This is a genomic window from Roseibium album, assembly GCF_965233825.1.
GTDB lineage: Bacteria > Pseudomonadota > Alphaproteobacteria > Rhizobiales > Stappiaceae > Roseibium > Roseibium album.
The window spans coordinates 3365130-3480472 of record NZ_OZ247583.1 but is presented as its reverse complement, the minus strand read 5'-3'; the positions used below and the strand labels follow the sequence as shown (position 1 = coordinate 3480472).

Genomic DNA, 115343 nt, shown 5'->3' with positions numbered 1-115343 from the left:
AGGTTTCACCTGAGCGCCGCTGCCGTCAAGACCTTGAGGGGGAACAGTCGTGATCTGAATGGCAGGGTTCTGTCTGCTACCTGTCACGGTAACAACCACTTCCGTACCCGGCGGGAGCGGTGTCCGGACCCGCAAGTCGATCTTGGCATCGGCAGTCGCCAGGCGCACGACACCACCCGGCAGATTGGTCTCCACCTTTGCTTTCAATTCAAGACCAGGCTCAAGCCTCTGTGATCCCACGGCAATTCCGGGACCCAGCGTCAGCGGTTGAGCGCTTACTGTTTCGACCATCGCACTGCCTCACGCAATCGCGGAACTGCAGAATCATAGACTTACAGTATGGCCGGTTTCTTAAGCTGTGCCCAGACTTGACCCTGATCAATGCCAACTTGAATTCAACAGCCCATCCTTGAGGTGAATCTGACAGGAGATGGCAGCCCGGCAAAGCAATGCCCTGACGACCGACCGGAGCCGATTTCAACATCAGTCCTGAAGAAGGAGAAACAGCTTGAACTGGATGGATCGCCTCAATGAGCGTGCGGAACTGATGGGTCGAATGCTCGATGCGATCGGTGCCATGAAGAACATGCCTACCGGAATTCACTCGAATGCAGCCATACGATCGGCAGCCGTGCGCTGTATCAATTGCCGGAATACCGAGGCCTGCAAACAGTGGCTTTCCGATCACCCGGATGGTGCAACTCACCCGATGAAGAACTGTCCCAACGCAGAACTCTTCAACAGTTGGCTGGAAGACTGATCTTCCTCATGGATTGGCAGTCAGGTTTTGTTGCGTTGCCTGTTCAGCCAGAATGCCAGGCTGCCGGCCAGAACACCACCAACGAAGCGAAACGGAAACATCGCCAGGGCACCCGCGTCCTGTGAAATCAGCTGCGGCAATTGCAACATGCCGACTGCAGCTTCCAGGATCAGCGAAAGTGCCGCTGCGGCAAACCCGGCAATCCAGAGTTTTTGAGCTCCATCGGCCCGCCATCCCAGATAACCGCCGATGACAAGCGCGAACGGGTTTAGGAGTCCGGACATCCCGAAGAGATCAAACCAGGTATCAGATAGCATTTCCATACCCCCTCTTATCGCTGGCTCCACTGAAATGCGAGACAAAATCTGCCTTGCATCACGCCGATTGCGCCAGAGAGATTATTCTAGTTGGTCAAAATAAACTTTTCTAAACGGTCAAATATCATTGCCATGATGCTGATTGCCGTGAATAAATCGTCGAACAATCGACCGACACTGCAGTGAGATAAATCTCGGTTCACCTACATATTCTCTGTTTTACTCTTCCGGTCCTTGTGTTATCTTTCCTACTGAACCTTATTTTATGTCCGATGAACTTCGGACACTATTGTTTGTAAGTTTTTATCATGACCGTTGCCTCACCCGCACCATCCGACGATCCCACTATCGAAGCCTTGGGTAAAACCGACCGCAGGCTTGCGATCTTATGTGGTCACTGTGGCCGTTTCCGTTACATGAACGGTGCCCGGTTCTCGCAAAACCAGAAAGTTTCCGCCCTGAGCGAAACTCTTTCCTGCGGATTGTGCGGATCAGAAGATGTCACTGCAATAGCAGTTTCAAGACATCCCGAAAATGGCTACTGGCCAGCTGAACGCAGCTGAATGACCTCATCACCACGGGTGAAACCAATCCGCAACACCTTGGCCTGAACCGCCTCGATTCGGCTAGGCCACGTTTCTGCAGGTATTGTCAGTTCTTCAACTCCATGATACCCGGCCCCACAGAATTTGAGAGGATTTATGTCCGGATCACAAGAGTCCCGGTAATCCCCGACTGAAGACAGTCGGGTCATGCAACACGGCGCGGCATGCGATCTGCTGCAGCGACCGGATTCTTGCATTCAGATTCAGGTTCTCAAAGACATCGATGGACATATCAAAAGCCGAGCAGCGGGTCTTGCACCTGCTCGCACAAGGTGGCTGTATTCTCGTGGAAAAGAACGAGGCAGGCCGCATCACCAAACAGGAAACGATCACACGGGATGGCTGGTACTGGGGAGGCTGCTCTCTACGGCTGTTTCGTAAACTCAAATACAAACGCCTGATTGCGTCACGAAACAGTGGTCCCTACAGGATTACACCGCTGGGACTGCGAAGGGTCCGGTCCCAGCTGGACAATCGTTGACACTTTTCAAACCAGACCAAGAAAAGAAGGCGCGCCGAAAACCGGCGCGTTTTCTGTTCATGTGGTGTGACGGAATCCGCCTGTTGCAGCCGTCTAGGCTTCAACAATATCCGGTTTGTCGCCAAGCAGATAGCGCGGTCCTCGCCCATGGCGGGATGCGGCGTCGCCAGCGTTATAGAGCCTGCAGGATTTCATCGAAAGACAGCCGCAGCCTATACAGGCATCCAGCTTGTCCCTGAGCGCGGTCATCCGTTCGATGCGTTCATCGAGATGTTTCCGAAACTCTCTGCTGATCCGGGTCCAGTCCGCCTTGTTCGGAGCCCTTCCTTCCGGAAGTCCGGCCAGCTGTCGTGATATTTCCGAAATCGTGAAGCCGAATTCCTGAGCCACAAGCACAAAGGACAAACGCCGGATGTCGGCCCTGAGGAAGCGCCTTTGCCCACCGCTGTTTCGGACGGGATGAACCAGACCCTTTTCCTCGTAGAAGCGGATCGCTGATACGGACAGCCCTGTCCTTTCCGACAACTCTCCGATCGAGAGGAGGTCACTACCTTTCATAACCCTGTTCAAAATATTCTCATTTTTGCTCTTGACCTCAAGTTTACTTGAGGAATTATGTCAGGTGTCCAGAAGGATTGAAACCTTGAAAGGACACTGCGATGAGCACCCCGTTTCTGGAACATGTAAATGTGACCGTTCGCGATCCGGAAGCAATGGCAAAACGCCTGGAAGACTGGTTCGGCTGGAAAGTGCGCTGGAAAGGCGCGGCGCTCAACGGTGGGACGACCTATCACATCGGCAACGAGACAAGTTACATAGCCGCGTACAGCCCGTCTCACAACACGACACCGGTCAACGGCACGAGCTATAGCCATCATGGCGGCCTCAACCATATTGCGGTCGTCGTCGATGACCTTGATGCCACCGAAGAGCGCGTCAAGGCCGGCGGTTACAAGACCCACAATCATCAGGACTACGAACCCGGTCGCCGCTTTTACTTCGATGATGACGACGGCATCGAATTCGAAATCGTCAGTTACGCCGACTAACAAGCACCAAAACGCAGGACCGTGACCGGCAGTCACGATCCTGCGTTGAAAATTATCGAGCGCTGACAGAGGCGACGGCCAGATTTTGGCGTTTTCTTCTGAAACACTCCGGACTATTGCAACGCCACCTTGTGTGGCAGCGCTACCGGAACGAGCATTTTACGTTCCGGTCAGCAGTCGGGAGGGACGGATGAGGCTCGTGAGAAACGAAGAGGTCGCCTGGACCAATGGTTCAGGCTACAGGAAGAAAATACTCCTTCGGGACAAGGAGGTTAACCTGGAAGGCGGGCTTGTGCAGCTGGTTGAAATACCACCCCACACACAGGTGAATGATCATTTCCACAAGTCCTGCACCGAAGTGTTTCATGTCATATCCGGGAAAGGCGTTTTCTGGATCGATGACAACCGGATAGACCTGGAACCGGGGCAAACACTGACCTGTGAACCATTGGAAGTTCACAGGACGGAGAACCCTTTCGATTATCCCTTTACCTATATTGTCTTTAAAACGAACGCTGTCGAAAATGACCTGTTCTGGTGCGATCAGTAAAAACTGCTTCACACTTACTCGTTTCGGCACCAACCCTGAAGAAACGCCAAAAATCACGCGAATGACAGAAGCCATCCGCGCTGCTTCGATTGTGCTCAGTGACCGGTGAGCACCAACGCGGTAATCGGGTATCTCAGTGCCTGGCCACGGATCATGATCGCATGGACAATGCCGACGGTGTCGACAACATGCAGGAAGACAAACTCACCCGTGCCCAGGTTCTCGTCCGACGACAACTTCTCATGATTGCTTGTATAGGCGTTTACCGAACAACTCGCACCGGGAGGCAACTTGTCCAGCCCGCCCTCGTAGAGCGGTTCGAGGATCGCCGTGACAGTGCCCTGCTTGCCTGAAGTCTGTGACGCATCGAAAAGCTGACTACCTGCGGTCACCTGCCCGGAGGCGATTGCGTTCTGCACATCCGTTACGACCAGGGGTATGATCGTAAAAGGGACTGAAGGGCAAAAGGCTTCCGCGACCATGCCGGTCTTCATGACCTGGGCTTCGATCTGGCTGAAACCGGCGACGATGCGCTCCTGCTGGGAGTCTGCCGGAATCAGGACGCCAGCCGGCCGCATCAGCGGGTTCACGATATCCCCGGGGCGCAGGACGAACTGACTGACGGTTCCGTCAACACCGGCATAAACGGTCATCTTGGACAGCTCGACTTCCGCTTCCTGTTCTCGTGCTCGCGCACTCTCCAGAGTTGCGGGCAAGGCCACATTGATCTTCGTTTCCACCAGATCCTTGTTGGCCTGTGCCGCAGCCAGGGCACCTTGACGTGCATCTACCGTGGTCTGAAGCTTTTCGATATCCCGCTCGCTGACCACATTCGCATTCCGCTGGAACAGTTCCTGTTTCGTATCAAGTTCGTCCTGGGCCTGCTTGAGCGAGGCTTCCGCTTGCTCGACTTCAGCATTTGCAACGGCAAGCTCGCTTTGAGCGAGCGCAATCTCGCCCTCGATTTCAACAATTTGCTGCTTTGCCGTGGTGACATCGGCTTCCTGGCGGCTGCTGTCCAGTTTGAAGAGTGGATCGCCTGCCTTGACCTCCGTATCAAGCGACAGCGGCATGAAGACCTCTGCAACCCGCCCCGAGCCCTCAGGCAGGATAGGAAGCACGCGGAACGTTGACACAGCGCTCGTCGAGGAAGGATGGAAATAGAATATCAGCGTAATCAGCGAAATCGTGAGCATCAGGCAGGAGACGATGCCGTAACGCAGTTCGTACCAGACCGAATAAAGCGTTATCTCATGGCCTATGCGCTTGCCCTGAACATAACGTCGGAACAGATAATCGGGAAGGAGCGTGACCATGGAACAGAAAAGGGTCTCAAACATCTATCCTGCCTCCCCTCACGCTTTTTCTGTGTTCTTCGAGGGCGACCCCGGCTCGGCGATCTGAATTTCTTCCGCTCCGCTTTCAGGAAACTGCCCGTTATCGTCCGGATCCGTCGGGAACTCGGGCTCATCATCAATCGGATCCACCGACTCTACATTTTTTCCGTCATATTTCCGCGCAATTCTGCTTGCCGAGTTCGCGATCGTCTCAAGTGGCGACATGAAATCGGGCAGCTGGACAAACGCCAGCACAAGAGCAGCAACCCAGAAGATCTGATTGTGGGTGAAGAGAGCCAGCAATCCCAGGACCGCAACAAGCTCGAACTGAATTCTGCCATGCTTGTGCGCCAGCCGCTCGGGCAGTGAATGAAGGTACAGATAGAACGTCCCCAAGAGCAAAACAATCACAATGAGGAAGATCAGAACCGTCAACATCATCTGGTCGCTGCCGTCTGCCTTTGGAAGAAAAAAAGGCAGGTGATGCGGCGCAAGCTCGTGCATTTTCTCAGTCATCTTCAAATCCGTAAAAAAATCCGCGTCGAAGACAACCTGTGCCAGGATCAAGTTGGCGTCAAACAAAAAGGAATTTGGTTGCACTGTTAGCTGAATTGCAGGCGCGGGAAAACACCCGGACCGGATTTCACCGGTTCGAAAATTCCTTGGCAATCGTGAACGACGAGCGTCCGGCCCGCTCGCGCTAGCGCGGCGCCATTCGGATAGCACCGTCCAGACGAATGGTTTCCCCGTTCAGCATGTCGTTCTCGCAAATCGATCGGACGAGTTGGGCAAACTCATTTGCTTTCCCGAGACGGGACGGAAACGGCACTTGCTGGCCCAACGAGTCCTGCACTTCCTGCGACAAGCCGAGCAGCATCGGCGTTTCAAAAATGCCGGGAGCGATCGTCATCACCCGGATGCCGGATTTCGAAAGATCCCGGGCTACGGGGAGCGTCATGCCGGCAACACCGGCCTTCGACGCAGCATAGGCAACCTGTCCAATCTGACCGTCGAAAGCTGCAACGGATGCCGTTGAGACAATCACACCGCGGCCGCCATCCGGCGTCACCGGATCAAGAGTGGCCATGCCGGTGGATGCAATGGAAAGGCAGCGGAACGAGCCGACCAGATTGACCGCCACGACCTTTTCAAACATATCCATCGGGTGCGGTTCACCCCGGGATGTCGTTTTGGCTACCGGGGCAATGCCGGCACAATTGACGAGGATCCGCTCCTGTCCGTGGGCGCTGCGCGCCCGTTCAAATCCAGCTTCAACGCTGGCCTGGCTGGTAACGTCCACATCCGCGAAGACGCCGCCGATATCAAAGGCAGTTTCCTGGCCCCGTTCAGGGTCTCGGTCGAATATTGTTACTCTGACGCCCGCCCCGGCCAGCATCCTTGCTGTAGCCGCGCCCAATCCCGACGCACCGCCGGTCACGATCGCCGATAAGGCTGAGTCCAGATTCAAGGGAACCTCCTTTGGAGTTCAATTCCATGATTCTATTATGTTAATTCAATCAAATTGACGATAACGTCAATTTTTCGACAAAGTGGCGAAGAATTGGCTGTCGGTCAAGCGTATTCATGTCGTCAGCGGCATCTTTTAACGCAGTGACGAATTTCCCTGTCCTTGCGATGCGGTTCTCACTGGTCGACCAAAACCACAAGATCAACCGGCCTAAGCATGCCGGCCACCTCCACATGCGGCCGGGTTTCAACGGGTTTGGCATCATAGCCTTGCGCAATGGCGAGATCCCAGGTGGCCTGATCTGTCAGCGAGGCGGACTTTTGCGCCTTGTTCGCGTCTTCCAGCTTGGCAGCGCGATTGACGGCATCGCCGATCACCGTAAACTCGAGCCTGTTTTTAGAACCGATAACACCTACCGTTACTGTTCCGGCCGAAACGGCTGTGCCGATCCGCAGCCGTCCTGGCCACCCGACATCACGAAAGCGCTGCTGCTCGTTGGCAACACAATCCACGAGTTTTTCGGCGGCTCTCAGCGCATCGGCTGCATAGGAATCCGACGGGTGAACGGCGCCGAAGGTGGCAAGTATGCCGTCGCCCAGAAACTTGTCCACGCGACCGCCTTCCTGATTGATGACCTCAACAGCAAGATTCTGGTACTCGGCCAGAACGGACAGAACACTTTCGGGTGGCAAGGTAGCAGAGGTTGATGTGAACGAACGTATGTCGGCATAAAGGATCGCCGCCTCCCGCAGGCTCCCCTCGCCGGCCTCAAGCGAGGTACCCGCATCCGTGATTGACGCAGCAACCTCGGGAGCAAAAAAACGGCGCAGGTCCTTTGCTGCAGCCTGATCGCGGGTTGCCTCGAACAACATTGACCGCCCCCTGTAAAGCGCAACGGACAATATGATGGTCACGGCAAAGATGACCATGGTCTTGTCGAGTTCCGCACCTATCAGGATCGAGTTTCCGGTCAGATACTCGACATAGTTTCGCGTCACCCGCATGGAATCCATGTCCGCAAAGGCGGCGTAGAACACCAGCCCAAGCCAGCCGGCAACGGCAACTATTCCTGTTGTCAGAACAAAACGCGGATCAAACCTGAGCGCTCTCAGCCCAATGAAGATGAACACATACATCAGCGTTGGTGTTTTCAGGTAAAAGGCCGGGTGCTGATCATACTGGATATGGAAAGAGAAGATCAGGCCAACGAGGAGCGCCATATCGACACCGATCGATATGAGCAAATACCACTGGGGCAACTCGAACCGATACGAAAGCGCAAGACGCAAGACGGTGAACAGAAAGTAGGCGCCCAGTGCAATCGGCACAAAATTGAAGCCCGCCGTGCCTTCCGCCCTGGGGGCGATCGCGTAAAGCGAGGAAAAGAACAGAACAAGCCCCAGCTGCACCCAACTGATCAGGCGCTCGGAGGAATCTTCGCGTGCACGGATTTCCGCGCGGACCCGGTCAGGCAAACCTGTTTCCGGTGGTCCGCCCTGAAGGATGTAGCGAAGGGATTGGGTAATTGAGCTCATAACGGTCCAATATCAAATTGTGACCGGAGTTTCTCCCTTCGGCAGCTAATACGCAACAAGGTGCGCGTGAAAGTGACCGTTCGTGAAGGTGGAGGGTCTACCGGCCTGACAGGAGCCCGAGCTGTTCGATCCTGTGAACGAGTTCACGCTGCCTGTGACATCCGGTTTTTGACAGGGCCGCTTTGATCTGGTTACGCACGGTATGGATGCTGACATCCCGTTCCGCCGCGATTTCGCCTGGCGTCAGTCCTTCTGAAAGCAGGAGCGCGGACTCTGCCTCAGCCTTGCTCAAGGACAGGGAATTCTGCAATCTTTTCAGAGTTGTCGACCGGTTACAAACCGGCTTGAAAGCCAGAACCGTCGCCAAGCCGGAACCTGTTACAAAGGTTCCGAAAGGTGACTTGTCCAGATCTCCCAGACGCATCCCCATTGTTCGGCAGATCCATTCCTGCCCGTCCCTGTCGTAAAGTCTGACATTCTTGAACATGTTCGGATTGTCGCTTGCCTGGACACCAATATGAGAAAGAAATTGCGCCTGAACCTTTCCGGAGCGGAATTTCAGGCGGCGCATCAGGTCACTGCCTATCAATTTTCCGCATGCAATCAGATTTTCAGCTCCCTGACACGCGTAGTGGATCATCATCGCCGAATTCACGACAACGATGGCCGTCCCCGCTCCGAGCAGATGTCGTTCTGCCGCCCATTTCTCGAACTTCAACCCCGTGATCATGCGATTGATTTCAAGTGACTGGCGAATGATCGGCGCCAGACTTGCACAAAGCCGCAGCCAGTCGCCTTCATACTTTTCCTTGTCCTTTGCGCGCATGTTGCCGCCTAGCAGGAACATGCGATCGGAATCGAAGGCAAGCATGGAGCCACCACCTGCATACAGATCCTCAAGCGGGAGCAGGATATCCGCATAAAACTGGGTTCGTTTCAAAGTATCCGGTGCACAAAGTTCAGCACTCGAGATCACATCACCGATCCCGCACTTGGGAAAATTCACCGCAAACGGATTCCTGTCGGCGAAATACGTCTCGTAGAGTTTCAGGATTTCCGGATCATATCCGGAAGAATAGGCCAACGGAGCCGCATTGGTGGCCTTGTCGTATCCGATGAGCTGAGTACACACGTGCGAGGGCATCGCACCGGCAACGGCCTCAATAAACACCTGCCACTCGTCTGGATCCATTGCGGCTGCCACAGCCAGATTGGACAATTGAATGTACTTTTCCGCGGTTAGAACCACACCACCCCCCAAGTGTCAGCGGCTGTTTCTTTGGTGCAGCGACGCGGCACAACCGGCCTGCAACTCATAATTTATAGCCTGATATAGTCCATTTGGATCATGCATGCGGCGCATAGTTCCAGTAAACAAGTGTTGATCGTGCAGTGCAGTTCGCTGCAGCGGCTATTTAGGTTGCTCGAACTGTTTTCCGGATGCAGCATGGGAATTCCCGCATTCCCGCATTCGGCAAGCGATAAATTTTTTATGCTATGTTATTTTTTGGGCGGCCATTTGGGCCGCCGTTTTTTCATCTAAATACACGATTGACCGGGAGCGTCCTGCGCATCAACCGGTTCGCTCTGGCGCATTCGGCCCAGTTCGATCAAATCGTTTCATTCTGCCGAAACAATTCTTCAGAGATACAAGGGTGAATGAAGATGCTCGCTGCCGGGTATCAGGCAGTCCGGCCTGCTTGACCCTAAGGCTTCAGGATCATGCCTTCGCTGGCGACGAGCGTCCCTGGATAGGCATCTTGCGCAGCCAGTCCGATCTCGTCCAGTTCGTCGTCGGAACGGCGGGGGTCGTGATGGAAGAGGACCGGCGTCTTGACGTTCGCGGCACGGGCGAGCTGCACGGCCTTTTGCCAGGTCGAGTGACCCCATCCCTTGAAGGTCTCATATTCATCGTCGGTGAACATGGCGTCATATATCATCACGTCCGCATCCTTCACGAATGCCGGCAGGGCCGCATCGACCTCCGGGTCTCCATGTTCGTGGTCGGTGATGATGCAAATGGACTTGCCCTGATAATCAAATCGGTATCCACAGGCTCCGCCTGGATGATGCAGCCGTATGCTGCGTATCTCAAGGTCGTCTGAGCGGGGAATTTCATCCCCTGCGGTAAATGATTTGAATTCGACGGCCTTTAGCGTTTTGGCGGCGACCGGGAAAATCGGCGGCGACATGATCCTGCTGACGATATCAACCAGGTTCGTCTCATCCTGAAAATGGCCCGCCCAGGCAGTGACCTCAAAATTCGGATCATAGGCCGGTTTGAAGAACGGCAGCCCGCAAATATGGTCGAGATGCGTATGCGTGAACAACAGATCGAACTTGCGCACCTTGCCCTGGCAAAGTTCCATCCCGAAATTTCGTGCTCCGGATCCGCAATCGACAAGCACCAGGGCGTCTCCCGCCCGGATTTCAAAACAGGAGGTCTCTCCCCCGTAACGCAGCGTGCTCGACCCCGGTGTCGGAGTAGATCCTCTTACACCCCAGCAGCGAAGGAAGAATTCATCTGCCACGTTTTACTCCCTAACCACCGGAGGTTCCCCGGCGGGCGTCGGCCAGATCGCGGGTTGTCCGCTCGAGGCGCAATGCCAAAGTCCGCATGACTTCCAGCGAAATATCCGGAAACTCTTTCAGTAGTTTCAGGAAATCATCTTTGGATACCGTTAATACATCCATGTCGCTTGCAGCAACCAATGTCGCCGTTCGCGGGACATCGCACAGAATTGCGATTTCACCGACGATCGAGTTTTCGGCGACCTGTGCGACTTTTTTCTCTCCTTCCGGAGTATCCACGAGCACATCCGCGGCACCGGACAGAATAATGAAGGCACAATCGCCATCTTCTCCTTGCGAACAAAGACGCTCACGTGCGGGATACTCCGTCCGCTCACTGATAAATGCCAGCAGACGCAGCTTGGTCTCGTCGATGCCATGGAACAGCGGCACCTTCCGAAGGGCTTCGACTTCCGTTTCTAGCGTCATAGTTTGCTCCCGACTTCATTGTTCTTCTTGCATATTTACATCTGTGTATGCAATTGGATGCCGAAGGTTCTCCGCCTACGTACCTGCACCAATATGTCTTTATGCTTTATCTGATATCCGTCCCTGATCCAAAACAAAGCGTTGATCGAATTCGGACGCGATTTCGGCATTCGAGGTGCCATACAGGAACGTCTTGCCGGACAGGAACTGTCTCAAGCCCTCGCGCAGGGCCTTGTCATCTTCGGTCAGGCCGGTAGCAATATCATCCAATATGGTGATTTTTGCGTTTTTCAAAAGACCGCGAACCAGCGCGATGCGCCGGCGCTGACCCGCAGACAGGCGCGACCCGGATACGCCAACATGATAGCCGAAGCCTGCGTAGATAATCGGATATCGCAGCCCGGTTTCCTCAACGATTGTACGAATTACATCGTCAATACGCCGACGGGCATCCCGCCGGTCAACGCGCGCGCGGCCGAACAGAAGATTGTCCTCGATCGTCAGCGGCGGCAAATAGACCTCCGGATCAAAGGCAACGAAACTGTCGCTGGTTTTGACGACACTTTCCAGGAAACGTTTCCGGGCCTCGATCACCTCATCCCTTAGCTCGTCGGTCATTACACCGAGACGATGGCGCGCCGGGACAAGTTTGAATGCCAACCCGGTCAATCGGGATCGGTCCGAATCTGTCAAACCGGGCCGCTGCTGCCCGGATTTCGCAATCCGAACGATCCTTTCAAATTCCGGCAAATCGTCCTGGTTGATGAAGGAGTAAGACCCCAGAAGGCCGCTGTCGCCGGAGACATTGGCGAAGAGTTCAAGCATGGTCTCTGCAATCTTGAGCCCGATCTCCTGCAGTTTCTGGTCGAACCCGGTGTCGGCGAGGAAGGTTTTGACCTCCTCCAGATCCGGCACCTGGTCCATTGTTATCTCGGGATCGGACGGAACCGCAAAGAACAGGTTTTCAGCAAGGCTTGCGCTCGCATTGAAGCTGTCGGGATTCCAGAGTTCGACAAGGCCGCTGAGCTTGGGTTCATTGGCTATCCGACCCGCTAGGCTCTTGCGGACATTCAGGATCTTTTCCGCAAATGCATCATTCATCGACGGATCGAACCTGGATTGCAGTCCGAGCCTGTAGATATCGTTGTCCAGACTGACCGTTTCGAGCAGTTCCAGCGCCTTTGCGTCCAGCTCCTCGTCTGATTTGACACCCGCCGCAGTCAGATCATTCCAGTCCGCGGCCAGATCGTAAACCGGGTTCCTGGTCTGATTTGCCTCGTTCACCCGGCGTTTATACTGCTTCAGCTCATCGCCTTCCCGCTCAGGCAGCACCAGCGGCCGGTGGCGAAGACCGTAATAGAGATTGTCGCGGATGGTGCCGGTCCAGACATGCACCGCACCGCCGACATAGGCGATTTCCCGGCCAAGGGTCGAATCCGTCAGCTTGTCCAGATCATAGTCACCGATCAGGACCTTGCCGGAAGACGCGGAGACGAGCCCCGCGGCCAATTGCAGAACTTCCGAACGCCCGGAACCGTCTGGTCCGACGATCGCGCATTCTGTTCGTGCCGGTACGGTCAGAGAAATATCCATGACCTCCTGCCCCGCGGCACCTCCGGAGAAGCTGACGCTGTCGAATTTGACATCGCCGTCAAGTTTGACGTCCTCGTCGGCGGTCAGCCGTTCAGTGTCGTAAATGTCTGACGGATCGAAATTCTCAACAACCGTCTGGTATTTCACGCTGACATCCGCGGTCATCTGATAGAAGGACAGCAGGAGTTTCCATGGGCCTGCCAGATCCTTGTATGCGGCGATCACCGCAAGCAGCGCACCGATACTGAGGTTGCCCTGAATCACCAGATACCCACCGATCAGGTAGAAGAAGAACGGTGTCAGCTGGTTCATGAAGTTGTTCAGGAACTTGATCAGGAATTTCCGGTTGAAAATCTCATACCGGATCTTGAAGTTCTCATAGAGGCGGTCGGAAATATCCGCCGAATGCCAGGCTGCGGCGTCGTTTGCGTGAATTTCGGCAACCCCGGTAATGCTCTCGCCGACCTTGTCGGCAATGATGCGAACATTCTTGACCCGTTTGCGTGACAGCAGGATGACCCTCTTCTGCAACAACGGGATGACGTAGCCCTGGATCGGATAGGAGCTTATGGCGGCGAGACCCAGCAACGGATCCTGCATGAAAATGAAGCCGATCTGAACAACCAGCATTCCACCCTGATAGGCCGGCAACGCAAATGCTTCACCGATATATCCGCCGACATCCTCGACTTCGGACGTGATCATCGGAATGATTTCGCCCGAGCTTACTTTACGGAAGTGCGGAAGTCGAAATCGCAGGACGCGCTGAAAGAGCTCGAAGCGCAGCCGGCGCAGCATGCGCTCACCGAGCCGGCCCTTGTAGATATTCAGATAGAACTTCAAGCCGTTCGAAACGACGACCAACCCGAGAAAGGTGAAACAAAGCAACACCAAATAGGGAATCTGATCAAAATCGAAACCCAGAATGTCGCGCGGAAAATTGTCTCCCTGAACCGCGTCGTTGACGATCAGCTTCGGCAGTTCAAGCAGGAAATAGACCACCGGGTATGTGAACACGGTGACCAAGATAATAAAGATCTGCTGTCGGGCACTATACTTCCAGATAAAGCGAAAAAGGCTTTTTTCCATTAGCTCATCCAAACACTTATGGATCTATTCTGTTCAAGCAGACCATTTTGGTATATTAGCGATCCATCTTCGATGTGCTAGCCGGGATTAGCATTTGCCACAACCAGTTTAATACCGCTTGTTGCCAAAAAACACGCATCCGTGCACTTCCGGACGTGACAACGACCAATCACTTGAGACATAAGCTTCCAAGGGCAGCATTACAAATCAGGGGCAGTATGAGTTCCAAAACGCCGAAAATTCTGATCTACAGCCATGATTCATTCGGTCTGGGTCATCTGCGGCGGTGTCGCGCAATCGCTCAAGCCCTTGTTGGTGATTTCGATACACTGTCCGTACTTATTCTTTCCGGCTCCCCCATCATTGGCAGTTTCGAATTCCGTTCGCGTGTCGACTTCGTGCGCATCCCCGGCGTGATAAAACTGCGCAACGGTGAATACACGCCTTTGTCGCTTCATATCAATATTGACCAAACGCTCGCGATTCGCTCGTCCATAATCGAACACACCGCAAAAGTTTTCGAGCCGGATATCTTCATTGTGGACAAGGAGCCGCTTGGTCTGCGCGGCGAAGTTCTCGGAACTCTGGAAGCCCTGAAGAACACAGACACACGACTTGTGCTCGGTCTTCGCGACGTCATGGACGATCCGCAGGTCCTCAAGGAAGAGTGGGACCGCAAAAACGTCTACCCTGCGCTGAACGACCTTTACGATGAAATCTGGGTCTATGGACCACAGGACATCTGCAACCCGCTTGACGGGATCGACATACCGGACGGCGTTATGGAGAAGTTGCGCTACACTGGCTATCTGCGACGCGAACTCCCGGAATCATCGCTGGAGCATCCGGATGCAACACCATTTGGTGAAGAACCATACATTCTGGTGACGCCGGGCGGCGGAGGTGACGGTGTCGAAATGGTCGACTGGGTCATGCGTGCGTATGAAACTCGCCAGCGACCGCTCTTTCCGGCCCTGATCGTCCTTGGTCCGTTCATGCCTGCAGCAGCTGCGGCGCAATTCAGCGAACGCGCAGAACATCTGCGGGACGTGGAGATCATTCGCTTCACACCGCAAATTGAGCCCTATCTGGCCAATGCGACGGCGATTGTCGGCATGGGTGGCTATAACACGTTTTGTGAGATCCTCTCCTTCGACAAACCGACCCTGCTTGTCCCGCGTGTCATTCCCCGCCGGGAACAAGCCATTCGCGCGGAACGTGCGGAAAAGAGCGGATTGTTGAAAGTTCTGCCGATCGACAATTATCCGGATTCCGATCTGATGGCCACTGCGCTGTCCGACCTCCCTGCCCTGAAGCCGCCCTCGTCGGCCGGCGTCGACAAGCTCCTTGACGGACTGAACGTCATTTCAACGCGCGTCGGCGAAATCTTCAACGCTCATCAGTCGGAAGACGGTGAGCGCAAACTGGTCAATTTCAAATAGACCACACTTCTAATCAATTCCTGGAACAGTGACACCAATGTCTCGAATTGCCGTCGTGGTCAAAGGCTATCCGCGCCTGTCCGAAACCTTCATTGCCCAGGAAATGCTCGGCCTTGAACGGCGTGGTGTCGAGATCCTGATTGTCGCCCTGCGCAAACCCTATGATCCCTATATTCACGACCTGCACCGGCAGATATCCGCCGAGATCATGTATCTTCCTGAATATGTCAGGGACGATCCGGCAAGGGTTGCCAGAGCGAAGCAATGGGCCAGAAGGCAACCGTCATTCGAGGCGGCAAAGGCGCTGTTCGATGCAGATTTCAGCCGCCAACCCAATGCCGATCGTCGTAGAAGATGGGCACAGGGCTGCGTGTTCGCCCATGAACTGCCGCAGGACGTTTCGTGGATATATACCCACTACCTGCATACGCCCTGTTCTGCTGCACGTTACGCGGCGCACCTGAGCGGACGAAAGTGGTCGTTTTCTGCACATGCCAAAGACATCTGGACCAGCCCGGAATGGGATTTGAGAACCAAGATCAACGACGCGGACTGGGGCGTGACCTGCACACGTGTCAATGCCGACTATCTCAAGAGTTTGTCCGTCGATCCGGAAAAAGTGGAACTGCTCTATCACGGACTTGATTTTTCCGGTTTCCCTGAACCTGAAAACGCTGTTCCGACACGAGACGGCAGCGGCGAACCGGTGCGTCTCGTTTCCGTCGGCCGCGCTGTTGAAAAAAAGGGTTATGACGATCTTCTCACCGCGCTTGCCATGCTTCCCGACGCACTCAACTGGCAGTTCACGCATATCGGCGGCGGCGAACTTTCGAACGAGCTGAAGGCAAAAGCGGACGAACTGGGCCTGTCTGCCAGGATCAACTGGCGCGGTGCCCAACCCAGGGAAGAAGTGATCGCGGCCTGCCGGCAGGCGGACCTGTTCGTGCTGCCGTCCAAACTTGCCCGGTCGGGAGACCGCGACGGACTTCCCAATGTCCTGATGGAAGCCCAGTCCATGGGGTTATGCTGTCTATCCACCAGGGTTTCGGCAATTCCGGAGCTGATTGTGCAGGACGAAACAGGGGTTCTCGTCGATCCCGGCAGCCCGGACCAGCTCAGCATCGCGCTCGAGACCCTTGTCAAGGATCCCGCGCAGCGCAAGAAACTCGGACTCGCTGCGGCCAAGAGGGTGAGGACGCACTTCTCGACAGATCCGGGACTTGACCGCCTCGCCGAAAAATTTCGTAAGGTGCTCTGAGATCAGAACAGAGACCGGCACATGAAAATCGCCTTCACCGCTCCGATGAAACCATTGGACCATCCGGTCCCCTCCGGTGACAGAACCATGGGGCGATTGATCGTCAAGGCGCTCCAGTCGGCTGGACATGACGTGCGAACCGCGAGCACTTTCCGATCCTGGCGGCGGGAAGGCAGCAATACGATTCAGGGGATGGTTCGCGCTGAAGCACTAGCTGAAGCAGATCAGATCGCGCAGGAATGGCGGCAAGACGGATACCGTCCCGATTTGTTTCTGACCTACCACCTCTATCACAAGGCGCCGGACTGGATCGGACCATTCTTGTCAGGCCAGTTCGACCTGCCCTATGCGATCGTCGAGGCAAGTCGCGCTCCCAAGCGCGAGAAGGGGGATTGGGCGTTCGGCTTCGCGGCAGCCGATGCTGCCCTGAAACAAGCTGATGCGGTGGCGGCACTGCATCATGCGGACGCCGAATGCCTGCGAGCGGTGGTGCCAGGCGACAGGCTGACAGTGCTTTTGCCCTTTCTGGATGCAGCGGCCTTTCAAGAGATACCGGAGGCTGCCCGGATTGAGGCAATGCCGCCGCTGAAACTCCTTGCGGTGGGAATGATGCGCGACGGCGACAAGACACGGTCCTATGAGGTTCTGGCAAAGGCGCTGGAGCGGATCGATGACCTGCCATGGCACCTAACCATCATCGGCGATGGCCCCAACAAGGACCACATCCTTTCGCTTTTTCGCGAGGCCAGAACAACCTGGCTCGGCGCCTTGCCTCCCGATCGGCTCCCCGAGCAATATGCGTGTCACGATCTTCTTGTCTGGCCGGCGATCCGCGAAGCTTTTGGTCTGGTTTTCCTGGAAGCACAGGCGAGCGGCACCGGTGTGATCGCAGGCGACACGTTTGGCGTTCCCGATATCGTTGTGAACGGAGAAACGGGTCTCCTGTCTCCTGAAGGTGATGCAGCCGCCTTCGCGGCCAACCTGCAGCGCGTATTCGATGATCCTGCTTTGGCTGACCGGATGGGCCGGGCAGCTCGGAAACACATTGCTGAAAATCACACACTGGCTGCCGGTGCAAAACGGCTTGATGATCTGGCACGATGCGCCATTAGCAACCATTCACACAGGCAAGAGGCGGAACTGACGTGAGGTTCACGGCCTTCATCCACGTCCAGCACCTTCTTGGGACCGGTCATGTCGTCCGTGCCGTGAACATCGGCAAGGCGCTGGCAAAAAAAGGTGGCGACGTGACGCTGGCAAGCGGCAACACGATCCCGCCGACCCTCGACACGAGACCTCTCGAAATTGTCGAACTTCCGGCGTGCCGCAGCCCGGATGCTGCCTTCAAGCGGCTTGTCACGCTGGACGGTGAAGATATTGACGATGAATGGAAATCCGCACGCGTTAAAGCATCGATTCAAGCGTTTGGTTCGAAGAACTGCGATCTCCTTCTGACTGAAACCTATCCCTTCGGGCGGCGGCAACTGGATTTCGAGCTGACCCCGCTCCTGAACCATGCGAAGTCGATGACGAATCCACCCGTCATCGCAACATCGATCCGGGATATCCTCGTGCGCAAGAAGGAACTCTGGAAAGAGGAATGGATGGCGGACCAGGCCTTGAATTACTATGACCGCGTCCTGATCCATGCCGATCCGGATTTCATCCAGCTTGAAGACAGCTTTCCCTTTGCCGAGCGGGTAAATCACCTTGTCCGGTATACCGGATACGCAAGTGGAGACGAACGTCCTCAGGCAGAAGGCAGCGACGGGGAGGACGAAATCGTTGTTTCCTGCGGCGGCGGTGCAGTGGCTGAAGGACTGCTCCTGGCGGCGCTTGAAGCAAAACCTCTCTCCCGCCGGGCCGAAGATGCAACCTGGCGCGTGCTGATCGGCCATGACATATCGGAAGACGCCTTTTCGATCTATAAGTTGAGCGCTCCAAAAGGTGTCATTGTTGAGCGTGCCCGCCGAGATTTCCCTGATCTCCTGAAGCGTGCACGCCTGTCGGTCAGCCAGGCCGGCTACAACACCGTTCTCGACATTCTGATCGCGGGTGTTCCGGCGGTGTTTGTCCCCTTCGCGCAGGAAAACGAGACCGAACAAGGCCAGCGTGCGGAGGCTCTTGCGCACCATGGACGCGCTGTTGTCACACCGGAGGCCGGACTGACCCCCGAACGTCTTGCGGCCGCCGTCGATGATGCCCTTGCCCTGCCGCGCAGTCATCACCAGGTGCAGCTCGGCGGTGCCGAGACAAGTGCCGACATCCTGGTGCGCGATCTGCAAGCTCGGTCCGCGGAACACTCACCCTGAACAGAAACAGAGCGGGAAAGGCTGCAGTCAATGGAATTGCGTCATTTCAAGTCGATGAACCAGGTTCACGAGACGTCCGAATACATCAAGGCACTGGAAGCGTTCGACGGTATTCCGCAGTTGCAGGAGCTGAAGTCTCTGGCCATTGAGCGCACCAATATGGCACCGGGAAAGTCCGTGTTGGATGTCGGGTGCGGTTTCGGACTGGAAACACTGCGCCTGGCGAAAAAAGTGGCCCCTACAGGCCGCGTGACGGGCGTCGACGTCAGTCCCGAATTTGTCGATGAGGCAATCAGAAGGGCAAGAACAGCTGAGCTTGAAGTCGACTACAAAGTTGGAGATGCGCGTCGCCTCCCCTTTGCCGACGATACATTTGACTGTGTCCGCGCCGAACGCATTCTTATCTACCTGAAGGACTTTTCCAATGCGCTCGCCGAAATGGAGCGCGTTCTGAAACCAGGTGGCCGCATGGCGCTGATCGAGCCTGATTTTTCAACCAACACAATCAACACGGACGATCGCCTGCTCATGCGCCGGATTGTGGATCACGAGACTTCCCAGGCGGTCGAGCAGAGCTACCTTCCCGGTCCGCTGGCTGCGGCCCTGGAGGACCTCGGATTTGCAGATATAGAGATTGCAACGAGGGTCCTGATCTTTCCTCAGGACCTGGGAGCTTCCTATTTCAATAGCATCGGGTCGCATGCAAACGAAGCTGGCGTCGTCTCCGCGGGTGAATTGGAGGAATGGCGCGGTGCCATTGACTTGCTTCGCAAAAACAACCACGTCTTCGCCTCGATTGGATATTTCCTGTTCACCGCCTCCCGCAATTGAACCACCCGGACCGTTTCCTTGACTTCAATCTCATTGCCGACCGATCAGCAGCGCTTCAAAGACGAACTTGTTCAGCACCTTGACTGGTTCGCGGAGAGAGGCCGAAAGGTGCGATTCTGGTGGCGGGACGACGATGCCATCGAGCCGACCCCAGCCCTTGAGCGCATGCTGAAGCTCGCCAATGAACACGGCGTTGACCTGGCTCTTGCAGTCATCCCCAAAGATGCAACGGAAGCGCTTGGTGAACGGCTTTCAAACGAACCGCACACTTTCGTGTTGCAGCACGGCTGGCAGCACAGGAATTTCCAGCTCAAGGCAAAACGGGAAAAGGCAGCCGAACTCGGGTCCCGGCGTGATCCGGACGAGTTGATGGCGCAACTTGATGATGGCAAGGCAAGGCTTGAAGCTCTGTTCGGCGCCAGGTTCATCCATGCGATCGTACCGCCCTGGAACAGGATTGATCCCGAGATCGCACGACGTCTGCCCGGCATTGGCCTGCCCGGACTTTCCACTTTCACCTTTCACAATTTCCCGCATCCCCATCAGGTTCAATCGCATATCGACATTCTGAAGTGGAAAAAGCAGGTCCGTTTCATCGGCTGGGAAAGCGCCCGTCTGCGATTCGACCTGCAACTCACCCGTCGGCGGAACACAAACAGTGAACCTGTCGGCCTGCTGACGCATCATCTCGCGCATGACGAGGCGAGTTTCGAGTTTCTGGAAACGTTCCTTGCGATTGCCGCACATCATGAAGGAGCAATGTGGCCGGAGGTGCGGGAGTTGTTTGCAGTCTGAAGAGGGATGCGTCCTCTGGTTCTGTGCCGATGTTTTGGCAGGCAGCAGCAACGAGACGTGTCTGATTGTTAGCGAAGACTGTCACGAGCTTTCAAATCGCCTCGCGTTGAGACCCGTTCCAGAAATTCCTTTTGGATTCAGTATCAACCGCGGCTTGACCGGGGATCCACTCATTGCCAGCGCGTTCTCGGAGTGCCGTGGCGTTTGCCGGTTTCTCGTAAAAACATAACACCGTCACTTTTGCGCGGCCGATGGATCCCGATCTAGTCGGGGATGACGCACGTGGGCGCAGGACGGCTGATATTCCTGACAGTCCTGACGTGAACAAGCGGCGGCTCATGATCCGGCACGCCACTGTTCCATTTTTCCAAACAAATCAGGCGGTCACTGGATTCCTGCATTCGCAGCGATGACAAGGGAGTGTTTGGTAGCGCCCCGGAGCCCCCCAAAATCAAAGCTTTCGGAGGGAAATTCCTACTCGGCCGCAGCTGGGGTCTCCCTGAGCACGCCGCCATATCGTTTCCGCAGCAGTGCCAGTTTCGGGTCGATATAGGTTTTACAGAATGGCCGATCCGGATCCGTCGCATAGTAATTGCGAAAGCGTTCGTCCGATAACTTGAAGCCGGCGAGCGACAACACGTGCGTCACCAGGGGCTCTTCAAACTCGCGCTGAAGGCCGCGCAGGATGCGGCCCACCTTCACACCTGTTCCGGCATCGTAGACATAAACGGCGGAACGGTACTTGCCGCGCATCTTGTGATGCGAGGTGCTGGAATGGGTACGCAGGTGAATTTCGATCAGACTTTCCAGCGGCAGCGCGACCGGGTCGAATGTCACGACAACAGCTTCCGACCAGCTGTCCTCCGGCGGTTCGGAGCGGATGAAGCCCTGTTCCACGTCTGATATGCCGGCAAGTGCCTGGAAGACGGCCTCCGTGCACCAATGGCAGCCACCGCCAAGTCCGATCTTCACCTGCACCTCCAAAGTCATTTTGATTTCCAATCCCGATCTTGACAAATCTGCCGACAATCACAAATGCCTCGGCCGAGATCTCCCCAGACCAGTTCGAACCGCGAGTTGCGGACTCCGATGCAAGCTCAATGATACGCAAAACTTGCCTATGATGCCGCACTGGCACTGCTGTTGTTCAACATGATCCATTCCGCAACCCTTCGAACAGGAGAATCCTCGGCCTCCGATTGTGAGAATGTCACGAAATAGCCGCGCCCCGATCCCGCGGACACGTCAGTCAGGCGGACAAGTGCACCGCTTTCCAGAAAAACATCAAGCAGCCCCGCCCAGCACAGGCAAATGCCCTGCCCCGCCAGCGCGGCATTGACCATCAACGCATAGCTGTCGAAATCAAGTGACCGCAGCTTCCTCGTCGCAGGCGTCCCGATCGCGTCGAACCAGGTTTCCCAATTGTACCACGCACCGGCATCACGTTGCTGTCCCAGCAAACGATGCGACTTCAGCGCTTCAACCGTGAACGTTTTCCCGGTCCGTTCGATATAGGCCGGACTGGCCACTGGAAAGACCTCCTCCCCAAGGACTGCGCGAACTTCAAGTCCATGCCAGTCACCGTGCCCGAACCGGATTTGCACGTCGGCATTCGTAACGTCTTCTGCATACGCCTGACTTATGATCTGAATGGACGTTTCCGGCAACACCTGTTCAAGTTCAGGCAACCGGGGGATCAGCCAGTAGGCGGCAAAACCGGAACCGCAACTGACACTGACCACATCATGCAAAGACTTTTCACGCAGACGGCTGACAACGGCTTCCAGTCTGGCGAGTCCGGACCGCAAAACATCGTAAAGCTCCTGACCGTCAACAGTTAATTGTAACGGCCGCGTTCCTCGATCCAGCAAAACGCAGCCGAGATCGTCTTCAAGAGCGGCAAGCCTGCGGCTGATTGCCGGTTGGGAAACATTCAATTCCACTGCGGCGCGGGTCAATGTCCCATGACGGGCAATGGCATCGAAGGCAAGCAGTGACGAGAAGGAAGGAAGCCTGCTCATAGTATAATCTCAGCGTATGATGTCATGAGATTTTAGTGTATTGCGCAAAATCGTCTTTGCAACGAAATTCCCCTTGTCCAGACGCACTATTTCTCCTTCGAGCGGAGTGTATTTCATGCTTGCCAATCACGTTCCTGAAACCCCCGGTGATTTCGTTCACACCATCGTTCCGTCGGCCCGCGGATTTGCCGAGCATGTTGATCACCAGACAGTTGAAGGTGGAGAAGATCCTGTCTTTGGCAATGTAGAGTGGCGCACACTGATCTGTGCCAACAAGACGCCCTCAAACGGCCTTGTCTTCGGCGTGGCCAGTTTCCCCTGTCATGGCCGTCTCAACCCTCATCGCCACGAGCCGGCTGAATTCTACTATGGCTTGACAGGTTCAGGCACCGTGACCATCGACAGCGAAGACCTCCCGATTGGACCGGGTATCGCGGTTTTCATTCCCGCCAACGCCGTGCATGGCGTTGTTGCCGGCGAAGAAGGTCTGTGCATGGCCTATGGGTTCCCCACCGACAAATTTGAAAATGTCGCCTATGAGTTCGGTTGACATCTGAATACCGTCAAGTTCCTCAAGTTTTTCAACATGAAAACGAGACTTGGCTTGGCATTGCGGACATGGTGCCTATTATCCTGACTCCCAGAACCGGATTCAGGAATCGTCATGTCGCACGACCACAATCACGATCATGATCACTCGGAGCTCCCGGAAATCGAACTTCGCGTTCGGGCGCTCGAAACACTTCTGACGGACAAGGGATACATCGACCCGCCCGCGCTCGATGAACTGATCGAGACATATGAGACCAGGATCGGGCCCAAGAACGGCGCAATGGTCGTGGCCAAGACCTGGACCGACGCGGACTTTCATGCACGTTTGATGGCCGACGCCACCGCGGCAATTGCGGAACTCGGCTTCACCGGACGCCAGGGCGAGCACATGGTGGCCGTGGAAAACACCGCTTCGACCCACAACATGGTCGTCTGCACGTTGTGCTCCTGTTATCCGTGGACCGTCCTTGGCCTGCCACCTGTCTGGTACAAATCCGCACCTTATCGCTCCCGCGCCGTTCGTGACCCGCGCGGCGTCCTTGCAGAGTTCAATGTGAACCTGCCGGAAGACACGGAGATAAAGGTCTGGGATTCCACAGCTGAAGTCCGCTACCTGGTGATCCCGCAAAGACCGGAGGGAACCGAAGGCTGGAGCGAGGAAAAGCTCGCCGAACTCGTTACCCGTGACAGCATGATCGGAACCGGTCTTGCGCTTGCCCCTTCCGAACTGGAGGACCTGGCATGAACGGCGCTCAGGACCTTGGAGGCCAGATGGGATTCGGCCCGATCGAGCTGGAAGACAACGAGCCGAACTTCCACGCCAAGTGGGAGGAACGCGCGTTTGCCGTAACCCTTGCCATGGGTGCGACCGGCACCTGGAACATCGACACGTCCCGTTTTGCCCGCGAAACACTGCCTCCTGCCGTTTACCTGTCCTCCAGCTACTACAAGATCTGGACGCTTGGGCTCGAAAAGCTGCTGGTTGAAAGCGGTCTTGTGAGTGAGCAGGAACTTCAGGCAGGCAGGTCTCTCAATCCTGCCAAACCATTGAAGCGCGTCGTAAAGGCCGAAGATGTTGCTGCCGTTCTGGCAAAGGGCGGTCCTGCCAATCGTCCGGAGCAACAGCCTAGCCGCTTCAAGGCAGGTGACCGGATCCGCACGAAACGCATGAATCCGGAACACCACACCCGCCTTCCCCGCTACGTCCGCGACGTTGAGGGCACAATCGAAACTGTCCACGGGGTCCATGTTTTTCCGGACGCGAATTCCCAAGGGCTCGGGGAGCAACCGACCTGGCTCTACGGGGTGGTTTTCAGGGGACCCGACGTCTGGGGACCGGACAGCGATCCAAAATTGACCATTCGACTCGATCTCTGGGAGCCATACCTTGACGCTGTCTGATGCCGTTCAGTCGACCCCTCGCCTGCCGCTCGATCAGGAAGGTGGGCCTGTCTTCACCGCCCCCTGGGAAGCACGCGTATTTGCCATGACGCTGCAGGCCCACGAAGCCGGCCTCTTTGCATGGCACGAATGGGCGGAGCACCTCGGAGCGGAACTTGCCAAGGACGGTGACGGCAGCGGCGAGACCATTGGCTATTACGATCACTGGCTGACCGCGTTTGAAAAAATCCTGTGCGGGAAAGGTATCGCGGCGACAGACACGCTCGGCGACCTCAAAACCGCCTGGGACGCAGCTGCCAGGGCAACGCCACACGGACAACCGATCGAGTTGAATCGGTGATCGGTGCGCAATGAAGCTCAAGGTTCCTCCACCCCTGGTCCTGATCGTCGCCGTGATGTCGACCTACGCTGCCGGTTCTTGGTTTCCCGGACTGACATTCAGCTTTCCGGGTCAGGTCGTTCTGGCGGCGATCATGTTTTTTCTGGGCCTGATCCCTGACCTGCTGGCGCTTTTGACCTTCATTCGCCGCAAAACCACCGTCAATCCCATGAAGCCCGGCGAAACGACGTCACTTGTCACGGATGGCATCTACAGGCTCAGCCGCAATCCGATGTATCTCGGTCTGCTGTTTCTTCTGGTGGCGGCATCCCTTTATTTCAGCAGCTACCTGTCTTTCATCATCATCCCGGGCTTTGTCTGGTATCTGACCGAGTTCCAGATCAAACCGGAAGAAAAAATCCTGCGAGAAACCTTCGGCGAGACTTATGAGAAGTATCTCACGAAGGTTCGCCGCTGGGTTTAGAGTGCTTCAAGTCCCGAGATAAAGCCCGCTCCTGGCCTTGAAGGCATCGGCCGCGAAGCGAAGGAAAGTCCGGATGCGGGCAACATTCTTCAGATCCGGATGGGTCAGTACCCAGATATCGAGATAACGGGATGGTTCCATGCCCGGAATTCGCACGAGATCAGGATCCGGATCACCGAGAAAACACGGCAACCTGCCAACACCGATGCCGGCCTTGACCGCAGCAAGGAGCGCAATCATGTCATCGGCGACAAGGCTGATGAAGGCCGACGTGTAGCGCGTCCGGATTTCCTTCGGCACACCTTGCCCCCACCACTTGAAGGTGACGCAAGGCAACGGAATGCTGGCGTGTCCGGTCTCCATCGTCTCGCGATATTTGCGGGTGAAATTCCGGGACATGTAATAACAACGGTTCTGGCCCGTCGCGAGACGGCCGAAAAGCGTTTCGCCGGGATTGTCCGTCACCCGGACGGCAATATCGGCCTCCCGGCGATGCAGGCTCAGCTTCTCGTTGGCCGCAATCATCTGCAGTTCGATGCGCGGATGGCGTTCGGAGAACTGCTGCATGATCTCGGCAAGCTGCACCTGAAACAGCAGCTGTGCCGCCGTTATCCGCAACGGACCTTCGAGTTCGGTGTCCTGCGCCGTGATCCGGGTATCGAGCGTCAGGACCTCGGCCTCGACACGCCTGGCGGCCGCAACTGCCTGCTCTCCGGCTGCCGTCGGAACAAAGCCTTCCGGCAGACGTTCAAACAACCGGGTTGCCATGCTCTCCTCGAGCGCTGACAGCCGGCGCGACACGGTCGAATGTGTCACTCCCAGCCTCTTGGCCGCCCTTGTGACGTTGCCTGCGGTGGCAATCGCGAGCACGAATTTCAAGTCATCCCAGTTGTCCATAAGGCACCAAAGGCTGTTAACCCGTCACAATCAAACAAAAATTAATTGCTCGTGCATTTTTGCACATGCAGGTTCCAATTTTGAAGAATTTTTCGCATTCACATTTCCGGCTACCGTGCAGACATCTTGAACAATGGAGACATCCGATGACCGTACAAGCCCTCGCCATGATCACCGTGACCGACAAGGAAACTCTCGGCGCTTACAGGGAAAAGGCGGCAGAAGCCCTTGCCAAACATGGCGGCAGCGTCGTGGCCGCGGACCCCGAACCGCTGGTTCTGGAAGCGGCAAACGGCGCCCCGAACATCACCGCACTCCTGTCCTTTCCGACCACGGACGCAGCAAAGGCCTGGCGTGAAGATCCGGACCTTGCCGATATCCATGCGCTCCGCAACAAAGGCGGCAAATCGACGATTGTGGTGTTGCCGGAGTGATTGTTCAAACGCCGAGAAAAGCGGCACAACCCTGAACAGCGTCTCTCAATGGGACGTACTCTTATCTTCACTTGTCATCCCTGCCAAGGCAGGGATCCAGTCGCCACTGCCCTTGCTTTTACCAGAATCAAAATCAAGCCGAATACTGGATCCCGGCTCGCGCTCCGCTTGGCCGGGATGACAATTCGAACGAGGGAATCGACATCGGGAGACTTGCCGTGCAGGCTCTGCGTAACTCCACCGATCCTCTTGCCCTGAGTGTTCATACGCTCGACAGTGACGTGGTACGGATTAGAGGCCATAAGGTTCCAGCCAAGCGGATTGCAGATCGACCTGTCGCACACTCTTTTCCGTTTTGCGGGCTCTCACAAAACCGACAAACAGGAAGCAAGTTTGGGCGAAGTGTTTCAATATCCCTTCAAACGAAAAGTGTTTAGATAAAACTTGTGCAACTAGAGTTTTACGACCTCTGGATTATTTTTACTGCCCCTGACATAATGAGCATCAGGTGATTGCTTACCTAACGAAAGGCATTGCCACCCCCTTCATTGAATTCAAATCAAATACAAAGAAAGAAACTTGACTATTTTTGAAAAAAATCGGGTCATGCACCCCGAAAAAGAAATAAGGGCCGCATACAGCGAGAATACCATACGCGTCTATCAGGCCTATTCGGACGAAATTGCGAATTCCGCGATTAAAAATCAAACCTTCGTATCTCCTCCCTTCAAATTGAGCCGGATGACCTGGATAAAGCCATCCTTTCTGTGGATGATGTATAGAGCCGGGTGGAGTCACAAAGATAAAAACCAGGCTAGAATACTTGCTATTGATATCTCCCAAGACGGATTCCATTGGACCTTGCAGAACAGCTGCTTGAGCAGCCACCACTTTGACAGTGCACAATCAGCTCAGGATTGGCAGGCCCGCCTGGAACGTTCTCCGGTAAGAATTCAATGGGATCCTGAACGTGACATGTTTTTGAACAAGTTGGACTATCGATCCATACAGATCGGGCTCAGCGGCGAGGCTGTCGAACGCTATGCCCGCGACTGGATTGTCAACATCACAGACATCACGCTCCATGCCCAGCAGATCAAAGCAATAATCGACGCGGGGAATATCGATGAGGCGCGAGCACTGCTACCCCGAGAAGACCGTTTTGAAGTTTCCAGTGCTCTAGCCTCGAGAATTGGGCTTACCAAAGCCTAGATTTTCTTGAATACAAACAACCGATGCTCGATCAAGCATGTGCCGCTGAACAAACAGTGCCTCGGTTTTACCAATCCTGCGACAATGGGAACCCAGTAGCGGACGATCTCGTCTGCCGCAGAACCAATACCTCGTCGAATACTGGATCCCGGCTCGCGCTGTGCTTGGCCGGGATGACAACTTTGTGGTTGTGAATTTCTCGGGATTTATCGCGCTATCCCACCGGCTTCACTAGTCGCATGCGCCAGGTGACGCCCTTTTTGTCCGACACGAGCCGGTAGTCGTCGAGCACGTCCCATTTCGCTTCTTCATCGGTTGCCGCCCACAGGCTGTTGATCAGCTTGTTGGCGCCTGATTCCGGCTTTTTCGGGGAATACATGGAGAGCGCGATAACGCCGTCCTTTTTCAAGAACGGCACGTAGCGGTTGACAACAGCAGCCGGGTCGTCGGCAAAATGCAGCACTTCGTTGAAGACGATGGCGGAGAATGTTTCGCCTTCCTTCGGCTCGAAGGAATGCATGTCGCCAGCGCGCAGCGAGGCGATCCCAGGATCGACGTTAGCTATTTCAAGTGATGCCGGAGACAGGTCCATGCCAACATAACGCCTGATACCCATCGGCTGAAGACGCTCATAAAGCAGCCCCTCGCCGCAGCCGATGTCCAGGACCTCGTCCATGGATCCCGTCAGTGACAGCCACATGCCGATGATGCCGTATCGTCCGCTTTCGGGCAGCGAGCGCAGAAAGGCCCAGCGCCCGGCTTCATATTCTTCGTCCCAGCCCTCGGCGGTGGTTGCGTTTTTCGACATGGCGGCTTCCTAACAGCAAAGGCGGGCCAGGTCGGCCCGCCGGATCAGATCGGTATTCAAAGGCATCACTTATAGGGATCTGCCGCGTCGCGCAAACCGTCGCCAAGGAAATTGAACGCCAGAACCACAATGATGATCGGAGCGACCGGTGCCATCAGCCAGGGATAGACTGTGACGACTGAAATGTTCTGGGCCTCATTCAACAAAACGCCCCAGGAAATCGCCGGGCGGCGCAAGCCGAGGTTAAGAAAGGAAAGCGCCGTTTCGCCCAGGATCATTGCCGGTATCGACAGTGTTGCGGACGCGATGATGTGGCTGGTGAACCCGGGGAGCAAATGCCGCGTGATGACACGCTTCGGCTTGGCCCCCATCAGCACGGCTGCCTTGGCATATTCCTCTTCTCGCAGGGAGAGCAGTTTGGACCGGACAGCGCGCGCAAGTCCCGGCCAGTCGAGTAGTCCGAGAATTATCGTGAGGCCGAAATAGATCCAGACAGGGCTCCAGGTTACCGGCAAGGCTGCAGAGAGCGCCATCCAGAGCGGAAGTTCCGGCATCGAGCGAATGATTTCGATCATCCGCTGGATGATGCTGTCCAGGAAACCGCCGAAATAGCCTGCAATGCCGCCGAAAAACAGACCAAGGACAATGGAAATGGTGACCCCGACAAGACCGACTGTGAGCGACAGGCGCGCACCGTAGACAAGCCCCGAAAACTGGTCACGTCCCAGACGGTCCGTACCGATCAGGAACAGTGTTCCCCCTTCAGCCGGGCAGAACAGATGGAAATCGGCGTCGAACAGGCCCCAGAATTCGTAAGATGCCCCCCGGCAGAAGAATCGGATCGGCTGGACGTTCTCCGTATCCTCCGTGAAGACCCACTGCAGGGTTTCCATGTCGATCTGGGATGTCATGCCGTAAACGAACGGACCGACGAATTCCCCTTCGTTGAACAAGTGCACCGACTGTGGCGGAGCGAAAAGATGAAGGCTGTCCCGCGTGTTTGGTCCATAAGGTGCAATCACCTCGGCGAATGGCACGCAGAGATAAAAGAGGATCAGGACAACTCCGGACCAGACCGCAATCTTGTGGCGCTTGAACTTCCACCACATGATCTGCCACTGGGAGGCCTGGTAAAACTGCTCCTGCTCCTCCGTCATCTCCTCCGTGACAGCAGGATTGAACGGCGTTGGGTCGACGTAGTGTTCCACTTCACGCGCCGGACCTCCGTCCCTGGTGTCCATGCTCATGACGAGGCCCTCCCGCCAAGCCGGATGCGTGGATCAAGAACCGCGAGCAGCAGGTCTGAAATCAGCATTCCGATCAGGGTCAGGACGGCTACGAACAGCAGGATGAAACCGGACAGGAACTGATCCTGCGACTGAAGTGCGGACAGGAGAATCGGTCCGACCGTCGGCAAGCTCATGACAACGGAGACAATGACCGAGCCCGATACCATCGACGGGATCAGGTTGCCGATATCGGCGATGAAAGGGTTGATCGCCATGCGCAACGGATACTTGATCAGGAGCTGGTTTTCCTTCAGCCCCTTTGCCCGCCCGGTCGTGACGTACTGCTTGTGAAGCTCGTCGAGCAGATTGGCACGCAATCGCCGGATCATGGCTGCGGTGCCCGACGTCCCGATTACGATCGTAGGCACGATCAGATGCGCCAGAACCGACATGGCCTTGTCGAAACTCCAGGGCTGATCGATGTATTCGGGCGCCATCAGACCGCCGACCGACAGGCCAAACCACTGATTGAACAGGTAGAGAAGGATCAGTGCGAGCAGGAAGTTCGGCGTTGCAAGGCCAATGTAGCCTATGAATGTGAACCCGTAGTCGCCCCAGGAATACTGGCGCGTTGCCGAATAGATTCCGATCGGAAACGAAACAACGTAGACAAACAGGATGGTCGCGAAATTGAGCACGATTGTCAGCGGCAGCGTCGGCCCGACGACCTGGTCAACAGGCTTGTCGAACTCGAAGGACCAGCCCCAATTCCCCTGGATGAGGCCATCAAAGCCATGCGGCCCTTGCCACAATCCGATCCAGATCAGGTAACGCTCGAAAAACGGCCGGTCGAGCGAAAACTCCTTGCGCAGAAATTCCAGCTTGGCAACCGATGACTGTTCACCCGTGGATTTGAGGGCTGCGATCTGGTTGGAAATGTAGTCGCCTGCGGGAAGTTCGATGATGAAAAATGTAAGAAAACTGATCACCAACAGTGTCGGGACCATCATGAAAATCCGGCGAATTATGTAATAGAGCACCTATACTCCCCTCACCCCGACACGACCGCGGACACAACTGAAACCGCACCGCGCAAAACAACGGTATCCAATTCAATGTTGCGACACCGCCAAAGCGTGTGTCTACCCAACGGCCCCATTCACATTCCCGTCCGGTGCACGCAAATCCGATGCACCAAAATGAACCTGTTCATCCTGCCATCCATGGCTGGACCCGTGCCCATTCCGGACAGGTCACCACGCCTCGGACCGCTTTGGCAAGTCAACAAATCCTAGCCCCAGTCATCATGAAACGGCAATCCGGTTTTCGTGCAATGCACCACCAGAGTTGCCGTTCCTGACCGAACTTTGACGTCAAACTCAATCTTCGTCCAAATAGAATTCGTCCATCCGATGGATACCGAAATGAGCGCCCGGATCCCAGCCGTAGATCCCTTCCAGTGGCACGTTCTCGACATCCTTTACAACCACCGGCTGGCGAACACCGGAAACCAGACCGATATGAATGGTTTCATCGGCATGTATCTGCAGCATTTCGTCCCAGATCTTCGTTCGTTCCTCGGGCGTTTTTGATGTCAGCCAGGCATTGTATAGTTCCATCAGCCGCTTGGCGGGTGCCCAGTCCGGTTTTTCACCGCCTTCTCCCTGGGTTTCGTAATAATCGCCCCATGCGTGCCAGGAAAGAGCGTCACCGCGGACCGGCGCGTAGTCGGTTGGTGGCATTTCAGATGTCGGAATGCCGTTTTCAAACCCCCACCAGACGGACATGAGCAGATCGCCTGCAATAGCGCGCTCGCGCATGTTGTCGCGCTGACTGGGTTTGGCGAACAGCTTTATGCCGATCTCGCCCCACATCTCGCCAACCAGTTCGAGAGCATCTTCCTGCACCTGGGCTTCACCGGCTGTCTCGACGATTATCTCGAGCGGGCGGCCGTCCGGCAGCAATCTGATGTCATCGTCATTCCGCTTCGTGAGACCGATCTCGTCCAAAAGAGCGTTGGCCTTTTTGGGATCATATTCAGCCCATTTGCTCGTGTAGTCAGCCTTGTAAAGCGGGCTTGCAGCGAGCACGGTATCGTTGCCGGGTGTTCCAAGACCAAAGAACAGCACCCTGTTCAGAAGATTGCGATCAATGCCCAGGGACAATGCGTGACGGAACCGCTTGTCGCGCAGAAGCTTCCGCCAGACAGGATCCTTCACGGTCATGTTCGGCAGAATGGAAATCTCCGACCCTTTGGTGTTCGACCAGAGCGCGGTAACATAGTCGTTCTTCTTCTCGCCTTTTTTCAGGACAGTGATATCGGAGAAACTCAGGTTCCGAGCCTGGAGTTCACTCTCGCCTGCCTGGGCTTTTGCCGGAATCAGCTTGCCATCGGCAACCGTCATGATGACCTTGTCGATATAGGGCAGTTGCTGACCGGAGCTGTCGACACGGTGATAGTAGGGGTTCCTCTCCAGAACAAAACGGAGGTCGCTGTCATCGCGCTTGCGAACCCAGGGCTGCAAAGTCGGTAACTCGACATTGCGCGCGTTGTACATGTCGTCTTTCTTGTTGTGCAACGGTGCCCAGCTGCGGGCCTTCACCTTTTCCGCTTCCTTGGCGATGAAGTCCGGATCGCCGTATTTGCCGTGAAAACGCCTCAGATAATGCGATGGACGGTAGATGAAAGGTGGCCTGGATTTTGCCAGTTCAGGAAGAAAGAGCGGGTTCGGCTCGTCCCAGGTAAAACGAACCGTCGTGTCGTCGACGACCTCGAATTTCGGGCCCTTTCCGTTGACGAGTAGAAACGGCGGCAGACCGGACGGGGTCAGATTTTCATCGCTGACGATGTCTTCGAAATAATACCGGATATCTTCCGAGTCGAACGGATCTCCGTCGGACCACTTGTGACCTTCGCGGGTGTGAAGCGTAAAGATCCGCCCGTCCTCGACTTCCACGTCCGCCAGTATATCGGGAAGCAGCTCGAGCTTGTCATTGTAGCCGACAAGGCGGGCATAACCCCACACATTGATAAGGCGCACGTCCTTGGCACGGCCGATAAGCGTATCGAGGGAGCCGCCGGGCTTGCCGATCTTTCGTCCCTTCGCCTCGAGATCAACGATCAGGGGTTCTGTCGGCACGCGTTCGGCAATAGGCGGAAGCGATGGATCCAGACCTGGTGTTTCCTTCAATTCCAGCGCCACCAGCGGCGTGGTTATCAAGGCTGCGGTCAAAAACAGCCCCATCCTCGTCAAGTATTCAAAATTCATGCTGCAGTCCCCTCAAGTGCCCCGGAATTCTTAAGTCCGGGTGCGCAAACAAAATGATCCGGCTCCATTTCAACCAAAGACGGTTCCGTGCCTTCGGTAATCGTGAACGGTTCCGGCCAGAGCTGCGGTTCAGATGCCCTGTTGGCATCCAGCGCGGCAAAATCCAAAGGCGCCGACAGGTCCGGCTCCGGTACGGCGGACAAGAGCGCCTTGGTGTACGGGTGAAGCGGATTTCCAACGACCGTCCGCGTCTCGCCCATTTCGACCAGGCGTCCGCGGCACATGACTGCGATCCGATCGGCGACATAGTCTACCACGGCAAGGTTGTGGCTGACGAACAGATAGGTCAGGTTCAGATCCCGCTTCAGGTCCTGCAGAAGGTTCAGGATTTGTGCCTGGACGGAAACGTCGAGCGCCGAAGTCGGCTCGTCACACAATATGAACTCGGGATTGAGTGCCAACGCCCTTGCAATTCCGATGCGTTGGCGCTGACCTCCGGAGAACGAATGCGGGTATCGCCGCAGGAAGCGTGGATCAAGACCGACGAGACTCATGAGGTTCCTCACGCGTTCCGCCCGCTCCTGCTGTGTTCCAATGCCGTGCACCTCGAACGGTTCCAGCAAAGTATCATTGATCGTCATGCGCGGATTGAGGGAAGAGAACGGGTCCTGGAATATCAGTTGGACCCGACGCCGGTAGTCCATCAGGTCGGCACCTGTCAGGTTCGCAATGTCCTCAAGGCCATTGCCACGATTGTAAAGAACCTGCCCACCTTCCAGAGATAGCGCGCGAAGAATCGCCTTTGCCGCGGTCGTCTTGCCTGAACCCGATTCTCCCACAAGACCCAGGCATTCCCCCCGCCTGATCGTCAGGCTGATATTGTCCAGGGCAGTCATCGTCTTGGACTTGGAGCCCAGCAGCGAGCCCTTGCGCAGCGAAAACTGCTTGGTGACATCCTTCATTTCAACAAGGGGTTCGCCCGGTGCGACGTCGCAATGTGGCCTGTTCTTCGTCAGGTCTTCCGATTTCAATTCAATTGGTCGGATCGGAACTAGCCGCTCGTCCCTGTCCATGTGGAAACTGGGAACCGCATTCAAAAGTGCTTTCAGATAATCATGTTGAGGATCGGAAAAAAGCTGCTTGGCCGTCCCCTTCTCCATGATCCGGCCATGATAAATGACCGCGATTTCGTCAGCCATATTCGCCACGACGCCGAAATCGTGCGTGATCATCAGGACGGACATCCGCAATTCAGACTGAACCTCGCGGATAAGTTTCAGGATCTCGGCCTGAATTGTCACGTCGAGCGCCGTTGTCGGCTCGTCTGCAATCAACAGTGCCGGATGACAGATCATTGCCATTGCAATCATGGCACGTTGACGCAACCCGCCGGAAAGCTCGAATGGATAGGTATCCAGCGCCCGGCCCGGATCGGGAAACTGGACTAGACGCAGCATCTCCTGTGTTAGTTCGCGGGCTTCCGCTCCCGAAACATCACGATGAAGAAGGGCCGCCTCACCGATCTGGTCGCCGATCGTGTGCAGCGGTGACAGCGATGTCATCGGTTCCTGAAAGATGATCGCAACCCGATTTCCGCGCAGGTGGCGCATCTGGGGGCCCTTGCGTTCCAGACCGGCAATATCGACAGGCGGTTCGGCCCCCGTCGGATCGGCCAGAATTACCTTGCCCGAAGTAATTGCCGCTGCCTGAGGCAACAAACCCATGATCGTTTGGGAAATAACCGTCTTGCCGGAACCGGATTCACCGACCAGTGCGACCGTGCGGTTCTCCGGGACGACGAAGGAAACGTCGTCGACAGCCCGCACCCGGCCTTCTGCCGTATTAAAATCAACTGTCAGTCCCTCGATCGAGAGAACATTCACTGCGCTTTTCCTCCCCGGCAAGGATTGTCTGCGTGAGGCTTACTAAGCCTTTTTTGCAATACAAAGACAACCAAATTCGCCGTTGGATAGCAATGCAGAATTCCAAAGAAGTACGCTGTGATTTGAATTGCAACAGGCAAATTCCTGTCTTTTTTTCAGAATCTTGCACCAAACAGGCATCTGCAATGCAGGAATTGCGAGATTACTCGGCTGCGGAAACCGGAACTGCCTGCGGTGACGTCTCCCTGGAAGGCGCCTGCGGATGGGGGTCGATCCAGTAAACCTCCATCAAGCCACTGCGACCTCTGAGGTGATGAGCACCGACAGGCCTCTTGTTGTGTTCACCCGGGAGCCTTGCAACGGTATCGGCACTGGCAAGTATGGTCACCTCCGGTTCACCGTCGACTTCCTTGCCGAGGGTTTGAAGTCGTTCAGCAGCATTCACCGTGTCGCCGACAACCGTATAGTTCCATCTATCCAGCGCGCCGACGTTTCCGACGACCGCCGGACCTGAATGTATGCCGATGCGTGTCAAGATCTGCGGTCCGCCCTGGGCCTCGGCCTGCACATTCGATTCATGAAGGGCGGATGCAATCCGCCGCGCCGTTCTCACCGCGGCCTCGGCATGGTCGGGGCGTTCATCCGGAGCACCCCAGAAGGCAAGCATACCGTCGCCCAGGAACTTGTCGACCGTCCCCCCTTCTCCTTCAACGGCTTCGACCAGGATTGCAAAATGATCGTTCAGTATCCGCGCTGTTTCTTCGGCGCTCAGATGTTCGGAAAGCGCCGTGAATCCGACTATATCGGTGAACAGGATGGTGAGTTCGGCTTCTCTTGCTTCCGCTGCCTGGCTTCCTCCCAATCGCATCAACTTGATGAACAGCGACCGCGGCACGTAAGTGTTCATCGCCTTCAAGCCTTCGACCATCGAATTGAAGGCCAGGGCTACCTGATCAATTTCTGCAACGCGGCTGCGTGGCATCGGTTCGACTTCGTTCAGCGAAAGGGTCCCGACGCGCTCCGACTGGACCGCCAGATTGCGCAATGGACGAGCCACTCTGCGCCCGATCCAGAAAGCGATCAGAACCGAAATGACAAGTGCGCCGAACCCAACAAACATGGAGCCGGCGAGCCTGCGGACCTCCCGGGAAACCGTTGCACTCTGATAATACTGTCCGATAATCCAGGGTTTGTCGCTGAAGCCGTCGAATTCAGCTTTCATGATGATGTATTCGTCATCGTTCGCTTCGACGAAAGACACTTCGATACCGAGATCGGCGGCCTTTTGAAACTCCTCGATCGGTTGCTCGTCTGCCATTCCTGCCAGTACCGGATCCCCGATCCTTTCCCAGGCTTCCGGCAAATTCGCCTTGATGCTCCCGCCTGTCTGCAATCCGGTTTCATCGGAATGCATTATGACGCGCCCGGCCCCGTCAACTATGAAGATGGTGTTGTTGAGACCTTCGTCCCGGGCCTTGACGATATGGGAGAGATCTTTCATCGAGCTTGCAGCTGTCAGAGTGCCGATCAGCTCCCCATCTCTCACCAGGGGCACCGAGACATTGGCAAAAAGTCCGACCTCGTGTTCCACCAAGGGGCCCCAGGTGGGCAAACTTGCCTGATCAAGAGCCGGAAGATCGGCCATGTTCATGCCGGGCGGCGGCACATCGGTCTCTATCCGCCACAGTTTGCCTGAGGGTGCCCGGTAAATGCCAAGGCGCCGTCCATCCGTTGCAGTGACAGCCAGGGTCGTAACGTCGCTATTGGACTTCAGGGCGATCGAAAGGTCTTCGAGCGTGCGCTCGGGGTCCTCAAAACCGATCGTCCCGTCGTCAAAAAACGGTTTCAGACCCACGACGGCCTTTTCCACGGACGTGAAGTGAGTACGCAGCTGTGTTTCAAGCGCATCCGTGCTCAAAATCGTCTTGTCGTTGAGCAGGGAAAACGTGTTGCTGAAGTTCGCGCTCACCGAGAGACCCAAAACCAACCCGATGGCGAGCGCAACAAACGCACCGAACCCCAGACCGACAATTGATGTCAGCGGGAGTTTGATCCGTCGATCACCGCGCTTTTTCCTTGGCATAAGGCGCAAGTCCTCTCATTGCCTTTGTAGCTTACCTGCCTGATCTTTTGCGTCAAATTAAGGCGGTCGACCACCTGAAACGCGACGACAGGAACCCGTGGACGCTATCCGTCATGCGACGCGTAATCGCGCAACGCAAGATTTTGCAGAAGCAGGATCGTTTTTGCATCACAGATTTCTCCGGTCCGGATCATCCCGAGCGCCTTCTGGAGCGGAATATGCATGACTTCAATGTCCTCACCTTCGTGTTCCACACCACCGCCGTCGCCCACCTTGTTGTTCAGATGGTAGGTACCTGAATAAAATGAAAGGCACTCGGTCACCGACCCCGGACTCATGTGCAAGTCAAAAAGATGCTCGAGTTCCGAGACTTCATATCCGGTTTCCTCGATGAGTTCGGCACGCATCCTGTCCTCAGGGTGGGCCCCTTCCAGCAATCCGGCAGGCGACTCGATCAGGAAAGGATCCTTGCCGTTCAAATGGACAGGTAGCCGGAACTGGCGCGTCAGCAGCACACACTTTGTCTCCGGATCAAACAGAAGGCATGTTACGGCATTGCCGTGATCATAGGATTCCCGGCTCAGTTCCTGCCACGACCCGTCCCGGCGCCGATACTCCAGCCGATACCTGGTGAGCCTGCCCCAGTTTTCAGAGAGAACTTCTTTGTCGATAAAGCGCAAATATTCGGTGTTTTTCATAGGACGGAGCATCTCATGGTGAAAAAGTCATGTTTCGGATCCGGCAGCATCCAAACCGAGTTCGGTCAATACTTCAGCGGTGTGTTCCCCCAGTGATGGTGCGGCCCGTTCGAGAACCAGATTGCCGTTCCTGAAGGCAATCGGCGTGCGCACTGAAGAAACCGCGCCACCTTCGACACCATGTGCCGGCAGATCAACTTTCAGGCCTCTGGACCGGACCTGACTGTCGGCAAAAACATCCTCGACCGAATTGATGGGACCGGCCGGCACACCTTCCATTTCCAGTGCAGTCAGGAGATCGTCCCTCGCGCGGCTCGAAGTTTCCGCACTGAGCAGCGGGACGAGTTCGGATCTTGAAGCGACGCGCGCGGCATTGGTCGCGAATTTTGGTTGATCTGAAAGTTCAGGCAGTCCGAGCACGCCGCACAGTCTTTGAAACTGACTATCGTTGCCGACAGCAATGATGAGGTGGCCATCCTTTGCGGAAAAAACCTGATAGGGAACTATGTTCGGATGGGCGTTCCCAAGTCGCTTTGGCGCTTTTCCGGATACAAAGTAATTCAGAGCCTGATTGGCCAGAACAGCAACCTGCGAATCGAGCAGCGCCATGTCGACCCATTCACCCTCCCCGGTGGCGTCCCTGCGACGAAGGGCACTCAGGACACCAATCACACCATAAAGGCCGGTGAAAATATCGGCGAAGGCCACGCCGATCTTCTGCGGAGAGCCTTCCGGCTCACCGGTCAGGTCCATGATGCCACCCATACCCTGAATCATGAAGTCATATCCTGCGCGATGGGCGTAGGGACCATCCTGGCCGAAGCCGGTAATGGAACAATAGATCAGCTTCGGATTGACCTCTTTCAGGCTCTCGTAATCCAGGCCGTATTTGGCAAGCCCGCCGACCTTGAAATTTTCAACCAGTACATCCGCCCGGGCAACAAGCCTGCGAACGATTTCCTGGCCTTCCTTTGTGCGAAAATCGGCAACCACCGACCGCTTTCCGCGGTTGCAGGAATGAAAATAGGCCGCATCGAAATCGTTGCCTTCTTCATCCTTGATGAATGGCGGGCCCCATCCCCTCGTGTCGTCGCCCTGCGGGCTCTCCACCTTGATCACGTCCGCACCCAGATCGGCCAGTGTCTGGCCGGTCCAGGGGCCGGCCAGAATGCGTGCGAGTTCGACAACCTTTATGCCTTCGAGGGGCGCGGACATGTACTTTTCCCGGTTTGAACGATTAAGGGTCAGGCTTCGGCGAACTTGCGGTAAATGTGATACCTGCCCGGATGGATGCCTTCCGGTTTTTCGAGAAGTTCGAAATTCGGCAGATCGAGTTCGAGTGCCGTCAAAACGAAGCCTCCAACCGCCATGCGTTCATCGATCAGCGGTGCGAGCCAGTTGACGATTGCAAGATCGTTTGTCGGGTCCGCCGATCCGATGTCGATATGGGCGAAAGAGGCCTGTGCCCGAACACGCGGAGCACAGAAGGCAAGCGTATCGCGTATGTCACCGAGTATCATGTGATCCGCGTCCGGCGCGCAGCTCGGATGGCAGTTCATCGCGAAATCGAAAACAAAGATTTCCTTGTCGGGATAGATCTCCCTCAGGTGATCATAGGTTCTGCCATTGCCAAGGCCGAGTTCCAGGACCGGCCCCTCCACAAGGTTGACCTTGTCGACCAGGTATTCCAGCAAGATTTTCTGCGAGGTCATTCGGCGGATAAAACTGTCCAGACGACTCATAAATTGTTTCCCTGTGACTCAAGACGTCTCTCACATAGTCAAAGGCTGTCCATAGGTCAAAATCTGTCCACTCTGCAGATCATTGCGCCGGACGCATGTTTGATGATGCCGGGACCAGAAACAGGACTTTGCCACAATGCACGATCATGCTAACGCGTTAGCCCCGGTTCAGGGTGCCGTCCCTGACCTGCACTTTCGTATGAACCAATTACCAGGAGACCTCGATGCGTTCCGAAACGGCGCCCGCCATTCGGCTGGAAGATTATCAACCACCCGTCTACCGTATCGAAAAGGTTCACCTGACAGTAAAGCTTGATCCTGCCGAAACCGAGGTCGTTGCAACGCTATCGGTCGCAAGACAGGCAGATGTGCAGGCCGGAACACCTTTGGTGCTCGACGGCGACGAACTTTCGCTTCGCGAATTGAAACTGAACGGTGAGGTATTGCCGGAGGACGGTTACACGATTTCGCCTGACAAGCTGGAAATTCATGCACCGCCAAGTAAACCATTCGATCTTAAAATCACAACGCAAATCAATCCGGAAGCCAACACCAAACTGATGGGGCTGTACAGGTCCTCAGGGACCTATTGCACCCAGTGCGAGGCCGAAGGTTTCCGGCGCATCACGTATTTCCTCGACCGCCCGGACGTTCTCGCGATCTACACAACACGGGTCGAAGCACCGAAAACCGACTGCCCTGTCCTGCTTGCAAACGGCAACCTGATGGAAAAGGGTGATATCGACGGGACAGACCGCCACTACGCGCTCTGGCATGATCCCCATCCCAAACCGGCCTATCTCTTCGCACTTGTTGCAGGCAATCTTGCTCAGGTTCCTGACCGGTTCACCACCGCATCGGACAAGAAGGTCGACCTCAATATTTACGTTGAGCACGGCAACGAAGGGCTGTGCGGCTGGGCAATGGATTCGCTCAAGCGCTCCATGAAGTGGGATGAAGACGTGTTCGGCCGGGAGTATGACCTGGATGTCTTCAACATCGTTGCCGTTTCGGATTTCAATATGGGCGCGATGGAAAACAAGGGCCTGAACATCTTCAACGACAAATATGTTCTGGCCGATCCGGAAACCGCGACCGATCAGGACTATGCCAATATCGAGGCGGTCATAGCGCACGAATATTTTCACAACTGGACGGGAAACCGCATTACCTGCCGCGATTGGTTTCAGCTGTGCCTCAAGGAAGGCCTGACTGTTTTCCGTGATCAGGAATTCACATCCGACATGCGATCCAGGCCGGTCAAACGCATCACCGATGTCAGGCTACTGAAAACACATCAGTTTCCGGAAGATGCGGGCCCACTGGCACACCCTGTTCGACCGCGGGTCTATCACGAGATCAACAATTTCTACACGGCGACCGTTTATGAAAAAGGCGCCGAAGTCGTGCGCATGCTGAAGACGGTGCTTGGTGGCGAGGGCTTCCACAAGGGACTGGATCTCTATTTCGATCGACACGATGGAGAGGCGACGACGATCGAAGCCTTTCTGACCTGTTTCGAAGACACGACCGGGACGGACCTCAGCCAATTCGCGCTCTGGTATGAGCAGGCAGGAACACCCGTTGTTTCTGTCGCATCGGCTTACGATGCGGATCGTCAGACCTATTCGCTCTCGCTTTCCCAGGAAATTCCACCCGTTCCGGGACAGAGGTCCAGCAAACCAGCTGTGATCCCGCTCCGCTTTGGTCTGCTTGGCCCGGATGGGAAAGACATGCAAGCAACCTCCGCCAGCGGCATCAAGATATCGGGTGATGTCTTGCTGATGGAGAAATCCAGGCACGAAATCACCTTTTCAGGCATCTCGTCTCAACCGGTCTTGTCGCTTCTGCGCGCGTTTTCCGCCCCGGTGCGAATTGACCAGAAGTTTGCAACTGCAGATCTCCAGTTTCTTGCCGCCCGGGACAATGATCCCTTCAATCGCTGGCAGGCTGTGCAATCTCTTGCCATGCAGGAGCTCGTGAGGCTGACGGGAACAATACGACATGGCGAGCTAGGCGCGCCCGCTGATGGCGTGGTTTCGGTTTTTGGCGCAGTCCTGAATGATCAGAACCTTGATCCCGCCCTCAAGGCGCTGGCGCTGACGCTGCCGAGTGAAGCCGACATTGCCCAGGAAATCGGCAAGAACGTCGACCCGGATGCCATTCTGGCGGCTCGCAAGCAGTTGCGGCAGGCAATTGCTCGGCAATTCCATGGCGCATTGCGCACTGCAGCGCTGGAATTCGCACCTAGGGGAGACTATTCCCCTGACGCGGAAACGGCCGGCAAACGAGCATTGTCCAACCGGGCCGCCTACTACTATGCGGTTTCGAATACTGAAGATTCGGCGCAATTCACCTGGGACCGGTTTTCCTCAGCCGACAACATGACGGACCGACTCGCCGGCCTGATGCTTCTGGTGCATGACCATATGCCCGGGGAAACCGCAGCGCTGGACCTTTATCTGTCACGGCATGAGAAGAGCTCCCTGGCTATGGACAAATGGTTCATGGTGCAGGCGACCGCACCAGGCGACGGAACCCTGGCGACTATCAAATCGCTCTTTTCTCATCCGCTTTACGACGCGACCAACCCGAACAGGGTTCGTGCCCTGCTGCAGTCCTTCGCGACCGGCAATGCAACGCAATTTGCCCGCCCTGACGGGGCCGGATTCGAATTGGTCGCCGAATCAGTACTTGAGATCGACAAACGCAATCCCCAGGTCGCATCGCGACTTTTGACCAGCTTCCGCTCTTGGCGGGCCCTTGATGCCAATCGTTGTGCCTTGGCTGAATCCGCTCTCATGAAGATTTCATCATGCGAAGATCTGTCAAGAGATAGCCGCGATATCATCGACAGAACATTGCAATAGTGTGATTTACTGGAAAAGGTTAACAAACATGCCGAGAGTCATGATGCGCGTTAACCATTTTCTTCTTGATCAGGACTAGACAAGAACCGAAGATTTGATTCAAATGGAAGTGATTCGGGGCAAGCTCCGATGCGGCGGATTTTGAGGCACACTTCCAATGGCGCGAGCAATGGCTGGCGACGCTACCACGCGGCGCAGCGACAAGGATTCGGATTCCGAAAAGAGCGCAGGCAAAGCCAGCCTGCTGTTCTGGCCGGTTCTCGTTTCCCTGCGTGACACCATCATAAGCTCAGACAGCGTCATGCGGCGCATCATTCCCGGACTGGCAATTGTCTTTATCGTCATTCTCGCCCTGTTTCGTGCTGGAGAACTGGCGACAGAGTACACCGAAACAGAGCAATCTGCGCAGACGACCCTGAGCCTGATGGCCACGGTGGTTGCCAACCGGCTCGGCGCCATTGAAGGTACTCTTCCGGAAGTCGGGTTTCGCACAACCTTGAAACGCTCTCTTGCGGACAGTCTGCCGGCAGGCGCCACAAGCAGATCCCGCATCTTTCTGGTCGCGGATACGAACGGCAAGATCGCGGCGACCGCCCCGGCACATCCGGGTCTGGAAGGCCGGCCGATCGCCGACCTGCTCAGTCCAAGCCAGCCGCTCACAGTGTTCGGCGCGCGCGCTGGTGTTCTTCCCGTTCCGGTCGACCTTGGACGCGGTGAAGGCAGCGAACAGTTTCTTGCAACCGTGCATCATCTGAACGGCAATCTTGGCATGATTGCCGTGTTGCAGCCGGAAAGTGCCATCTTTGCGGACTGGCGTGACGACCTTTCGGCAAATGTCACCCTGTTTGCCGGGACAGCCCTGGTTCTGCTCGCCGTTATCTACGGCTTTTTCAGTCAGGCAAGCCGTGCCGAGCATGCCGATGACATGTATGCGGCCACCCGGGCACGCATCGACACAGCCCTCACCCACGGCCGATGCGGATTGTTCGATTGGGATCTTTCGCGTGGACGCATGTTCTGGTCGTCCTCGCTTTATGAGCTACTCGGGCGTGAACCGAAGGATGACATCCTGAGCTTCGCCGATGTTGCCGACATTACCCACCCTGACGACATTGATCTTCTCGGACTTGCGGAACATCTTCTGGAGACCGGTGAAACACTTGTCGACGAAACCTTCAGGATGCGTCATGCGGACGGCAGCTGGATCTGGTTGCGTGCACGTGGCGAGATCCAGTCCGAGGCCGGCCGCGCCGAACCCCACCTCATCGGGATCTGCATCGACATTACCGAGCAGCACAAGCTGGCGGAAAAAAGCCGGATGGCGGATTTGCGGCTGCGCGACGCAATCGAAACAATATCCGAAGCTTTCGTTCTGTGGAACGCCAACAACGAACTGGTGATCTGCAACTCAAATTATCAGTCCTTGCACAACTTGCCGAATGCAGCCGTCAACCCGGGCACCCCTTACCAGGACGTCATGGCCGCAGCATCGAATGCGGAAATCGCTCCGCAACCCGTGACTGTCACGCAGCGGGGCGGTGCGCCGGAAGGCTCTTACGAAGCACAACTGGAAGACCGCCGTTGGCTGCAGATCTCCGAACGCCGGACCAAGGACGGTGGATTTGTGTCGGTCGGCACCGACATCACGGCGCTGAAAAAACACGAAGAAAAACTGATGTTGTCCGAGAAGCGGCTGAAAGCGACTGTATCGGATCTTCAAAAGTCGCGACAGACACTGGAATACCAGGCACGCCAACTGGTGGAAATGGCCGACAAATATCAGGAAGAAAAAACCCGAGCGGAAGCCGCCAACAAGGCCAAATCCGAGTTTCTCGCCAATATTTCCCATGAACTCAGGACACCCCTGAACGCCATTATCGGCTTCTCCGACATCATGACGCAGGAAATGTTCGGCCCTATCGGCACGGAACGATACAACGATTATTGCAAGGACATCTATTCCTCCGGCACTTATCTCCTCAACGTGATCAACGACATCCTCGACATGTCCAAGATCGAGGCTGGCCGGATGTCTATCGATACGGAAGTCGTGAATGCCGCTTCTGTCACGGATGATGCAAGCCGGATCGTGACGGGCGCCGCGACAGAAAAGAATATTTCCGTCACAACGGACGTCGCCGAAAATCTTATGGTTCACGCAGACAAGCGGGCATTGAAGCAGATCCTGCTCAACCTGCTTGCCAATGCGGTCAAGTTTACCTCGGACAGCGGCGTGGTTGCACTCAAGGCGGAACCGCGCGGCGACAAGTTGCGCTTCGAAGTTACAGACACGGGAATCGGCATTTCCGAACGTGATATCGAACGGCTTGCGGAGCCCTTCGTCCAGGTGGAAAACCAGTTCACCAAGACCCATCAGGGTTCCGGGCTCGGGCTTGCCATCGCGCGGTCCCTCGTGGAGCTCCATGGCGGTAAGCTGTCGATCCGATCGGAAGTGAAAAAAGGCACGACCGTCAGCTTCACGTTGCCGCTTGCAGACAGCCCAGCCTAACGACCCGTCCCGGCCTGAGTCCTATGATCCTCACGTCCAATTTCAGGTAAGTCAGCGCCCGTTTGCAATGCACTAAAAACAGATAGGACCTGTTCCCATTGCGTATCGGGAGCAACACGGTCCTGCGGCCGACATGCAAACCCGGTCGCGAAAACCCCTTCTCCGAACACAGTTGCGCGGTTACGGCCTCCTGCCGAAACAGATTTGGCTCTTCAGCGCGCGAAGACCTTGTCTTCGTAACGAAAAAAATTTGCTCCGCTTGCCTGAAATCAATGCATGGCGGCAATTCTTTGGTTTCCATTCCAGTTGATGTGCACTTCGCAAAGGTCGAATTGCCCGGAAAGGCTCGAGCACAACTTGCCGCGCGTTTTCATACCAGCAACGAAAGGGAGGCCATGAAAGCGAGATCCAAAGAAGAACGTACGCCGGACGTATCAACCGCTGAGCGCGACACCAAAACATCCACCAAAAAAACCTCCAACCGGCGGGAAGCAGGGCCTCGGGCTGCATCACCTCCAGAGGCCGGCAACACAGTGACCATCAAGTCCGTTCACCATGCGGCGGTACACAAAAGTCCAGCGCTCCTGTTGCATGAGCGATCTATTTCGAAAGGCAACAGTGCGCGACTGCCGGAAAACTATCCCTACAAGAGACGCATGCGCCGAGAACAGTATGAGGCGCGTAAGCAGGAGCTTCAGATTGAACTTCTGAAAGTCCAAAACTGGGTAAAAGACAGCGGCCAACGCATAGTTGTTATTTTCGAAGGTCGGGATGCAGCAGGCAAAGGCGGCACGATCAAACGTTTCATGGAGCACCTGAACCCTCGCGGCGCCCGGGTTGTCGCACTCGAGAAGCCAACGGAAGAGGAAAAGGGGCAGTGGTATTTTCAGCGCTACGTTCAGCACCTGCCGACCAGGGGTGAAATCGTTCTGTTCGACCGTTCCTGGTACAATCGTGCCGGTGTCGAAAAGGTCATGGGGTTCTGTTCACCTGCGGAGTACATGGAATTCATGCGCCAGGTGCCCGAATTCGAGCGCATGCTTGTGCGAAGCGGTATACGTCTCTTCAAATTCTGGTTTTCCGTCAGCCGGGAAGAACAATTGCGCCGCTTTCAGGCGCGCAACAGCGATCCGTTGAAACACTGGAAGCTGAGTCCGGTCGACGTTCAATCGCTTGATATGTGGGACGACTATTCAGAAGCCAAGGAAAACATGTTTTTCTATACCCACACCGCCGACGCCCCCTGGACCGTCGTGCGTTCCGATGACAAGAAGCGAGCACGTCTGAATTGCATGCGCTATTTCGCCAGATCGCTGCCTTATCCCGGGGCAGATGCCCAGATCCAATTGGACCCCGACCCAAAGATTGCCGGACCGGCTGACATATTCTACCAGACGCTGGAAGATTTTGATGCGCGTCGCCAGCTCAAGGTTGAATGAGTCCAACCTGGAAACGACTTGCTTCCGCCAACTGGGCGGGAGCCATTTCCGTGATCCGCCAGGTTCTTACAAAGAGGGCGCAATCTTCCCGGGGAATGGTGTCTGGGCAATCAGGGAGAGACCTTTGTCTCGACGGCTTCAACCGGGCCAACCAACTTTACGAATGTCTGGCGGACCCTGTTCTGGAGCTCCGCCAGTTCTATCTCGAGCCGGGTGAATGTCGGGCAGTTCGAGGCCTGTACAAGCAAATCCAGAACACCCCCGGGGGCTTGTGTCGCCACGAACTTTCCCGAGAGCGACAGGCGCAACACCTGTGTCAGCCGCTGATACATTCGCAATGCCTCCAGGAGCAGCTCGGCATCACTGGGATCCAGGCAATCTGCCTCCCGGAGACCTTCCAGCGCTTCTTCTGTACCCTGTGCCAGCACACCGGGCGTTTCATGCGCATGCACAAGTTGAAGGTACTGTGCGATAAATTCGATATCCACGAGACCGCCGGCAACCTGCTTCATGTCCCAGACGTCTTTCGTGCCCTTTTCCTTTTCGATCCTCGCCCGCATGGAGCGAACATCATCCGCAAGCTTGGTCCTGTCCCGGGATTTCGTGAGTGTCTCCCGGATGTTATCCATGATCTTCTGCCTGAATTCCGGGCTCGAAGACGCGATCACCCTGGCTCTCGTCAAGGCCATGTGTTCCCAGGTCCAGGCATTTTTTTCCTGATAGGTGATAAAGCCATCCAGATTGGTTGCCAGCGGCCCTGCGTTTCCAGATGGACGCAAACGGAAATCAACTTCGTAAAGCTGTCCTTCCGCGGTGGGTGCCGAAAGGGCCGTCACAAGCCGTTGCGTCAAACGCATGTAATACTGGGTAATGGCCAGCGGCCTTTTGCCATCGGACTCCTTGACACCGTCCGGGGCCTCGTAAAGCAGGATCAGATCAAGGTCTGACGATGCCGTCACTTCCCTGCCGCCCAGTTTGCCCATGGCCAACACCGCGACATTGCCACCCGGCACAACGCCATGCGTTTCGCCGACATGAAGCACGACCTGCCGGAGCAGCCTGTCCACGACGACTTCCGCCAGGCGCGCCAACGCAAAGCCGACACGATCAGCAGAAAGTGTATCGGAGATCAAACGCAGACCGATCAGGAATTGTTGCTCCTGGGCAAAGATGCGCGCCCTGTCGAGTGCCTCCTCGTAAAACCGGGCCTGGGACAGAGTGCGGTCGAGACCAACACGAAACTCTTCGACACTCGGCATGGCTCCGAAAAAGGCCGGATCAAGTACCGCGTCCAGCACATGAACGCGTTTGGAGACCGTTTCTGCAAGCCGCGGTGCCGCGCCCATGGTCGTGGCAAGCAGGCTCAATAATTGCGGATTGGATCGCAGAAGAGAAAAGAGCTGAACTCCCGCCGGCAGTTTCGACATAAAGCTGTCGAACGCGACCAGCGCCGCATCGGCATTGTCGGTAGCCGCAAGCGCTCCGATCAGGGTCGGATGCATCTCCGTCAGCCGCTCACGGGATTTGGTCGAACGGGTGCACGGATAGCGGCCGAAATGCCAGGACTTCACGATGCTCGCGGCCTCAGCCGGTTGTTTGAACCCCAGACGCGACAGGGTTTCCAACGTCTCCGGATCGTGGTCGTCTCCCGTGAAAACCAGGCTGCCCAACTCAGAAGACAGTCCAGGCTCATCTTCAAAAAGCTCAGCGTAATGATGCTGAACCTTTTTCATGTGAGCCAGAAACTCGTCCTCGAACGACTGAAGAGTGACAAAACCCATCAAGGACGCGATGCGCGTCAGGCCTTCTGCGTCCTTTGGCAGTAGTTGCGTCTGCTCATCGTTCAACATCTGGATGCGATGTTCGACATTGCGCAGGAACACATAGGCCTCGCGCATCTCGTCGCGTGTCCTGAGGCGGATCCAGTCGGCTTCGCAGAGGGCATCCAGCATATCAACCGTACGCCGGCCCCGGAGCGCCGGATTGCGGCCACCTGCAATGAGTTGCTGAGTTTGAACAAAAAACTCGACCTCACGGATACCGCCACGCCCCAGCTTGACGTTGTGCCCTGCAACGGCAATTGCACTGTGCCCCTTGTGCATATGGATCTGTCGCTTGATCGACTGCACGTCGGCAATTGCCGCAAAATCCAGATATTTGCGCCAGATGAACGGGACGATTTCGTGCAGAAAAGCTTCACCGGCCGGCAAGTCGCCGGCACATGCGCGCGCCTTTATCAGGGCCGCGCGTTCCCAATTCTGGCCAAGGGATTCGTAATAAACCAGTGCAGCGGGAACTGACATTGCCAGCGGCGTGGCGCCCGGATCCGGCCGCAAACGCAGATCTGTGCGGAAGACGTAGCCATCTGCTGTTCTGTCCTGCATGATCTTGACCAGGCGCCGTGTCAGGCGGACGAACTCAACCGGTGCTTCCACTCCTGCCGCCATCGGCGCTTTGTCGGGGTCGTAGAGAACAATCAGGTCGATGTCGGATGAGTAATTCAGCTCGTTCGCGCCGTGCTTGCCCATGGCAAGAACGATCAAACCGCTGCCGACTTCGGGTTTTTCCTGATCTATCGGCTCGAACTTGTTCCGGCGTGACAGATCTCCCAGGCAAAAACGAATGGCCGCCGTAAGTGCCGCATCGGCAAACCCGGCAAGTGCACCTGTCACCTGTTCCAGGTCGATTGCACCACAGATGTCGGCAAGCCCCAAGGTCAGCGCAAGATCGTGCTTGAGCAACCTCAACGCCCGCATGATACCGGCTTCATCCTCCGCCGTTGAGTCATGTGCCAGTGACAGAAGCCGCCGGATCCGGAGTTCCGGTGCTTCCTTCAGGATGCTCAGGAGCCTCGGTGGGTCTGCCAACATGAGATCGCGCAGATAAGGCGAGTTGCCCACGATCCCCATCAGGAACGGTTCCAGGTTCTCATGTGAACCGAATTGCGATCTCAGCGTGTCACCGGCTTCCGGATGATCAAGAAGATCCTTTAAGAACAGGGTGGCACGATCGACATCAGGTGTTACAGGAACGATTGCAAGACGATCGACAAGGAGTTGGGGCTGCTTGTCAATTTCCTGCCGGCTGCCCTGCCTGTCCGGATTGTCCTTCGCCATGCCCGCTCCTGCTGTTTTCCGGCGCGACCGGCGCCAGATCTATTCGGGCTGAAAGGCCCACGTCCTCATTTTTGAAGCGCAAGTCTCCCCCATGCAAGCGGGCAACGGCTTTGACAAGGCTCAATCCCAAGCCCGTTCCAGGTTCCGACCTGCTTTCTTCCAGCCGGACAAAGCGATCCATGACCCGATCGAGGTCCTTGTCGGGAATTCCGGGGCCGTTGTCGGCGACTGTCAGGTCGACGCGGCCATCCTTTTCCTTTGCAGACAGCCGGATCACAATTTCCCCGTTGTCCGGACGGCCGTATTTCAAGGCATTTTCAATAAGATTGACGAGAACCTGGCTAATGAGATCCCGGTTGCAGACGGCAGTCAGTCCTTCAGGAATGTGGGTTTCCAGCCTGCCTCCTTCATCCTCGACCAAAGGCTCGTACAATTCGGCAATCTCGGCAACGAGGCGCTTCAGATCTGTCGGTTCCATAACCGAACCGGGCGCCATGGACTCCACACGAGCGATCCTCAGCAACGCGTTGAAGATCCGAAGGAGATGATCGGTCTCGTTCAACGTGCTTTCCAGCGCGCCGCGATAGCCTTCTTCACTACTGGCTTCCCGCAGCGCCGTTTCTATCCGGGTCTGAAGCCGTGTCAGCGGTGTCTTGAGGTCATGGGCAATATTGTCTGTCACATCCTTCATCGACTGCATCAGAACTTCGATGCGGTCGAGCATGTCGTTCAGGTTTACGGCGAGGCGGTCAAACTCGTCATTTGTGCCGGCAAGCGACAAGCGCTCTGTCAGGTCGCCATTCATGATCATCCGACTGGAAGCAGATATGTCGTCAATACGCTTCATGACCCTTCGGCTGACAAACAGCCAGGTGATGACTGCCATGACGACGACGACGACAAGCCATAGCCGCAGCGCGTTTGCCAGAAGATTGGAAAATCTCAGCTGGTCACCAAGGTCTCTGCCTACAAGAAGGCGGAAGCCGCCACGCAGCTCGAACGTCCGGACCATCGCCTGTCGCTCGATTTCCTGGGTTCCCTCTCCCAGGCGCGTATAGCGTACACGTCGCAGACCGCCGTCGGCTTCCTCAAGAACGATTGTCGGAAGGCGGGAAATATTGCCGACCAGGGCATTTCCGGAGAAGTCCATCAGAAGATAAAGACTGGCATCGGGATGCCTTGTCCTGTCGTCGATGGTTTCGACGAGATCCCGAATTCCACCGCGAACATATACGTCCGACAGGCCCTTGAGTTCTGCATCGACAGACTGAACGACCTGTTCAGACATGAGATCTTCGGTGCTTTCGGAAACATAAACCAGAAGCACGCCAGACATGACCGTGAAGACGGCGACATACAGCAACGACAGCTTGAACGCTGTCGTTCGGACAAATCTAGTGAGCCGCGTCACGGATCGTGTACCCGGCACCCCGGATGGTATGAAGCAAAGGTGTCTCGAAGCCCTTGTCTATCTTGCCGCGCAGCCGCGAAATATGGACGTCAATCACGTTGGTCTGTGGATCGAAATGATATTCCCAAACGTTTTCCAGCAGCATTGTGCGTGTCACCACCTGTCCCGCGTGCTGCATGAGGTATTCCAGGAGCCGGAATTCCCTTGGCTGCAGCGGAATCTCGGTTTCTCCGCGACGGCAGGAGTGAGCCATGCGATCAAGGGTCAGATCGCCGACGGAATAGGTGGTTTCGACCTGATTGGCCGATTTCGGCCTGCGCGCGAGCGCTTCGATGCGGGCCTGCAGTTCGGTAAAGGCATAAGGTTTGGGCAAATAATCGTCACCGCCTGCCTTCAATCCCTTCACCCGATCGTCGACCTGGCCGAGAGCAGATAAAATGAGAACAGGAGTGTGATTGCCTTCGCGTCGCAATTCCTGAACTATCGAAAGGCCGTCGAGCTTCGGCAGCATACGGTCGACAATCAGTATGTCGTAACTGCTGAGCAGAGCCATTTGCAGGCCATTTTGGCCGTCCGCAGCGTGATCGGCCGTGTGGCCGAGTTCGCTCAATCCCTTGACGAGATAGCTCGCCGCTTCTGGATCGTCTTCGATAACTAGAATTCGCAACATGACATCCTTTTACCTCGAGTTGCTTTGAAATGAAATGGCTGGCGGCGGCGATGGATGTGAGGCGCCGCCGCCAGACTGGCTGGGTTTACGGGCGAAACCCATGGCGAAGACCGGCCCGTCGGGGTTGGGGGCAGAGGGCAAGCCGGTCTCGCCGGTCAGGCTCCGGTTCTTGTCGAACCGGTTCCTGATCAGGCCAGGTTCATGGGCAGAGCCACAAACCGGGTTGTGTCGTTGGTCTCGATCCGGAAGAGAACTGCCTTTCGGCCGTCACTTTCCGCCTTGTCGAGCGCCTTCAGTACGTCATCCGCATTGTTGACCTTCAAGCCGGCCACTTCGAGGATCACATCACCGGCCGACAGACGCTTGTCGGCAGCCGGTCCATCAGGATCGATTTCCGCGATAACCACGCCTTCACCGTCAAGACCTGCTTCAGCCTTGGTCGTCACGATCAGGCCAAGATCGTCAAGGCTGGTCCCGGTCTTCTCGACCTGTGGTTCCGCTGCCTCGGCAACCTTTTCCCTTTCCTGGAGACGGCCCAGGGTCACAGAGACATCCTGTTCCTTGCCGTCGCGCCAGATCGTGACGTCGACCTTGGTGTCCGGTTCATAGGCCGCCACGATCTTGGAGAGATCGCGCGGGCCGTCCACCTTGGTGCCGTCAACCGCGAGAATGGTGTCGCCCGAGCGCAGGCCAGCCTTCTGAGCCGGGCTGTTTTCCTGCGCTTCCGCGACGATGGCGCCGCGGGCCTCTTCAAGGCCAAGGCTTTCCGCGATGTCATCGGTGACGTTCTGTATCTGAACGCCAAGCCAGCCACGGATAACGGTGCCGTCATCCCTCAGCTCCATGATGACATCTTGCGCGGTCGAGGCCGGAATTGCGAAGGCAATACCGACATTGCCACCGGACGGCGAGAAGATCGCCGCATTCACACCGATCACTTCACCGTTCATGTTGAAGGCCGGGCCACCTGAGTTGCCGCGGTTCACCGGCGCATCGATCTGGATAAAGTCGTCGTAAGGTCCCGCACCGATGTCACGCCCACGGGCGGACACGATCCCTGCGGTTACCGAACCGCCCAGTCCGAACGGATTACCGATCGCGACAGTCCATTCACCGACCTGAGGAGCTTCATCTGCAAAATCCACATACGTGAAATCTTTGCCGCCCTCGATCTTGAGCAGTGCAAGGTCTGTTCTCTTGTCGGCTCCGATCAACTTGGCGTTGTATTCGTCACCTTTCTGATCAATCACGGTGAATTCCGTACCACCGTCGATCACATGGTGATTGGTAACGACATAACCGTCCTTGGAGATAAAGAAACCGGACCCCTGGGATGTACCATACTGCCGCGGCGACCGGCGCTGCTTCTGGCCTTCTTCACCGCCTCGGCCACCGAAATCACGGAAGAACCGTTCAAACGGGTGGCCATTCGGCAGGCCCTTGAAGAATTCATCAGTGCTGTTGCCACCGTTGAAATTCATCATGCGCGGCTCGGCTTCCTGCTTCACCTGAACACTTACAACAGCCGGGCTGACGGTGCGGACAACGTCTGAAAAGTCTGCTGGCGCAGTCGCGTCGACACGAACAGGCTCTGCTTGCGCGAGCTGGCTTGGGACGACGGTCTGAGCGGTCAAAAGCCCGGCAGTACCGAGTGCGACAACTCCTGCCAGCAATTTGGCGCGGCGGGACCGCAAAGGAGAGACTGACCCACGATTTTGCATATTTTTTTCCTCTGTCGACATAACAATTGGAGGCCACAAATGGAGCGCACGGGGACCTACGCTCCGGGCTCAGTGAGGAAAGTAGGTATTCCCGCCTTACCGTTGCCTGTCGGAGGAGTTACATTTTTGTTAGTTTGAGAATTCGACCTCTCCCGCATCAGACAAAAGCCTCGATACATGTCGTGGAAGCTTATGTATTTGCGGAGAAATTTTCTGTTGCCCCTGCATTTTCCATTCCCGTGGAAATGACAAACCCACGCATCTTTTCCACAAACATCAAGCTGGAAAACGGATCGGTCGGTCGTCAGCGGTCCATCTCTGCCACTTCGGCATGACGGATTGAAATCTCTCAGAGCACTCGAATGCCTCGAGCCACCTTTTCAGGGCAAGCCACTCTTCACCATCGAACCAGGCGCGGTCCGTATTGGCAAACTGACGGACGAAGGGAAGGATTGCATAATCGGAGAGAGACGCGCTGTTGCCGAACAACCAGATCCGATTTGCAAGTCGCTCATTCAGTTCAATGAGAAACTCTGCCGCTGCCGTGCGTTCGTGTTCTCGTTGCGCATCTTCATAGCGCGTATGGTACTTGTAACGATCAAGATGGATCTTGAATGGACCATCGCACCGGGTGATCAGTGCAAGCATCTGCTCCCTGTCGCCTTCAGCGGGTCGCAGCCAGCTTTCCGGATCGTGGATCCCAAGCGCCCACAGCATGATATCCAGACTTTCATCAAGTACAAACGCATCCGTTTTCAGGCATGGCACCGTTGCAGAGGGAGAGGTCTGAAGAAACTCCGGAGCCTTGTCGCGCAGCACGATCTCGCGCAACTCGACCGACTGTCCACTCGCCGCAATCGCCAGGCGTGCACGTATTGCGAAAGGGCATCGTCGAAAAGAGTACAGGATTGGAAGAGTGTGCATGTCCACTCCATGGCGCATCATCGGCAAAAGGTCAATTTCGCCCACAGATTGCGATTTCACAAATTCAACCGCAGACTTTCACCGGATGTAAAGAATATTCCACGATACTCAATGTCACGGGATATCAACATGACTGATTCACTGCTTCAACTTGCCAAGGAAAGTTCTTCAGAGAAGAAACATGAGCTTGCAGAGCATGTCACCGGCTTACTTACCGTACGTTCCAAAGACGATAGCTCTGAAGCAATAAATCTTCTGAATAATATGCTTGAAGGTGTCTACGGGTCACTGGAACTCGAGGCAAGAAAGAAGATGTCAGAACGGCTGGCGGATGTTGGATCAACATCCTCCAAGCTCGCAGAAGCAATGGCGAATGACGAACTGCCCGTTGCTCAGGCCGTCCTCGAGCGGTCGAAGTCCCTCTCAGAAGACGCCTTGCGTTCGATCGCACAGAAGAAAGATCAGGGCCACCTGCTGGCCATGGCCAAACGCGATCATATCAGTGAGGACGTGGCCAAGCTTCTGGTCAAGCGTGGCAGCAAGGATGTCAGGCACGCACTGGCGTCCAACCTGGGTGCCGAAATGCAGATGCCGGTCTTTGAAGAGCTGGTCAAGGACATGCCGAAACAAATGGGGGAGCGGATACGGCACCTTCGAAAGTCAAACGAGGAACTGATCGAGGATCTGTTCCGGGAAGACGGTGAAATCGCTTCGGGGCAGAAACTGGAAAAGCGGGCCTCCAAGATCAGCCCGAAAGCCTGGCTCATGGGTATCAAGCTCGGCAAGACGACGCTGAACAAGGCTGTCTACCAACTGGCTCATGAACACAATCTTCTGGACGTTGCCGGGCTCCTGTCGGTCTTTTCCGGCCTTGAGATGAAATATGTCCACAACCTGATGGTGCGGTTCGATGCGACAGGCATCGCCACGGTCTGCCGTGCAAGCGGCATCGGCGCGATGGAATTCCAGGCGGTATGCAAGGAACGCTGCAAGCACCTGAAGTTCCCGGAAAGCACCGGGAGCAAATGGCTAACCAACTATCATATGCTGGACGACAACGATGCGCGCCGCCTGCTCGCACTCATGAAGATGAAGTTGGGATCCGCAGAAACTCATCAGGCAGCCTAGACGACTTCGGCAGTATGTTATGAAGCGCTTCACAGTACATTGCTGCGGAACGCTTGTTCATTGCCCCAAAATCGCTAATTTTCACATTTTTCAACTTCGCCTTATCCACTTGTAAACTGTCTCCGAGGTATTGTTGGCACCACAAGAATGGATGGATCCGACATGATCAATGATCTTCTCAATCAAGCTCAGGACAGTTCACCTGAAAAACGCCGCAAGCTGGTTGAACATGTCACAGACCTGTTTGCGACTGGTGCCGACAGCTATCAGACAGAAGAGATTTCGCTCTTCAATGCTGTTCTGGAACGCATGCTCCCGTCGATGGAAACCGAGCAGAAGAAGGAAGTGTCAGAGCGTCTTGCACCGATAGACACGACCTCCCAGAAAATTGCCTACGAGCTTGCAAGCGACGAAATCGATGTTGCTCAGCCGATGCTGACGTCCTCGAACGCGTTGAAAGAAGAAGATATTCTGCGTCTTGCAAAGACCATGGGACAAGGGCACCTGCTTGCCATTTCAAAACGCGATCACCTGGAGGCCAAGGTAACCGACGTTCTGCTGGAACGCGGCGAAAGCCCGGTGAAACAATCTGTTGCAGCCAACTCAGGTGCCGAGCTTTCCGATTGGGGGGGGCGCCTTTTGGTCAAGCTGGCCGAGCGCGACGAAAAGATCCGTGACGCGATGGTTGAGCGCTCGGACGTGTCCGAGGCCGACTATGAAAAGCTGATTTCACAGATGCCCGAGGCGCAGCAAGCCAAAATCCGCAAGATGCGCGAAGAAAACGAGCAGCTGGTCCTGTCGCTTTTCCACGAAGCCAGCAAGGTGGTCGCAAGCTCGAAACTGGAGCGGAAAGCTACACGTATCAATGCAAAGGTTATCCTGAAAGACGTCCGCGAAGGCCGAGGCGATCTTGGCAAGGCAATCACCCAGATGGCGTTGTCAAACAATCTCTTCGACATCAGCTTCATGCTTGCCGAAATGGCTGGACTGGATCAGAAATACGTCACAAACGTCATGGTTCGCTACGATGCGACCGGTATTGCCGTTCTTTGCAAGGCGATGGGCGTAGACCACAACGGCTACATAGCGTTGAGCCGGGCTCGGGCCACAAACAACAAACAACCCCAGACGACCGTCCAGAACTGGATCGGTGACTACCAGAACCTGACGGAAAAAGACGCGCGCCGTCTGCTTTCCTTCATGAAAATCCGCCTCAGCACACTTGAAGAACAAGCTGCCTGACCGGACGCACGCGCCTCGGGACTATTGCCCGGGTTCAACTTCACGGGTGATAACCGCCGCGCCCGCCTCAAGTGTGCGGTGAACCGGGCACTTGTCCGCGATCTCGAGCATGCGTTCGCGGGTCGCCGCATCAAGCTCGCCTTCAAGCGTGATCAGCCTCTCAAAGCGGTCAATCTTGCCCCCGCGCCCCTTCTGGTCATCCGAACAGTCTTCGCAATCTGCGGCGTGCACCTTGTTGTGCAGAACACGCGTGCCGATCCTGTCGACCTTCAATCCCTTTCGATCCGCATACATGCGCAGCGTCATGACTGTGCAGGCGCCAAGCGCCGTGGACAGATACTCATAAGGTGACGGGCCGCTGTCATAGCCGCCATAATCGGCAGGTTCGTCGGCGATCATGCGGTGATTTCCGACGGCGACCATGGACTGGAACTTGCCCTGCCCCGTTTCCACGACGTCGACACCGTCTCTTGCAGCTGAAGCCGTCGGCGCGGTTTCCGCATCAAGATACCTGCTGACCCAACCTGCGATCACTCTTGCCGCATAGGCCGCGTCTTCGCTGCGCGTCAAAAGGTGATCGGCCTTGTCGAGCGACACGAAACTTTTCGGGTGCTTGGCAGCAACGAAGATGTTTGTGGCATTTTCAATGCCGACCGTGTCATCGAGCGGCGCGTGCATGACCAGCAGCGCCTTGCCGAGATTTGCTGCCTTTGCCTTGACCGTCTGGGCCTCCAGATCCTCCAGAAACTCCCGGCGGATGGTAAAGGTACGGCCGGCAAGATCAACGTCGCCCGCGCCCTTGGCGCGGATCTCGTCAACAGATCCCTTGAAGTTGTGAACGACATGATCGGCATCGGACGGGGCTCCGATCGTCACGACGGCACGCGCTTCAGGGATCTCGCCAGCCACGGAAAGAATGGCTGCGCCTCCCAGCGAATGTCCGATCAGAAGCCGGGGTGCCTCGTAGTTCTGCCTCAGAAAATCGGCTGCCAGCTTCAGGTCCTCGACATTGGAGGAAAAGCCGGTCGAGGAAAAGTCCCCACCGCTGCCACCAAGGCCGGTGAAATCAAAGCGCAGCACGGCGATGCCTTCCGCGCTGAGCGCACCTGCGATATGCCGTGCAGCCGGAATGTCCTTGGAACAGGTGAAACAATGCGCAAACAAGGCAAATGCGCGGATCTTACCGGCAGGAAGATCCAGCCGTGCCGCAAGCCTGGCACCATGCGCACCATCAAATTCGAGTTTCAGCGGTCGGTTTGCCATAATTCACCCTCCAGCATTTTGTCGTATCAGACGTAGGCACGAACACATGGCATGCAAGTCACGGCTTGGTGTGATCGCTGTGAAGGAACCTGCCTCCGCAACTGCCGTCAAGAGGCTCGTTTTCAGGCAAACTCCTGGAACGTTTCAAGGGCAGCCCTGTCGTAACCTTGCGAAGCGGTCCACAACTGCTTGGTATAGGCGTGTGTCACTTCACCGGTTCGCATCTGATCCTCGGTAATTTCCTCGACGATCTCACCCCGGTTCATGACAGCAATCCTGCTGCAAAGGTGACCGACAACCGCCAGGTCGTGGCTGACCATGATGTAAGTCAGACCATGAGCCTTTCGCAACGCCGACAGGAGATTGAGTATCTCGGCCTGGACGGACACATCCAGCGCGCTTGTCGGTTCATCGAGCAGGATGACACGCGGTTCCAGGATCAGTGCCCGGGCGATCGCCACACGCTGACGTTGGCCTCCCGATAGCTGGTGCGGGTATCGGAAGCGGAATTCAGGGCCAAGGCCGACTTCCTTGAGGATTTTCAATATCCGTTCTTCGCGGTTGTCTAGTCCGTGAATGACCAGTGGTTCGCTCAAGGTATCGTCGAGCGTGCGTCTTGGATGCAGCGAACCGTAGGGATCCTGAAAAACCATCTGCATGTGTTTTCGCGATTCAACGGACCTTTTGTGCGTCAGCGCCTCGCCAGCAACCCTGATCGTGCCGTCCCAATGTGAATTGATACCGACCATGGCGCGCAGAACAGTGGATTTGCCGGAACCTGACTCCCCCACCAGACCGTAGCTTTCACCTTCTGCAACACTCAGGTTGAAATTCCTGACCGCGTGAATCTGGTTCTTGCCGGACCCGAAGGTGATGCTGAAATCCTCGATCTCGATCATGCCGCGCCTCCCTCCGGGACATCATCGCCTTCCGTCAACCATGCCGGGTCACGTCTGAGAACGGGGAGATCGTCATGATTGCCATCCAGGCGCGGAAGACAATTCAGCAATCCCCTTGTGTAAGGATGCTGCGCCTGGTCGAGATTTTTTGCATCAAGACTTTCCATTATCCGGCCACCATACATGACCAGGACACGGTCACAGAAGCTCGAGACCAGATTCAGGTCATGACTGATCAGCACAAGTCCCATGCCCCGTTCTCGTACCATGTCGTCCAGCAGGGAGAGAACCTGCATCTGAACCGTGACATCAAGCGCAGATGTCGGCTCGTCGGCTATCATGACCTGCGGATTTGTAATCAGCATCATCGCGATCATGATCCGTTGCCCCATTCCACCGGACACCTGGTGGGGATAAAGCGAATAGACTTTTTCAGGCTCGCGGATACGCACTGTCTCCAGCATGGCCAAGGCACGTCTTTTCGCTTCGGCGCGGGAAACATTTTCATGCCGGCGGCAGGATTCAGCTATTTGTTTTCCGACGGTCAATACCGGGTTCAGTGAATATTTCGGATCCTGCATGATCATGGAAATACGGGATCCTCGGATACTGCGCATGGTTTTCGCACTGGCCTGCATCAGATCCTTGCCATCAAACATCATCCGGCTTGCTTCGATCGACCCATTGCCGGCCGTCAGGCGCAGGAGTGCCCTCCCCGTCTGAGACTTCCCCGATCCCGATTCTCCGACAATCCCGAGTCGCTCCTTTCCCAGGTCGAAGCCGACGCCGCGAACAGCATGAACCTGGCCCTTCGGTGTCGCAAACCGGACATGAAGATCTCGGACGGAAATCAGCGGAGCCTCCCCCGGAGAGGATGTCTCAAAACCTGTCATTTTCATCTTGTTCATCGTCATTTCGCCCCGGAACTGCGGGGATCGAGCACGTCACGAAGACCGTCACCCAGAAGATTGAAGCCGAGAGAAACCACGAGAATCGCAATCCCGGGAATGGTCGGCACCCACCATTGGTCGAGAAGAAAATCCCTGCCCGAGGCAATCATGGCCCCCCATTCGGCAAGTGGTGGCTGCGCGCCGAGGCCAAGAAAACCCAGTCCAGCAGCTGTGAGGATAATGCCGGCCATATCCAGCGTCAGCCGGACGACGGTCGAAGACAGACACATCGGCATTATATGCGCAATCAGTATCCTGATCCTGGAGGCACCCAAAATCTGGGCGGCCATGATGTACTCGCTGTTGCGCAACGTCAGTGTTTCTGCACGTGCAAGCCGTGCATAGGGGGACCATGTTGTGAGTGCAATGGCCAGTACCGCGTTCTCAAGGCCAGGCCCGAGAACCGCGACAAAGGCAAGCGCCAGAATTAGACGCGGAAAGGCCAGGAAAATGTCGGTGATACGCATCAACGTTGAATCCACCGCACCGCCGAGCAGTCCGGCTGTCGTCCCGATCAGGAGACCGATCGGCATCACGATTATGGAGACAAGAAAGATGATATAGAGCGTGACCCGCGAGCCCCAGACGATCCTGGCGAAGATGTCACGGCCGAGTTCGTCCGTTCCGAACCAATGCTCCGCGCTCGGAGGTGCAAGGCGATTGGCCAGATTCTGGGTCGTTCCGTCGCCACCGGCAACAATGGGTGCAAACAGTGCCACCAGGCAGAGGAAGAGAACGATTGCCAGACCGAGCATCGCGATCGGATTGGACTTGAACGAAAGCCAACCGATGTAAAGACGCTGACACCTTGCCTGAAAGGCGTTGTTTGGCGAATCCGCCAACAACCATGATGCAGATCCGGATTTTGTCCCAAGCGTGCCGTCCGACATTATTTTGCCCTCGGATCGACTATCCGGTAGAGCAAATCGGACAGCATATTGATGAATACGAATGAAATACCGACTACCAGCGTGCCGCCGATAACCGCATTCATGTCGGCGTTGAACAGCGAATTGGTGATGTACTGGCCGATACCCGGCCAGGCGAACACGGTTTCTGTCAGGACGGATCCTTCCAGAAGACTGGCATAGGTCAGGCCAATGATCGTAATCAGCTGAACCAGGACGTTTCGAAAAGCGTGATACCAGATCACGGTTCCTTCGCGCAGGCCCTTGACCCGGGCGGTGAGCACATATTCCTGATTGAGCTGGTCCAGCATGAAGGAGCGCGTCATGCGCGCGATATATGCCAGCGAGTAGATCGCCAGCATCGACGCGGGCAGGATCGCGTGCGAGAGCGCATTCTTGAAGACGTCCCACTCTCCGGCCATTGCAGCATCGATCATGATAACGCCGGTCACCGGTTCCACGATACCATCGTAGAAGAAATCAATCCGGCCAGGACCCGCAACCCAATCGAGTTTGGCATAGAAAACCAGCAGCGCGACCATACCAAGCCAGAAAATCGGAATGGAATGGCCAAGCAATCCCACAATCCGAACGACGTGATCTATCAGTGTTCCCTGCCGCACAGCAGCCAGAACACCGGCTGGAACACCGATAACAATTCCAGCGATCGTCGCGATGGTGGCCAGCTCGAGCGTTGCCGGGAAAAAGCGCTTGATATCTTCAAGAACCGGTTGTCCGGTCATGACCGAACTTCCGAAATCCCCACGCAGAATGTCGCCAATAAATATGAGGTACTGTTGCCAGATCGGCTTGTCGAGACCGAGCTGGAGGTACATAGCCTCGTAGACTTCTTTCGAGGCGCGGTCGCCAACAATGGCAACAACGGGATCATTGGGCATGATCCGGCCAATGATGAAGGTGATTGCGGTCAAGCCGATGAACGTGAGGATCAGCATGACTATGCCGCCACCGATCTTCCTTGCCACATCCAGATACGGCCTGAAATCCACCCCTGAGCGTTGTAGTGTGGAACTGTCGCTCATTCCCAACGCATCCCCCGATTTCGCTGCATATTAACAGAAAGCCGCGCTTCCCCACTCAATTTGAGGAAGCGCGGTCCAGCATGAGACCGGCCATTCGCGACACAAGGTTGATGTGTCGTGAACAGCCGAACGTGCTTACTTGGTGACAGTCTTGTAGTAGGCCTGATCGGAGGTCACGCCGTTGACGAAGCCTTCAACGTTTGCGCGCTGGCCGAAGGTACCAATCGCCTGGAACATGATGGTGAAGGGCGAGTCTTCCTGCACCATCTTCTGCAATTTGGCATAGATTTCCTCACGGACTTCCGGATCAGATTCTGCAGCTGCCTGGTCGGTCAGCTCAGTCAGTCCGTCAGCAGGCCAGGCATTGCGCCAAGTCAGCTTGCCCGTCAGTTTTGCTTCGAAGTCATTGTTCGGGTTGTGCGCAAACGCATCAGCGTTGGAATGCGGATCGGAATAGTCCGGGCCCCAGCGCGCAACGATCAGCTCATGCTTGCGTGCACGATACTTCGGCCAGAGCGTGGCGCCGTCGGACAGGATGATTTCAGAATCGATCCCCAATTCCTTCAAGCTGGCCTGAACGCTCTGGGCCACTTCCGTGAACGGAGACTTGTTCAGCGTGTCGATCGTGATCTTGGTGTCGGCGTCAAGTCCGGCATCTGCGATCAGCGCCTTGGCCTTTTCCATGTTGTGGCTATAGGGCGTATCGGTTGCCGCTGCCCACATGCCTGATGGCCAGAAATTCTGGTGGATCTTGTATTGGCCGTCGAGGAAGGACCCCACCATGCCGTCATAGTCGACCATGTATTTCAGCGCTTCACGAACCTCAGGCTTCGACAGAACCGGATGGTCCATGTTGCTCGCCAGATACATCAGGTATCCCTTGGGATAGCTCTCCGCGGAGACGTCCGAATTGCCGGAAAGACCCTTGAGCTGGTCGGCCGTCAATTCCATTGCGGCATCAACATCGCCTTTTTCCAGCAGCAGGCGCTGTGCGGATGGTTCAGCCACATGGCGGATGACGACGCGGTTCATGGCCGGCTTGCCCTGGCGGTAATCGTCAAATGCATCCAGCATGACAACTTCGTTGGCTTTCCAGGTTTTCAGCTTGTAGGGACCTGAACCAGCGGAATGATCTTTCAGCCAGGCGTAACCCATGTCGCCGTCGACTTCGTGTTTTTGAACTTCCTTCATGTCCACGATGGATGCCACGCCTGCCGACAGGAGGTTCAGCACGAGCGCCGGTGACATGTCCGCCAGAATGTTGATCTCGACCGTGGTGTCATCGACAGCAACCACTGCCTCGTCGACATTCTCGGGCGTCCAGCCGATCTGCTTGATGATGAAAGCCGGCGTCTTGTCGAGCTTCACAGCGCGGCCAAGCGAGTAGGCAACGTCTGCAGCGGTGATCGGGTTACCGGAATGGAAGGTCAGCCCGGGGCGCAGCTTGACGGTGATTTTCTTGCCGTCGTCGGAAAACTCGTAGGATTCGGCAATACCACCGACAAGTTTTGTCAGGTTGTCAGGCTCGAACAGGAACAGCCGCTCATAAAGATTTGCGACGATCCTGCCACCGGTGAACTCAAAGCACTCAGCAGGATCAAGCGTAATTGCATCCGCTGTGTTGCGGGCGATCACGAATGTGTCCGCGGGTGTTTCGGCTATCGCGGGAAAGGCAGCGGTTGTTGCCAGCATTGCTGCCAATGAAAGACTTTTCAGAGGTGTTGTAAATTTCACGATCATTCCCCCTCAGGAACTTGGCTTATGGGATGGTGCCGGAAAAACACCGGCGGAATTGCATGCGGACACGCTTCGTTGACTGAGCATGATTTCCGCACCTGGGGCAAAAGCTTATATCGATTGCTTGAATTCGACCAACAGCCTTGTTATGCAAATTTTGCATATAGTTTGTTTTGCTCGTTTTTTCAGCAAGACCAAAGGGAGAAACTGGTGGACACAAACTGGCTGGCCGACTTTCTTGTCCTGAGCAAAAGAGGAAACTTTTCGCAGGCAGCAGACGAGCGGAACATTACCCAGTCCGCATTCAGCCGTCGGATCAAGGCGCTCGAAACCTGGCTGGGAACGGAACTCTTCGACAGAAGCAGCTATCCGGTGTCCCTGACACCTGACGGTGAGGTTTTTCACGCAACAGCCCAGAACGTGCTTAGGGAACTGGAACTCAATCGGGTTGAGTTCCAACGTCGCAATTCAGATGCTACTCCGGATATCCGGCTGGCCGCCTCGACGTCTCTCGCATTGAGTTTCGTCCCTGAGTGGCTGCACCAGATCAAGCAAGCCTGCGGGACCTTTTCGGTGTCCATCGACACCTATGATTTTTATGAAATGATCGAGCTGCTCGGCGACGGAAAGATGGATCTTGTGTTGCTGTATTCGAAGCCAGAGGTGCCGTCATTTTTCGAGCATCAGGAATTCGAAGCGATCAAACTCGGCGAAGATACTATGCATCTTTGTACTGCCCTCGACGCAGAAGGCCGTCCGGCGTTTGATGTCGACGACCCGCCGGCGCGCGGACTTGAGTATATCGGATACGGTCAGACCGGATATTTTTCGAAAGTCGAGGACCTGCTTTTTTCCGCGATGACCCCCCAGGATCCGACATTCGTCTGCACGTCGCAAAGCGGTACCTGCGAATTCATGAAGCGGCTTGCGCACATGGATCAGAAAATGCTCTGGCTGCCGGCCTGCAGTGCCCATGACAGCATTCGTACCGGGCAATTTGCACTTGCCGGAAACGGACGCTTCGACACCGAACTCGAGATCTGGCTCTACAAGAAACGGGAGACCACTTCTCCACTGGTCGAGAAGGTCTGGACCCATCTGAAAAGCAATCCATGCACAAGTCACCTCGAAGCGTTTAGGCTCACGTGAGCCAGAGCGCCAGGAGACATCATTCGTTTCCAGGCACGTCCCTTTTTTCCAGGAGTGCCTTCAAACGTTCTTCTTCTTCCGCAGAAAGGTTTGCAGAGCCTGCCGTCGCGACTTGCGAACCGCGCCGCGAACGACTGCGCAGCGCCAGAACAATCGCAATCAGCCCGGCAAGCAGGGCGAAAGGCCCTGCCGCCCAAAGGACAAGCGTGTGCCAGGCAAAACGCGGCTTCAACAGCACGAATTCGCCGTAGCGGGAAACGAGATAGTCAATCACCTGTCCGTCGCTGTCTCCGGCGACGAGACGCTCACGCACAAGAACACGCAAGTCCTTGGCCAGGGGTGCGTCACTATCATCAATGGACTGGTTCTGGCACACCATGCACCGAAGCTCCGCTGAAAGCGCCCTTGCCCGGGCTTCCAGGGCCGGATCGTCAAGCACCTCTTCAGGGGCAACTGCCAGCGCAGGTGCGGTGAGGATGGCAAATGCCAGAATCAGGCTTGTCAGAACTGTCCGGATCATCAACGCGTTACTCCGCCGCGGCCGTCTGAACGGCCTTGCGGCGCGCTGCCGGTTTCGGCGCCCCGACCCGGAGCCGACGGTCAGCCATTGAAAACACCGCCCCGAGGGACATGATCACGCAACCGATCCAGATCAGCGTGATCAGCGGTTTGTAGTAGACGCGAACATCGACGGCACCATCACCACGGCTTTCCCCGAGCGACAGGTAAAGTTGCGAGAAACCCGTCGTATGGATGCCGGCTTCGGTGGTCGGCATCTGGCGCGCGGTGTAGACGCGCTTGGAAGGATCGAGCTCGGCCACGTAGGCGCCTGCCTTGCGAATGGTGAAATGGCCGACTTCCTCGGTATAGTTCGGGCCGCGGCGCGGCGCCGCACCGTCGAATGTCACTTCGTATCCGGACAGTTCGACACTATCACCCGGCCGCATTGTCTCGATGCGTTCCTCCTGAAAAGCGGACGCCGTCACAATACCAAGCACCGTGACACCAACTCCGAAATGCGCGACGACCGTGCCCCAGGCGGACCCGGGCAATCCGACAAGACGAGCGAAACCTCGTTTCGGGCCGATTTCAAAAAACTTCACACGGGTCACGATCTCCGAAACCGCACCAGCCATGACCCAGACAGCGAGGCCCACACCCATTGGTGCCAGTACCTTTTCCATACCCCACAGCCAGAACGTCACGAGCGCGAACAAGAGCGCAAGACCAAAAGCCGCATAAAGCCGTTGGCTGGCCGCGTGAAGGTCGCCCCGCTTCCAGGACAGGACCGGACCGAACGGGATCGCCATCAGCAGAGGCACCATCAGCGGACCGAAAGTCAGGTTAAAGAATGGGGCTCCAACCGAAATCTTCTCTCCCGTGATTGCATCAAGTGCAAGCGGATACAGCGTGCCGACAAACACCGCGGCGCAAGCCGCCGTCAGGAAAAGGTTGTTCAGTACCAGCCCGCCCTCGCGGCTGATGGGCGCGAAAAGCCCGCCCTGTTTCAGCATTGGAGCCCGCCACGCATAAAGCGACAGGGACCCGCCGATGAAAATGCACAGGAGGACCAGTATGAACACACCGCGCGCCGGGTCTGTCGCGAAGGCGTGGACTGATGTCAGAACACCAGAACGCACGAGAAAGGTGCCGAGCAGAGAGAGCGAGAACGTGAAAATGGCCAGAAGAACCGTCCAGATCTTCAGTGCCTCCCGCTTTTCCATGACAATCGCTGAATGAAGCAAAGCCGTCCCGGCAATCCAGGGCATGAAACTGGCGTTTTCGACCGGGTCCCAGAACCACCAGCCACCCCAGCCGAGTTCGTAATAGGCCCAGTAAGACCCCATGGCGATGCCAAGTGTCAGGAAACACCAGGCCAGGAGCGTCCAGGGACGGACCCAGCGCGCCCAGGCAGCATCCGTGCGACCAAGAAGAAGAGCTGCGACCGCGAATGAAAATGTGATGGAGAAGCCGACATAGCCGACATAGAGAAGCGGCGGATGAATTGCGAGACCGATATCCTGCAGGATCGGATTGAGATCCGCTCCTTCCAGAGGCGGATTGACCACACGCTCGAAAGGGTTGGACGTTGCAAGCAGGAACAGAATGAAACCGGCCGAAACCCAGGCCTGAACCGAAAGCGTTGCTGCCTTTAGATCTTTCGGCAGGTTACCGCCGAAAAATCCGACAAGCGCCCCGAAAAACACGAGAATGAGGACCCAAAGGAGCATGGACCCCTCGTGATTGCCCCAGACGCCGGTGAATTTATAGATCAGCGGCTTGGCGGAATGGGAATTCTGCAGCACGTTCAGAACCGAGAAATCCGAATTCAGGTAGGCAACAGTCAATGCGACAAACGATATGAGCACCAATACGAACAACATGACGGATACAGGCGGTGCAACAGCCATCAGCCTGTCATCTCCCGACAGCGCGCCCCAAAGCGGCAGAACGCACTGGACGAGTGTCAGCGCAAAGGCCAGCACGAGTGCGTAGTGTCCCAGTTCAACGATCATTTTCGCGTCCTGTCTCTCCCGTGGCAGCTTCTAGTTGGCTTCGCCTTCGCCGCCCTGCCAATGACCTTGATCCTTCAGCGCTTCTGCCACTTCCTTGGGCATGTAATTCTCGTCATGCTTGGCAAGAACGCTATCGGCAACGAAAACACCGTCCGGTCCAATGACCCCCTCTGTCACGACCCCCTGCCCCTCACGAAACAGGTCCGGTAGTATTCCTTTATAGGTAACGGCAACAGCGTTCGCCATGTCCGTCACACGAAAATTCACCTGAGCGTTGTCCGACTTCTCGACCGATCCTTCCTCAACCAGTCCGCCAAGTCGAATGCGCTGTCCGGCGGGCATTGTATTTTGGGTGATGTCGGTCGGACTTTGAAAAAAGACAATCTGATCGTTCAGGGCAAAAAGAATCAGCCCGAGTGCAATTGCCAGCACGGCTCCCGCCGATCCGATCAGGGTCAACCTTCTCTGCTTGCGCGTCATGTGTTCCGTCCAGTCTGTGCCAGCTGAGCCTTTGATCCAGCCGGCAAATCCGTTTTGTCAGGACCCGCTTAACCCAAGCGAACTGGCCGTGTCTTTGATCAGAGACAAGTCCGCAGGTTTATCTGAATGGGCGGCTTCAGCAGCAGCGAGCGCCTCCTCGGCCTTTTGCTTTTCACCAAGAACCATGTATGCCCGGATCAATCGACTCCATTCATCAGCGCTGCCACCGTCCGAGGCAAGACGTCCTGCGAGGCCGTTGACCATTCCCCTGATCATTTCCTGCCGGTCTTCAGCGGACAAATCCTGCGAAGCAGCGATATCCGCCTGCGAGGGACCGTTCGGTGCGCTTTCGCCATAAGGCACGCCCTTCAACTGTGCAAGTTGCTGTCGTGCAACGCCAACCCACGCAGCCGTCTCGTCAGCTCCGTCCAACAGGTCTTCCCAGGCCTTTACGGCGGCCTCGATATTGCCATCCTGGCCCAGGGCAATAGCAAGAAAGAACCTGGGTTTGGCGGCGGACGGCTGCAAGGCTACCGCCTGCTCAAAGGCTTTCCTCGCCTCTTCCGTAACGAGCCCCTGATTGGCCATCGTAAGAGCTTCGCCCATGTCGGTCAGCCATTCCGGATTCGGTCCCAAGATACGGATTGCATTGGCATAAGCACGCGCGGATGCCTGCGGTTGACCCATCGACAAATAGACCGGTGCAATCACCGACCATCCCTGCCCGTCTTCGGGGTTTTCCGACAAATGGCGCTCGACACGCGCCAAAAGCACATCGACCGACTGCCCTTCAGCAGGTGCGCTCAACCGCGTAATCAGCGGCTGGTCGGGTTCTTCGGGAGAGCCAAGAGCGAAGTAGGTGCCAAGCGCAAAGAGCGGCAGGGCCGCCAGGGCGAAAACCTGGGCAGCCTTCAAGCGCCCTCCGGAGGCGGTGGTCTGGTGTTGCTGCTCATTCTTGTCGTGCGCAGCAAGCAACCGTCGGGCAATTTCGGTTCGCGCGGCTTCAGCAGCTTCAGGCTCTATCAGCCCGCGGTCCAGCTCGCTATCGATGGCAGAGAGCTGTTCCCTGTAGACCGCTTCATCCGCACTCCCGTCCGCTCTTGCCTGCGCCTTGCCGGCCCGTGCGAGCGGAACAAGAACAGACAACGCGGCGACACCCGTCATGACAGCGAGAAGGATCCAGAATATCATGGGCGCACTATAGACAGCGCAAACTCGGCAAATGCAAGACGATTGGGCTGTGACCAGCCGTCGCGCCGCTCAAATCCCGTTGACCCATCGTCAGCAACGGCGTTCTTTGAGCCGGACCCTACCAGCGCTCGAGTGCGTTTGAAACAAGTTTGCGTTCCGGCGCAGGTTCGTTCTTCTTTTCCTTGCCGGTTGCCTTTGCCACCGCGGACTGACGGCTGCGGCGAAGCTGACCGGCATATTCCGCGCCAAAATAGATTTCAGAAAGCATGATCGCGACATCCACTGCCGCAAGCTGCGCCTCTGCCTCCTGGCCATGCAGTCTTCCAAGGTCGGTGATCAGTGAACGAGTGACAATTTCAAGAGTCTGTTCAACCGTTTGACGCGTTTGCTTGCCAATTTCGTTTACCGCAAACGTCTCGGACGCATTCCGTGCCATCGTGACGACGCGCAAGGTCCGAATGGCTTCGTCGATCGCCGGCTGTTCTATCCTGAGCTGACCGTCCCCGTCGAATTTGGGTACCTGCAGTGCCCTGCGAATGGCCCCATGAGCGTTTTTGAGTTCGCGCGTGACCTCACCGGAGATGTTTCGCTTGGTGTCCGCCAACCGCTGATGCCATCGTCCGGAAATGGAAAGGTCCATGTCCCGTTCAACACCGCGCACAAGCGTATGATATTCTGACAGTGCCTGCGAAAACGCGACCGGGTCCGGATTGTTGTTCCTGTGCTCAAGCGCGAGTATCTGCAGACGTTCCGCCTCGCTCATCACAACGTCGACCATGGAGGCGAACTGCGATCCGGCAATAACCTTGGGATCCTGGTCTCCAGCCAGTCGGCCCGCGAATGTGCAAAGCGCGGACGGCGCCTCGGAACGTTCAACCAGCGCCGCGGCGAGCAGGGGAACGTGATCCGGAAAGCGCGCTGAACATTTGTCCACGAGGCGCAACACATCATGGTCCTGCTTGAGACGATGCTCGTTGATCCGCTCTGGAATGCTTTGCAGAAACGGTACCAGCCAGCGTTCGGCGGCGAAGATCTTGTGAATGTCCCTGAGTTCGGAAATGCCACGCTCGCCGCCGAGTTCCACACCGATCTGGCGCCGCACCTTGTCCGATATCTCGCTGCGTTCCAAAGTCTCCTCGACCGCTTCCACGGACCGGGTTCTGAGCGCCTGTACAAGAGCAACGACCCGCTCGTCGCTGACGGTCGCATCGCCGGCCTGATCGAGCACGGTCTTGACGTCGTTCGGAATCACATCCCTGCCGAGCCAGTTCCAGACCCGGTCCAGCATGATCCGATTGATCCGGCCTTCCTGCCGGTTGGGCAGGGTTTCACCGATCAGGAAATCATTGAGAGGTGCGAAGAACATCCTTTGAACCTGCGCGCGCCGGAACTTGCCGTTCGGAATACCGCCGGCAAAAGTCTGCGGCTTGCGCATGAGTGCAACGGCGGCTGTCAGGATCAAGCTGAGATGCGGATCAGAATTGTTCTTGCCTTTGGCCTGCTCCAAATTGCTGACCAGTGCCTCGACCGCTTGCGGGCTCAAGCTGCTCAGGTAGTCCTTAATTTTACTCTCAAGCTCGTTCGAGTAGGTCATTCAAAGGGTCAACGCCGCAATCCGAATCCGGTCGATAATACCGGTGCAAGGATTAAGCAATTGTTGAGAATAAACCTGTCTTCTCCGGTGATTTTAACCTTTGCGGCCTATCCGATAACGGTCCAGTCGCCCCGTCCGGATTCGCAAGCGGTTCCGCGTGCCTGAAGTGTGCGGCCCTGAAGAACCATTTCGTGGGTAAATTCTCGGCACTTTGTGTCGTTGACGGTGTAGACCGGACCAGGCCTGACCTGCCCACTTCGACCCGTACGGTCGTTCTGCCAGGCTACGGCGGCGCCAAGGCCCCTTGATCTCAAGGCACGGGTCTGGGCGTCCTCGGCAGCACGGCGATCGGACGGATCCAATGCATTGCCAAACTCGTTGTTCACCAGCACGGAAATGGCGGTGTTCGCCTCGGTGCCTGATACATTGGCGCCGGGATCACCGAAAGACGATCCCCAACCGCCCGAACCATTGCTTCCAGACGTCGCAGAGCATCCTGCCAGAACGACAGCAAGGGCAACAAATGTGGCACTGCGCAAACGCATGCTTGAAAGCTCCCCCAAGAGCAACAGACAGGATCAAACCCGAAGACAAGTCAGTGGTATTTTGAATTTGTGGCCGAACTTGGCCAGACAATGGTCTTTTCGTCCCAGTGCCGGATCACATCCTAACACAGCACTCCGACGCCGGTCTCTTCGCCGTCATCGTAATCCCCTATTCCCTTGTCAGTGCCGGCAGCACAAGGCTGGCCTTCAAACCTCCCAGGGAAGACATATCGAGGTTGAGAGTACCACCGTAAAGCGCTGCAAGGTCTGCCACAATTGACAAGCCAAGGCCTGTCCCGGGCACGGTTTCATCGAGCCTCCTGCCACGTTTGACAGCCTCGGCCCGTTGTTCAGGAGACAGGCCCGGTCCGTCGTCCTCGACCGTGAGCACGAACATCTCGCGGTTCGTGGCCGGATCGTCCTGAGACACAATGTCGACCGAAACCCTTGAAGAAGCCCACTTGCAGGCATTGTCGATCAGGTTGCCTCCCATTTCCTCAAGATCCTGGCTCTCACCCCGAAAACGGATGTCCCCGGTCTGGTTGAACGCAACCTCGATACCCTTGTCCTGATAGATTTTCCCCATTGCCCGGATCAGCCTGCCAAGAACCGGTTCGGTTTCGCAGGATACACCGATCACCCGCCGCTGTGCTGCCATCCTTGCGCGTTCGAGGTGGTGTTGAATCTGGGTCGACATGATCGCCGCCTGCTCGCTCACCTTGTCGGCAAACGGACCTTGAGAAGCCCGCGCTTCGTTGGAGATCACTGAAAGCGGTGTCTTCAGGCCATGTGCGAGATTTCCGACATGGGTTCGAGCTCGTTCGACAATTTCCTTGTTGGAGACGATGAGCGCATTCAACTCGACTGCCAAAGGCGCGATTTCGCGTGGCAAGGCTTCATCAATGCGCTCCGTTTCTCCCAGCCGAACCGCCGAGAGCGAGGAGCGCAGCCTTGCCAGAGGCCTGAGGCCGACCCGGACTTGAAGGAAAATTGCGAGAATGAGGCCAATACCGACGATGCAGAGCGTCAAGGTGACAGTCCGCGAGAATTCTGCAATGTCCGCCCAGAACCCGGCCGTTGCAGCCCCCACCGCGATAACGTAGGAGGCCTCTCCGATCGTGATGCGCTGCTGCAGGACCCGCACTTCATCTCCCGTCGGACCGCTGACAAAGCCCGCACTGCTGTCCATGTCGCCAATCGGAGGTGTATTCAACGGATCACCGAGCAGCGATTCGGACGCAAACATTATCGACGGGTTGTCTGCACGCCGCACGGTCCAGTACCACCCGGACAAGGGCAGGGAAAATCTCGGATCGCCCCGGTAGACCGGCGCCGCCACCGACTGGATCAACGTTTCCGGTCCGCCGTTCTGACCTGTTTCCAGCATTCCGGCGATGAGGCCCTTGATATGAACTTCCAGCTGGGCATCAAAGGCCCGCTCACTTGCGCTCTGATAAAGACTGACGAGGAAAACGCCTGCCAATGCAAGTGTTATGGTGGACCAGACGGCCGCAACAAAGACCAGCCGGGACGCGAGAGACCACTGACGACTACCTGTCTGTTGCGCCTTGGCGACAGCATCACGGTCAGTCGTCACTGGGCTCTCCAAGACGGTACCCGAGGCCCCTGATCGTTTCGATCATGTCCGAACCGATTTTCTTGCGTAATCTGCCAACGAACACTTCGACCGTGTTAGAGTCCCTGTCGAAGTCCTGATCGTAGAGATGCTCGGTCAGTTCGGTCCTTGAAATCACCTTACCTCTGTGATGCAGCAGATAAGACAGCAATCGATATTCGTGGGATGTGAGCTTGATCGGATTGCCGTCGACGGTTACCCGCCCCGCTCTCAGATCCAGGCGCACGGGACCGCAGATCAGCTCGTTGGAGGCATGGCCGGCTGCCCTGCGAACGAGTGCACGCACCCGTGCCAGCACTTCTTCCATGTGAAACGGCTTGGCAACATAGTCATCTGCACCGGCATCGATGCCGGCCACCTTGTCCGACCAGCGGTCACGGGCAGTCAGAATCAGGACAGGCATGGTTCGGCCGTCCCTGCGCCAGTTTTCCAGCACAGACAAGCCATCGAGTGTCGGCAGGCCAAGATCCAGAACCACCGCATCATAGGGTTCCGTTTCACCCAGAAAGTGGCCCTCTTCCCCATCGGCGGCGCTGTCAACAACGTAACCTGCCTCCTCAAGAGCAGTGACAAGCTGACGGTTTAGGTCGGTATCATCTTCGACGACGAGAATTCGCATTGGAACCAACTTCTTGATTAATCGATCGGAACGGTGGGTGGCGGCTGCAAATCCGTGCAATCACCGCCGGTGTACCAGTCACCGGCTGGCGTTGACTGTGACATTCGTCACCTTGCCACCCTTGAGAACAGATAAAACGTAGACATAACCGCCGCCCTGCTGACAAAGTTGCGCCTTCACGATTTCCCCACCGGCGCGGCCCGCGACCGAACCAAGAGGTGCGGCCTTGCCGCTCGCCACGGCTTCCCGCGCCTGAGCCTGGGACAGGCAGGCTGCTTCAGCTGGCAGGACCGCAGCGAAGGTCACTAGCAAAAAGGCAAAGATCTTTTTCACGAATCCCGTTCCGGTTCTGTGTCTCCAAGTCATGGGCAAGGTGTAATCAATTTTACCTGAACGCAAGCTGAACCCGGCATTCAGGGCGTTTGCGAAGAAACGGAGACGCTCGACTCGAATTCAGGAATTGCCAATCGGGCGCGGTCTGTACAGCAGCCTGGTTGATCAAAAGCGGAGTATAATGACGTCCAGCTGGCCTCAAAATCAGGCCGAAGGGGTGCATTTCAAACCATCACCATCATTCCGGTGACCGCTCTGTTGCCGCAGCACACAGTGTTCAACGCCCTGGAAAGAGACTCAATCAAATATCTCGAGGGGAGCAGCAATCTTCAAAAGAGCTTCCAGTTCACGTTCACAGTAAAACTACTTACATCACATCTATGCCTGCTCACGACGAGCTGCTAAGCTTCGCCCATGTTCAGGCAATTCGTTCGATCACTCACGGATACCGCACATAATCCCGCCCGCAGCCTGCGCGTTTGCATTGGCGCTCTTGGCCTTGCCGTTTCCGCAATGGTTCCTGTTCCCGCAACTGCATGCTCGCTCGCGCTCGTTCTGGCAATGGACGGATCGTCCAGTGTTGATCATCTGGAACATGACCTACAGCTGAACGGCATGGCGCAAGCGCTCAGCGACCCGGATGTCGTTCAGGCGATTGAAGCTGTTGGCGGTATCTGGATCATGAGCTTTGAATGGAGCGGCCAGCGGCAACACTTCCTTCAGCTGGGATGGCAGCACCTGACCGATGCTGAAAGTGCCGAGAGGGCAGCAAGCACGCTCAGAGAATCGCGGCGCGGTTTTATCGGTTTCCCCACAGCGATCGGTTATGCATTGGGCTATGCCTCCGTCCAGATGAGCCGTGCGCCCGCCAAATGTGCGCGAAAGGTGATCGATGTGGCAGGCGACGGGATCAACAACGACGGATTTCCGCCGTCGAGCGCCTACAAGGCATTTGATTTCGAAGGCATTACCGTCAACGGTCTGGTTATTGAAGGAGCCGAAGACTCCCCGCTTCAATACTATCAAAGCCACGTCATCAGCGGTCCTGGAGCATTTATCGAGGTTGCCGACGACTATCAGGACTACGCGCGCGCCATGAAGCGCAAGCTCATCCGCGAAATCATCGGCAACGGTTATGCCCTCGTGAACTGACCCTACGCCTTGCGCCGGCTGGTCTGCTCGGCAAGCGCTTTCGAAAACGCTTCCAAGGGTAATCCTTCACCCAGCGCTCTCAGAAACAATTGCTTTTGCGTTTCGGGAGCAAGGCCGCCGACCGGCGGGTCGTTGTCCAGGTTGGTCGGGAAGGAATATCCTTCCGCACACGCGGAAACTGCCGCATCAACTTTCGCCTTGTCCCAACTGCCGGATCGGGTCTTTTCCAGAAGTATCGGATAGAGCGTCTTGCACATTCTTTCCCGGTCAAAAGTTTCCATGGCACGGCAGAAGGCCGACGATATCTGAAGAAGGTTGGCCAGCCTTTGAATGTCTGTGCTCCTGTTTTCCCCGGCCGCGTGGAAAAGCGCAGGATTGAAAAAGAGAGCGTCTCCTTTTTTCAACGGCAGCTGAACATACGCACTTTCAAAGAACTCCTTGAAGACATCCTGCCTGTAGGCCATGTAGCCCGGCCGGTACAACTGGGAAAACGGCAGCAGTTTGGTCGGACCGCTTTCAACGGGCATGTCGGTGTGCGCGATGGCACCCTGCAGCGTCATGACCGGCGACAAATCGTGCACATGTGCGGGATAGTCTGCACAGACCTCCTCAGTCTGGAAACCCAGATGATAGTCGCGGTGCGCCTGTTGCGCACCACCGCCGGGCCGCACGAGATTGACCTGAGAGGTCATTTGATAATTCGGACCGAGCCAGGCCTCGCAAACGGCATCGATCACCGGATTGGAAAAACAGCCGGCAAAAGCCTCCGGATCGCGGAGACACAGTTTCTGAAGCGAATTCCAGATCCTGTCATTCGCGCCCGCAGCTGCAAAATGGTCCGCACCACCACCCGAGGCTGCTTTCTCTTCCCGGATAATGTCCTGGAAGACGCTCGTTGCCGCGTCGAGTGGGGCTGTATCGGAAAAAGCGCCTTCCAGCACGAGAACGCCGGACCGGTGCATCAGGATATGCGCCCACTCGGCCATTAGGCCACGCCTGCCCTCAGTTCCTGAGAGCAACCTGTTGATCTCGGACACGTTGTAAACCGGAATGTTCGACACAACGCGCTCTGCGCGGGGCGCGTCGCTTTCGCTCAACTGCTGGTCTACCAGAACCTTGAAGTCATCAATGCTGCAACTTCCGGCATCGAAATAGCCATTGGGGATCACCTGACGATCCATTTTATCCTCCCATCGTCATGTTGTGCCTGCAATTCTAGCGGATCCGGACTTGAAGTGTTTCAGATATTCCATCAAGAATCCATCAATGACCCATCGTTTCCCTGTCAAGGAAATCGCGCTGCAGTCGGGATTGAGCACTGCGACCGTCGACCGCGTCCTGAACAACCGGGCGCATGTCAGCCCGCAAACCCGCAGGCGTGTGGAAGACGCAATCGAGGAACTGGCGCGACAGGAAACCCAGCTGTCCGCCAAGGGCCGTCGCTTCTTTATCGATATTGTCGTTGAAGCACCTTCACGGTTCAGCCGCGAAATTCAGCGCGCGAGCGAAGCCGTCCTGCCGCTGTTCAGGCCCGCGGCGCTCAGGCCGCGTTTCACTTTTGCTGAAACCATGACGGAAAATGACTGCGTCACCGTGCTGGATCGAATCCGGAAACGTGGCAGCCAGGGTGTTTGCCTGAAGGCCCGCGATACGGAACGGGTGCACGCGGCAATTGACCGGCTGACGGCAAAGAACATTCCTGTTGTCACAGTTTTTACCGACATCCCGGATGCCCGAAGGCTGGCCTATGCCGGCCTCGACAACATCAAGGCCGGTCAAACCGCGGCATATCTGATGCTAAAGCTTCTCAAGCCAACGGACACGTGCGTCCTGACAACACTCAGTCAGCATGCGTTCCAGGGCGAGGAAGATCGTTTCCACGCATTTCGCCTCGAGCTTCACAGGTTGCGCCCCGACATCGAGCTGATCGATGCGAGCGGTGGAGGCGGCCTCAACCCATCGACCGCCCAGGAAGTTTCCGCGAAGTTGAGCTGGCCTGCCAAGATTGCAGGTGTCTATTCCATGGGAGGCGGCAATTTCGCGATCCTCAATGCTCTGAAAGCCTCCGGCCACACGCCAGATTTCTTCATCGCCCACGATCTGGATGAGGACAATCTGGAGCTCCTGCGCAAGGACGTGCTTACGCTGGTGCTGCACCATGACCTGCGTGACGACATGCGAATGGCCTTCCGACACATCCTCGCGTTTCATGGCGTCGGCGAACCATTGAACCAAACGGAAAGCGATATCCAGATCGTCACGCCGATGAATATTCCAGCCGGATTCTAGGCAGCGTCCGGTTCAGTCAATCTCAAGCATCGGAGCGTCCGTAGCCCTGTTGTTCCATGGATCGATAGAAATCCTTGAGCGTCTTGCCCGGCTCAGGCCTGAAAGTCTCTCCGGTCTCTTCAACGTCCGACATGCGGTCCAGGCGGAACATGCGGAAATCCCGTCGCAATTCACACCAGGCGACAAGCGTCCAGACCTTTCCCCAGAACCAGAGACCGAGGGGACGTATGACCCGCCTGGACGCGTCACCCTTGCCGTCCATGTAGGCGACCGACAGGCTCTTGCGTGTATCTGCCGCGGCCTCGAGACGGTCAATCAGGTCACGTACCTGCGCTGTCATTTCAGGGGCAAAGGCGTGGATTTCGACTTCGTTCTGCCGGACCCGCATCTTTTCCGGAATAACGGCATCGATCTTGATCATGGCCTCTTCGGCCGCACGCGCCATGGCCGCCCCTCCCCAGGCGCGGATCAGACGCGCACCAGCCAGAAGAGCTACGATTTCGTCTCGGGTGAACATGAGAGGTGGCAGATCATATCCGTCGCGCATGATGTATCCGACGCCCGCCGCTCCCTCGATCGGAACACCGGATGCCTGAAGGTCGGCAACGTCGCGATAGATGGTTCGTTCAGAAACTTCCAGCCATTCAGACAATTGCCGTGCCCGGACGAGCCGGCCGCCACGCAGATATTGCACAATCTGAAACAGGCGGTCGGCACGTCTCATGCGAGTGGCTCCTTAAGCGGCGAACATTCCGATCGAATTGCCATCCGGGTCGATCCCATAGGCGAATCGCCCGGCGGGGATCGGAATCGGATCCGATACTACCTCTCCGCCGGCCTTTGCGAAGCGTTCCATCGTCTCTTCCAGGTTGTCCGGACATGCAATGTGAACCGTCGGTCCCGTTCCCTTCTCGGCGGGCTTGCCGGGATAGAGGTGGCCTGCGATGCCCATCTTGTCCTTGGTCGGAAACATTGCGATGTGATTTGGTCCCATGTCGGTGATGCGATTCAATTCGGTTTGGAACACCTCGTTGTAGAAGCTGATCGCCTTGTCGAGATCCGAGACAGGGATCTCCATCCAAACGGTGAAATTGTCAGGTGCGAATGTCATGGGAAGTCTCCTTGAATACTGTGATGGAGCGCAATCTAGCAGGGGTCTCCTGACACCCTTCTGTCAGGAGTATTTCCTCTCTTTCTCTGTTTTTTTCCAGCGTTTCCGCCGTTTTCTGACTTTGCATCAACTGCGGATCAGAGCAAACATGACAGTTTGCCGACTTTGTGACATCGCGTGTGCACCGATTGAAACAAAACTTTAACGTGATAGACAATCTAACGTCATTGAAGCCGGGGAGAGTTACCGGCGGCTGAACCAACAGCCCTACCCTCGGAGGTTCTCATGAGAAAATTGACCTTGGCCCTGCTCCTTGCAGGCACAGGCGCATTTGCATCCGGCGTTGTCGCCAAGGATGCAGGCTATGTCGGAAACGTCGACACCGTTCACGGCGAACAGGCCGCAAAAAGGGCGAGCGGCAAGGTGTTTGTCGACACCAACCGGAATTCAAGGCTGGATGCAGGCGAAAGCGGTCTGCCAGGCGTCCTTGTTTCGAATGGTCGGGAAGTCGTTGTCACCGGACCGGATGGCTCCTATGAGTTGCCGGCCTATGACGACATGAACCTGTTCGTCACGAAACCCGCCGAGTTTTCTCCGCCGGTCAATGCGGATCTGGTTCCGCAGTTCAACTACGTTCACAAGGTGGCCGGTTCCCCGGACCTGCGCTTTGGCGGAATAAAGCCCACGGGTCCGCTGCCGCAGGCTGTGAATTTTCCACTGATCGAGGACAAAGTCGGCGACGATTTCCAGTGCCTCGTATTCGGCGACACGCAGCCTTACACAAATGCGGAGATCAGCTATGTGCGCAAAACCGTAGGCAACATGCTGACCAACCGCGACAACTCCAAAACCCAATGCCTTCTTTTCGAAGGCGACGTGATGGGTGATGATCTGTCGCTTTATCCGCGCTTCAAGAAGATCATCGCAACCGGCGGCGTGCCGCAATATTACGTTGCCGGCAATCACGACCTGGATTTTGATGCCACGAGCGATGCTGACAGCTTCGATACCTTCCGCCGCGAATTCGGTCCGGAATACTACTCCTTCGACATCGGTCAGGTGCATTTCATCGTTCTCGATGACGTGCGCTACCCGTGTAACGGTGTCGATTCCCACGCGTTCTGCGATCTGTCCGCCAAACCGTCCTACAACGGCGTTATCTCCGAGCGCCAGCTGGAATGGCTAAAGAACGATCTGGCCCATGTACCGGACGACAAACTGATTGTTCTCAGTGCCCATATTCCATTCGTCACCTACACGGATGCCTCCGCGCAGAAACATCAGGTGGACAATCTGGACAAACTCTACGAGTTGATCGGCGACCGGCCGGCACTCGGCCTTTCCGGCCACACTCACACCACCGAACAGATCCTGCCGGGTGAGTATTTCAAGGGTTGGAAGGAAGCAACCAATACCGGACCGGCGAAATTCCACCAGATCGTTACGGGAGCCGTTTCCGGCTCCTGGTGGGCTGGCGATCTCAACAATTCGGGTGTGCCGCATGGGACGCAGCGCCTCGGCTCCCCGCGTGGCTACTATGTTCTGGATTTCTCCGGCCCGGACTATGTCGATACCTACATGACCTTCGAAGGCACCAGGGACGATCAGTTGCACGTCTCGTTCAATACGCCTCGGTTCCGCGACTGGGCGGAAAAACTGGTCAGCTACACTGATCTTTACGATGTCCCGAGCGACATCACGCCGCCGGTCACGGTCAACGATCTCGGCGACATGGACATGCTGACGAAGAAGGATCTCGCCGACACCACCTATGTTGCCGTCAATGTCTGGAATGGTTCAAAGGACTCCGAGGTTTCATTCAGGATCAACGGTGGTTCGGCATCTGTGGCGATGCGCACGCAAAAAGGTGACGGCGAAGAAGTCCTCGACGGTCCGACTTATGCTGACCCACTCGCGCTTGCCAGGCAATCAACAAACGGCAGAATTGCTGTGAGGAGCACCGAAGGCGGCGAGGTAAACTCCGGGTTCTATACCTGGCAAGGCACTCATTGGACCGGTGCTGCGGGGCCGTTCCAGAACTGGATGCTGTCCACGAAGTCCAGCCACCTATGGCGTGCGGAGCTCCCCAAGGACCTGCCGGTCGGTATCCATACGCTGGAGGTAACAACAACGGACCGCTACGGACGCTCCTTCCGGCAGACCAAAACCTTCGAAGTTGTTGAAGACCTGCCGCAAATGACATGGCAGGATAAATTCTGGCAGTAACCTGAATGCATTCGTGACAACACTCTGAAAGCACCGTCCCGGACACACAGCGTGCCCGGGACGCATAACGGAAGAGATGCAGATGATCCGCGCTTACATTGCCGATATCGTAAAATACCTGGTGCTGAGCCTGTTTGTCATTGTGCTCTCCGGAATTCCCGCCGCCGCACATTTTTCAGAAGGCACCAAGGTCCGTACGATCCTGGTTGCAGAAACAGACGGCGTCCTGATCGCGTATGTTCGCGTACCGGCGCCGCTTGTTTTTTCTGATCTGGTCGGCAAGGCACAGGTCGATCAGGCTCCCTTCCTCTCTCCATTCCTGCGGGTTGAAACAACAGGTAGCGGTGTCCGTTACCGGCTCGACACGGAAGCCATTTTCCAGGATCGCTCCAGCTTCGAAGACCGTCTTCAAAAAGCACTGATATTCTCTCAGGCCGGACTGGATCTGCCATCATCAATCACTGGTTTCACGATCCGGAACAACCGACCGATACAGGCTCTGGACAGTGTCGCCGCGGCAAGAGCTGCGCTCAATGCAGAAAGCTCCTCACTGGATCCGGTGTTCGGGCAGGCCTTCATCGACTATGCTGTCAGGTTCGACAGCCCGGACCCGGGCGGCGTGCTCCAAATCCAGTCGGGCTATGCACCCCTTTTGCCGGGCCCCGGGGTTTCGATCGAGAACCATCTTGTCGATGCCAGAGTTGATCCTCCGGTATCGACAACGGCTTCAGGACAGCTTGAAGCGCCTACGGTCATGGACGGATCACGACTCTCCACCTTTCTCCATTTCGTTTTTCAAGGCATGTTGCATATCCTGGAAGGACTGGACCATGTCCTGCTGGTAATCGCGCTTGCGCTTGGCGTTGGTGCGACGCGCAAGCTTATCTACCTGGTCACCGCGTTCACGCTCGGCCACTCGGTGACCCTGATAGCAACCTTTCTCGGCGCAACACCCTCGTGGCCGTGGTTCATTCCGGCGGTCGAGGCAGCCATCGCTGCATCCGTGCTTTATGCGGCCATCGCGGCCATGGTCAACAAGTCGGGATCAGTTCTCGTTTTCACCGGAATTGGGCTGCTTCACGGTCTCGGCTTTTCTTTTGTTCTCAGTGACATTCTAGGACGCAACGCGCCCGATCTGGTTCCAGCTCTGCTGGCGTTCAATGTTGGTATCGAGTTCGGTCAATTGATCATCCTGGCCTTAACCCTTTCCTTTGTCCTGGCGCTTGAACGCCTGGCGACCCCAGCCCTCAGGCCAGCCCGGCTTGGCACCTTGACCGCGATCGCAATCCTCTCTGCATGGTGGGTCACAGAAAGGCTCGGCGGCATGGTTTCGTCCGTCTGAAAACGGATTTTCGATTCTGAAACCGCAAAGCTCCGGAGAATACCCGGTCGAAGCGTATCCGGTCCCCCTGCAAATCATGTTCGATTGATCTGGCTCAAGGTGTCGCCGTCGAACTGGCGGCAATTTGTGTGTCTCAAAAGGAGGCACGAATGAGTCACGTTCCACACGAATTGCACGAAGAATTTCCCGAATCTGCGGACGAATTGCATACGCTCAAGACCAAAGACACTCATTTTGCGCGACTGGCAGACGAGTATCACACCGTGAACCGGGAAGTGCATCGCATTGAAACCAATGTGGAACCTGCCGCCGACGACGTGCTTGAAGACCTGAAGAAGAAGCGACTTCACCTGAAAGACCAGATTGCCGCCATGTTGGCGGCTGCGGCAAACACCGCGACCTGAGCCCCTCCTTTTCAGGCCGGTGTTAGTGCCCGCGTCGTCCCCGTCCGACGGCGCGGGCCGCCCCTCCCGGGCCCGAAAAATAAAAAACGGCGCCAGGACTTGTGTCAAGTCCGGCGCCAGTCTGGGGAGGAACGACCCTCATCGTTCGATTGAAATGTGGGTTTTTCAGCCTGGAGTTACAAGGCAATAAAGTGTGAGAATACTGTGAGTATATTTCACGCCAGATCAAATTTGCCCTGACAGCACAGAGACTTGTTTGAGACCTTGACGAAATGCCAGTTGTGAGATTTGCTGCCGCAAACGATAATGTTCGGGGCAAATCATGGTTAAACTTATTTCTACACTATGCTCCTTTATCTTCTTGATTCCAAACCTTGTTCACGCTGCTGATTTCTGTATCGACGTGAACTCCAAAAAGGGTTGGCAGGGCATGACGCTTCCGGACGGCAATATTCGCCGCGTCAGTTACGCCGGCAGCTGGAGTGTTATCTCCGGCATGTACAAACCGGTCGGACCGAGAGGCTATTCAGGCTCGGATGCCAAGAAACTCGGTCCGCTTTACGGTTACAAGTTCGATCAGTCGTACTCATTCGGCGAAATGCTGGTAAGGGATCAGACAGGCCGGATTGTACCTTTTGCCGAGTTTGCCGCGCTGGCGGTCAATACACCGGATCCGGCTGGAAATTACGCCTTTCGTATCAATGACGTGGACCTGGCGCTTTGGGATAATGCAGGGGCAATCAGGGTTTGCATTTCCATGCAGTGAAATATCATTTTCGCTGACACACATCTGATTTTTTCAGACACGGTGCTGGAAGCGTCGCGGCCTTAGCACACTTCATCCAAACGAGGGAAGAGATGCAGAAAACTGCACTTGTCACCGGCGCGGCGAGAGGCATTGGCCTTGCCACGACAAAGCTGATGCTCGATCGCGGCTGGCATGTGGCCATGCTCGACCGGGACAGCGACGAACTGGAAATTGCATCGGCAGGACTTCACGGTGCAACGCCGTTTTCGTGCGACGTTTCAATCCAGAGCCGGGTCGAGGAGACAATTCCAGCCATTCTGGATAAGTTCGGAAGGCTGGATGCGGTCGTCAACAACGCGGGTGTCGCCCATTTCGGTCCAATGGAAGATACGGATTTCCAAGCCTGGCGCACAGTGATGGAAACCAATCTGGATGGCGTCTTCCTGGTTTCCCAGGCAACAGTACCCGCGCTCAAGCAGACCCGGGGCTCCATTGTCAATATTGCCTCCATTTCGGGTCTGAGGGCGTCGACCCTCAGGGTCGCCTATGGCACGTCGAAGGCAGCGGTGATTCACCTGACCAAGCAACAGGCAGCGGAACTCGGAGAATTCGGAGTTCGTGCGAATTGCGTGTGTCCCGGACCGGTGCGTACAAAGCTGGCCATGGCCGTGCACAGCCAGGACATCATTGATGCCTATCACGATGCCATTCCTCTCAACCGCTACGGAAGCGAACAGGAAATCGCCGAAGTCATAGCCTTCCTGTGCTCGGAACAGGCCAGTTATGTCACGGGCCAGATCATTGCCTCCGACGGCGGGTTCGAAAGCACGGGAATCGGATTGCCGTCCTTGAGAAACTGAACCGTCTTACACGGGTGTTGCCAGAAAGTGTGCCGCCACCTGGCGCTGGTGCGGGTTGGCGCGATGTTCAAACAGATAGATCCCCTGCCAGGTGCCCAGGACCATACGACCTGCGGAGACCGGAACGGATAGCGAAACGGGTAGTATCGACGCCTTGATATGTGCCGGCATGTCGTCCGGACCTTCGTAGGTATGGACAAGATAGCTCATGCTCGGGTGATCGGACCCTGGCACCAGGCGCTCGAAAAAGGCTTTCAGGTCCACCTGAACATCGGGATCGGCGTTTTCCTGAATCAGCAACGAGCAGGATGTGTGGCGAACGAACAAGGTCAGCAATCCATCCGCTGCTCCTTCGTCCTGGAGCCAGGACGAGACGGAATGTGTGAACTCGTAAAGGCCCTGCCCGCCTGTGCGCACTGAAAAAACGGTCTGCATGATGATCGCCGGTTCCTGTGTCCTTCTTGTGATAAAGGCATAGGCGAACAAATCCCCGGTTGCAATTTCGCCGGCCGACCGCCATGTGAAGCGATGTGACTTTCTCGTCCGCCCTGTCAGGACACCTGCCCCGGATCAAGCATGCCAGATGTCAGACCGAAAATCATGATTGCCTCGCTCGGCACGCGTGGCGATGTGCAGCCCTATGTCTCTCTGGCGGGAGAACTCAACCGGATCGGTGCCGACGTGGTGGTCAGTACCGGTGAAGGTTTTGAAGACATGATCGAACAGGCCGGTGCCCGAGCCCGTCCGGTTCCGGTCAATTACCAGGCCCTGCTGCAAAAACCGGAAATCAGGGAGGCCCTTCATTCCCTGAAAGGCATGATCAAGGCAGCGCGCCAGAGCATCGCGCTTCAACGGGATGTCGCCAGGGTCCTTTGGGAAACCGGTCTGGACGAAAAGCCGTCTCTCATCCTGTTCAATCTGAAAGCAACGGTCATGACCCTTGTCGGGCGCAGATTGGCAGTCCCGACGCTCCCCACCGCGCTCCAGCCTGCGACAACGCCAACCGGTGACTTTCCGCTTCCTCTCTTCGGATTGCCTGCCATGGGCTCATTTCTCAATCGCAAGAGCTTCGGTGTGGGCCGGATGCTCATGAAGGCCGGCCTTCGTCCTTTGCTCAATCCATTGAAGCTGGAAGCAGGACACGAGCTTGCCATGTCGGGCTCGTCGATCGACGGCTTTATGCCGAACAATCAAAAAGCTCTGACGCTCCAGGCGTTTTCGCGTGCACTGGTCCCGACACCGGAAGACTGGAGCGCAGAGAACTGGCAATGCGGCTACTGGTTCACCGAACCGGACGCCGAATATCAGGCTCCCGAGGATCTGGCCCGGTTTCTCGAAGCGGGCGAACCACCTGTCTATCTCGGTTTCGGCTCCATGCCGAGCCGGGATCCCGGAGATCTGACAAGAACGGTGATTGGAGCACTGGAAAAAACCGGCCAGCGCGCAGTGCTCGCCACCGGTTGGGGAGGACTGCTGAAAGAGGAATTGCCGGCGGAGCTTTCCGAACGTGTCTTTCTGATCGACAAGGCACCGCACAGCTGGCTGTTCCCGAAATGTGCGGGCATTGTACACCACGGCGGTGCGGGAACGACCCATGAAGCAGTCCGTTGGGGGAAACCGTCGCTTGTCTGCCCCGTGTTCGGCGATCAGCCTTTCTGGGGCGAGCGAATATTCCGGATCGGCGCCGGCCCTGAACCAATCCGCCAGAAAAAGCTGACGCCGGATAGCCTTGCAAAGGCGCTTAAGGATCTCGAGAACCCGACCTACGGACAGGGTGCCGAGGCCGCGCGGCAAATCATAGAGCAGGAACCCGGGGCCAGAGGTACTGCATCAAGGGTGTTGTCCCTTGTCTCGAAAGACGTGACCTGAACTCCTGCAAATTCTGTCCGTGCCCCGGGAACAGGTAACACGGTTGTATACCCTTTCCTTTTCCTTCACAGCCTGACACAACTAGGGAAGCAAGCTTTCAAGAGGGGTGCCCAGTCTTGTTTCCTGCCCGCTATACTGTTTTCTTCCTTTGCCTCGCATTAGCCTTCGTCGCCTTCGTACTGATGTTCGCCGTCAACGTACATTTCATCTGGCCGTTTGCCGTATTCGGCGTCTTGTCACTCATTGGCGTCTTCGACCTGCAGCAGACCCGGCACGCCGTTCTGCGAAATTATCCGGTATCAGGGCACTTCCGCTATCTCTTCGAAGCGATCCGGCCGGAACTGAGGCAGTACTTTTTTGAAAGCAACCAGGATGGCCGCCCTTTTTCAAGGGAGCGGCGATCCATGGTCTATGACAGGGCCAAGAACATCGAGGACGTCCTGCCGTTCGGCACCGAACTCGACGTCTACAACGACCAGTACGGCTGGGTGAATCACTCCGTTACACCGAAACCTGAGAATCACGAAGAATTGCGGGTGACGATCGGTGGACCGGATTGCAAGCAGCCCTATTCCGCATCGCTCTACAACATCTCGGCCATGAGTTTCGGCTCGCTGTCCGGCAATGCCATCCTTGCGCTGAACAAAGGTGCGAAAGCAGGGCATTTCTACCATGACACCGGGGAAGGCAGCGTCTCCCGCTATCATCGGGAAGGCGGTGGGGATCTTGTCTGGGAACTCGGCAGCGGCTACTTCGGCTGTCGCGCGGCGGACGGAAAATTCGATCCGGAGAAATTCAAGGCGCAGGCGGCCAATCCCCAGATCAAGATGATCGAAATAAAAATGAGTCAGGGTGCAAAACCCGGTCATGGCGGCGTGTTGCCGGGTGCGAAAGTGACGGAAGAAATTGCCGAGGCTCGTGGCGTGCCACTGGGTCAGGATTGCATTTCGCCCGCTTCGCATTCAGCCTTTTCAACCCCTATCGAGCTGCTGGAATTCATCCAGACGCTTCGGAACCTTTCCGATGGCAAGCCGATCGGGTTCAAACTCTGCATCGGCCACCGCTGGGAATTCATGGCGATCGTAAAGGCCATGCTGAAGACAGGGATAAAACCGGATTTCATCGTCGTCGACGGAGCGGAAGGCGGCACAGGTGCAGCCCCGATCGAATTCGCCAACCGGCTTGGCACCCCGCTGCTGCAGGGCCTGCTCTTCGTTCACAACAGCCTGGTCGCCACCGGATTGCGCGATGACATCAAGCTGGGTGCCAGCGGCAAGCTGATCAGCGCCTTTGATATTTCCGGCACCATGTGTCTCGGAGCCGATTGGGTAAATTCGGCACGTGGCTTCATGTTCGCAGTCGGCTGCATCCAGTCGCAAAGCTGTCACACCAACCGGTGCCCGACCGGCGTTGCGACCCAGGATCCGAAGCGTCAGCAGGCGCTTGTGGTTCCCGACAAGGCCGAGAGGGTCACGAATTTTCATCGCAACACGCTGAAATCTCTAATGGCCTTTACAGCAGCTGCCGGGCTCAATCATCCCAGCGAATTCAGGCCGGAGCACTTTTATCTTCGTGGCGGCGCGCGCGAAATCATGTCTGCAAATGCGGCCTTCTCCTGGCTCAAGAAAGGCGCGCTCCTGGACGAAGCACATGACCTGCCGGGCTATTCAGCCTTTTGGGCCATGGCCGATGCGGAGAGCTTCAAACCGGCCAAGTCACTCGACGCGGCCAAAACACTGGGCCATCACAGGGCGCATCATTGAGGTCGAGCGGAGCCACTCTTTCCAACGGCTCCGTTTGCCACAGCTACTAAACTTCGATGTAAAAGACTGTTGCTGTGCTCCACGAGAGTTTTTCGTCGCAACCTTGAACAAGTCGGAAGGTCCTCTCACGGCAAGTGATAGAACCAAACCCGGTCTGGTTCCTGCTCAAAGAAGCAAAGGATCATGTTGTCGGAAGTTCTCCGGACACATGGTGAACTGTCGATAAAGGCATACTCGGCCGAAGTGTTGTTCCAACTCACGGGTCCCCCTTCATTGTACTGGACCTGAATGCGCTCCGTGGACCAGCTGTAGTTTATCGTGCAACGCGACGATTGGGGTTCACACGAACGCTCGAAACGGCACTCGACATGCTGAATGGTCTCAAGATCATCAGACAGTTGACACCATCCGTGCATTGCCTTGTCCGGACTTCCTGCCACAGGCGTCTGCACGCCAACCCGTACGGTCAAATCGGGGAATTGTTTACTTCCATATCCAAGCCGCTGTTCGATAGCCCTACCGCTAGCCCGATAAAGTCGCGAAATATGGTGTGCCCTTTTGTTAACTGTTTCCTTGAGCTCATTACAGTCTTCAAATATTTCAGTTCGCAAATAAAGCTGTTCTATTTCCTGGGCGGCCTTCAAGCCGTTCGACTTCGATTGACGCAAATACAGGTCAATCGCGGCTGTTGTTCGTCGCAATCTTGCCCTCAATTCAGGCGTTGCATCCGTTTTGTTCAACCAGCGAGGCAACCAGTTCTCAACGATGACGGATGCCTCGACACGTGATAGTCCACATCCGGTTTCCAGTTCCCGCCACCAGTATCTCCACTCAGTCGTCCATTCGCTTTTCGCCCAGAAAAATTCGCCCCAGTTTGTTTGCGTTTCAGTGTAACGCTTCAGGTTTTCCTTGATTTCCACTGCAGTCGTTCCAAACACGCTGAAGTAGTTTTTCTTGGTTTCGACTGCAGGAGTAGCGGAGACAGATTGGATACAAAAAAGTATGCAGGCCGCAGCCAAACTGAATACCAGGGCGTTCGAAAGAGTTGCTCGGTACACGGTTTTCAAACCCTCTTCTGCTGGCGCCCGTCAACTGCGTGCCAGAAATTTTCAAATCACAGCTCAATAGTTCCGGAGACTACCTATCGGTCCACCGTGACCTGCTCGAACGGAACGGAGGCACCGTCCACATTGAACTGCACAACAGCAAAGGAAGAGACCCTGGAATGTGGCAAGTAAAAACGGAAGCGTAGATTTACGGGCCGCGCCTTGCTGACAAAAACATTGGCCTTGTAGCGGACCTCTTTTTCAGAAGCCGTTCCAAGCGTAAAGGAAGAGATCCGGTAAGCATTACCGTTGTTGTCTGCGACGAGAGTACCGGCGTTGGAAACTTCAACCTTGCGTCCGGTGCGTCCCAGGTTATTCAGGCTGACATCACAATAAACATACATCATCTTCTCAGCACATCCGACAAGATCGACCTGAATATCGTTTATCACCTTGGTTCGAGCGTCTTTTTCAACTGCAAATGCCTGTTCCTGCGGCCTAGCCGATGCCACCGTTTGGACGCGTTGCTCAAGTTCTTCGATACGTTTTTGCGTTTCCTCCAGACGACGCTCAAAATCAGCTGCCATCGTCGCTTCGATCTGCTTGACAAGATCTGACACCTGATCGCGAAGATTATTCTGCTCAGCTAACAACCGGGATAAATCGCTTTCATTCCTGTCCTCGCCTAGTCGGCTCTCAAACGACTCGATACGTGCCAGAAGCTCCGCCTTGTCATCGTAGAGGCGACTTACTTCCGTATGGAAGTGGAAGACCACGCCAGCGAAAAGGATCAGGATCACGAATATCAGTATGGCCGATATCTCGAGAAACAGATTCCCACGAGGCTTGAAGTGGTTTTCCTTGTTTTCGTAATCCATCCCGTTCCACCAAACTCGTGCCCTTTCGGGTCGTCGCTTTTCTCGCGGACAAGACTGCAGGCCGCGTGATCCGCCGGCTGCTTTCCCGGTCGATATCCCGGTCGATATCCCGGAGCCAGCTGGCTCCGGAATATGTGTCGTGCAAGGCGATCAGGTAGTCGGATCAGCACTTTCTTGTTTGGGAACCAACGGAGCTGCCTCCCCGGAGGTGTCCGCGACTGTCTCCGCCGTCAAGCTTCCAGTCGACGGATGGGCCGCATTGTCTGCAGCGCCGTTTTCGCCCGCAGTCGTTCCATTGGCAGGCGCTTCACCAAGACCAGCAGTCAGCCCCGAAAGTCCCGACCCGTCCAGGCCGACTTCCTTCATCATCGCGTCCAGAAGCGGGGCCTGAGAGCGGTATTTAAGCGCGGAGGAGACCATCTGGTCGGCAAGGTTTCCACCTCCCGATCCATTGCCGGTCGAGCCATTTGCAACGCCACCGGCACCACCGGTCATGCCATCCACCTGGATGATCTTGATACCGTCGATCTGCTCCATCGGCTTGACGCTTTCGGCAATAATCTCAGGCAACTGCTCCAGAAGCTTGACACGGATCTGCATCGCGATCTGGTCCGGAGACAAGAGGTTGGCAGCCTCGTTGATCGCACGCTGACCGTCGGCCTCCACTTCATAAAGCGCTTTTTCAGCTTCCGCGCGAAGCTTGTCAGCCTCTGCGGAGCCCTGCGCTTCGATGCGAAGTTTTGCAGCCTCGGCTTCTGCGGCGATCCGGACCGCTTCCGCCTGGTCGGCGGCAGCCTGTTTTTGCGCCTCGGCACCGACGGTGATCGCGACAGCATCCATTTCGGCCGCCTTGCGGGCTTCAATCAGTTCGATCTGCTTGTCTCGCTCGGCAACTTCGGTCTCGCGAGCCGTCGAAACCTGTTCGGCAGCACGCGCCGCGATTGCCCTTGCCTCATCGGCCTCGGCTTCCGCCTCGGACTTTTCGCGGGATTTGGCGGCTACCGCGATATCGCGGTCCTGCTCGGCAAGTTCAATCAGTTTCTGTTTTTCGACATTGGCCGCCTCGACCGAGCGTTCCTTGGAGATTTCCCGTTCACGCACCTGCTGATCCATCGCGATCTGACGTTCGGTGACAGCCTGGTTGGACTCGATGTCCTTCTCCTTGACCTTCTGGCTCGCCAGGATCTTGGCTTCCTCGGCTTCACGCTCGCGCTCCGCCTGCTGCTTGGCAATCAGAGAGGATTGCTCTGCCTGGCGGATCTGGATCTCGCGCTGCTGTTCAAGCTTGGCGAATTCCTCTTCGCGATTGATCTGCAGACGCTCCTGTTCGGCCTCCAGGTTCTTGCGCTTGATCTGGATTTCGGTTTCCTGCTCGATGTCGTTCCGCTTCTTCCGGCGTTCCTCGATCTCCTGGGTAAGTTTCGTGAGACCTTCGGCATCGAAGGCATTTTCAGGATTGAAATATTCGCGGTTGGTCTGGTCCAAGCCGGTAAGTGATACCGATTCCAGCTCAAGACCGTTTTTCAGAATGTCTTCCGAAACCGCAGCCTGCACTTTCTGCACAAAGTTCACGCGCTGCTCGTGCAGCTCTTCCATTGCCATTTCCGCGGCAACCGCGCGCAAGGCATCAACGAACTTGCCCTCGACAAGTTCACGCAGAGCCTCCGGCTTCATGGTCCGCTGACCAAGCGTCTGCGCTGCATTGGCAATGGATTCGATGGTCGGCTGAACCCGGACATAGAATTCTGCCAGGACGTCGACACGCATGCGGTCCCTGGTGATCAGCGCCTGATCGTTGGAACGGCGGACTTCCAGACGCAACGTATTCATGTTGACCGGAATGACGTCATGCAGCACAGGCAACACAAGCGTGCCGCCGTTCATGATGACACGCTGGCCACCGAAACCGGTACGCACAAACGACACTTCTTTCGAAGACCGGCGATAGAGCCTGGAAATGATCAAGCCAACGGCCAGCAGCGCCACAAAGCCGATGCCGACCAGGATCAAAATACTTATGAGTTGGTCCATAACTTACAACTCCCTTTGTTTTTTTGATGAAAATTTTCAGCCCGGCACCAGCGTCAATCGCCAGCGCCGGTCAATGTCGCGTTGGTATTCCTTATCGCCGTGAAATGCGGTCCCTGCTGGCGTACGATGATGATGTTCGTACCCTGCTCGAGCACTTCGCCTTCAACGTCCGGCTCCACAAGCACATAATGGAACTGACCGGTCGGGTCGCTAAGACGCGCCTGCGCAGGAAGGCCTTCCTTGGCATGTCCCTGCACGATCACCGCGGGTTTTCCCACGAAAGTCTGCCGAGAGACGGCGTCGCTTTCGTCCTTTGGCATCACCTTGGACAATCCGAGTGCGGTCACCCTGGTAAAGGGCAACGCTCCCGCGAAAGCTCCGGCGGAGGCCAGGATACCCGGCAACAGATATCCGGAGACGGATTGCACCAGACTCTGGAGGACATACCCGACGAGGCCGAACCCCGTGAGGAAGATCACCAGGATGATCAGCGCCGGCACCCTGCCGAAGCACAACCATCCGAGTATCTGGCTGAAGATACCTTGTCCGGGCCCGGTCAACTCGGTCCCTGCCGCAACCGTATCAAGATCTCCCGGCAGGGCACCGGCCTGGATATCCGCGTCGAAATCCGGCGCATCAACATCAGGCAGATCCACGTCGGGCAGATCCACTTCCGGAAGCAGACTGTCGATCATGCTCGACAGGCCAAGTCCCATGAGCGTGCCGACACCTTCGGCGAGCGCGATCGCAATCATCAGGCCGAGAGCGACCGCAAAAGGTGTGTTCTGGTCGGCTAGGATGAACTCGACCATGTTCAACCGTCTTTCGCCGACGCCTTCAATGCGGCAAGGCGTTCAGAAACCCTGTTCTTGCGGGCAAGATCTTCCAGCTCGGCAAGTTTGGTTGCGTCGGCCTTGTCGGTCGAAAGTCCGCCGGGCAGACCGGTCGCATTCTGCATGACACGGTCAAATGCCTGTTCCGCCTTGCGGGTCTTGCCTTCGACACTGTCCTTTGGAGCCGCAACTCCCGACGCTGCACTGTCCGTCGCGCTTTGTTGCTGGGAACGGCGGAAATTGACCAGTTCCGCCTCCATCTCACGCTTGCGCGCCTGGAGAGCGCTCACATAGCCTTCCAGTTCCTTTTCCTCCCGGCTGGCATCTGCGACTGCAGACTCCAGAACCGGAATTTGAACTTCGAGGTCAAGCTGGCGCGCAATGGCTGCTTCCGCGAGATCGTCCCGCCCTTCTTTCACCGCCACGGCAATCTGACCCTGCAGCTCTTCGTGACGTGTTGTCGTTTCCCCAAGCCGGGTGTTTGCAAGGTGCTTGTTCGCCAAGACACCGGCCAATTCATCACGGACCTGATCGACGGCCCGGTCCACTTCCCGGATTGCCTCTTCCATGACGGTTGCGGGGGAAGTGTTTTCAATGGAGTCCACCAACTGGTTCACACCGCCGGAGACCAGACGCTTGACGCGTGTTACGAGACCTTCTGCCATCTTTCCTTCCTTTCCGTTCCACTTCTCAAAAAATTCAAAAAATCCGGTATCCAACCGATACCCGTAACGACGGGTTGGTGCGCATGTTACTGCTACACTTCTTCCGTATTTACCGTGGCCCGTTCAGCAGCCATTTGCCGATACAGGCCCCCTAGTCCCTGGTTTGACGCCTTTGATCCAGCAGCCGCGCAACTTCGAGAATGGGCTCGAGACGCCTGTCCATGAGTACCGGATCGTAGGTTCGGCTCGGGGTGGTCAGTCCGAGGTCAAATATCTCCTCGATCAGTGAAAACAGCTCTGCGGACAACGCTGCCTCGAACTTTACCAGATCCTGTTCTCCCTGTTCCGGTCCCGGCGCCGATGCGATGAGTTCCGCCAGCATTTCCGGCAATCGCTCATACAGTTTCATGACAAGATCGGATCTGTTTCCGATTTCCCTTTGTAATTGCCGTAGCCCCTTCTCGGCCGGCCGCGCCATAGTGCGGAGCAGATCCTCACAGGCCTCGACATCCTGAACGCCCTCTTCGCGTTCCCGCGCCGCCTTCAGAATTTCCCGCATCTTATCGCTTGGGGTTCTGGCGCCCTGAACCTCGTAACCCGCCAGGAACGAGACATCGTCATCGCTGAGCCTGACACTTATCGGAATACTCTTTGGCATACGCGTCACCAATTGTCTTCGTTTGCATCAATTCGTTTACATTTGTATTCAAAAGTTTTCATTTGTCAAGAAAAATCGACTGATGAGTGTGTCATGCGCCCCATGCACCTGACCACTCAACGCAGTGTATTCAAGGAAAAAGCAAACTATTTTTTAAAAACCAGTCCCCTACGGTTTCCAACGGCACAGGTGCAATCGTGCGCGCAATTGCTTTGCGCGACCACGTTGCAGCCCTGCAAAATGCCAAGGTTCGTGAGGAAAAGGGCGGGGAGATTCAGTTGTCGCTTGCAAGCCGCGACACGAAATCCCCGGCTTCATGCGAGCGGACCACCGCGTGGCGTACAAGATCGTCGAAATGGCCCGCGAAAAGTTGCACGTGGCGGGTATTTGAAAAAGCGAGGTATCTCTGTCCGAGATAAAGCGCTGCCCATTTCTGACCGAATACCGTGAAGGGTGAGGAATAGCGATCTGTTGCCCCAAACAGGTGAAGCCGCAATGAAGGGTAAAGATCCGACAGGCTATTGCCCATGACTTCAAGCTGTTCGCGCCGCTCATCGGGCGAAAGTCCGGACCAGAGCCCCTCTCCTCGTGCGAAGCCTTCCAGAGCTTCGCGGGAAAGGGCAATTTCCATGTCCGATTCTGCGCGGTGCAACAACGCTCGCTGATCCCGTGTTCCGGTGATCGCCTGATCCGCCGTGCGCAAAGTTTCCCCCGCGTATTCATAAGCCAGGACTGCCTCGGTCTTCAAAACGTCAGGCAGGTTGGCTGGAACATGACGGATCTTGGCGCCAACCGCATCGCGGTACCAGGCCAGAAGGTGCTCATCGACCGGGTGCCGGTCGGTTTCTGCTATCTGAACAGCCTGATCCAGAATTTCCGCCGCGGCTCCACGGTGCGTGGACAGTCCCAAAAGCCAGTCCGCGGACACGCCGAGCGCAGTTGCGATCGCCGCAAGCGCCTGACCGTTTGGCAAGCGCGGCGCGTCTTCCGACAAGAGTTGCGACACCGTCGACCGGTCCAGCCGCGCGCCCCGCGCCAGATCGCTGCGGTTCATGTCCCGGCTGCGGATCGCGTCGGAAAGGCGTTCACGAAAGAGTTCTGCGCGTTCTCGTTTGTCCATGCGGGAGTATTGTGACCCTTCTTTCGAAAAATCAACAAGTTGCAGATCAAAATCAACGAAACATCCAAATTGGCCGCGCGAGCAATGGTTCAAACCCTTGTTGGGCTATGGGAAGGGCACCAGGCGGGTGGGAAATGAACTCGGTCACCGTTTCGAGGCACTCCATCGCCACATGACGACGGAGTGTGCATTCGAACAATGGCACCTCAAGGTCGTCTTGCAGCACCGCCAGTGCCGCTCGGTTGCGCCGATCAACAGGGCCTCTCCGAGTTACTCAGCCGCATTGAGCGCCAGAAAACCGCCGGATTGCCGTTCCCAAAGCACTGCATAAAGTCCACCGAGAGCCAGGAGATCACGATGATTTCCTTCCTCGACAACCCTGCCTTTGTCCATGACCACAAGACGATCCATCGCAGCGATTGTCGACAGGCGGTGCGCGACGGCCAGGGTGGTCCTCCCCTCCATCATCCGGGCAAGATTTTGCTGAATGGCAAGCTCTGCCTCGCTGTCTAGTGCAGATGTTGCCTCGTCCAGAATCAGGATCGGTGCGTTTTTCAACAATACCCTGGCGATCGTGATGCGCTGACGCTGACCGCCGGAAAGCTTGACGCCCCTGTCGCCGACATGTGCATCGAGCCCCGTTCGACCCTTGCTGTCTTTTTGCTCATCAATGAACTCCAGCGCCTCCGAAGCCTTTGCGACCGCCCGGATTTCGTCATCACCCGCATCCGGCTTGCCATAACGGATGTTGTCCCGGATCGACCTGTTGAGCAGCGAGATGTCCTGTGTGACGACGCCGATCTGACTGCGCAGCGAGGCCTGGGTCACGCTCCGTATGTCCTGTTCGTCAATCGAGATACTGCCGCTCGTTACATCCCGCAAACGCATGAGCAGGGAAATGACCGTCGACTTGCCTGCCCCCGACAGGCCCACCAGTCCGACACGTTCCCCTGGTTCAATGGTCAGATTGAAAGCCTCAAGAATCGGCTTTCGATCCTTGTGATAGGCAAAGGAAACATCCTCGAAGCTGATCCGCCCCTTTGTCACGTCCAGCGCCGAGGCACCCGACCGATCGGTGATCTCCGGCCGGCTGGTCATGATGGGCATCGCATCCTTGATGGTTCCCAGCGTACTGGTGATGGACTGGCCGACGCCAATGAATCTCGAAGAAGCTGCCGACAGGGATCTGGTGACCGTCAGTCCTGCAACGAAATCGCCAATCGACACCCACCCGCCGGTCATGCCCCAGAAGCCGATGGCCACGACCGCCAGGATCATCAGCACGTTGAGGAAATAGACACAGCTGTCGGTCAGGATATAGGACCGGTTTTCGCTATGCCTGGTATCGATCGTTTCGCCAATGACCTTGCGGATCGCTCCCGCCTCGGAGTCTTCGGCCGCGAAAAGCTTTACCATCGCGATATTGGAATAGACGTCCGTCATGGCGCCGGTTGCGCGCGAGTTGGCAGCGGCCACCTTGGCAGATCGTTGCATATAGGTCGGGATTGCCAGCCAGGCGACAAGTGAATTGGCCGCTATCCAGACCAGAACGGGTATCGCCAATGGCCATGACAATGCCAACAGCAACAGGAACGAACCGCCGAACTGGATGACAAGATAAGGGATCGTCTCGATTGCAAGCATCATCTGCCGGTGGACCGACATTGTCACCTGGGCAATACGCGAGGCCACCTGCCCGGCAAACGTGTCTTCAAAAAAGGCAAGATCCTGGGCCTCGACGGCCTTGTGCGCCTGCCAGCGCATCGCTGCCGGCAACAGAATGCGCACGGTTTGAAATGCAAATGTCTGGCGCAAAAGAAACGCCAGGGGGTCCACGATCACAAAGAGAACGAAAAAGCCTGCGAGCACCCAGCCATGGCCACGCAGAAACACCGCTGCTCCTCCCGCCGTAACGCCATCGACCACGTAGGCTATCGCCCAGATGCCGGCGAGCCCAAGCGCGGCGGAAATCATCGCCAGCACCGACACGATCACGAGTTGCCAGCGGAACATCTTGGCAAAATGCCAAACGAGCCGAAGTGGCCCCTGGTCGGGCAGAGGATTCACCGGCAGGTCAAGAGGTTTCAGGTGTTTTTCGAAAGGCCGGAAATACCTGTCAATCAACCCGGCCAACAGCGGTCTGGCAATCGCCACGCCTTACACTCCCGAATTCAGCAAACGGAAAACTGCGCCCCGTGGTCAGGAACCACCCTGCGGTTTGATCCTGTACATGCAACGCCGGTCTCCGGACAAAAGATGTTCGACACGCTCAACGGCGACATCTGGTCCCAGAACATCCCTGAACAGTCTCAGTTCCGAGCGACAAAATCCCTGGCAGGCCGTTGCCGCGGCGCAAATCGAGCAGTGGTTTTCCACCAGAAGAAAACCGTCATCATCCCGGATTACTTCTGCCATATAGCCTTCGCGGCTGCGCAAATCCGCAAGCACCTCGACCCTGTCGGGCAGATCGGCCAGATCGCACAGGGCCTCTGTATAGGACTGTCGGGTTTTCTCTTCGCGATGCGTGATGAGCTTTTCCAGGCCGTCATCTCCGTAGAGATCGCTAAGGCCGCTCAAAAGACCCACAATCAACGTCGAGTGACTGTCCGGGAATTGCTGATGTCCTGCGGAAGTCAGATCCCAGACCCTTTTGGGGCGGCCGACTGACCCCTTCACGTCCTCAAAATCCACCAGGCCGTCCTGGTGCAATCCATCAAGATGCTGCCTCACGGCGACGGACGTGACGCTGAGGTCCTGGGCCAGGTCCGCAGCCGTCTGCGGACCGACGGACTTCAAGGCATTTAACAGTCGTGTTCGGGTGCGATCAGCCATGAATTCAATATAGGGTCAAACGAACATAAAAAAATAGATCTCTTATCTTATTGTGAACGCTGTCGAAGCGAGATGGTTTGGCAAGACTGACGAGCGAAAGTCCAGCCGTGCCCCCCAAGGTAAAAAGCCTTATATTGTTAACTGCTTGGCCGATCCATTCGACTGTCTGGATCGCAACGCTCAACCGCTTGAACTCGCATAGCAAGATTCGACCTTAACGAAGCGGATCTTCGAATTCTATCTCGGAGTTCTGTTCGTTTTATCAGCTGTTTTGAAACAACATCATATGCTTGATAATATTGTTGTGCCGATGCACCAATTTCCCGCCCTAACTGTTCTTTTAGTTTCTTCAATATAAAAACAAATAAAGTGGAGGGAATGATGGACAAGATCAGGGCTTTCCTGAGATGGATGATGATCGATCCCCGTCATCCCGAAATCGCTCAGGCTCAATACAACGAGCTGAAAACCCAGATTCCATCGCTCTATGCGCTCTTGATGGTCAATGCGATTGCCGTTGCCTATACGCATTACGATGTTGCGCCGGTTTATCTGACCGTCGGTGTCCTCGTGCCGATGCTTGTGCTGACATCGTTTCGGATGATCGCCTGGTTGCGTGCCAGCCGGATTACGCCGGGGCCGGATGAAGCCATCCGGAAAATGCGTCAGACCGTCGTGCTCGGCAGTCTCATGGCCGTGATCTACATATCGTGGTCACTCAGCCTTGACGGATATGGTGGACCTGAAGAAAGAGGACACGTAGCCCTTTTCATCGCCATTACGGTGATCGGATGCATATTCTGCCTGATGAACCTGCCTCAGGCTGCGCTGGCCGTCATGTTCATCGTAACGGTTCCTTACCTCATCTATTACATGCGGCAGGAACAGGATGTCTATTTTGCCATTGCGATGAATATTTTCCTGGTCTGCCTTGTCGTCCTCCAGGTGCTGATCAGCGGTTACAACGGGTTTTGCAAACTTGTCAGGTCGCAGGCGGATCTCGCCGTCAAACAAAGGGAAACAGAGCAGCTCAACGCGGAAAATGAACGGCTTGCCCAGACCGACGCCCTAACCGATCTGCCAAACCGGCGATATTTCTTCAACCGCGTCGAAGCCCTCATCAAATGCGCGACAGAGTCCAAGCGGGAATTTGCAGTTGGCGTGATCGATCTCGACCGGTTCAAACCTGTGAACGACACCTATGGCCACAAGGCGGGCGACCATCTGTTGATGGCCGTTGGTCATCGATTGAAATCGTTGGAGCTTGAAAATGTTGAAATCTGCCGCCTCGGCGGTGACGAGTTCGGCTTTCTCTTCCTGGGGAACCTTGAGGACGCAGCGAGGACAGGTCAGGAAATCTGCGATCGCGTCAGCGCTCCTTATCGCATCGGAGACATGAATCTGACGGTTGGCGCCTCCTGCGGCATCGCTTCCTACCCGGAAGCAGGCAAGACGGCTCATGCGCTCTTTGATCGCTCGGATTATGCTCTCTACAATTCCAAAACCACATCACGTGGCCACACAACGGTTTATTCGGAAGAGCACGAAGCTCGCATCCGATCCGAACGTGCCATCGAAGGAGCCTTGCAGAACGCGGATTTCGATGCCGAATTTCAGGTCTACTTCCAGCCGGTTGTTTCACTCCCCGCTCGGATCATTGTCGGCTTTGAAGCACTTGCCAGATGGCACAGTCCCGTGCTTGACAGGGTCACCCCCGACAGGTTCATCGCGGTGGCCGAAAGAACTGGCCAGATCAACAGGCTTACGCTTTCCCTTTTCGACAAGGCACTTCGACAAATCTGCGAACTTCCTGGGGATCTGTGCCTTTCATTCAATCTTTCGGCGCAAGATATCACGTCACCTGAGACTGCACGGACGCTTCTTGAAACGATTGAGCGTCACGGCATCAATCCGAAACTGATCACCTTTGAAATTACCGAAACGTCTGTAATAGGCAGCTACGAGACTGCCAAAACTTGCCTTCAGACGCTCCGCGGCGCCGGCGTAAAGCTTGCGCTCGATGACTTCGGAACCGGCTATTCAAGCCTTGGATATCTGCATCGCTTGCCGATCGACTGCGTCAAGGTGGATCGAAGTTTCGTCGCAGACATACACGACCCGGTCGCAAGCGGCGTCATCACGTCGATCATCAACTTGTGCCGCACAATGGATTTGCTTTGTATCGTGGAAGGCGTGGAGGACAGAAACCAACTCGATCTGTTGTCAGCTCTTCGCTGTAACCTCGTACAGGGATTTCATTTCGCGCAGCCCTTGCCGTTTGACGAGATTGTCGGCAGCGTGCGCGCGAATGGCACTGTCGCCGGCCTTCCACTGTCCAACACGGACGGGCTGGAAGAACTGAGGCTTACCGGCGCCTGAACTTCGTCAGGCACTAAGCCGGGCCTGAACTCAAGAGCAAAAATTATGACTGGCGGCACAAAACGACAAAAGGAAATGCGCAAGGCATTGCGGGCGTTGCTCCCTCGGGTACCGATGCGCGACGCCGAGGCGATCCTGTCCGTTGCGCTCGCCGGCCATTTGCGCCACCTGCCGCCGACAATTGCGCTCTGGCAGGCGACGACAAGTCATATCCGACATGAACTCACCGAGTATGATGCCCTTCTGGAGGAAGGGTATGACAGGGACTCGGCCCGGTTCTTTATTCTCGAACCGATGAACGAGACCCTGCGCGAATGGGGCTGCAACAGGGAAGTTGCCGAGACTTCGGACGAATTCAGTTCCTAGGGCCGCTTTGCTACCAGGTCGATCTCGACAAGCGCATCCAACGCCAGCCCGGTAACGCCGATACAGGTACGACCAGGGAGCTTGTCCGGAGGGAAGAACGACAGATAAGTCTGGTTCATTTCCTGATAGTCCCGCTTGAATTCGGTCAGGTAAACTCTTGCGAACACTATATGTTCAAATCCAAGACCAACTCCGGCAAGGACCAGTTTCAGGTTCTCCATCACCCTTGTTGTCTGCGCCGCAATACCTTCCGGCAAAGGCGCTTGCGGATCGTCCGGGAAGGTCGGCATCTGGCCGGTGACGCAGATCCAGCCATCGGCCTCGACGGCATGCGAAAACGGGGCAACGGGCTGGGGGGCGTTGCCGATCATGTGATGGATAGGTAGCACGATAGTCTCCACGAGATTCAGTCTGGTCACTCTCCAGACTACTCGCTCAATCGCGCGGGTAAATCCATTGCTCGGAAATATGTGCGGTAACAGCTTCTCCCGGCGCGATCACGCCGGGCTTTTCAATGTATCCGACCAGACCGCGCAGTCCTCTTGCCTTTTTCGGAAACAGCAGGTCCAACCCTTCCCTGTCCGGATAGTTGGATGCGATCGCTTCTCCCGCAAACCGGCAAGGCAGGTTGTCGCCATCGATGCGGATCACTGTACCACTTTCAAAAACCAGCCGGGTACGTGGCGGCAGTCTGGTCAGGTTGGCAATCCCGGACAGGATGATATTGCCGCCAATCCACTCCGGGCGGATTTCATCAAGCTCCATCAGAACGGCTATCCTGGAGAGTTCAACGCCTGACAGGATTGAAACCTGTCGTTCGTTGCACATCTCGGTGCCGCGCGGATACCAGGGCTCACGGCTTCCGGACTTTCTCGTCATGCCGGCATGCCTGTCACCGGGGATCCCTTCAAAGGTGAGTTCCAGGCTCTCAACGGCAACGGTTTGAAAATCTTCCGGAGCCTCTGTCCTGAAGAGGCCTTCTACCCGTCCGGCCACCCTGAATTTGGGAGTTATCCGGATCTCTTCCTGCAACAACGATGCTTGATCAGTCATTTCGTCGGTCGACCTTGTCAGAACTTGTACCAATAGCGATCAGGTATCGCCCGCTCCCGGTTCGTCTTCAAGTCATTTTCAATCCCGACGATCAGTCGGTCTCCGGGACCTGCCTCTTCAATCGCAGCACGAAATACCGGGGGCAACCGGAATGATTTGCACCATCACAGGAGATGAAAATTGAAACAAAGCCGTGCATGTTTTGCCTCGTCCAGGAATTCCCGCATAGACAACACCACCACTTTCAAATTGGTATCGGGAGCGAAGCGATAGTGAAATTACCCTGAAACTGAAATACGTGGCGTACGTTGTCGACGAGAATTCCCGGCACATCACCTGAAAAAAGAAGCCCCGCAGATTGCGGGGCTGTTTGTTGAGTGAAAATCACTGAAGCGGGACGGTGCAAACCATCTGCGTATGTTGTGAATTGATCCAGCAATTTGGCGGGAGTGCCCCGGTCGGGATCGGATAATAATAGTAGGTTGGCTGCTTCGACGCATTGGCGATCGCAGCTCCGGTTGCAACACCGGCCGCATAGGCTCCCGGGTGATAGTAGGGACCATAAGGCGGGTAATAGGGATGGTACGGGTGATGCCAGGCCCGGCAACGCGGATCCTGCGGTGCGTGGTAGCAATAGGGACCGTAGGGTTCAAACCCCACCGAACCCGGTGCCGTTGCAGTTGTGTGGCCATGACGATGATGCGGTTGACGGGCACTGCGGTCAATAAAGAGGGCAACTCCTTTTGCACTCTCAGGCAAGTCACCGCGCAACACCTTGACGCCATAAACAACCGATGATCCCTCTATCTTTGCGGAGGTCAGCTCCACCAAAGCCGGCGCTTTGTCCGTCTTGCTCAGGACGGAGACAACTGCATTGGGCGGGTCACCCTTGAAGCCAGTGTCAGCATCCCAGTATCCCGCAAAATCCGAGTTGGAGATCTGTCCGCCGACCCGGTACGGCCGATCGCTGAAAAACAGCACGCCGGTATTGGCATCCGAGAGCGTAAGAGAACTGCCGTCGTAGGACATTTCTCCGGCCTGCTGCACAAAGTCGTATGTTGGCGGCGGTGTCGGGTCGGCGGCGGCCGGTTGTGCGTCCTGCGCCTGAGCCACTCCAATCCCCATCCCGGCCAACAGACCGGCGCCGACAACCATTCGGCGAGTTTTCTTCAAACAGATCATTCTTAAAAATCCTCCTCCCGGGCAAGAGGGAGGCCCGGTCGCTGACAAGTCACTTTCACGCGAGCATCCCGTTCTGATTGTTACACTGAAGACAGTCTGCCTTCCAGATTGCAGCCGGACAATGGCGGTCAGATTAATTAAGTGAAAGGTATGGCTCCAATTTCAGCTGCAGAACATTCTGCAATTCGGATATCAGGCGACTTCCTGCCGGAACCCGTCAAGGCAGCGGATGACCTTTCTGGCGTGGTAGAGCATCGCAACCCAGTCCGTCATGAAACGATCATCGTCCTCGGCGGTTGCCGGCATCGCGGCCTTCCACTCTTCAGCCAGACCCGGCATGGCCTGCTTGCCTTTTCCGTCCAGAACGGCGCCGATTTCATCGTGAATACGCTTGTCCATTGTGGCGACGAGCGTTTTGACGCTAGCGTATTTGTCAGAGTCGGCCAGGACGTTGGCTCTCGCCTGGCGATACAGCGCGATATAATCCGCCAACAAGACAACAAGCGTATCCAGTTTGCTTGAGGACCTGGTGAAGGACGACCAGGGAGCGCGTTCCGTGCGATAGGTTCTGGCAGTTGCAAGCACTTGGTGGGCAGTGGCCTTCAACCTGGTGTAGTCGGGATCATTCGGCCCGCTATCCGTCTTGAGGTATTCCGAGCAGGCGTTCAGATAAGAGGCCTCCAACCGCTCGACACTATCACCGCTTCTGTTCGGGAAGAGCAGCCAGGCCGCGGCCAGCCCTACAGCCGCACCAATCAGTGTGTCGTAAAGACGGGACCAGAATTCCGCAGTGGGCAACCCGGTCAGCGTCTGGAGCCCGATCAGCACGAGGAAGCTGATGATCCCTGCAGCGATCCCATAGTTGCGTTCAAACAGAACTATTACCGGAGGCAACAGCAGCACGATCAGGGCAACCCGAAGTTCGGGATAGCCTGCCAGCACCGGCTCCAGAAGAATTGCACACACGAATCCGACCGCGGTGCCCAGCGTGCGCTGCACGGTCTTTTTCATTGTTGCGCCAAGGCTGCCGCAAAGAACAACGATAACCGTGATGGTGACCCAGTAGGCGTGACTCAGGTTGAAATAGATACCGATGCCGTATCCGACACTGGCAGCGACACCTGCCTGAACCGCAAGTCGCCAGGAAATCAGCTGCCACCAGTTTCCCGACTTGACCTCCAGCCCGGTGTCGTCGTCTGCTCTCAGTTGCGCTGTCCCTTCTGCCAGTTTCCAGATCCGCTCGAAAGCCTGCGCAATTCTCAACAGCTGAAACTTGTCACCCTTTTGAAAACCGACTGCAAGTTCCGCCCAGGCAACGTCAAAGGGTGTTTCGCCGGACGGACTGTCGGACCTCACTACCTTCTCCTGAACCTGACCAAGCACTTGCTGATAAGTGGCGTTCGTGATCAATTCCGCCCGGCATTCAGGCGAGAGCGCAGCCGTCGCATCGCGCACGACTTCCAGTGCAAGCTGCATCATCGCCGCCGATTCTAGCGACAGTCCTCGGATAGCCGATCCGGGTTCTGCCAGGTCGATGCTCGTTTCCAGCTCCGAACGCAGACTTGCGATGTCGGAGAGGTTCAGCCGGCGGCGCCTGTCGATCGAAAGCTGTCCGTTTGCTGCAAGCTTCAGGTAATCAGCCATTGCCTGCCGATTTGCCCTTTCGACCCTGCGATACGTCTTTTCGGGTGACGGCCTCCAGAAGCCGATGCGGATCACGAAGGCCAGTACGGCGCCAAAAACCGTCATGGCCGGCAACCAGAATCCCGGCGACCCCGAACCGCTCGACATGATCACGAACAGCCAGTAAATCGACACCATGCGCCCCGTCCGCAACCAGAACGGCCCAAAGCCTTCAAGACCGAATCCGATGGCAATGAAGCCAATCCACATGGCCTGAAGCACGACCTGCGTGTTCTCGCCCGCGATCAGTTCGGACACCATTCCCACGACTGCCAGGCCTGTCATGATCAGCCCAAGCCAAAAAAGGTTGCTGGCCTCCTGCCTGCGGGTCGAAATCGGCGTGAACAAAAGACAATGCGCGCCGGCGGCAGCCGCCAGAACAGAAAGCGTAAAACCCGGAACACCATTGGCGAAAGGCCGTAGCTGGTTGGCCAGCAAACCTGCCGTGACAACCGTGATCATCAGATGCGCCCCGCGCACCAGGCGCAATGCGCCGGGGTCATACCGGACAAAACGGTTCATCGTTCGAAAGATCGGCTGAAGCATCGGTAGAACTTGAATCCCGGAAGCCAATATCCTGACCCTATTGGAGAATTTGATTTGTACCAAGGTTGGCCCGGGCCGATTTCACCGGTCCAGCGCCAGGGCTGCGGCCCACTTGGGATCCCGCCTCAAGCCATCCAGGCAGGTAGTGAGCTTCCGCACGTAATAGAGCATCGCAACCCAGTCGGTCATGAGTTGTTCTCCTCTCCCGCCGGCTACTGGTATCATGGACTTCCATTCTTCAACCAGACCGGGAACGGTCTGTTTCTCCCTGCCGTCCAGAACTGCCTCGAATTCATCATGCATCCGCTTGTCCATTTTGGCGATGATCGGCGAGAGCGGTGGCTCGAAGTCGTATTTTGCGGTCTCGGCCACGACGGTCATCCGCGACTGGCGATAAAGAACAACATAATCGGCAAGAACCAGAACCATGATATCAAGCTCATCGGAGGAATTCGCGAAGGAAGCCCAGGGCGATTGTTCCACGCGATAGTCCTGCGCGGCAGATACCAGGTTGTTCGCCGCTGACTTCAGTTTGGCATATTCCTTCTTTTGCTCCGCTTCGATCCGATTCTCCACTTTCAGGTATTTGTAACAGGCGGTGATATAGTCGACTGCCAGTGCGTGAACGTTTTCAGCGCTTTTCCGCGGCAACAGCAGCCTGGCCGCGGCCAGGCCTGCGGCGGCTCCGATCAGCGTGTCGTAAAGGCGTGGCCAGAACTGAGCGACCGGCATTCCCGTGAGCGCCTGAAGTCCAATCAACACGACAAAGCTTATGATTCCGGATGCAATGCCGTAATTCCGTTCCAGAAAGACAACAATCGGTGGCAGCAACAGGATGATCAGCACCAGCCGGATTTCCGGAAACTGCGCGAGAACGGGCTCCACGGCCAAGGCAATTGACACACCAATTGCGGTCCCCACAGTCCGAGAAACCGTTTTCTTGACGGTCGCCCCAAGACTGGCACACATGACGACGACGACCGTGACCGTGATCCAATAGACGTGGCTCAGGTTGAAATAGACACCCAATCCATAACAGGTCGCGGCGGCGGCACTGGCTTGAAGCGCCAATTCCCACGAAATTTTTCGCCACCATCGCGACTGCACCGAACTGCCGGCAGCATTCGGTCCAGGCCGTATGTTTTCGGTCGACCGGGACAACTGCCACAGTCTTTGAAACGCTTGCACGATGCGAAGAAGATGGAACTGATCATCGGTTGAAACATCCGCTAGCGAACGGGACCAAACGTTGTCCAGGCCCGGTTTTGCCGTAACCTGTTCCCCTGTCTCAAGGGTGCCCATCAAGTCCCGAACGGTGTCCCGGTAGGATGTCCCTTCAGTCAACTGGGCACGGCATTGATCCGAAAGGGCCGAGACTGCTTCCCTGACAACTTCCAGTGCGAGCTGCATCATGGCAGCGGCTTCCGGCGACAACGCCCTCAAATCGTTTTTGGGACCGATCAACTGGATGCAGGTTTCCAGCTCGGTCCGAAGAACGGCAAGCCGCGCGAGGTTCTTCTTGCGCAAACCGGCACTATTCAGGCTGCCCAGAGCAGCAAGTTGAAGATACTCTGCAATGACTTTCCGATTGGTCTTTTCCACACGCATCAAGGTTTTCGTCGGCGACGGCCGCCACAGGCAGATGCGGAAGAAAAATGCGACTGCAGTTCCCAATGCGCCCATGGCTGGTAGCCAGATACCGGGTGCGACGGGTTGGCTGGCAACGACGACAAAGATCCAGAAAATTGCCAGCATCCGTCCTGCCCTGAGCCAGAACGGCCCAAGCCCATCCATGCCGAAGCCGACCGCGATCACGCCAATCCAAAGAACCTGAAGAACCGGGATGGCCGTTTCCTGAAACAACGTGATGATCACGGCACCGATTGCAAAACTTACCGTCAATATGACGCCGAGCCAGAAAATGTCGGATGTTTCCTGCCTTCTGGTCGATACAGGTGTGAACACGAGTATGCCGGCTCCCGCTCCGGCCGCGAGCACGGCAAGATCAAAACCGGAGACGGGAGACTGGAAAAGACGTGCCAATTGCATCGCCAACAGCGAAGCGGCAACGATCGTCAAGGTCATGTCTATGCCGCGCATCAGTCGCAACGCGCCGGGGTCGTAGCGACCGAGGCCGGTTAGCGAACGCGTTATCAGCTGAAGCATCGGCTTAACTTGAAGCAATCCCTAAACTCTTCGATCAATCGCCAATGGGCCCGGATGCAAAACAAGAACGCACTGCCCGGGGAAACCGGTACAGAATGCAACCGGAAGGCATCCTTCGTAAAGAGACGGCAGGCAAACAAAAAAAGGCGGCCCGCATGGCCGCCTTTCGTCACTTCGTCTATTTGCCGCTCAGCGTGTCAGCGGCTTGTACTTGATCCTGCGCGGGTCGGCAGCATGGGCGCCAAGGCGGCGGACCTTGTCTTTTTCATAATCTTCGAAATTGCCTTCGAACCACTCCACATGGCTGTCGCCTTCGAAGGCAAGCATGTGCGTGGCCAGACGGTCGAGGAACATACGATCGTGCGAAATCACCACGGCGCAGCCGGCGTAGTTCTCCAGTGCGTCTTCGAGCGCGGCCAGCGTTTCGGTGTCGAGGTCGTTGGTCGGCTCATCGAGCAGCAGCACGTTGGCGCCCTTCTTCAGGACTTTCGCCAGATGCACGCGGTTGCGCTGACCTCCGGAGAGGTCGCCTACTTTTGCCTGCTGAGCAGGGCCCTTGAAGTTGAAGGACGAGCAATAGGCGCGGGAGTTGATTTCCTTGTCATCAAGGTAGATCACCTCGGCGCCACCGGAAATTTCTTCCCAGACAGTGTTGGTCGGGTTGAGCGCATCGCGCGACTGATCAACATAACCCAGTTGCACGCTGTCGCCGATATTGACGGCGCCCTTGTCCGGATTGTCCTGACCGGTCAGCATCTTGAAGAGCGTCGATTTGCCTGCCCCGTTCGGGCCGATCACACCTACAATGCCGCCGCGCGGCAGTTTGAAGGAAAGGTCATCGATCAGCAGACGGTCTTCAAAGCCCTTCGAAACACCGTCAACCTCGATGACATTCGCGCCAAGGCGCTCACCAACGGGGATGAGGATCTGTTCAATCGACGGCTGCCGCTCTTCCTGGGCGGAAAGAAGGTCATCAAAGGCCCGGATACGGGCTTTCGACTTGGTCTGGCGGCCTTTCGGGCTCATGCCCATCCACTCGCGCTCACGGGCAATCGCCCTGGAGCGGGCCATGTTCTCGCGGCCTTCCTGCGCCATACGCTTGGTCTTCTTTTCCAGATAGACCGAGTAGTTGCCTTCGTAGGGTATGCCCTGCCCGCGGTCGAGTTCCAGGATCCAGCCGGTGACGTTGTCGAGGAAGTAGCGATCGTGGGTGATGATCAGAACGGAACCCTTGAATTCCCGCAGATGACGTTCCAGCCAATGGACGGTTTCGGCGTCCAGATGGTTGGTCGGTTCATCAAGCAGCAACAGGTCCGGTTCGGACAGCAGCAACTGGCAGAGCGCAACCCGGCGACGCTCACCGCCAGACAGGTTTTCAACGGAAGCGTCGGACGGCGGGCAGCGCAAGGCTTCCATCGCCATTTCCACCTGGCTTTCCAGGTTCCACAGGTCCTTGGCGTCGATCTCGTCCTGAAGATGGGAAGCTTCATCGGCGGTCTCGTCCGAGTAGTTCATCATCAGTTCGTTGTAGCGGTCGATCTTCGCCTGTTTGTGCGCGACACCATCCATGACGTTTTCCATCACGGTCTTGGTTTCGTCCAGCTTTGGCTCCTGCGGCAGATAGCCGACCTTGGCGCCTTCGGCAGCCCAGGCCTCACCGGAATACTCCTTGTCGAGACCGGCCATGATCTTCAGAAGCGTCGACTTGCCCGCCCCGTTCGGACCCAGGATACCGATCTTGGCATCCGGGTAGAAAGAGAGGTGGATATTGTCGAGGACTTTCTTGTCGTTATAGGCCTTTGAGAGGCCGTGCATATGATAGATGAACTGGCGCGCCATGGGGCTCCGCTTCTCCACTTTCGAAAACTGACGGGAATCTCTGGAATTCTGCCGCGTCTTTTAGGGGAAATGAGCGCCGGGGGCAATGGGGAGAATGCAGCTGGAAACCAGCCGGCCCCATGCGCACACTCCATGACGAACAACATTCGTCTCTCAGGTATTCAATGAGGAAGCCCAGCGAAGGCTTGCGACATCCGTATCAAGACACGGCGGTGCGGTGCGTCCAGGTCGACTTCTTCTGCAAATCTAAATCGCCCTCCGGACATCCAAAGCGCCGTCTGCACCGGACAACCTCGCTTCGACTAAAAACAACACTCAGTAAATATACGCACTGGTTGTGGTAACAATAATAAATGTGAACAATTTTATACTGTCAATACAACCTAGCTTCAACTTAATTAAGTCGTTTTAAAATATACAAAATTCAATTTCCGTACGCATCAAAAACTGCTCTGGTTATTTTCGGAAAAACCGTAATTTTTTATTTACGCATACATTCAACACTACCCAGAGTTTAAATCTCGTGGAGCGTTGAGATGGTTGTACGCAACGGCATTCGATTTTCAGTTGCCGCGAAGGTACTTACGATAGTTCTCGTTCTCAGTCTGGTAATCGTTGCGCAATCCGTATTCAGTGTCACGCAGCTCAACAAGATCGGCAGGGAACTTGAGACCATTGCGGAATCCGATATTCCGTTGACCGAAGTGCTGAGCCGGATCACCTCACACCAGCTTGAACAATCTGTCCTCTTTGAACGGATCCTGCGTCTCAACGGACTCGCTGCCGGTGACCTGGAACTGCAACGCAAAGCGGCGCAAAAAAAATTCAAGGAATACGCCGCACTTGTCGACGAAGAAATTCTGGAAGGCGAACGAATTGCCGAAGAAGCCCTGAAACACGCCTACGATCAAAAAACGCTTGACGAAATTCAACATGTCCTGGACGCATTGAAAAAGATCGAAGTCGAGCACAAAAGCTACGATCTTCATGCCGAACAGATTATCGCATATGCCGACAGCAACGAAACCGAAAAGGCGCTTGATCTCCTGCACGAGGTCGAGCAGGAAGAGGCAAATCTCAACAATGAACTGGTCGCCCTGCTGCATGAAATCGAGACCTTCACCCTCGAGGCAACGTTGGCGGCCGAACAACACGAGAAAGAAACCGTTCGCATCCTGATCGTTGTCGCGATTGTTTCCACGTTGCTTGGAATTCTCATATCCGCGGCACTCGCCCGGCTGACCGTCACGCGCCCGCTGCGCCGTGTCTCAGGTGCGCTCCATCAGCTTGCCGACAATGACCTTTCAGCCACGGTTGCAGTCAAAGGCAATGACGAGATCGCCGACCTCGCGGAGGCCTTCGAAACATTCAAGGCCAAGCTGATCCTGATGCGAAAGCTCGAGACCGACCGCAAGGAATCGGAACGCGAGAACATCCGCCAGCGGCGGGAAACGCTATCGCTCATGGCGACCGAAGTTCGTGACAAGACCGACCAGGGCATCTCGACAATCGCCAACAGCGCCGATGAGGTCGAGGTTCAGTCCAACGGAATGCGGTCGGCACTGGAACGGGCAAGCAGCAGGATTGACGGTCTGCTTTCGCAGGCGAAGGAAACCCATCAGCGCTCGATCGAGGCCGGCGAGCTTTCCGAAGGTTTGCTTTCGGCGATCAGCGAAGTTGCCGAAAAGACGGAAAAAACCAACGAACTGACAACAGAAGCTGTCACGCTGTCTTCGTCCTCACACGAAACGATCGGCGAGCTCGCGACGGCTGCAGAGAATATTGGGCAGTTCGTGTCCGTCATCAGCGACATTGCCGAAAAGACGAACCTTCTCGCGCTGAATGCCACGATCGAAGCAGCTCGTGCGGGCGATGCAGGCCGGGGATTTGCCGTTGTCGCCGCGGAAGTCAAGGAACTGGCCGAACAGACCAACCGGTCCACAGAACAGATTTCCGAACAAGTCGTCACCATTCAGAGCAAGACAGGCGCGGCCGTTTCCTCAATCGACCAGATTATCGAGAGCATCGGCCGCCTGAGCGAAATGGCGGCGTCCGTTGCCTCCGCCACCGAAGAGCAACGTGTGACCACCGAGAATTTCGGCCAGATCGTCAACGAATCCGGCCAGGCAGTCGGCGGTATCACAGATGGCATGTCCGAGGTCTCCCGGATCGCGCAGGAAACCCTGTCAATCGCCAACACCATGAGCGAGAAAACGAGTTCCATGGCCCTGGCTGCGCAGGACATGCGCGAGGAGATCCCTGCCATCATCCAGTCGTCGCTCGACGAAACGGAGCGCCGCTCGGCACCGCGCACTGATGTCAACGAAACCATCGAGGCAACAGACGAAACTGGTGACTTTGACGCAGTGCTTCTGGATCTTTCCGACAAGGGCTGCCGCATCAGCGATCCGGGAAGAGAGCTGAAAGGAATTGTCGAGATCAATGTCCCGGGTGAAGGCTGGGTCTCGCACATGGTCGTGTGGACCGAAATGGACAAGGTCGGACTGACAAGGATATGAGGCAATCTGTTATCAGGTGCAGCCGACCGGAATGCGTGAGACTGCTATCGCTACCGACAGCATTGTCCAGATGATTGAGCAAAGGTCTGGCGGCCGGTTGCCCTTTCCTGCCACCCCCAAACTCCAAACGGGCACACCGCGGCTGCAATCCATTTCATGTGAAATAGCTGAAACCTCTTGCTACCGATACGTGTTGACATGCGAAATCACCCGGAAACAATGGCAGCCTTGCCAGTTCTATATTCGATCAAAGGATGTGGTTACGAATGATCGGCACAATTCCGAGAAGACTTTTTCTGATCGTTTCCGTCTTCGCTTTTCTGGCGACCGGCGCAAGGGCGTTCGAGATTGAAAAGACGGAGTTCGTTGTCGGTCTCTCCGATGGCAACTATGCCCCGGTCTACCTGCCTTCGGACGTGGTTCCTCTCTTGCCTGACAGGGCCTGCTTCGGCTGGCGCATCAAGATCTCGGGCGACGAAAAACTCGTCTTTACCAGGGAAATACTCAAGCTACCGGAGCAGCCTGAATATTGGTCCGGCGAAGATGACAAGTACAGTACCTCGCAAATCTCCGAAGACCGTACCACGGCGATCACCGATGAATATCTGCCGGTCGTCGACGGATGGGTCGAGAACTACTGGTGCGTTTCCGAAGGCGACCCGATTGGTGATTGTCTCCTTGAGGTCTATTTCGGTGATGTGCCGGCCGGCAGATTTGAGTTCGAGATCGTTTCCGCGGATTGATCAACTGACCCGTCAGAAGACAAAACAAGACAACATCCAGTTATCCTTCCGGCAGTGAATGCAGCCAGCCAGGCTCCCTCACAAAGTTGCCACGGTTTTCTCGATTGACGGTCAATCCCGATCGCGCTTCAAGTGTCTCCGGCGTATTCACGTCCCACGCGAGCCCGTGTCTCTCCAGACCAGTAACCAGCCACCAACCTATGTCGGTTTGGCCCGGCAGGAAACCGAGTTTGGCTGACGCCGGAAAGGCATGATGATTTTCGTGAAAGGCTTCACCGAATGTCACGATGCCAAAGTGTGGCAGATTGTAGCCCTGAACACAGGCGCCTTTGACAAAAAGCAGATGATCCTTCGGCTGATGCGCATAGTAGCCGACGAGCCAGTGACCGATCAGCGACACGGAAACCCTGCAGCAAATGCCCCAGACAACAAACGGAAGACCGCCCAGGAGATAAAGCGGTACGGCGATAACAAGTTGCTGTGCCATCCAGGACTTTTCAACCTGCCGATAAAACGGATCTTCGGCAATTTCCGGCTCAATCTTAAAACGCGGCTCCTGCTTCAGATCAATACCGCAGCACAGCTGCCAGTAAGCGTCTTTCCAGAAGCCTGCACGGTGCGCGAAGAAGTCATGGCAGTCGACCTGACGCTGCCCCCAGTCACGGAAGTCATGCAGGCGGATCATTCCGAAGGGGCCGGCCATGCCGACCAGAACGCCTAGATAAACAAGAAACTTTTCAATCCACGGCAACGTTTTGAAGGACCGGTGGATCAACAGCCGGTGCATACCCACCGAATGCCCGCCGCAAATAGTGAGAGCGGTCAGCGCGACAAAGACACCAAATGCAGCCCAGGAGAATGTCAGTGGCCCGCCGATCAGAGCGACGGCTGTCATGCCGAAGATCCAGGCCAATTTCGCGGGTTTCAGAACGACTGTCCCGTGAACCGGATTGGCACCGCCATCGGATGACACGCGCTCCGTTGAAACAGGCTTCGGACTTTCCTCACAGTTTCCAGACATGGTTTTCCTCTCCTTCACCCGCCTGTGGGCAGGTGTGGTCGTGTTCCGGGGGTCTGCCCGGAAGCATCAAATCTTTGTAAATCGGCCTGCTGCAACCAGTAGGCACTTGCCTCGGGAAAGGACGTCCACTATTTAGGCAATAAGCTAATTACCACTTATTATATAATTAGGCAATTACCTAATTAAAATTTGATGAACGCGTTCGAACGGGAGTTCCAGACCGAAATGAGTGACCAATCCGACACGCTGAATGCTGCAGAAACCGGTGGCATTCAGAAGGTTTTCGAAGCTCTTTCGTCTGCTCCGCGACGCAAGATCCTCGCCTACCTGGCACATAGCTCTCTGACCGCCGGTGAAATCGCGGACCGTTTCGACATGTCGAAACCGTCTATTTCCCAACACCTCAATGTGCTTGAAGGTGCCGGGCTGGTGCAGAAGGAAAAACGCGGGCAATACGTTCACTACTCGATCGTGCAGGAAAGTCTGGCCAACACGCTCAACGGATACGTTCAGGAAGTCTGCCCGGTGTCACGCCCGCTCAAGAAGGAAAGTGCGTCGATCGCAAAAACGCAGGACGAGAACCGAGATTGAACCTTTGACTTTCATGGTTCGCGCTTCGTGTGGGGGATGACCATCGATCAGGTGCTTTTCCTCTTCCCCTTGACGCCAATTCTTGTAATCTGCCGGCATTGCCGTTCGCGCTATCGACATCTCCCCTTCCCGGATCGCCTTCATGCCAAAACCAGACATTCTCGTAACCAAACCGATGCTGCCTATCGTCGAGCAACAGCTGGATGCAGAGTTCACCGTTCATCGGCTGTACGACGCCGAGGACGAACAGGCGATGCTGGCGGAGGTTGGCGGCAGGATCCGGGGCGTTGCGCTGTCGTGGTGGCAGGTAAACGAGGCTTTCCTGAAACAGCTCCCAAATGCCGAGATCGTTGCCAGTTTCGGTGTCGGTTACGACCACGTGGATACCGACGCCTGCCTGGCAGCGAATGTGATGGTGACCCACACGCCGGATGTCCTGTCAGAAGAAGTCGCGGACACGGCAATCGGCCTGCTGCTCATGACCGTGCGCGAGCTTGGACAGGCGGAACGGTGGCTGAGAGACGGCAACTGGGCAGAAAACGGCGCCTACCCGCTCACCCAGGCAACCATGCAAGGCCGCACACTCGGCATTTTCGGTCTCGGGCGTATCGGCAAGTCGATCGCGCGGCGCGCGGAAAGTTTCGGCCTCAAGGTCGCGTATCATGGCCGCTCCCGCCAGGACGGTGTCGATTATCCCTTTCACGCCAGCCTCATGGCGCTTGCCGCGGCCTGTGACACCCTGATGGTGGTAGCGCCGGGAACTCCTGAAACGAGGCACGCCGTCAACGCAGAGGTCCTGAAGGCCCTCGGACCGACAGGTATCGTCATCAATATCGGCAGAGGTTCGGTAATCGACGAGACGGCCCTTACAGAAGCGCTCGAGAAGGGTACGATATATGGCGCAGGTCTCGATGTTTTCGAAGAAGAGCCCTGCTGGCCTGAACGCCTCATGAAACTGCCGCGTGTTACCCTGCTGCCCCATGTCGGATCAGCCTCGCAGGCCACCCGCAATGCCATGGGACAACTCGTCGTCGACAATCTGAAAAGCTGGTTTTCCACTGGACGTCCGCTCACTGCGGTGCCCGAGCTGAAACAAAAATAACGCCCCCTTGTCTCTCAAGATGATCGGCGCACGCAAGCGCGCCGATTTGCTTCGTTCTTCCACTGATATCCACCAGCGCATTTCTCTCCAGGCTATTGACTGGCCCGGGCAGGACAACCAAACGGCAAAAACGTACTTCCCATGTTTGCGCTGATCGTCATCATCGTGAGAAGATTGACGAATTCAAAGTCCGGTCCGGATACCGGACATGCCCTGAGATTGGACAGACATCCGGCCTTCACGAACTCAAGGTTTTTTTCCATCAGATCCGATGTCAGTCCCTTTGTTCCGACCCGGATTTCGGCCTCGGCAACCATCTCCTGATAGCGGGCGCAATTCTCCTTGCGCCTGTCTTCTCTCTCATTTGCCCGTGCATGTTCAACCGCAATGGCATTGAACAGGACAAGCGCAACAAAGATTGCCGGCAGGCACGCAAGGCAGTTCTGTTGACTTGTCATTGTCTTCCGCTTTTCGAAACGGCCGGCCCTGGTCTCGGTTGGATGCCCGATCATGGCTGAAGAGCAGCCGGGAGCGCTTGCGCGATGCTGGCGATGGCCTTGTTGCGGGCTTCGAATGCCGCAGTTGTCTGGGTGATGTAGATTGCGATCACCAGCGGTTTGCGGCCTTCGGGCCAGATAACGGCAATGTTGTTGCGCGACCCGTTGGCGCCTGCACCTGTCTTGTCGGCGATGCGCCAGCCTTCGGGCAACCCGGCGCGTAGCGTGCTGTTTCCAACCTTGTTGCCTTCGAGCCAGCCCGTGAGCTTGGCTCTGGCATCTTCCGCCAGGGTCTCGTCAAGAACAAGTTTCCTCAGCGTTTCGGCCGCCGCATCTGGTGTCGTTGTGTCCCTGTCATCGCCGGGGATCCCGGTGTTCGACTCCGGTTCCCAGCGATCCACGCGGGAGATATCGTCTCCGATGCCTCTGAGGTAGGCTGTCACGCCATCGGGCCCGCCGACCTCCTTCATGACGATGTTTGC

General features: G+C 56.2%; 104 protein-coding genes (2 of these 104 cut by a window edge). 39 read left to right on the top strand and 65 right to left on the bottom strand.

Annotated elements, in window-relative coordinates; translation table 11 throughout:
* A protein-coding gene (locus tag ACO6TI_RS15865) for a flagellar hook-length control protein FliK (RefSeq protein ID WP_422385281.1) crosses the window boundary here: on the bottom strand, positions 1-291 show its beginning. The gene continues 2313 nt to the left of window position 1, outside the view; 291 of the gene's 2604 nt are visible here — the first part of the coding sequence; it begins with the start codon at positions 289-291; the stop codon falls past the left edge of the window.
* Positions 292-517: 226 nt separating this feature from the next.
* On the opposite strand from ACO6TI_RS15865, the gene ACO6TI_RS15860 reads away from it, so the two are divergent.
* A complete protein-coding gene (locus ACO6TI_RS15860) occupies positions 518-760 on the top strand; it encodes a DUF6455 family protein (RefSeq protein WP_035900960.1) in 243 nt (80 codons plus the stop codon).
* Between the two features lie 20 nt (positions 761-780).
* Here the strand turns inward: ACO6TI_RS15860 and ACO6TI_RS15855 are convergent, their stop codons facing one another.
* On the bottom strand, positions 781-1083 hold the full coding sequence (locus tag ACO6TI_RS15855) for a hypothetical protein (RefSeq protein ID WP_055112233.1): 303 nt from the start codon (positions 1081-1083) through the stop codon (positions 781-783).
* A 302-nt stretch (positions 1084-1385) separates the two neighbouring features.
* On the opposite strand from ACO6TI_RS15855, the gene ACO6TI_RS15850 reads away from it, so the two are divergent.
* Both ACO6TI_RS15850 and ACO6TI_RS15845 read left to right on the top strand, forming a co-directional pair.
* Positions 1386-1640: a hypothetical protein gene (locus ACO6TI_RS15850; protein WP_196895881.1), complete on the top strand. Its 255-nt coding sequence runs from the start codon at positions 1386-1388 to the stop codon at positions 1638-1640.
* Positions 1641-1905: 265 nt separating this feature from the next.
* Complete coding sequence (locus tag ACO6TI_RS15845) at positions 1906-2163, top strand: YjhX family toxin (RefSeq protein WP_029066267.1); 258 nt, start codon at positions 1906-1908, stop codon at positions 2161-2163.
* Positions 2164-2256: 93 nt separating this feature from the next.
* On the opposite strand, the gene soxR is transcribed toward ACO6TI_RS15845, so the two are convergent.
* Positions 2257-2721: a redox-sensitive transcriptional activator SoxR gene (gene soxR, locus ACO6TI_RS15840; protein ID WP_055112229.1), complete on the bottom strand. Its 465-nt coding sequence runs from the start codon at positions 2719-2721 to the stop codon at positions 2257-2259.
* Positions 2722-2822: 101 nt separating this feature from the next.
* Between soxR and ACO6TI_RS15835 the strand changes: the two genes are divergently transcribed.
* Together ACO6TI_RS15835 and ACO6TI_RS15830 are read left to right on the top strand one after the other, a co-directional pair.
* Positions 2823-3212, top strand: a complete 390-nt coding sequence (locus tag ACO6TI_RS15835; protein ID WP_104703030.1) for a VOC family protein — start codon at positions 2823-2825, stop codon at positions 3210-3212.
* Between the two features lie 190 nt (positions 3213-3402).
* Complete coding sequence (locus tag ACO6TI_RS15830) at positions 3403-3762, top strand: cupin domain-containing protein (protein ID WP_029066270.1); 360 nt, start codon at positions 3403-3405, stop codon at positions 3760-3762.
* A gap of 95 nt (positions 3763-3857) precedes the next feature.
* Here the strand turns inward: ACO6TI_RS15830 and ACO6TI_RS15825 are convergent, their stop codons facing one another.
* The 8 genes from ACO6TI_RS15825 to ACO6TI_RS15790 form a co-directional block, all read right to left on the bottom strand.
* Positions 3858-5102: an HlyD family secretion protein gene (locus tag ACO6TI_RS15825; RefSeq protein ID WP_055112225.1), complete on the bottom strand. Its 1245-nt coding sequence runs from the start codon at positions 5100-5102 to the stop codon at positions 3858-3860.
* Between the two features lie 15 nt (positions 5103-5117).
* Positions 5118-5615 (bottom strand): hypothetical protein, encoded by a 498-nt coding sequence (locus tag ACO6TI_RS15820; protein ID WP_422385280.1) that lies wholly within the window; start codon positions 5613-5615, stop codon positions 5118-5120.
* Between the two features lie 184 nt (positions 5616-5799).
* The gene (locus ACO6TI_RS15815) at positions 5800-6567 is read right to left on the bottom strand and encodes an SDR family NAD(P)-dependent oxidoreductase (RefSeq protein ID WP_055112223.1); all 768 of its coding nucleotides are present in this window, start codon (positions 6565-6567) and stop codon (positions 5800-5802) included.
* Positions 6568-6743: 176 nt separating this feature from the next.
* Positions 6744-8102 carry an adenylate/guanylate cyclase domain-containing protein gene (locus ACO6TI_RS15810; protein ID WP_055112221.1) on the bottom strand — a complete coding sequence of 453 codons (1359 nt, stop codon included), beginning with the start codon at positions 8100-8102 and terminating at the stop codon, positions 6744-6746.
* A gap of 97 nt (positions 8103-8199) precedes the next feature.
* Positions 8200-9351 carry a helix-turn-helix transcriptional regulator gene (locus tag ACO6TI_RS15805; protein ID WP_422385279.1) on the bottom strand — a complete coding sequence of 384 codons (1152 nt, stop codon included), beginning with the start codon at positions 9349-9351 and terminating at the stop codon, positions 8200-8202.
* 457 nt (positions 9352-9808) lie between these two features.
* Positions 9809-10633, bottom strand: a complete 825-nt coding sequence (locus tag ACO6TI_RS15800) for an MBL fold metallo-hydrolase (protein ID WP_055112217.1) — start codon at positions 10631-10633, stop codon at positions 9809-9811.
* 10 nt (positions 10634-10643) lie between these two features.
* The gene (locus ACO6TI_RS15795) at positions 10644-11102 is read right to left on the bottom strand and encodes a cyclic nucleotide-binding domain-containing protein (RefSeq protein WP_029066277.1); all 459 of its coding nucleotides are present in this window, start codon (positions 11100-11102) and stop codon (positions 10644-10646) included.
* A 99-nt stretch (positions 11103-11201) separates the two neighbouring features.
* Positions 11202-13784: an ABC transporter transmembrane domain-containing protein gene (locus ACO6TI_RS15790; RefSeq protein WP_055112215.1), complete on the bottom strand. Its 2583-nt coding sequence runs from the start codon at positions 13782-13784 to the stop codon at positions 11202-11204.
* Between the two features lie 218 nt (positions 13785-14002).
* On the opposite strand from ACO6TI_RS15790, the gene ACO6TI_RS15785 reads away from it, so the two are divergent.
* The 6 genes from ACO6TI_RS15785 to ACO6TI_RS15760 are packed head-to-tail and all read left to right on the top strand — an operon-like array spanning position 14003 to position 20422.
* Positions 14003-15226 (top strand): glycosyltransferase family protein, encoded by a 1224-nt coding sequence (locus ACO6TI_RS15785; RefSeq protein WP_055112214.1) that lies wholly within the window; start codon positions 14003-14005, stop codon positions 15224-15226.
* 37 nt (positions 15227-15263) lie between these two features.
* Positions 15264-16484 (top strand): glycosyltransferase family 4 protein, encoded by a 1221-nt coding sequence (locus ACO6TI_RS15780; protein WP_422385278.1) that lies wholly within the window; start codon positions 15264-15266, stop codon positions 16482-16484.
* A gap of 21 nt (positions 16485-16505) precedes the next feature.
* Positions 16506-17633, top strand: a complete 1128-nt coding sequence (locus ACO6TI_RS15775; RefSeq protein WP_422385277.1) for a glycosyltransferase family 4 protein — start codon at positions 16506-16508, stop codon at positions 17631-17633.
* Positions 17630-18796: a glycosyltransferase family protein gene (locus ACO6TI_RS15770; RefSeq protein ID WP_422385276.1), complete on the top strand. Its 1167-nt coding sequence runs from the start codon at positions 17630-17632 to the stop codon at positions 18794-18796. The genes ACO6TI_RS15775 and ACO6TI_RS15770 overlap by 4 nt, the downstream gene beginning before the upstream one ends.
* A 30-nt stretch (positions 18797-18826) precedes the next feature.
* On the top strand, positions 18827-19627 hold the full coding sequence (locus ACO6TI_RS15765) for a methyltransferase domain-containing protein (protein WP_082442763.1): 801 nt from the start codon (positions 18827-18829) through the stop codon (positions 19625-19627).
* 18 nt (positions 19628-19645) lie between these two features.
* The gene (locus ACO6TI_RS15760) at positions 19646-20422 is read left to right on the top strand and encodes a polysaccharide deacetylase family protein (protein ID WP_422385275.1); all 777 of its coding nucleotides are present in this window, start codon (positions 19646-19648) and stop codon (positions 20420-20422) included.
* Positions 20423-20896: 474 nt separating this feature from the next.
* Here ACO6TI_RS15760 and ACO6TI_RS15755 read toward each other — a convergent pair whose 3' ends face one another.
* Positions 20897-21412 carry a peptide-methionine (S)-S-oxide reductase gene (locus ACO6TI_RS15755; RefSeq protein WP_104703098.1) on the bottom strand — a complete coding sequence of 172 codons (516 nt, stop codon included), beginning with the start codon at positions 21410-21412 and terminating at the stop codon, positions 20897-20899.
* 128 nt (positions 21413-21540) lie between these two features.
* Positions 21541-22443 carry a LysR substrate-binding domain-containing protein gene (locus tag ACO6TI_RS15750; protein WP_422385274.1) on the bottom strand — a complete coding sequence of 301 codons (903 nt, stop codon included), beginning with the start codon at positions 22441-22443 and terminating at the stop codon, positions 21541-21543.
* 115 nt (positions 22444-22558) lie between these two features.
* Here ACO6TI_RS15750 and ACO6TI_RS15745 point away from each other — a divergent pair, with 115 nt between their 5' ends.
* The 5 genes from ACO6TI_RS15745 (at position 22559) to ACO6TI_RS15725 (ending at position 25199) form a co-directional block, all read left to right on the top strand.
* Entirely contained in the window at positions 22559-22993 is a 435-nt protein-coding gene (locus ACO6TI_RS15745; protein ID WP_422385273.1) for a cupin domain-containing protein, read from the top strand.
* A gap of 114 nt (positions 22994-23107) precedes the next feature.
* A complete protein-coding gene (gene nthA / locus ACO6TI_RS15740; protein ID WP_196895912.1) occupies positions 23108-23740 on the top strand; it encodes a nitrile hydratase subunit alpha in 633 nt (210 codons plus the stop codon).
* Positions 23737-24396: a nitrile hydratase subunit beta gene (gene nthB / locus ACO6TI_RS15735; protein WP_196895913.1), complete on the top strand. Its 660-nt coding sequence runs from the start codon at positions 23737-23739 to the stop codon at positions 24394-24396. Before nthA ends, nthB begins: the two co-directional genes overlap by 4 nt.
* Positions 24383-24736, top strand: coding sequence for a nitrile hydratase accessory protein (locus ACO6TI_RS15730; RefSeq protein ID WP_055112194.1), 354 nt, complete (start codon positions 24383-24385; stop codon positions 24734-24736). Before nthB ends, ACO6TI_RS15730 begins: the two co-directional genes overlap by 14 nt.
* 10 nt (positions 24737-24746) lie before the next feature.
* Positions 24747-25199, top strand: a complete 453-nt coding sequence (locus ACO6TI_RS15725; RefSeq protein ID WP_055112191.1) for a methyltransferase family protein — start codon at positions 24747-24749, stop codon at positions 25197-25199.
* 6 nt (positions 25200-25205) lie between these two features.
* On the opposite strand, the gene ACO6TI_RS15720 is transcribed toward ACO6TI_RS15725, so the two are convergent.
* On the bottom strand, positions 25206-26096 hold the full coding sequence (locus tag ACO6TI_RS15720; RefSeq protein WP_055112189.1) for a LysR family transcriptional regulator: 891 nt from the start codon (positions 26094-26096) through the stop codon (positions 25206-25208).
* Positions 26097-26242: 146 nt separating this feature from the next.
* On the opposite strand from ACO6TI_RS15720, the gene ACO6TI_RS15715 reads away from it, so the two are divergent.
* The gene (locus ACO6TI_RS15715; RefSeq protein WP_055112187.1) at positions 26243-26530 is read left to right on the top strand and encodes a DUF1330 domain-containing protein; all 288 of its coding nucleotides are present in this window, start codon (positions 26243-26245) and stop codon (positions 26528-26530) included.
* Positions 26531-27109: 579 nt separating this feature from the next.
* Positions 27110-27742: a DUF4291 domain-containing protein gene (locus ACO6TI_RS15710; RefSeq protein WP_422385272.1), complete on the top strand. Its 633-nt coding sequence runs from the start codon at positions 27110-27112 to the stop codon at positions 27740-27742.
* Between the two features lie 214 nt (positions 27743-27956).
* Here the strand turns inward: ACO6TI_RS15710 and ACO6TI_RS15705 are convergent, their stop codons facing one another.
* The 9 genes from ACO6TI_RS15705 to ACO6TI_RS15665 form a co-directional block, all read right to left on the bottom strand.
* Entirely contained in the window at positions 27957-28550 is a 594-nt protein-coding gene (locus ACO6TI_RS15705) for a class I SAM-dependent methyltransferase (RefSeq protein WP_422385271.1), read from the bottom strand.
* Positions 28551-28615: 65 nt separating this feature from the next.
* The gene (locus ACO6TI_RS15700) at positions 28616-29797 is read right to left on the bottom strand and encodes an ABC transporter permease (RefSeq protein ID WP_173937320.1); all 1182 of its coding nucleotides are present in this window, start codon (positions 29795-29797) and stop codon (positions 28616-28618) included.
* Positions 29794-30819, bottom strand: coding sequence for an ABC transporter permease (locus tag ACO6TI_RS15695; protein ID WP_055112183.1), 1026 nt, complete (start codon positions 30817-30819; stop codon positions 29794-29796). Before ACO6TI_RS15695 ends, ACO6TI_RS15700 begins: the two co-directional genes overlap by 4 nt.
* 339 nt (positions 30820-31158) lie before the next feature.
* Positions 31159-33024, bottom strand: a complete 1866-nt coding sequence (locus ACO6TI_RS15690) for an ABC transporter substrate-binding protein (RefSeq protein WP_422385314.1) — start codon at positions 33022-33024, stop codon at positions 31159-31161.
* A gap of 20 nt (positions 33025-33044) precedes the next feature.
* Positions 33045-34931 carry an ABC transporter ATP-binding protein gene (locus ACO6TI_RS15685; protein ID WP_196998422.1) on the bottom strand — a complete coding sequence of 629 codons (1887 nt, stop codon included), beginning with the start codon at positions 34929-34931 and terminating at the stop codon, positions 33045-33047.
* Positions 34932-35133: 202 nt separating this feature from the next.
* Entirely contained in the window at positions 35134-37014 is a 1881-nt protein-coding gene (locus ACO6TI_RS15680) for an adenylate/guanylate cyclase domain-containing protein (protein ID WP_422385270.1), read from the bottom strand.
* A 104-nt stretch (positions 37015-37118) separates the two neighbouring features.
* Positions 37119-37712 carry an NUDIX domain-containing protein gene (locus ACO6TI_RS15675; RefSeq protein ID WP_422385269.1) on the bottom strand — a complete coding sequence of 198 codons (594 nt, stop codon included), beginning with the start codon at positions 37710-37712 and terminating at the stop codon, positions 37119-37121.
* A 27-nt stretch (positions 37713-37739) separates the two neighbouring features.
* Positions 37740-38927 carry a CaiB/BaiF CoA transferase family protein gene (locus tag ACO6TI_RS15670; protein WP_422385268.1) on the bottom strand — a complete coding sequence of 396 codons (1188 nt, stop codon included), beginning with the start codon at positions 38925-38927 and terminating at the stop codon, positions 37740-37742.
* 29 nt (positions 38928-38956) lie between these two features.
* A complete protein-coding gene (locus tag ACO6TI_RS15665) occupies positions 38957-39454 on the bottom strand; it encodes a class I SAM-dependent methyltransferase (protein ID WP_082442762.1) in 498 nt (165 codons plus the stop codon).
* 224 nt (positions 39455-39678) lie between these two features.
* Here ACO6TI_RS15665 and pepN point away from each other — a divergent pair, with 224 nt between their 5' ends.
* The 3 genes from pepN to ppk2 all read left to right on the top strand — a co-directional run bounded on the left by pepN (position 39679) and on the right by ppk2 (position 46272).
* A complete protein-coding gene (gene pepN, locus ACO6TI_RS15660) occupies positions 39679-42324 on the top strand; it encodes an aminopeptidase N (RefSeq protein ID WP_409856759.1) in 2646 nt (881 codons plus the stop codon).
* A gap of 169 nt (positions 42325-42493) precedes the next feature.
* On the top strand, positions 42494-44833 hold the full coding sequence (locus tag ACO6TI_RS15655; protein WP_235808844.1) for a sensor histidine kinase: 2340 nt from the start codon (positions 42494-42496) through the stop codon (positions 44831-44833).
* Between the two features lie 395 nt (positions 44834-45228).
* Positions 45229-46272 carry a polyphosphate kinase 2 gene (ppk2, locus tag ACO6TI_RS15650; protein ID WP_082442804.1) on the top strand — a complete coding sequence of 348 codons (1044 nt, stop codon included), beginning with the start codon at positions 45229-45231 and terminating at the stop codon, positions 46270-46272.
* 110 nt (positions 46273-46382) lie between these two features.
* On the opposite strand, the gene ACO6TI_RS15645 is transcribed toward ppk2, so the two are convergent.
* The 5 genes from ACO6TI_RS15645 to ACO6TI_RS15625 all read right to left on the bottom strand — a co-directional run bounded on the left by ACO6TI_RS15645 (position 46383) and on the right by ACO6TI_RS15625 (position 54114).
* Positions 46383-49388 carry a bifunctional [glutamine synthetase] adenylyltransferase/[glutamine synthetase]-adenylyl-L-tyrosine phosphorylase gene (locus ACO6TI_RS15645; protein WP_422385267.1) on the bottom strand — a complete coding sequence of 1002 codons (3006 nt, stop codon included), beginning with the start codon at positions 49386-49388 and terminating at the stop codon, positions 46383-46385.
* Positions 49342-50799: a sensor histidine kinase gene (locus ACO6TI_RS15640; protein WP_108872982.1), complete on the bottom strand. Its 1458-nt coding sequence runs from the start codon at positions 50797-50799 to the stop codon at positions 49342-49344. The genes ACO6TI_RS15645 and ACO6TI_RS15640 overlap by 47 nt, the downstream gene beginning before the upstream one ends.
* Complete coding sequence (locus ACO6TI_RS15635; RefSeq protein ID WP_104703005.1) at positions 50783-51469, bottom strand: response regulator transcription factor; 687 nt, start codon at positions 51467-51469, stop codon at positions 50783-50785. Before ACO6TI_RS15635 ends, ACO6TI_RS15640 begins: the two co-directional genes overlap by 17 nt.
* 188 nt (positions 51470-51657) lie before the next feature.
* Positions 51658-53190 carry a Do family serine endopeptidase gene (locus tag ACO6TI_RS15630; RefSeq protein WP_422385266.1) on the bottom strand — a complete coding sequence of 511 codons (1533 nt, stop codon included), beginning with the start codon at positions 53188-53190 and terminating at the stop codon, positions 51658-51660.
* A 276-nt stretch (positions 53191-53466) separates the two neighbouring features.
* Positions 53467-54114: a glutathione S-transferase gene (locus tag ACO6TI_RS15625; RefSeq protein ID WP_422385265.1), complete on the bottom strand. Its 648-nt coding sequence runs from the start codon at positions 54112-54114 to the stop codon at positions 53467-53469.
* Positions 54115-54243: 129 nt separating this feature from the next.
* On the opposite strand from ACO6TI_RS15625, the gene ACO6TI_RS15620 reads away from it, so the two are divergent.
* Together ACO6TI_RS15620 and ACO6TI_RS15615 are read left to right on the top strand one after the other, a co-directional pair.
* Positions 54244-55242, top strand: coding sequence for a DUF2336 domain-containing protein (locus ACO6TI_RS15620; RefSeq protein WP_196878384.1), 999 nt, complete (start codon positions 54244-54246; stop codon positions 55240-55242).
* A 162-nt stretch (positions 55243-55404) separates the two neighbouring features.
* Positions 55405-56484, top strand: coding sequence for a DUF2336 domain-containing protein (locus ACO6TI_RS15615; RefSeq protein ID WP_055112765.1), 1080 nt, complete (start codon positions 55405-55407; stop codon positions 56482-56484).
* Positions 56485-56505: 21 nt separating this feature from the next.
* Here ACO6TI_RS15615 and ACO6TI_RS15610 read toward each other — a convergent pair whose 3' ends face one another.
* From ACO6TI_RS15610 to ACO6TI_RS15585, 6 genes are all read right to left on the bottom strand, one after another.
* Complete coding sequence (locus ACO6TI_RS15610; protein WP_055112161.1) at positions 56506-57747, bottom strand: bifunctional alpha/beta hydrolase/OsmC family protein; 1242 nt, start codon at positions 57745-57747, stop codon at positions 56506-56508.
* A 122-nt stretch (positions 57748-57869) separates the two neighbouring features.
* On the bottom strand, positions 57870-58646 hold the full coding sequence (locus ACO6TI_RS15605; RefSeq protein WP_348316988.1) for an ABC transporter ATP-binding protein: 777 nt from the start codon (positions 58644-58646) through the stop codon (positions 57870-57872).
* On the bottom strand, positions 58643-59554 hold the full coding sequence (locus ACO6TI_RS15600; RefSeq protein WP_235808843.1) for an ABC transporter ATP-binding protein: 912 nt from the start codon (positions 59552-59554) through the stop codon (positions 58643-58645). The genes ACO6TI_RS15605 and ACO6TI_RS15600 overlap by 4 nt, the downstream gene beginning before the upstream one ends.
* A 2-nt stretch (positions 59555-59556) precedes the next feature.
* Positions 59557-60486, bottom strand: a complete 930-nt coding sequence (locus ACO6TI_RS15595) for an ABC transporter permease (RefSeq protein WP_055112157.1) — start codon at positions 60484-60486, stop codon at positions 59557-59559.
* Complete coding sequence (locus tag ACO6TI_RS15590) at positions 60486-61547, bottom strand: ABC transporter permease (protein WP_082442760.1); 1062 nt, start codon at positions 61545-61547, stop codon at positions 60486-60488. The genes ACO6TI_RS15595 and ACO6TI_RS15590 overlap by 1 nt, the downstream gene beginning before the upstream one ends.
* Positions 61548-61682: 135 nt before the next feature.
* On the bottom strand, positions 61683-63281 hold the full coding sequence (locus tag ACO6TI_RS15585; RefSeq protein WP_158510339.1) for an ABC transporter substrate-binding protein: 1599 nt from the start codon (positions 63279-63281) through the stop codon (positions 61683-61685).
* 213 nt (positions 63282-63494) lie between these two features.
* Between ACO6TI_RS15585 and ACO6TI_RS15580 the strand changes: the two genes are divergently transcribed.
* The gene (locus ACO6TI_RS15580; RefSeq protein WP_422385264.1) at positions 63495-64433 is read left to right on the top strand and encodes a LysR family transcriptional regulator; all 939 of its coding nucleotides are present in this window, start codon (positions 63495-63497) and stop codon (positions 64431-64433) included.
* Positions 64434-64452: 19 nt separating this feature from the next.
* Here the strand turns inward: ACO6TI_RS15580 and ACO6TI_RS15575 are convergent, their stop codons facing one another.
* From ACO6TI_RS15575 to ACO6TI_RS15535, 9 genes are all read right to left on the bottom strand, one after another.
* Complete coding sequence (locus ACO6TI_RS15575; protein ID WP_196878387.1) at positions 64453-64953, bottom strand: cytochrome c-type biogenesis protein; 501 nt, start codon at positions 64951-64953, stop codon at positions 64453-64455.
* Positions 64954-64960: 7 nt separating this feature from the next.
* Positions 64961-66949, bottom strand: a complete 1989-nt coding sequence (locus ACO6TI_RS15570; RefSeq protein ID WP_104703002.1) for a heme lyase CcmF/NrfE family subunit — start codon at positions 66947-66949, stop codon at positions 64961-64963.
* Between the two features lie 30 nt (positions 66950-66979).
* A complete protein-coding gene (gene ccmE / locus ACO6TI_RS15565) occupies positions 66980-67429 on the bottom strand; it encodes a cytochrome c maturation protein CcmE (protein ID WP_055112149.1) in 450 nt (149 codons plus the stop codon).
* Between the two features lie 57 nt (positions 67430-67486).
* The gene (ccmI, locus tag ACO6TI_RS15560) at positions 67487-68620 is read right to left on the bottom strand and encodes a c-type cytochrome biogenesis protein CcmI (protein WP_422385263.1); all 1134 of its coding nucleotides are present in this window, start codon (positions 68618-68620) and stop codon (positions 67487-67489) included.
* Between the two features lie 118 nt (positions 68621-68738).
* On the bottom strand, positions 68739-70214 hold the full coding sequence (locus ACO6TI_RS15555; protein ID WP_422385262.1) for a hypothetical protein: 1476 nt from the start codon (positions 70212-70214) through the stop codon (positions 68739-68741).
* A gap of 107 nt (positions 70215-70321) precedes the next feature.
* Positions 70322-70759, bottom strand: coding sequence for an RT0821/Lpp0805 family surface protein (locus ACO6TI_RS15550; RefSeq protein ID WP_055112143.1), 438 nt, complete (start codon positions 70757-70759; stop codon positions 70322-70324).
* 169 nt (positions 70760-70928) lie between these two features.
* On the bottom strand, positions 70929-72356 hold the full coding sequence (locus ACO6TI_RS15545; protein WP_055112141.1) for an ATP-binding protein: 1428 nt from the start codon (positions 72354-72356) through the stop codon (positions 70929-70931).
* Positions 72346-73014, bottom strand: a complete 669-nt coding sequence (locus ACO6TI_RS15540) for a response regulator (protein ID WP_029065752.1) — start codon at positions 73012-73014, stop codon at positions 72346-72348. The genes ACO6TI_RS15545 and ACO6TI_RS15540 overlap by 11 nt, the downstream gene beginning before the upstream one ends.
* 78 nt (positions 73015-73092) lie before the next feature.
* Positions 73093-73347, bottom strand: coding sequence for a PepSY domain-containing protein (locus ACO6TI_RS15535; RefSeq protein ID WP_208992535.1), 255 nt, complete (start codon positions 73345-73347; stop codon positions 73093-73095).
* Positions 73348-73761: 414 nt separating this feature from the next.
* Between ACO6TI_RS15535 and ACO6TI_RS15530 the strand changes: the two genes are divergently transcribed.
* Positions 73762-74499: a DUF1194 domain-containing protein gene (locus ACO6TI_RS15530; protein ID WP_186009643.1), complete on the top strand. Its 738-nt coding sequence runs from the start codon at positions 73762-73764 to the stop codon at positions 74497-74499.
* Positions 74500-74501: 2 nt separating this feature from the next.
* Here ACO6TI_RS15530 and ACO6TI_RS15525 read toward each other — a convergent pair whose 3' ends face one another.
* Entirely contained in the window at positions 74502-75680 is a 1179-nt protein-coding gene (locus ACO6TI_RS15525) for a phytanoyl-CoA dioxygenase family protein (protein WP_422385261.1), read from the bottom strand.
* Between the two features lie 85 nt (positions 75681-75765).
* Here ACO6TI_RS15525 and ACO6TI_RS15520 point away from each other — a divergent pair, with 85 nt between their 5' ends.
* The gene (locus tag ACO6TI_RS15520) at positions 75766-76788 is read left to right on the top strand and encodes a LacI family DNA-binding transcriptional regulator (protein WP_422385260.1); all 1023 of its coding nucleotides are present in this window, start codon (positions 75766-75768) and stop codon (positions 76786-76788) included.
* Positions 76789-76810: 22 nt separating this feature from the next.
* Here the strand turns inward: ACO6TI_RS15520 and ACO6TI_RS15515 are convergent, their stop codons facing one another.
* Together ACO6TI_RS15515 and ACO6TI_RS15510 are read right to left on the bottom strand one after the other, a co-directional pair.
* The gene (locus tag ACO6TI_RS15515; RefSeq protein ID WP_055112131.1) at positions 76811-77512 is read right to left on the bottom strand and encodes a helix-turn-helix transcriptional regulator; all 702 of its coding nucleotides are present in this window, start codon (positions 77510-77512) and stop codon (positions 76811-76813) included.
* A 12-nt stretch (positions 77513-77524) separates the two neighbouring features.
* The gene (locus ACO6TI_RS15510) at positions 77525-77899 is read right to left on the bottom strand and encodes a VOC family protein (RefSeq protein WP_055112129.1); all 375 of its coding nucleotides are present in this window, start codon (positions 77897-77899) and stop codon (positions 77525-77527) included.
* A 285-nt stretch (positions 77900-78184) separates the two neighbouring features.
* Here ACO6TI_RS15510 and ACO6TI_RS15505 point away from each other — a divergent pair, with 285 nt between their 5' ends.
* The 5 genes from ACO6TI_RS15505 (at position 78185) to ACO6TI_RS15485 (ending at position 83479) form a co-directional block, all read left to right on the top strand.
* Positions 78185-80125, top strand: a complete 1941-nt coding sequence (locus ACO6TI_RS15505; RefSeq protein WP_082442759.1) for a calcineurin-like phosphoesterase C-terminal domain-containing protein — start codon at positions 78185-78187, stop codon at positions 80123-80125.
* An 82-nt stretch (positions 80126-80207) separates the two neighbouring features.
* Positions 80208-81467 carry a HupE/UreJ family protein gene (locus ACO6TI_RS15500; protein ID WP_422385259.1) on the top strand — a complete coding sequence of 420 codons (1260 nt, stop codon included), beginning with the start codon at positions 80208-80210 and terminating at the stop codon, positions 81465-81467.
* Between the two features lie 149 nt (positions 81468-81616).
* The gene (locus ACO6TI_RS15495; RefSeq protein ID WP_029065761.1) at positions 81617-81871 is read left to right on the top strand and encodes a YdcH family protein; all 255 of its coding nucleotides are present in this window, start codon (positions 81617-81619) and stop codon (positions 81869-81871) included.
* A 322-nt stretch (positions 81872-82193) separates the two neighbouring features.
* Entirely contained in the window at positions 82194-82637 is a 444-nt protein-coding gene (locus ACO6TI_RS15490) for a hypothetical protein (RefSeq protein ID WP_422385258.1), read from the top strand.
* A gap of 92 nt (positions 82638-82729) precedes the next feature.
* Complete coding sequence (locus ACO6TI_RS15485) at positions 82730-83479, top strand: SDR family NAD(P)-dependent oxidoreductase (protein ID WP_196998410.1); 750 nt, start codon at positions 82730-82732, stop codon at positions 83477-83479.
* A 6-nt stretch (positions 83480-83485) separates the two neighbouring features.
* On the opposite strand, the gene ACO6TI_RS15480 is transcribed toward ACO6TI_RS15485, so the two are convergent.
* The gene (locus ACO6TI_RS15480; protein ID WP_350184950.1) at positions 83486-83914 is read right to left on the bottom strand and encodes a secondary thiamine-phosphate synthase enzyme YjbQ; all 429 of its coding nucleotides are present in this window, start codon (positions 83912-83914) and stop codon (positions 83486-83488) included.
* 141 nt (positions 83915-84055) lie between these two features.
* On the opposite strand from ACO6TI_RS15480, the gene ACO6TI_RS15475 reads away from it, so the two are divergent.
* Both ACO6TI_RS15475 and ACO6TI_RS15470 read left to right on the top strand, forming a co-directional pair.
* Entirely contained in the window at positions 84056-85348 is a 1293-nt protein-coding gene (locus ACO6TI_RS15475; RefSeq protein WP_409856714.1) for a glycosyltransferase, read from the top strand.
* A 116-nt stretch (positions 85349-85464) separates the two neighbouring features.
* Positions 85465-87111, top strand: coding sequence for an FMN-binding glutamate synthase family protein (locus tag ACO6TI_RS15470; RefSeq protein WP_422385257.1), 1647 nt, complete (start codon positions 85465-85467; stop codon positions 87109-87111).
* A 125-nt stretch (positions 87112-87236) separates the two neighbouring features.
* Here ACO6TI_RS15470 and ACO6TI_RS15465 read toward each other — a convergent pair whose 3' ends face one another.
* The 9 genes from ACO6TI_RS15465 to ACO6TI_RS15425 all read right to left on the bottom strand — a co-directional run bounded on the left by ACO6TI_RS15465 (position 87237) and on the right by ACO6TI_RS15425 (position 97174).
* Entirely contained in the window at positions 87237-88169 is a 933-nt protein-coding gene (locus tag ACO6TI_RS15465) for a DUF922 domain-containing protein (RefSeq protein ID WP_235808851.1), read from the bottom strand.
* Between the two features lie 83 nt (positions 88170-88252).
* Positions 88253-89035 carry a hypothetical protein gene (locus ACO6TI_RS15460; RefSeq protein ID WP_055112113.1) on the bottom strand — a complete coding sequence of 261 codons (783 nt, stop codon included), beginning with the start codon at positions 89033-89035 and terminating at the stop codon, positions 88253-88255.
* Between the two features lie 150 nt (positions 89036-89185).
* A complete protein-coding gene (locus tag ACO6TI_RS15455; RefSeq protein WP_082442756.1) occupies positions 89186-91066 on the bottom strand; it encodes a flotillin family protein in 1881 nt (626 codons plus the stop codon).
* Positions 91067-91119: 53 nt separating this feature from the next.
* Positions 91120-91878, bottom strand: a complete 759-nt coding sequence (locus ACO6TI_RS15450) for a YqiJ family protein (RefSeq protein WP_422385256.1) — start codon at positions 91876-91878, stop codon at positions 91120-91122.
* Between the two features lie 2 nt (positions 91879-91880).
* The gene (locus ACO6TI_RS15445) at positions 91881-92564 is read right to left on the bottom strand and encodes a PspA/IM30 family protein (protein ID WP_055112754.1); all 684 of its coding nucleotides are present in this window, start codon (positions 92562-92564) and stop codon (positions 91881-91883) included.
* A gap of 151 nt (positions 92565-92715) precedes the next feature.
* The gene (locus tag ACO6TI_RS15440; RefSeq protein WP_055112110.1) at positions 92716-93222 is read right to left on the bottom strand and encodes a hypothetical protein; all 507 of its coding nucleotides are present in this window, start codon (positions 93220-93222) and stop codon (positions 92716-92718) included.
* Positions 93223-93496: 274 nt separating this feature from the next.
* The gene (locus tag ACO6TI_RS15435) at positions 93497-94342 is read right to left on the bottom strand and encodes a helix-turn-helix domain-containing protein (protein WP_422385255.1); all 846 of its coding nucleotides are present in this window, start codon (positions 94340-94342) and stop codon (positions 93497-93499) included.
* A 270-nt stretch (positions 94343-94612) separates the two neighbouring features.
* Complete coding sequence (locus ACO6TI_RS15430; RefSeq protein ID WP_422385254.1) at positions 94613-96496, bottom strand: ABC transporter ATP-binding protein; 1884 nt, start codon at positions 96494-96496, stop codon at positions 94613-94615.
* Positions 96497-96541: 45 nt separating this feature from the next.
* Positions 96542-97174, bottom strand: a complete 633-nt coding sequence (locus ACO6TI_RS15425; RefSeq protein ID WP_422385253.1) for a helix-turn-helix transcriptional regulator — start codon at positions 97172-97174, stop codon at positions 96542-96544.
* A gap of 378 nt (positions 97175-97552) precedes the next feature.
* Between ACO6TI_RS15425 and ACO6TI_RS15420 the strand changes: the two genes are divergently transcribed.
* Positions 97553-99553 (top strand): putative bifunctional diguanylate cyclase/phosphodiesterase, encoded by a 2001-nt coding sequence (locus tag ACO6TI_RS15420; protein ID WP_422385252.1) that lies wholly within the window; start codon positions 97553-97555, stop codon positions 99551-99553.
* 45 nt (positions 99554-99598) lie between these two features.
* Positions 99599-99919, top strand: a complete 321-nt coding sequence (locus tag ACO6TI_RS15415; RefSeq protein WP_055112100.1) for a DUF2293 domain-containing protein — start codon at positions 99599-99601, stop codon at positions 99917-99919.
* Here the strand turns inward: ACO6TI_RS15415 and ACO6TI_RS15410 are convergent.
* The 6 genes from ACO6TI_RS15410 to ettA form a co-directional block, all read right to left on the bottom strand.
* Positions 99916-100290: a RidA family protein gene (locus tag ACO6TI_RS15410; RefSeq protein ID WP_055112098.1), complete on the bottom strand. Its 375-nt coding sequence runs from the start codon at positions 100288-100290 to the stop codon at positions 99916-99918. The two genes, ACO6TI_RS15415 and ACO6TI_RS15410, sit on opposite strands and share 4 nt — an antisense overlap.
* Positions 100291-100354: 64 nt before the next feature.
* Positions 100355-100972 (bottom strand): MOSC domain-containing protein, encoded by a 618-nt coding sequence (locus tag ACO6TI_RS15405; protein ID WP_196998404.1) that lies wholly within the window; start codon positions 100970-100972, stop codon positions 100355-100357.
* A gap of 384 nt (positions 100973-101356) precedes the next feature.
* On the bottom strand, positions 101357-102154 hold the full coding sequence (locus tag ACO6TI_RS15400; RefSeq protein WP_422385251.1) for a hypothetical protein: 798 nt from the start codon (positions 102152-102154) through the stop codon (positions 101357-101359).
* Positions 102155-102346: 192 nt separating this feature from the next.
* Positions 102347-104359: an FUSC family protein gene (locus ACO6TI_RS15395; RefSeq protein WP_422385250.1), complete on the bottom strand. Its 2013-nt coding sequence runs from the start codon at positions 104357-104359 to the stop codon at positions 102347-102349.
* Positions 104360-104464: 105 nt separating this feature from the next.
* Positions 104465-106549, bottom strand: coding sequence for an FUSC family protein (locus tag ACO6TI_RS15390; RefSeq protein WP_422385249.1), 2085 nt, complete (start codon positions 106547-106549; stop codon positions 104465-104467).
* Between the two features lie 189 nt (positions 106550-106738).
* The gene (gene ettA / locus ACO6TI_RS15385; protein WP_196915295.1) at positions 106739-108388 is read right to left on the bottom strand and encodes an energy-dependent translational throttle protein EttA; all 1650 of its coding nucleotides are present in this window, start codon (positions 108386-108388) and stop codon (positions 106739-106741) included.
* Between the two features lie 536 nt (positions 108389-108924).
* Between ettA and ACO6TI_RS15380 the strand changes: the two genes are divergently transcribed.
* Together ACO6TI_RS15380 and ACO6TI_RS15375 are read left to right on the top strand one after the other, a co-directional pair.
* Positions 108925-110907: a methyl-accepting chemotaxis protein gene (locus ACO6TI_RS15380; protein WP_422385248.1), complete on the top strand. Its 1983-nt coding sequence runs from the start codon at positions 108925-108927 to the stop codon at positions 110905-110907.
* Positions 110908-111173: 266 nt separating this feature from the next.
* Complete coding sequence (locus ACO6TI_RS15375; protein WP_104702975.1) at positions 111174-111650, top strand: hypothetical protein; 477 nt, start codon at positions 111174-111176, stop codon at positions 111648-111650.
* A 40-nt stretch (positions 111651-111690) separates the two neighbouring features.
* On the opposite strand, the gene ACO6TI_RS15370 is transcribed toward ACO6TI_RS15375, so the two are convergent.
* Positions 111691-112671, bottom strand: coding sequence for an acyl-CoA desaturase (locus ACO6TI_RS15370; RefSeq protein WP_422385247.1), 981 nt, complete (start codon positions 112669-112671; stop codon positions 111691-111693).
* A 225-nt stretch (positions 112672-112896) separates the two neighbouring features.
* On the opposite strand from ACO6TI_RS15370, the gene ACO6TI_RS15365 reads away from it, so the two are divergent.
* Positions 112897-113262: a metalloregulator ArsR/SmtB family transcription factor gene (locus ACO6TI_RS15365; protein WP_055112751.1), complete on the top strand. Its 366-nt coding sequence runs from the start codon at positions 112897-112899 to the stop codon at positions 113260-113262.
* A 142-nt stretch (positions 113263-113404) separates the two neighbouring features.
* Complete coding sequence (locus tag ACO6TI_RS15360; RefSeq protein WP_422385246.1) at positions 113405-114364, top strand: 2-hydroxyacid dehydrogenase; 960 nt, start codon at positions 113405-113407, stop codon at positions 114362-114364.
* Between the two features lie 92 nt (positions 114365-114456).
* On the opposite strand, the gene ACO6TI_RS15355 is transcribed toward ACO6TI_RS15360, so the two are convergent.
* Both ACO6TI_RS15355 and bla read right to left on the bottom strand, forming a co-directional pair.
* Entirely contained in the window at positions 114457-114822 is a 366-nt protein-coding gene (locus ACO6TI_RS15355; RefSeq protein ID WP_422385245.1) for a hypothetical protein, read from the bottom strand.
* A gap of 50 nt (positions 114823-114872) precedes the next feature.
* On the bottom strand, positions 114873-115343 hold the 3' portion of the coding sequence (bla, locus tag ACO6TI_RS15350; protein ID WP_422385244.1) for a class A beta-lactamase. The gene runs 417 nt beyond the window's last position; only the last 471 of its 888 coding nucleotides appear in the window; its start codon lies off the right edge, out of view — the gene reads right to left on this strand; the stop codon is at positions 114873-114875.

Excerpts from the sequence above, each read along its gene's own strand:
- ACO6TI_RS15550 (WP_055112143.1), bottom strand. The coding sequence starts at position 70,759 with ATGCGTTTGCGCAGTGCCACATTTGTTGCCCTTGCTGTCGTTCTGGCA.
- ACO6TI_RS15595 (WP_055112157.1), bottom strand. The coding sequence starts at position 60,486 with ATGTCGGACGGCACGCTTGGGACAAAATCCGGATCTGCATCATGGTTG.
- ACO6TI_RS15485 (WP_196998410.1), top strand. The coding sequence starts at position 82,730 with ATGCAGAAAACTGCACTTGTCACCGGCGCGGCGAGAGGCATTGGCCTT.
- ACO6TI_RS15390 (WP_422385249.1), bottom strand. The coding sequence starts at position 106,549 with ATGCTTCAGCTGATAACGCGTTCGCTAACCGGCCTCGGTCGCTACGAC.
- ACO6TI_RS15460 (WP_055112113.1), bottom strand. The coding sequence starts at position 89,035 with ATGGATTACGAAAACAAGGAAAACCACTTCAAGCCTCGTGGGAATCTG.
- ACO6TI_RS15720 (WP_055112189.1), bottom strand. The coding sequence starts at position 26,096 with ATGGACAACTGGGATGACTTGAAATTCGTGCTCGCGATTGCCACCGCA.
- ccmE (WP_055112149.1), bottom strand. The coding sequence starts at position 67,429 with ATGACGCGCAAGCAGAGAAGGTTGACCCTGATCGGATCGGCGGGAGCC.
- ACO6TI_RS15495 (WP_029065761.1), top strand. The coding sequence starts at position 81,617 with ATGAGTCACGTTCCACACGAATTGCACGAAGAATTTCCCGAATCTGCG.
- ACO6TI_RS15420 (WP_422385252.1), top strand. The coding sequence starts at position 97,553 with ATGATGGACAAGATCAGGGCTTTCCTGAGATGGATGATGATCGATCCC.
- ACO6TI_RS15475 (WP_409856714.1), top strand. The coding sequence starts at position 84,056 with ATGCCAGATGTCAGACCGAAAATCATGATTGCCTCGCTCGGCACGCGT.
- ACO6TI_RS15665 (WP_082442762.1), bottom strand. The coding sequence starts at position 39,454 with ATGAGTCGTCTGGACAGTTTTATCCGCCGAATGACCTCGCAGAAAATC.
- ACO6TI_RS15450 (WP_422385256.1), bottom strand. The coding sequence starts at position 91,878 with ATGGTCGAGTTCATCCTAGCCGACCAGAACACACCTTTTGCGGTCGCT.
- ACO6TI_RS15825 (WP_055112225.1), bottom strand. The coding sequence starts at position 5,102 with ATGTTTGAGACCCTTTTCTGTTCCATGGTCACGCTCCTTCCCGATTAT.
- ACO6TI_RS15600 (WP_235808843.1), bottom strand. The coding sequence starts at position 59,554 with ATGAACAAGATGAAAATGACAGGTTTTGAGACATCCTCTCCGGGGGAG.
- ACO6TI_RS15400 (WP_422385251.1), bottom strand. The coding sequence starts at position 102,154 with ATGATCTGTTTGAAGAAAACTCGCCGAATGGTTGTCGGCGCCGGTCTG.
- ACO6TI_RS15555 (WP_422385262.1), bottom strand. The coding sequence starts at position 70,214 with ATGACCTACTCGAACGAGCTTGAGAGTAAAATTAAGGACTACCTGAGC.
- ACO6TI_RS15355 (WP_422385245.1), bottom strand. The coding sequence starts at position 114,822 with ATGACAAGTCAACAGAACTGCCTTGCGTGCCTGCCGGCAATCTTTGTT.
- nthA (WP_196895912.1), top strand. The coding sequence starts at position 23,108 with ATGTCGCACGACCACAATCACGATCATGATCACTCGGAGCTCCCGGAA.
- ACO6TI_RS15645 (WP_422385267.1), bottom strand. The coding sequence starts at position 49,388 with ATGGCGAAGGACAATCCGGACAGGCAGGGCAGCCGGCAGGAAATTGAC.
- ACO6TI_RS15745 (WP_422385273.1), top strand. The coding sequence starts at position 22,559 with ATGCTTGCCAATCACGTTCCTGAAACCCCCGGTGATTTCGTTCACACC.
- ccmI (WP_422385263.1), bottom strand. The coding sequence starts at position 68,620 with ATGATATTCTGGATCCTTCTCGCTGTCATGACGGGTGTCGCCGCGTTG.
- soxR (WP_055112229.1), bottom strand. The coding sequence starts at position 2,721 with ATGAAAGGTAGTGACCTCCTCTCGATCGGAGAGTTGTCGGAAAGGACA.
- ACO6TI_RS15540 (WP_029065752.1), bottom strand. The coding sequence starts at position 73,014 with ATGCGAATTCTCGTCGTCGAAGATGATACCGACCTAAACCGTCAGCTT.
- ACO6TI_RS15425 (WP_422385253.1), bottom strand. The coding sequence starts at position 97,174 with ATGGCTGATCGCACCCGAACACGACTGTTAAATGCCTTGAAGTCCGTC.
- ACO6TI_RS15625 (WP_422385265.1), bottom strand. The coding sequence starts at position 54,114 with ATGCACACTCTTCCAATCCTGTACTCTTTTCGACGATGCCCTTTCGCA.
- ACO6TI_RS15360 (WP_422385246.1), top strand. The coding sequence starts at position 113,405 with ATGCCAAAACCAGACATTCTCGTAACCAAACCGATGCTGCCTATCGTC.
- ACO6TI_RS15750 (WP_422385274.1), bottom strand. The coding sequence starts at position 22,443 with ATGAGCAGGCTTCCTTCCTTCTCGTCACTGCTTGCCTTCGATGCCATT.
- ACO6TI_RS15610 (WP_055112161.1), bottom strand. The coding sequence starts at position 57,747 with ATGGCAAACCGACCGCTGAAACTCGAATTTGATGGTGCGCATGGTGCC.
- ACO6TI_RS15380 (WP_422385248.1), top strand. The coding sequence starts at position 108,925 with ATGGTTGTACGCAACGGCATTCGATTTTCAGTTGCCGCGAAGGTACTT.
- ACO6TI_RS15715 (WP_055112187.1), top strand. The coding sequence starts at position 26,243 with ATGACCGTACAAGCCCTCGCCATGATCACCGTGACCGACAAGGAAACT.
- ACO6TI_RS15700 (WP_173937320.1), bottom strand. The coding sequence starts at position 29,797 with ATGAGCATGGACACCAGGGACGGAGGTCCGGCGCGTGAAGTGGAACAC.
- ACO6TI_RS15480 (WP_350184950.1), bottom strand. The coding sequence starts at position 83,914 with ATGCAGACCGTTTTTTCAGTGCGCACAGGCGGGCAGGGCCTTTACGAG.
- ACO6TI_RS15415 (WP_055112100.1), top strand. The coding sequence starts at position 99,599 with ATGACTGGCGGCACAAAACGACAAAAGGAAATGCGCAAGGCATTGCGG.
- ACO6TI_RS15455 (WP_082442756.1), bottom strand. The coding sequence starts at position 91,066 with ATGGACCAACTCATAAGTATTTTGATCCTGGTCGGCATCGGCTTTGTG.
- ACO6TI_RS15845 (WP_029066267.1), top strand. The coding sequence starts at position 1,906 with ATGGACATATCAAAAGCCGAGCAGCGGGTCTTGCACCTGCTCGCACAA.
- ettA (WP_196915295.1), bottom strand. The coding sequence starts at position 108,388 with ATGGCGCGCCAGTTCATCTATCATATGCACGGCCTCTCAAAGGCCTAT.
- pepN (WP_409856759.1), top strand. The coding sequence starts at position 39,679 with ATGCGTTCCGAAACGGCGCCCGCCATTCGGCTGGAAGATTATCAACCA.
- ppk2 (WP_082442804.1), top strand. The coding sequence starts at position 45,229 with ATGAAAGCGAGATCCAAAGAAGAACGTACGCCGGACGTATCAACCGCT.
- ACO6TI_RS15790 (WP_055112215.1), bottom strand. The coding sequence starts at position 13,784 with ATGGAAAAAAGCCTTTTTCGCTTTATCTGGAAGTATAGTGCCCGACAG.
- ACO6TI_RS15780 (WP_422385278.1), top strand. The coding sequence starts at position 15,264 with ATGTCTCGAATTGCCGTCGTGGTCAAAGGCTATCCGCGCCTGTCCGAA.
- ACO6TI_RS15830 (WP_029066270.1), top strand. The coding sequence starts at position 3,403 with ATGAGGCTCGTGAGAAACGAAGAGGTCGCCTGGACCAATGGTTCAGGC.
- ACO6TI_RS15850 (WP_196895881.1), top strand. The coding sequence starts at position 1,386 with ATGACCGTTGCCTCACCCGCACCATCCGACGATCCCACTATCGAAGCC.
- ACO6TI_RS15725 (WP_055112191.1), top strand. The coding sequence starts at position 24,747 with ATGAAGCTCAAGGTTCCTCCACCCCTGGTCCTGATCGTCGCCGTGATG.
- ACO6TI_RS15605 (WP_348316988.1), bottom strand. The coding sequence starts at position 58,646 with ATGATCGAGATCGAGGATTTCAGCATCACCTTCGGGTCCGGCAAGAAC.
- ACO6TI_RS15675 (WP_422385269.1), bottom strand. The coding sequence starts at position 37,712 with ATGAAAAACACCGAATATTTGCGCTTTATCGACAAAGAAGTTCTCTCT.
- ACO6TI_RS15820 (WP_422385280.1), bottom strand. The coding sequence starts at position 5,615 with ATGACTGAGAAAATGCACGAGCTTGCGCCGCATCACCTGCCTTTTTTT.
- ACO6TI_RS15505 (WP_082442759.1), top strand. The coding sequence starts at position 78,185 with ATGAGAAAATTGACCTTGGCCCTGCTCCTTGCAGGCACAGGCGCATTT.
- ACO6TI_RS15520 (WP_422385260.1), top strand. The coding sequence starts at position 75,766 with ATGACCCATCGTTTCCCTGTCAAGGAAATCGCGCTGCAGTCGGGATTG.
- ACO6TI_RS15440 (WP_055112110.1), bottom strand. The coding sequence starts at position 93,222 with ATGCCAAAGAGTATTCCGATAAGTGTCAGGCTCAGCGATGACGATGTC.
- ACO6TI_RS15515 (WP_055112131.1), bottom strand. The coding sequence starts at position 77,512 with ATGAGACGTGCCGACCGCCTGTTTCAGATTGTGCAATATCTGCGTGGC.
- ACO6TI_RS15365 (WP_055112751.1), top strand. The coding sequence starts at position 112,897 with ATGAGTGACCAATCCGACACGCTGAATGCTGCAGAAACCGGTGGCATT.
- ACO6TI_RS15375 (WP_104702975.1), top strand. The coding sequence starts at position 111,174 with ATGATCGGCACAATTCCGAGAAGACTTTTTCTGATCGTTTCCGTCTTC.
- ACO6TI_RS15525 (WP_422385261.1), bottom strand. The coding sequence starts at position 75,680 with ATGGATCGTCAGGTGATCCCCAATGGCTATTTCGATGCCGGAAGTTGC.
- ACO6TI_RS15410 (WP_055112098.1), bottom strand. The coding sequence starts at position 100,290 with ATGATCGGCAACGCCCCCCAGCCCGTTGCCCCGTTTTCGCATGCCGTC.
- ACO6TI_RS15615 (WP_055112765.1), top strand. The coding sequence starts at position 55,405 with ATGATCAATGATCTTCTCAATCAAGCTCAGGACAGTTCACCTGAAAAA.
- ACO6TI_RS15775 (WP_422385277.1), top strand. The coding sequence starts at position 16,506 with ATGAAAATCGCCTTCACCGCTCCGATGAAACCATTGGACCATCCGGTC.
- ACO6TI_RS15655 (WP_235808844.1), top strand. The coding sequence starts at position 42,494 with ATGGCTGGCGACGCTACCACGCGGCGCAGCGACAAGGATTCGGATTCC.
- ACO6TI_RS15810 (WP_055112221.1), bottom strand. The coding sequence starts at position 8,102 with ATGAGCTCAATTACCCAATCCCTTCGCTACATCCTTCAGGGCGGACCA.
- ACO6TI_RS15500 (WP_422385259.1), top strand. The coding sequence starts at position 80,208 with ATGATCCGCGCTTACATTGCCGATATCGTAAAATACCTGGTGCTGAGC.
- ACO6TI_RS15435 (WP_422385255.1), bottom strand. The coding sequence starts at position 94,342 with ATGGACAAACGAGAACGCGCAGAACTCTTTCGTGAACGCCTTTCCGAC.
- ACO6TI_RS15395 (WP_422385250.1), bottom strand. The coding sequence starts at position 104,359 with ATGAACCGTTTTGTCCGGTATGACCCCGGCGCATTGCGCCTGGTGCGC.
- ACO6TI_RS15620 (WP_196878384.1), top strand. The coding sequence starts at position 54,244 with ATGACTGATTCACTGCTTCAACTTGCCAAGGAAAGTTCTTCAGAGAAG.
- ACO6TI_RS15795 (WP_029066277.1), bottom strand. The coding sequence starts at position 11,102 with ATGACGCTAGAAACGGAAGTCGAAGCCCTTCGGAAGGTGCCGCTGTTC.
- ACO6TI_RS15575 (WP_196878387.1), bottom strand. The coding sequence starts at position 64,953 with ATGATCCGGACAGTTCTGACAAGCCTGATTCTGGCATTTGCCATCCTC.
- ACO6TI_RS15570 (WP_104703002.1), bottom strand. The coding sequence starts at position 66,949 with ATGATCGTTGAACTGGGACACTACGCACTCGTGCTGGCCTTTGCGCTG.
- ACO6TI_RS15635 (WP_104703005.1), bottom strand. The coding sequence starts at position 51,469 with ATGTTGCGAATTCTAGTTATCGAAGACGATCCAGAAGCGGCGAGCTAT.
- nthB (WP_196895913.1), top strand. The coding sequence starts at position 23,737 with ATGAACGGCGCTCAGGACCTTGGAGGCCAGATGGGATTCGGCCCGATC.
- ACO6TI_RS15855 (WP_055112233.1), bottom strand. The coding sequence starts at position 1,083 with ATGGAAATGCTATCTGATACCTGGTTTGATCTCTTCGGGATGTCCGGA.
- ACO6TI_RS15785 (WP_055112214.1), top strand. The coding sequence starts at position 14,003 with ATGAGTTCCAAAACGCCGAAAATTCTGATCTACAGCCATGATTCATTC.
- ACO6TI_RS15510 (WP_055112129.1), bottom strand. The coding sequence starts at position 77,899 with ATGACATTCGCACCTGACAATTTCACCGTTTGGATGGAGATCCCTGTC.
- ACO6TI_RS15590 (WP_082442760.1), bottom strand. The coding sequence starts at position 61,547 with ATGAGCGACAGTTCCACACTACAACGCTCAGGGGTGGATTTCAGGCCG.
- ACO6TI_RS15765 (WP_082442763.1), top strand. The coding sequence starts at position 18,827 with ATGGAATTGCGTCATTTCAAGTCGATGAACCAGGTTCACGAGACGTCC.
- ACO6TI_RS15705 (WP_422385271.1), bottom strand. The coding sequence starts at position 28,550 with ATGTCGAAAAACGCAACCACCGCCGAGGGCTGGGACGAAGAATATGAA.
- ACO6TI_RS15835 (WP_104703030.1), top strand. The coding sequence starts at position 2,823 with ATGAGCACCCCGTTTCTGGAACATGTAAATGTGACCGTTCGCGATCCG.
- ACO6TI_RS15630 (WP_422385266.1), bottom strand. The coding sequence starts at position 53,190 with ATGCAAAATCGTGGGTCAGTCTCTCCTTTGCGGTCCCGCCGCGCCAAA.
- ACO6TI_RS15670 (WP_422385268.1), bottom strand. The coding sequence starts at position 38,927 with ATGTCCGCGCCCCTCGAAGGCATAAAGGTTGTCGAACTCGCACGCATT.
- ACO6TI_RS15530 (WP_186009643.1), top strand. The coding sequence starts at position 73,762 with ATGTTCAGGCAATTCGTTCGATCACTCACGGATACCGCACATAATCCC.
- ACO6TI_RS15370 (WP_422385247.1), bottom strand. The coding sequence starts at position 112,671 with ATGTCTGGAAACTGTGAGGAAAGTCCGAAGCCTGTTTCAACGGAGCGC.
- ACO6TI_RS15490 (WP_422385258.1), top strand. The coding sequence starts at position 82,194 with ATGGTTAAACTTATTTCTACACTATGCTCCTTTATCTTCTTGATTCCA.
- ACO6TI_RS15405 (WP_196998404.1), bottom strand. The coding sequence starts at position 100,972 with ATGACTGATCAAGCATCGTTGTTGCAGGAAGAGATCCGGATAACTCCC.
- ACO6TI_RS15860 (WP_035900960.1), top strand. The coding sequence starts at position 518 with ATGGATCGCCTCAATGAGCGTGCGGAACTGATGGGTCGAATGCTCGAT.
- ACO6TI_RS15690 (WP_422385314.1), bottom strand. The coding sequence starts at position 33,024 with ATGGGGCTGTTTTTGACCGCAGCCTTGATAACCACGCCGCTGGTGGCG.
- ACO6TI_RS15755 (WP_104703098.1), bottom strand. The coding sequence starts at position 21,412 with ATGACTTTGGAGGTGCAGGTGAAGATCGGACTTGGCGGTGGCTGCCAT.
- ACO6TI_RS15680 (WP_422385270.1), bottom strand. The coding sequence starts at position 37,014 with ATGCCAAGGAAAAAGCGCGGTGATCGACGGATCAAACTCCCGCTGACA.
- ACO6TI_RS15445 (WP_055112754.1), bottom strand. The coding sequence starts at position 92,564 with ATGGCAGAAGGTCTCGTAACACGCGTCAAGCGTCTGGTCTCCGGCGGT.